The organism is Olivibacter sp. SA151 (genome assembly GCF_054130995.1).
In genome coordinates this window covers 2,133,842-2,249,184 of the sequence record NZ_CP096391.1, presented here as the reverse complement: position 1 = coordinate 2,249,184, position 115,343 = coordinate 2,133,842, and the positions used below count along the sequence as shown (strand labels likewise).

Below are 115,343 nucleotides of genomic sequence, written 5' to 3'. Positions count from 1 at the left end.
TGGAACCATCTGATAAAATCCACCTGATCAAACACTTGATTGCCATCCCGTTTCTTTTTTGCTTGTATTTTACAATACAACTAGTTGATGGATCGAATCGATATTCTGATCATGATGTTCTCAATAAACTCTACGATAAACTGACCGGTTATTATCAATATGTAGACGCTAAACATGTACTTATCCATATCATGAACCGAGATGGCAAATTAACCTTGGAACAATTGTGGGACAACCGTACAATTTCCTTTGAACAGCAACGGGATCTTAATTTTTATAATGCCGGCGAACAGTTTCCTCTCAAGTTTATAGAATCGGCCGACGGCGAGGTTTCTAAGGTATTAGCTTTTGAAAAGGATATATGGAATAAGGTAGACGACTATAAATCCGTTGCCAAACAGGAGGTAACGCTTCCGCTGGAAAGCCTAAAACAATTAGAAGGATATTATCAATATCAAGGCGGAGATAGAAAGCTTAAAATCACGGTCGCTAAAAATGAGATTATACTGCATGAATTTTGGACGGGGAATGATATCACTTTATCTCCTGAATCGAGTACGCTTTTTTTCTCGAAACGTGGAAATTTTCCTTTAGAATTTATTCGCAATGAACAAGGAAGCGTAGTCAAAGCGATTGCATTTCATAAAGACATATGGCATAAAATTAAAAGCAAACCATAATAAAATGTACGGAAGGCAACCTATAGCGTTCTCAAAACCATCAACATGAAGAAATACTATTTAATAACTATTCTGAATTCCTTATTAATATTTATAGGAAGCAGAACCATGGGACAAGAACAAGCTACACAAATTGATGTTGCAAGGCTAATTGATTCGATAAGCTTAACCTTGAAAAATCATTATGTTTTTCCCGAAAAAGCGGCTATAATCGAACAGCATCTGAAGAAACAGTTTAGTGCCAAAGCTTATGAAGGAATTACGGATCCGAAGAAGCTGCTTACCATCCTGAATAATGATATACGTCTGGTGCATATCGACCTTCATATGGGAATGGATTATGATCCACAATTTGCAAATCTGACGCAGGGGGAGATGAAACCTAGCAAAGACGAAATAGCTCAGTATGAATTGTTTGAAAAAGATCTGAATTATCGGTTAAAAAAAGCGGAGATACTGACCGGCAATATTGGCTACCTGCTTTGCAATGGTTTTACGGGGGACGTCGAGAGGGCCAAGTCGATAGTTTCGTCTGCACTTCAATTTCTTGCCAATACCCGTGCAATTATTATCGATCTGCGGTGGAATGGCGGTGGTGATCCTAAAATGGTCAGTTACGTGGAGAGTTTTTTCTTTAATGAGAAAAAACTTATAAATACGATTATTGACCATTCCGGTAAGGACACCATCAATTATTATGCAGATCCTGCTAATGCAAATGGTTTAACTTTAACTATGCCCGTCTATATATTAACAAGCAAGCTTACTTTCTCTGGTGCGGAAGATTTCAGTTATGGTATGCAAAGTGTGAACCGAGCGATCGTCGTTGGGGAAACGACAGGTGGCGGTGCCCATCCGAGAAAATTATTTTTGATTGGGCAAGGTGTTCGCATGAGCATCCCCTTTGCCCGATCGTGGAACCCATATACCAAAACCAATTGGGAAGGAACCGGCGTAAAACCGGATATACCTGTCCCAGCCGACCAAGCGTTACTCACCGCTCGAAAGGCTATTTTAGAGCATTTGATAAAGGAAACAAACAGCGAAGAAGAAAAAAAACGCTTAAACTGGGCGTTGAACACGCTGATTGCAGAAGAGAAACCGCCTATACCGAACAGTTTGGACAAATTGTTCCCCAGCACCTATACGGGCGGGTTGCATTTTTATAAAGAAGCGGGTAAACTATGGTGTAAAAACGATGAACTGGGTGGTAACCTATTTCAATTGGCATTCATTAAAGATCATCTTTTTGTATTGGATGAAAATGCACAGGTTCGGTTCGATGTAGATGAAACTGGAAAACCATCTCGTATTTTTTTACTTTTTCAGAATGGCCGTATTGTTGAAAAACCATTAATCAACTAATAATGCAAGCTTAGATGAAAACACTGTATCTTTTTAGGGTTAGGTTAATATACGGTATCAGAAGCCTTTTTATTTACATCTTTTTAACATCGGCGCTTTTTTTTACAAATCTTGGTGCAAAAGGACAAAATAAATTTATTGATTCTCGAAGCAGCCAAGACACACTGACTATTTACGTAGGAGAATATGCCGTCTCACCTAATTTCATACTAACTTTCAAGGTTATCAACGGTGAACTAGCGGTTACTCCTCCCGGGCAAAAGCCAATCCCCATTGTCCCAATCAGTAACCACACTTTTGCGGATAAGAATGATAAAAATGTACAAATGATGTTTGTGCTAGACGGAAATGGATCAGTCGAGAAAGTAATTCTTAATCAACACGGAGAAAAATTAGAAGCGCGTCGGGTTCATACTAAAGACCTTTTTAATCCAGATAAATTGTACTCCGTAGAGCAGCTCAAGACGGATCTTAAGTTTATGAAGGATGCTTTAATCCAGAATCATCCGCGGCCTTTTGAGTTTGTATCGAAAGAAACTTTTGAAGACTGTTATGACAGCCTACTGGCCTCAATAAATCAGCCGATGAACGAAATAGCCTTTCGTTATCTGCTCCTGCCTTTGGTAGCGAAAATACATTGCGGGCATACGAAACTTGATCCCTCCATCCAATTTCAACAATCAAAGCCAAATAACTTCCCCCCTTTTGTTCTCTATTATGAAGGACATCGCGCCTTCATAAGATATAGTGCCAATAAAGATTTACCCGTTGGCGTTGAAGTAAAATCGATCAATGGGGTTCCCATATCTCAACGTATTCAAAACCTGTTGACCCGTGTCAGTGGCGACGGCATACACCTCAACGTTCAATATTATTTGATCAATCAGCCGATGAGCTGGTTTATTCGTGAAACGCCCTATTGGTACAATATCGAACGGTATGACCTTTCTTTACTGGATTCGACAGGCAAGCAACGCAACTTGAGCCTCACTGCAATAGATGAAGCGACGTTCAGAGAAAACATTCCTCCTCCTACGCCGAGGCGTCATCAACTTAATATCGTGGACGGTAAAGAAACAGCTATACTTAGCTATCCAACCTTGGATTTTCCGGACACAAGTATTAGGAACCGGTTTTTAGCGGAAACCTTCGAGAACCTTAAAACTAAAGGGATCAAACAATTAGTTATTGATTTGCGCGGCAATGGTGGAGGTAGCCCACACAATGCAGCTTTTTTCTTAAAATACTTAATTCCACATGAATTCAGCTACTCTGACATGGTCCCCTTACCTGAGTTAGATAGTCTTAAAACGCCGATTCGCCCAGCTAAAAACCATTTTGAAGGAAACATATATCTATTAATAGATGGCGGTTGCTATTCGTCCACAGGGCATCTTCTATCATTATTGCGATATCACAAGATTGGTATCTTCGTGGGAGAAACAACTTCTGCCTCCTACTCCTGCAACACAAACGGCATTTCTTACTTGCTCCCCAATACCAAGCTTGCTTTATTTTGCCCCAAATACATCTATGAAACAGCTGTCAATGGATTCGAAAGAGCTGACGGTATTTCTCCGGATTATGAGATAAAACAAAGTTTTAAGGATGTGCTTTCGGCGAACGATCAGATGATGGAATATGCAATATCTATTGTTGAGAACGACATTCAATAGTTGCATTGTTTGAGTATAAAATGCTGTTGGGCACCTAATCTATTCATTTCCTATTTGATCGTAAAAGGGTTAAAACATAAAAATGAGCCGGATGGTTTGGAACCTGCGGAAACGATCAATCGTTAACCTGCAATTCGTTTCCAACAAGCGCTAATGCAATACGAAATGCATTAATTCTACGCATCATTAAGGTATGTTGAGCCGAATTTTCTCTTAATTTGAGTATGGCTTTTTCGCATTTGCCAAGTGTTGAATTTAAAGCCTCTAGCGCCTCTTCTAGTTAGCCTTTGGAATATTTTGTCATATGAACAAAGTTACCATTAACTTATAAACTCCTATAATCTGAATATATAAAAAAATTCAACCGCTCCTGACATACAGTTGTCATAAGGCTAACTTATTTTTGAAATGTACAATTAAAGAAGACAGCATGAATCTAGTATCAATCCGAATTATAACGGCCAATATAAATGGCTTAATCGCATTTTATGAACAAGTGACCCAAAGTTCCGTTGTGCATTACACGCCTGATTTTGTGGAGTTGAAAACAAAAACGGTAACCTTAGCGATAGGAAGTACTCGAACACTGCAATTTTTCGGTGGCGATTCTGTTGCCCACGCCGCCACAAACCGTAGTGTGATCATAGAATTTAGGGTTGAAGATGTAGATCGTGATTATGAAAGATTGGCGGATCTTTTACAGCCCTATCTTGTTCAAAAACCTACGCTAATGCCTTGGGGAAATAAATCATTATTATTCCGTGACCCTGACGGTAATTTGGTCAATTTGTTTACACCGGTAAAGAAATAAGGAGTCAATTACCAAAATTATTCTGCCCTCAACGACTTTGTGGGATTCATCCAGGCCGCTTTCAATGACTGAAAAGCCACCGTTAGCAAAGCGATCATAAGGGCAAATATACCTGCTAAGGCAAATATCCACCAATCCAGGTCAACCCGATATGCAAAATTCTCTAGCCAGCGATTCATAAAATACCAGGCCAAGGGTACGGCGATAATAAAACCGACAAGTACGAGTTTAATGTAATCTTTGCTCAACAGCCTTACGATACCTGGAATACTCGCACCCAGCACTTTCCTTATTCCGATCTCCTTCATGCGTTGTTGTGTAGAATAGGCTGCCAATCCGAATAGTCCCAAAGAGGCGATCAAAACGGCAAGTAGGGTAAATGAGGTGAATAGTTCCCCAAGTCTGATGTCATTCTTATATAATTTATTAAAATTATCATCGATAAACTGATAATCAAACGGATATGGGGTAACATTCTTAATCACCCGCTCAAACTTCGCAATAGTCTCCTGCAAATTCTCCGATCGGATCTTAGCAGAAATATATCCTGAAGGTCCTTGATCTAGTGTCAGTACAAGTAGTCCGAGTGGTTGGTGTATGGAATTGAAATGAAAATCTTTCACCACCCCCACAATTCGCCTTTGACCACGCCCATCGGAGTAATTAAACTCCTTACCAATAGCTTCTTTTGGTGTCCAACCCAAGGCCTTAGCAACAGATTCATTTATAAGTGCAATGGGAGCACCAAGTGTGTCTGTCCCGAATTGACGCGAAAACCCTCGTCCAGCAACAAGTGGTATCCCATAAACATCGAGAAAATCATAATCTATACCAGTGGTTTGGGTTGGCAATAGTTTGTCATCACTACCTTCCCAACCAGACATGCTTTGACTGGTAATCACATCCGTGGGTAAGTATAACGAATAGCTCATTGCAACCACATGAGGATCGTGCAACAACGTTTCACGAATAGTGGAGTAGCGTTGACTCAAGTTAGCATCACTGACTTTTATGGTAAGGATATGCTCCCGATCGTATCCAAGCTCTTTATGCTGGACAAATTGCATCTGTCTATATATAATGAAACTCCCTGCCAGCAAAGCGATAGAAACAGCATATTGTCCGACAGTTAATACGCGTTGTAATGTAAAACGACTAGCGGGCACTGTATTCTTGCCCTTGAGTATAGTAACGGGTTTAAGCCTGCTCATCAGCAAGGCCGGATAGCTACCTGAAATCAGGCTTACTAGCACAACAAGCGTTAATAGCGCTGGCAACAGCATGGGATTACTTAAATAATCTATATGAATGGGGCGCTCCATTAACCGGCTAAATGAAGGCAACAGTAGGTGTACCATCGCTAATGCCAGCAGAAGTGCTAGCAAAGTCATGATTACAGATTCACCCAAAAATTGTCGGATAAGTTGCCATCGCCGCGCCCCCGCTACTTTTCGTACACCAACTTCCTGAGCACGTTGGATAGACCGAGCTACCGCTATGTTGGTATAATTGGCACAAGCGAGTAGTAGCACAATGAAACCGATTGCTAAAAAAAGGTATACGTATCTTTGACTTCCCCCCTTCTCAAAGGGAAATGTTTTCAGATGTTGCGATTTGAGATGAATGTCTCGCAGGGGTTGGAATAAAAAAGCCATACGATCTTCCGGTCTCCAATCAGCCAAGTTTCTGTCAATGTAAGCACGCATTTTTTCCTCTACCCTATGGGTATCCACTCCTGATGCTAAAACCACATAGGTATACAAACCGTTATTGTACCAAGGTTCTCTGGCGATACAATCTCGATAGTACTGATCAGATAATGCAGGGAGAATATAGCTGAAGGCTAGATGCGAGGTTTCAGGTACATCAGCCATAATACCCGTAACAATATGCGGTTGTTGGTTTTGGTATGTCAACGTTTGACCAATAGGGTTTTGCTCACCAAATATTTTTCGAGCAAAAGAGGCGGTAAGCACAATGCTATTGGGACTTTCAAGAGCTGTTGCCGCATCGCCCTGTAGAAACGGAAAGGTAAATATTTTTAGGAAATTAGTATCAGCAAGAATTCCTTCCTCCGTAAAGCGTTTGTCACCTAAACTGATCAGTGGATTAAAGGTTGGAAACACCGAAGTCGCGCTCGTAACTTCCGAAAGTTCTTTCTTGAGGGTAGAAGCTAATGCGGGTGATGTAGCAGCCCAATGATCCGCTCCTTTAGAATCTGGACGCCGCTGTATAACGCGATATAGCTGATCACTATTTTTATGAAATCGATCATACGATAATTCATGTTGCACAAAAATCAATATGAGGATAAAACAGGCTAGTCCTGAAGCGAGGCCAAATATATTGATAAACGAATAAACCGGATTCTTGCGGAGGTTTCGCAGTGCAATCTTAATATAATTTCTTATCATAAGACAGAAGCTTTATCCTGAGAAAACAAGAACACTGCCATATGCATTAAATCTCTTCTAAGTCGTGCCATCCGCACTTTGGCTGGCATCTACTGTTCGTTTATGGACGGCTAGTGTTCGAAACCGCACAGTAGATTTACAACGGCGCGAGATAAGCTGCACTAAATACGCTCAGAAATATTCCTGATTTAGGTAAATCAAATGGCTGCCCTGAATTGCATCGGCGAAAGTTTCGTTTTCATTTTAAATAGCCTACTGAATGACTGCGGATGCTCGAAACCTAACTCATAGGCTACTTCGCTGATTGTTAAGGTGGTGGTTGCGAGTAGTTCTTTGGCTTTCTCAATGAGCTTTTCATGTATATGCTGCTGGGCATTCAGACCGGTGAGCGAACGCAGCATATCGCTTAGATAATTGGCGGTGTAATGTAAATGTTCGGCCAAGTATTGTACGGTTGGCATACCGTGCTTTACCGCCTCGCCTTTCTCAAAGTAGGTATTCAGTAGTTCTTCCAATTGTTGAAGTAAGTCGCTGCTAGCCGGCTGGCGGGTCAAGAACTGACGCTTGTAGAAGCGCTTGGCATAACTCAGCAGCAACTCGATCTGTGCAATAATTACTTCGCGGCTGAAATCGTCTATCCGGCTATTGAGTTCGTCGCGAATGATGGTAAAGATGGACGATACCGTTGTCCGCTCTTTCTCGGACAGGTGCAGCGCCTCGTTTGAGGCGTAGGAAAAGAAACCGTATTGTTTAATTTTCGCAGCTAGCGGATATCCTTGAAAAAAATCCTGATGAATAATCAACGAATAACCTTCATTCCCTTGGTAATTTGAGGTATTACCAACAAGCTGGTTAGGTGCTGTAAACAGAAGACTTCCCTCGTCAAAATCATAATAGCCTTGGCCGTATCTAAACTTGCCACCTAACTTTGTTATAAAGGAGATTTTGTAAAGACTGGTTACGTAACTTAATGGTAATCGACTTAGGTTGATCCGCCCTTCTGTGGTATCCAGTAAACTGATCAGCGGATGACCAGGGCCCGGAAGACCGAGTATACGGTGTATCTCGGTTATGGATTCGAGTTTGACGACTTTTGGCGTTTGCGGTTTCATGCTGTAAGATAATGATTATGACCGTTTCTTATTTCAAGCAACGGTCATAAAGTAAGCAACCTTAATACTATCTTCGTACTTGATGACGGTCTACCAAGGTAGCGGGCCATCCGGACCGGTAAAACGACCGGTGGGGCCGTCTGTCTCCAGCGCTACGCGAACCGGTTCACGGGACCCTACTTCCAGACTGTCCGTGCCCTGAAAGTTATTCAGCGCAGTGGCTGTAAAACCCGGGCTCGTAGCGTTAACCTTGATGTTTTCTTTTTCCAGTTCTAGGGCAAAGGAAAGGGTAACGGCATTAAGGGCTGTTTTTGATGCGGCATATACTACACCAAAGTGCTCTCTTGCCCAACAAGCCGGGTCGGATACCCAAGTGAGCGATCCCAGTCCGCTCGATACATTGACGATGCGGGCCGCATCAGACTTACGCAGTAAGGGTAGCGCTGCCTGTGTTACGGCAATGACGCCGAATACGTTGGTTTCCCAAACTGCCCGAACTTCGTCAAGCGATGCGGTGGTAGCACGGCCTTCTGCCAAAACCTCTTCCATTGGTCGACCGGGTTTTCCGGCATGGGATATACCCGCGTTGTTGACCAGCAAATCCAGGCGGCCATATTCTTGCTCGATACGCGCTACTGCGGCGTTAATGGTTTGTTGTTGGGTAACATCCAGCTGGATAGCCGTGGCATTCTCACCGATTTCAGCGGCTGCTTTTTCGCCATTGCTTAAGTTACGTGAACCTACATATACTTGATAGCCATTTGCTGCTAACGCTTTGGCGATTTCATTACCTACCCCTTGGTTGGCACCAGTTACCAATGCAACCGGCTGTTTATTGTTCTTTGACGCTGCTTGATTTTCCATAAGTATTACAATTAACAATTACTGATACAAAAATCTGCATTCGGCTCCGCACCCTTGTAACTAAATCAAGGAGTCTTGTAACTGAAATGCCTGATCTTGAGACGACCTACACTTACATCTTTTCATAAGACCGTTAAGGTTCCGACTGTCAATTGAAAAAAAATGTATAATCTTGTATTACTATGACGACTTACCAATACTTTATCTACTTCTTACTTCTCTTTGTCAATGCCTATCCCCTTAGGGGTCAAGTGGCTCAATTGCCTACTCCGTGGACCGAAACGGCAAGCCGGGCGGAAGTCCCTTTAGCGGAATACCCTCGACCGCAATTGCAGCGAGCGGAATGGTTATGTCTTAATGGCAAGTGGGATTATCTCGGGGGAAAGGATGCTCCGGACGCTTTTCAGCCACAAAAACCAGCCGTTTTTGATAACGTAGTGGAGAAAATTCTTGTTCCTTACGGCCCGGAATCGTTTTTGTCGGGCATACAACGGAAACAGGAAATAAACATGTGGTATAGGCGGACTTTTGAAGTACCTGCTGCCTGGAAAAACAAACAGATCATTCTTCATTTTGGTGCGGTGGATCATGATGCAACCATCTTTGTAAATGGAGAGCAAGCCGGCAGCCATGCAGGAGGTTATGATGCGTTCTCTATAAACATTACTCCTTTCCTAAAAAACGGCAAAAACACCCTCATTGTAGCAGCTAAGGATTTAAATGATGGTAAAACACCATCAGGCAAAAACGGTCCGCGGGGCGATTATACCTTCACCTCCGGTATCTGGCAGACAGTATGGCTCGAACCGGTAAATAAACACTTTATACAGGGTATTCGTTTACTTTCGGAGCTTGACCATGGACGACTAAAAATATTTGTAGAAAGTGATGGAGCCAAAAAGATATCCGCGGCTGCTTATGATGGTAAACAACTGATTACCAAGAGTGATGGAGTGAGCGGTTCGTATTTTTACCTGCCCATAAAAAATCCGAAGCTCTGGTCGCCGGACAGCCCTTTTCTCTATGACCTAAAGTTGAGTCTTTATGGTAAAGATGGTGGTATCTCAGACGAAGTAACGAGCTATTTTGCCATGCGGGATATTAAACTGGGCAAAATAAATGGTGTGGTAAGACCGCTTCTGAATGGAAAGTTTGTGATGCAACTGGGGTTGTTGGATCAGGGTTATTGGCCGGATGGGATATTAACGGCGCCGACTGAGGAAGCCTTAAAATCGGACATCGAGTATACGAAAAAGGCAGGATACAACCTGATTAGAAAGCATATGAAAACGGAACCGCAGCGTTTTTACTATTGGACAGATAAATTGGGATTGCTGGTTTGGCAAGATATGCCTGCCATTTGGTATCCTAACGAAGATACGACGATATACCGGGAAATGTTCCGAAAGGAACTGAAGGCAATAATTGATGATCACTATAATTCGCCATCTATCATCGCCTGGGTTCCCTTTAATGAAAACTGGGGAGCCTTTGACGTAAAAAACATCACGGATTGGGTGAAACAATACGATCCGTCGCGACTGGTTAATGGGAACTCCGGCTTTAATAATAATCCCAGCTATCAGAAGGCTTACGGCGACCCGGGCAATGGGGACTTTGTGGATACACATATTTATGTGGGACCTTATGGGGCTTCGGTACCCGACAGTACGCGGGCAGCTTCTTTAGGCGAATTTGGTGGTGTTGGCTTATATACCCGGGGCCATATGTGGCCTGTAGAAAATAATGCCTATGCTTATGAGCCTACGCAGACAGCGCTCACGGACCGTTATATACTGCTTTTAGATCAGGTAAATCAGCTCATGAAGTATAAGGGGCTCAGTGTGGCCATATATACGCAAACAACGGATGTGGAACATGAAGTGAACGGTGTATTGACTTACGATAGAAAGGTTGAAAAAATGCAATTAGAGCGCATTAAGGAAATTAACGAAGCTGTTATTAAGGATAGTTATGAATTGAATAAGAGTATCGGACAAAATAGACAAGACTGATTACACCCAATATTTTATTGAAAGATTTTGGAAGTCGACCGAGTATGAATATCTTTATCTTATGCATTAGCATTTATACATTAAACCCGAATTAACAGTTATGGAACGCAGGAAATTCCTCCAATCTTCGCTTGTGGCTGCTGCAAGTGCATCAGTAAGTATCAACCCAACAATGGCAAATGATAAAGCGCCGACGCAAAAAGAAGTATACGAATGGCGCGAATATGAAGCGCGATTTGGTTCTGATATAGGTCAGCTGGAAAATTATTTCAAAACAGCCCTTATTCCTGCATTGAATAAATATGGAGTAAAAAAAGTTGGTGTCTTTAAGGAATGGAGACCATCGGATCCCGCCAAAATTTATTTATTGATGCCTTATTCTTCGCTTGATAATTATCAATCCGTTAATGCAAAAGTAAAAGCGGACGCCGATTATATTAAAAATAGCGCCGCATATAACATTATACCTGCTGATAAACCTGTCTACAATCGCTTTACGTCGTCTTTAATGATTGCCTTCGATGGATTTCCTACAATGGTTGTCCCTTCAGGTGAGTCACGGATATTTGAATTAAGAACATATGAAGGTTATAGTGAAGACGCCGTAAGAAGAAAGATTAAGATGTTCCATGATGGAGAATTTCCTATTTTTAAACGCGCAAAATTGATGCCTGTATTCTTTGGTGAAGTGATTGCCGGTGACAGGCTACCCCGTATCACTTATATGCTCACGTGCAACAGCATGGAAGAACGCGATAAGGGGTGGTCTGCTTTTGGGGCAGACCCTGAATGGAAAAAATTACTAGCAGATCCGCAGTATGCGAATACCATTTCTAAAATTAGCAATAGCTTTTTGATTCCAACTCCTTATTCACAGGTATAGTGTCAACCGAGAACCAATTATTGTTAGATGGCAATTGAATTAATCATTACGGCCATCTAACAATTGGCTGCATCTCTACTGCACGATACGGAATAGGCCCTTTGTCAGTTTTTTTTATGTCGTGATCTTTAAAGACTGAATGTGTCCATCTGCGATTTCAAGATGATAGTTTAAAACGACAGGGCTACCGGGAAAGATTCCTGATACTTCTGCTTTTAAAATACTTGTTGTCTCTTTTTCTTCAAAGTGAAGAGGCTGCATTACGGCTTTGTAATTTTCATTAGCATTGGCAATCCATTGTTCGATGTCTGTTTTTCCTTTATACGTTTTCCCTTCATCAAAGACAGTAGCAGTTTCAGAAAAACAGTTAGCATAAGCAACACTGTCGGCTTGATTTTGTGCTTCAACTAATTTGGTTATAACCTTAGGTAGCTTCATATTCGTATCATTTATGGTTAACTAATTTTTTGTATTTTCTTTTAGATGCAATTTCATGCTGCAATTATATGGTTGGAATAGTGCCCCCATCTATGACGTATTCTGTACCCGTTAAATAGCCGGCTCTTGGAGAAACAAGAAAACCAACCAATTCTGCAATCTCTTCCGGTTGAGCTGGTCTTCCATAAGGAATACCACCTAACGCATCCATTACACTTTGTGTAGCTGCTTCGATGGAAATATCTGAGCTTTCAGCAATACGTTCCATCATTCGCTCTGACGATTCTGTCATTATCCAACCCGGGGAAACGGTTAACACACGTACACCTTTAGCGGATACTTCTTTTGACAGCCCCTTGCTGTAATTAATTAGGCCTGCTTTTGCGGCGGCATACGGAAGCGTGGAATCATAGAGCGGCAACCTGCCTTGAATAGATGCGATGTGAATAATTACACCGCTTTTGTTGTTAAGCATCTGCGGTAGAAACGCTTTATCTAAGCGAACCGGAGCGAGTAAATTGGTTTGTATCGTCTCTTCCCAATCCCTGTCAGTTAATGCGACAAAGCCCCCTCCCGGGGTTTCGGAACCTCCAAGATTGTTTACGAGGATATCGAGTTTCCCGAATTTTTCAAACACTTCAGCCGCAACTTTAGCAGCGCCCTCCGGTTTACTTAAATCTACCGAAATAAAATACTGCTCTTTATTGAGTGATTCGGGTCTGTTTCTAGCCGTGATGATTACTTTTGCACCCGCTTGGTTTAAACGTTCAGCAATGGCTTTGCCTGCTCCTTTTGTTCCACCGGTTACCAACGCAATCTTGCCTGATAGTTCGTTTTGATAATCTAAATTTTCCATGTTCAATAACTTTCAATGCAAAGTTGAGAAGTATGATACGTCCCTACAAGTACGGCATTACGATTCATATAGGGATAAATTATTCCCCTATTGTACGCCGAGGAACATAGGCTTATTTTTGTGTCATGTACGAAAGAAAAATAATACCTAACTTAAATTGCGGACTTGACCTGGTTGGTGAAGTATTATACGGCAAGTGGAAGATACGCTTGCTTTGGTTTATCAATGAAGGTCATATACGACCAAGCGAATTACAACGCAAAATACCGGATGCTTCGCGCAGGGTGTTGAACATTCAATTGAAAGAATTGGAAGAGCATGAACTTATAAGCAAGAAAATCTACCCGGTAGTTCCGCCAAAAGTTGAATATAGCCTTACTGAATTCGGAAAGAGCTTGATCCCGGTAATTGATACCTTAGGACGATGGGGAGACGAAAATGGAGAGCAGTTAAGAACCGTTATAGCAAAAAGATTTACCCCGTAAACTCGATTGAGAGTGAAAAAAAAAGTATTAACCAGATTCGTATCGCAGAGGTTAACATAATTTTTACGATAGATTTACGTTGATATCATTAACTTTACGGATATACGGAGTGGTTTAGCTATAGACAATAGTGACCACTTTCATGTTTAACTTCATTAATAAACCAATTGTGCCTGTAATTGAATTAACCACTAATATTCGAGCGGAAATTGATATCTGCTTTGATCTATCGAGAAGTATTGATTTACACTGTATTTCCACCGTAGGAACTGATGAAAAGGCCATAGCCGGTACTACTTGTGGATTGATTGGCTTTAATGAAACCGTCACCTGGCAAGCCAAGCATTTTGGAATACGCCAGCAACTGACCTCAAAGATAACAGCATATGAACGTCCATTCCATTTCAGAGATGAGCAATTAAAAGGGCCGTTTTCTTACATCAAACATGATCATTTTTTTAGAACAGTTGGCAATTTCACTACGGTTATTGATCATTTTGATTATGGTATTCCTTATGGTGTTTTTGGCAAGTCTTTCGACCGGTTAATTCTCAACAACTATCTTCGCAGGTTCTTAGAGGAACGAAATCGTATTATAAAGGATTATGCGGAATGCGGAAGATTTATGGACCTATTAAAAACAGGTTCATAAACGTATCGTCTTCAGTAGGATACTCTTTGTATGAAGACCGATTGGTCAATTTATCGCTGTCATGCTAAGGTAGAAGCAGGAACCTAACAGTATTAACGATTGAGCTGCAAGCTCTTGTTTATCATATTTGACATGAAGACCTTACACTCACGATTAAAGTTAACAATAAAACAAAGGTTAAAACGAAAACCTGTATTTCGGAAATCACCATGCACAGGATGATCAAAAAAAGTAACATGACAGCGTTTGTTACCACACTCATCAGCCTTGCAAAACGGTTTTTTTCCACCAAGTGAATCAGATTGATACAGCCATTGAAAAACATGGCCAAGCCGCCTGAAAGAAACCACATCACACTTGCGGCTGAGCTTAACCCGGTGCGATCAAAAAGTGGATATAGCAGATGCGCTATTGCAAAAGTAAAAATCAATCCTACCAAGATTTTGTACGAACGAACCATTTCCTTTCTTCTTTTTTACAAAATTGATTATCAACTAACTTTTTTCGTATATCGCTTCTGTTAATGCCGCTCCCAAATAGGCCGTTTGTGGTTCTAATACAATGTTCTGCTGACTTATTGCAAATCGATCACCCATATTCACAACAATGTCGACACAGGTATCAGGATAAAAAACTTCATAAGCTCGGTTCGTACCTTTGAGTGTCCAGTCAGAGTGAATATAGGGTTTCAGCTCTTCACAAGGTTTGAAATATTCGAATGGCATACTAAAGATTGCTTATCCTGCCAAAAGGGCTTCTTCCAAAGTTACATTTTTTAATAACTAAATTTAGTGATGGGCTTACCCCAATTAAAAAACGATCAAAATTAAACGTGCGTAACGACGAGCTTACTTTTGTTATTACGGAAACGTCTTCTCATATACTAAGGCTGGCTTAAAACGCTTCGCCAAGGTGCCGGTAGCTTTACTTAGGTCAATATCGACTATCAGCACACCGCTTTCTCCATAGTTCTGCCTAGCTAAGCAAGAACCGTCGGGCGCTATGACAGCACTGGCCGCTTCTTGGTACTTAGCGGCATAATTGACGCTGGCAAAGTAAATTGTGTTTTCCAAGGCGCGCATCATCATTGCCTTTTCGTAATAGGGATTTTCTTTAGCGCCGAACTCGGTGAGAAGCATTCCTTTTTCATTACTGCCGACAAAATGCGGATGAAAAACGATCTGTGCACCTCGTTGAGCAGCCCACCGTACCGACTCAGGATATCGAAAACCTTCATGACATATGGTGATTCCAAACTTGACCTTGTTCAGCTCAAAAATTTGCCGCCGCTCGCCTGCCGTCCATAAATTATCTTCTGTAGGATCTAACTGATTTTTTGTTTGATAACCTAACAATTCTCCTTTATTTGATATAACATGAGCAAGATTAAACACTTGTGATCCAATACACCAATCCATGGGAAGAATAATAGCGATATGATTTCTTTTAGCTATATCACAAGCCTCTGCCAACGCCCACTTTAATGCGTCAGCTGTACGATCTTCTTTTGAATAACCCATTCCGGGATAACCAGGGATGAAAGATTCAGGGAAACAGACCACTTCTGCTTGTTGCAGTCCGGCATATTCAGCTAAAACACGTAACGAAGCAAGTCCCTCGCGAAGAGATTTAGGAAAAAATGGCGAAGCCAGCGCTATTTTCATGAGTTGAATGGAATAATACGCTAAATATAACAAAGTTTTATCATACCTCTTCTATCATAACAAGTGTTCATTCCATCGTTCATTTATTTTTAGAGTAAATAGGAACACCTTCCAATAAACTTATAAAATACCGGCTTTACCACTTCCAAATCGATAACTTAAACCGACCTCGTGAGTGGCATTATCGATTCTTCGTTTAAGTGGATTATCATTGGAGTTAAATTGATAACTATACCCCAGCTTCAATGGCCCTACCATGATTTCAAGCAAGGCAGATAAATCACTATTAGTGCGTGCATTTAAACCCAAACCAGCCTTCTTCTGCACGTATATCATTGCAGAAAAATCGGCTTGTAAGGGCACTCCCGGAATATAACTTGCCAGGAATGCGGGTTTTATGTCAAAACTCTGATCAAGCCGAAGCACAGCACCGCCCATGAGGTGATATTGATTGCTGAAATTATATTGTCGATTTATATCGCCTCCAGATCCTAAATCTGACAGGGCAAGTCTTGGCATGGAAAGACCGACATAATAACCTTCGGGCCGATAAAGCAACACACCGAAACCCATCAAAGCGGTACTTTCGCGAATATCAGAACGAAACGCAGGGTCATTTGGATCTACTTGACTAAAACTTCCGTTATAAAAGCTGACCCCTAAGCTCATGGACATTGCCAAGTACTCGTTCTCCGAAAGCCGAACTGACTTCGCCAGAAAGGCACTTAATTCCGTTGCGTTTTCAATGGCCAGACTTTCATGGCGCACATTTAATCCTATCGCCGCATTAAATTTGTGCCAAGGTGCATGCGCAGTCATCCAATAGGAAGTTGGCGCACCTTCTAGGTTAACCCATTGCTTGCGGCCCAACAAAGCAACCTCGCCATCTGGCCGTAACAAACTTGCAGTAGGATTCAAGGCGGTTGGCTGATTAGCGTATTGATTATACGTGGGAGCCTGTTGAGCTTTTGCGAATGTAAGGTGCAGCAATAGGACCGCAATAACTGATATGAATTTTATACTGTTCATGTTAGCTTATATTTTCGCTGCCTTCATTCTTAAAAAGAAGGCGTCTATCTTTGATGACCACTTAATATCGGACTACGAAATAACCTTTTTCATGCTTCCAAGTTCCGTCCACTTTTACTTCCAGGAGATAATAATAGGTTCCTGGAGGAATCTGGTTATTACCAGGACCAAGCCCTCGGAACACTTTGTCTTCATTATTGTAACCGCTCATCTCTATGATTTGCATACCGTTCCGGTCTACAATGATAAGTTTGTTATCAGGATAGTCTTTAACTCCTTCGATCATCAGAAAATCATTGATACCGTCTCCATTTGGTGAAAGCGCTTTGTGTACTTTTATGGGTAACGCAGCTTCCTTATCTATTACTTGCACCTGGATGCTTACAGGATCCGCGGCTTCATAGTTGGCGTCTCCTTCCTGGAAGGCCGTTATCATTACGGTACCTAACCGAAGGACATTAAGGGTTGTGCCGGAAACAGTTGCTACCTGTGGATCGCTTACTTCTAGCCGAATCGGCAGGGAGCTGCTTGCACTTACCGTTAGCGGGAGACTGCCTACGTTACGGGCTACTTCTCCTAGTTCCGTGAAACTAATTTCTTGCGAAGCTTTTTTAACGATTAGTTTCCTACTTACCGTTGGCTTGTTGTTATAATTAGCGTTATCCGGAACGGTGGCCGTAATAATAGTTTCACCAGCGCCAACAATATGGATACGCCCGTCGACACTGATTGTCGCTACGTTGGTATTACTGCTAATGTAACTAACCGCCTCCCCACTATTAGCCGTAGCCTGTAGATTAAAATCGTTATCGCCGTAGGTTTTTTCCGGTAATTCCTCGAAATCGATACTACGCTCAACAGTCCTTATTTGTAAGGTTGCTTTTAGCGTGAGTGGGATATAATTGCTACCGCTTACCTTAGCGGTTACTTCCTGCATTCCAACATCGGTGCGATTGTTATTCTCATAACTGACACTTGTGCCCACTGGCAAAGTCCCCGAGATGGCCAGTGATTTTGCGGTGCCGTCATACACAAAAGCCCCGTCATCCAACGTTACGCCCGTAATGTTGGCCTTGGTAATTGTTAAGCGCGCTTTCAGTACCAGGGTTTCATAATTATCACCACTAATCGTAGCACTTACTTCCTGTGTACCTACATCCGTGCGATTGTTATTCTCATAGCTTACGCTGGTGCCCACTGGCAAAGTCCCCGAGATGACCAGCGATTTTGCTGTTCCGTCGTATACAAAAGATCCATCTTGGAAACTGGTGCCGGTGATAGCGGCCTTGGTAATCGTTAAGTTTGCTTTCAGTACCAGCGTTTCATAATTATCACCGCTGATCGTAGCACTTACCTCCTGCGTACCTACATCGGTGCGGTTGTTATTTTCATAGCTTACGCTGGTGCCCACCGGTAAGGTACCTGAGATGGCCAATGATTTTGCGGTGCTGTCGTATACAAAAGATCCATCTTGGAAACTGATGCCGGTGATAGCGGCTTTGGTGATTGTCAGATTGGCGGTCAACACTAGATCGGTATAATTCGCTCCGTTGATTGTTGCTATTACCTCTTGTGTACCTACATCTGTGCGACCATTGTTTCCATAGCTAACAGTAGTGCCTGCTGGTAAAGTACCTGCTATTGCTAATGACTTGGCCTTACCATCGTAGGCAAAACTTGCATCTTCCAATGTGATACCAGTAATGGTGGCCTTGCTGATTGTTAAGTTTGCTTTCAGTACCAGCGTTTCATAATTATCACCGCTGATCGTAGCACTTACTTCCTGTGTACCTACATCCGTGCGACTGTTATTTTCATAACTGACACTCGTGCCCGCTGGTAAGGTGCCAGCGATAGCCAGCGATTTTGCGGTACCGTCATAAACGAAAGATCCGTCATCCAACGTTACGCCCGTAATGTTGGCCTTGGTAATTGTTAAGCGCGCTTTCAGTACCAGGGTTTCATAATTATCACCGCTAATCGTAGCACTTACTTCCTGTGTACCTACATCCGTGCGACTGTTATTTTCATAACTGACACTCGTGCCCGCTGGTAAGGTGCCAGCGATAGCCAGCGATTTTGCGGTACCGTCATAAACGAAAGATCCGTCATCCAACGTTACGCCAGTAATGTTGGTCTTGGTAATTGTTAAGCGCGCTTTCAGTACCAGGGTTTCATAATTATCACCACTAATCGTAGCACTTACTTCCTGTGTACCTACATCCGTGCGACTGTTATTTTCATAACTGACAGTCGTGCCCATTGGTAAAGTGCCCGAAATGGCCAGTGATTTTGCGGTTCCGTCGTATACAAAAGATCCATCTTGGAAACTGATGCCTGTGATAGCGGCCTTGCTAATCGTTAAGTTTGCTTTCAGCACCAGGGTTTCGTAATTATCACCGTTAATGGTGGCCGTCACTTCCTGCGTACCTACATCCGTGCGACTGTTATTCTCATAGCTGACACTCGTGCCTACTGGCAAAGTACCTGAGATGGCCAGTGATTTTGCGGTGCCGTCATACACAAAAGCCCCGTCATCCAAGGTTATGCCCGTAATGGTGGCCTTACTGATCGCTAAGTTTGCTTTCAGCACCAGGGTTTCGTAGTTGTCACCGCTGATTGTGGCCGTTACTTCCTGCGTACCTACATCGGTGCGACTGTTATGCTCATAGCTGACACTCGTGCCTACTGGCAAAGTACCTGAGATGGCCAATGATTTTGCTGTTCCGTCGTATACAAAAGATCCATCTTGGAAACTGATGCCTGTGATAGCGGCTTTGGTAATCGTTAAGTTTGCTTTTAATATCAGTGTTTCATAATTATCACCGCTAATCGTGGCCGTTACTTCCTGCGTACCTACATCGGTGCGACTGTTATTTTCATAACTGACACTCGTGCCCGCTGGTAAGGTGCCGGCGATAGCCAGCGATTTTGCGGTGCCGTCATACACAAAAGACCCGTCATCCAAGGTTATGCCCGTAATAATCGTCGCATACTGAAGACTTAGTGTATTGGATGCTAGGTTACCATTGCTACCGACATTAACCGCCATATCAGCTGGTATGTAGATCTGCACAATTCCCCCCGCCGCGGGTGTCACTAAGAACGAATAAGAAATATTATCGTTTGTTTGTAAGTTACTAAGTGTTGCATTGCTTCTTATAATATCCTCAAGTGTAAATCCAGTAACGGCTTCACTGAACGTTGCAATTACGGTGAAAGGACTACTAACTGGAGAACTGGCCTCCGTAGAAAGCGTTACGCTTGGTTGTATGGTATTGACGAAAATTCCTGCTGTACTCGGTACATTATTCAACATAGCGGAAGCCTCATTGCCAGCAGCGTCCTGCATAACACTTGCATTGCCGATAATTCCGGCCAAGGTGATCCCATCTAAATCTAAGTCTCCGCTTTGCACGGCGTAGCTAAACGCAAGCGTGCTAGTTCCTGAACCTGCAACATAGGTCGCCTGAACAAGTGCTTCTCCAATAGTCAGGTTCAGGTAAGGGTTGCCACTAACGGTAACAGGCTCATTGAAATTCACCGTAAAGTTCAGTGAACTTCCCATTCTATAATATCCATTATTTGGTACAATAACCAAGGTTGAAACGGGAGTAACTCCATCAACGACAATATCATGTTGACCGGCAAGGGAGTTTGGACCACCGGTATTTGGCAATGTGAGATCCGCATCAACTAAAGCCCCGTTTCTTATCACCGCACCATTGAGTCTCAATGCGGTGGTTGATAGGTAATCCAGGTCATGACTGAGATCACCTGCTTGCACCGTGTAATTAAATGTTATGGCATCGGTACCCGATCCGGAAACATATTCGGCATCCCTGTTCACGACACCTGTATTTAATGTCAGCGTGGGGTTTCCCCCTGCCGCTTGAACGACGACAATTTGATTAAAAACAACTACGATACTTATCTCATCTCCTAATTTATACAAACCGTTTGAGGCAGTTGTATTTACCATATTTATTCGTGGGCTTCCAGCAGTTACTGCTATTCTAAGCGTTGCGGTGTCACAAAGTGAGGGCGTGCCATTATCACATACTTGATAGATTAAACTATCTTGACCGAAAAAGTCTGAATTTGGCGTGTAGGTAAAACTGCCGTCGGCATTCAGCACGACTGTACCATTCACAGGCGCCGTCACCAGTGAGGCAGTCAACGCATTCCCGTCGGGATCGTTATCGTTCGTCAAAACGTTACCCGTTGCAGGTTCATTTTCAGTTACAATAATTTCATCATCAACTGCAACCGGAGCGTCATTTGTTGAATTTACGGTGAACTTGACAGTCGCTGTATCGCATAAGGACGGGCTACCATTATCGCATACCTGATAGTTCAGGCTGTCTAAGCCGACAAAATTAGTGTTTGGTGTGTACGTGAAACTGCCGTTAGCATTTAATACCACCGTTCCATTAACCGGCGCCGTCACCAGTGAGACAGTCAGCACATTCCCTTCAGGGTCTGTATCATTCGTCAAAACATTCCCTATCGCTGCTACGTTTTTCGCTGTACTGACAGCATCGTCTACAGCCATCGGAGCATCGTTCACCGGCGTAATATCTATATTGATAGTACCAACGACTACATTATTTGCACCGCCTGAACCGGTGTTACCGTTATCATTGATGGAAACTTCTACCAGAGCCGCATTGTCGCCTGACAGGTTATGATCAGGCCGGAAATAAATATTACTAGGCACATTGATGTAATTATTAAGATCTATCAGATTTCCCGTTAATGTTAACTTTCCAGTCAAATGGCCCGTTATGGAGATTCCAGTTCCTGCTGCAATATCAAATATTCCGCCGGTGGCGTCCAACGTTAAGGAGACTTGTCCCACACCCGCATCAACATCCATTATTGTCGCCGACGAAATATCCAATGCATCTTCGGTAGCGTCTTCTCGCACGGTAATATCGGCAGGTAGTCCCACAATTACCGGTGCATCGTTTACCGCTTCAATTTGAAAGTGTGCCCATGCTGTATCACATCGAGAAGGTGTACCATTATCGCAAACCTGATATCGTAAACTATCTAAACCATTAAAATTAGCACTTGGTGTATAAGTAAAGCTACCATCCGCATTGAGTACGATCGTGCCATTTACGGGCGCCGTCACCAAAGAGGCGGTCAGGGCGTTCTCTTCCGGATCACTATCATTCGTCAAGACATTCCCAGTGCCGGGTGTATCTTCCCTTACCGATACGGCATCATCCATCGCGACAGGAGCCTGATTAGTCATTACTTCAATATCATCCAACATAACACCTATGTTGAAACCAACTATTTCAAGCTCATCCATATTCGCCAAGAATGGATAGTCGCTTGAACTTATGGCAATTTTATGGATGGGTATAGTGGGTTGATAGTAAGTGCGGATGGTATCAATAAGAACACCATCTCTTTTTACATAAATTTCAATCATCTGGGTTTCATTTTGGGTAGGCCAAATGTTAAATTGCCTTATACCAAAATTATCTCCAGAGGTACTTTTTAAAGTGGCAGAATGAAGCGTAGCGCCAGCCAACGCATCATAACGTAACACTTTTGTACTTAAACTAGTGCCAATTAACACCCTGATTTGACTACCATTGCCATTTCCCGTTACAATGGCTGAAAAGCCATTACCAACCTCCCAGGTGGCTGGTGCCGTATTTGTGCTAATGGCGTGAACCTCTCCTGCATTAAAGCCCTCCCAGTCATAAACACCGGAATTGAGTACTTGTGCATGTACAATAAGACCACTGAATAACAGTCCGCAAAGCGTTATTAGGTAGTTGAAAAATTTTGTAGGGTAAAAGTATTTCATATATACTTGTTAAAATATCGACTAGACGCATAAGTAAGGATTCTGCCACCCGGAACTATTTTGATAGGCCGCTTGCAGCATTTCAGGGTGCTCCCAACTGATACCTGGATCCTGGTCAATTACTTTATTTTCTACTAGGCCTGTTTTACGATTGATTTGTGAGAGCCGGACATATACCGGGTGACTGGACTGATAAGGCGTCGTTTTAAGGTTGATTTCCCCTCGTGGACCGAGGCAGGTGATCGCTGCCAGCACACTAGCCAATGAATCGCGTGTGATCTTCTTATCTTCATGTCCACGAATCGCTTTTGAAAGACATAAGCCTACTTCGTAACCAAGCATGCTATACACTATCGGTTTCTCGTCATAGTTACTCTCATAAGCCTGTATAAAATCCTGATTAGCGCCTGTTTCTAATGTGTAGGTCCAGGTTATAGCACTGGTTAGATTTGTCACGAATAGATCGCTTGTTTCCAAGCACTCATCCGTCATAAACGGAGCCACACTTAATGCGGTGCGAGAGGATATCTTACTTTCCTGATAATAGCAGAGAAACTGCTCTCCTTCTTTTCCCGATAACATGGCGTGGGTGTGGTTTGGCATCAACATTTGTAATTGATTGATGAGAAGCAGGGTGTTTGGCATGGAAGTCATTCCATTTATAAAATTAAGCTTGACGTGGCTAGCTCCAGCCGCATGTAAGCCATAACGATAACATTCGTGCATATTATATCCTGCCTCATAATACGATAGGCTTACACATGGATCTGCGCCGTATTCCCGTTGCGCCCATTTCCCCATCACCCACTCGCTTTTCCAAAGATCGAGACTCGTATAAAAGAGATAATCTGACCGGAATTGATACGTAGGAACAAAACCACCTAAATTGGCTATCGCGACGGGTATACGGTATTTATTGATGATTTCTAAGCAGTTTTGAGTAACCTTGGTACCTATCACACCAATGATCATATCGACTTGATCGAATAAAGCCAGCTTATTTAGTGCATTTTCGACAAAGGACTGACCGCCGGTTTGAATAAACTCCTCAATGATTTCGATACGGCAGTTTGGTGTCCTTTGCGCCAACGCAAGCATAACACCTTGCTTGAAATCATTGCGAAGATTTTTGAATACCCCTGAATAGGGTATTAAGAATCCTATTTTTAACTTTTGCATATCAAAGGTAGAAGGGGGGATTATTCTCTCGAAGGAAATACACCTTGCAGTGCAATTACAAAATGGAGTACTTGATAAGGCTGCATGATGCTGAATGGTATATTGCCACCTGCTTGACCTACTGCTACATTACCTCCACCAGTTGCTGATACTCCACTCAGATCTACTAAGGTACCTGCATTTGCCTGATCTATAAAGCCATTTAATGACGCGGCATTATTAGGGTCATAAGGTGCGGCCAATACGCTACCAGATGTGGCTACATGTGTTTGTGCTTGGTTCGTGGAAACACCAACGGAAACGCTCCCGGGAGTTGGCGTGAACGTTGCTTGATGTGTGTGCATTGGCATTTGCGCGTATGTTAAGGTAATGGTTTCTGTACCTGCCCTTTGTCCAAGTATATAGTTGGACCCACTTGGATTTTGGCCTTGGCCGATCACTACGCGCCCTTGCAAGTCCGGTAATGCAAAGGTAGTCGTACCGTTGCCTCCATAAATGGTTCCAAGCAGTGCAAACAGTGCGGAGTTTGAACTGATAGCCAAAAGCTGTCCTTGACAAAATGCCCAACCTTTAGGGGCAAAATCAGGTGCCCATATCATTATTTCACTTAAAAGAGGTTCTGCTGCCATAATTTTTGAGTTTAGTATGTGTTACGTATATTGACTGCTATTGTGGATATGAAGTATTTCACACAATTTCCACAACGACACAAAATGAACACAAATTTTGCTCACTTTGTATCCCTCCTTTGGGGGGTATCGCATGTGTGGAGATTAAGGGTTGTGCGCTGTGGCTAAGAGGAGGAGCTAGCGTAGCCTTGGATATACTTGTTATTTAGTATCGGAGCTGATACAAGGCATAGTTTATTAAACAAAGCTTCTTACACTTGAACTATTTAAATTTTCGGCTGATCAATGCATGTCTACTATTGACCTCTAGCTTTTGATAGATATTTTTAATATGATATTTAACGGTCTCTACAGCAATATCCAAACGCAGTGCGACTTCCTTATTAGTCAGTCCTTCCTCAATAGCACTTACGATTTGCTCTTCTCTCGGTGTAAGTTTTTCTTTTGGATCAGGCGTCACCCTGGGGTTGAAATACTCCACCACCAGTCGTGCAATACCTGGCGACATCGGTGCTCCCCCATCGCAAAGTGAAATAACAGACTCTTTGATTTTTTGTAAAGGCGTTTGCTTTAAGAGGTAACCGGAAGCGCCATTGCACAAGGCTTGAAAAACCCTTTTTGCGTCATCATAAACAGTCAGCATAATTACCTGACATTTTGGTGCTCTCTTTTTTATGCGGGAAATCCCTTTAATTCCGGATTCTCCAGGCAGCCCGATATCTGACAAAACCACATCGAGATAAGTATTGTCTGTCCACTGACTCATAAAGTCTTCTACCGAGCCCGCCGCTAAAAGACAAGAAAAACCTTGCTGTTCTTTGAAAAAATTTAACAGGGCTGTACGAATATGCTCGTCATCCTCAATTATCCCTAAACGTATCATGCGTTAAAACTATTTATTATTTTTGGTTCTACATCCCCCTCAATGGGGGTGCATGCATTAGTTTTGAACTACATAAGTATTATATGCACCTGAAAATATTGATTCTCTTCAACAATAGACAACTGTGCATTCATTTTAGCAGCGCGCTCCTTCATATTTTGGAGTCCGCGTCCACCTTGGTGATTTACAAATAATTCCTTAGGATTTGAACAGGTATTTTTAATCGACAAGTGTATAGTATTGTCGATAATCAGCTCGATGATTGCTTCTGAACCATCGCCATACTTGATCACGTTGGTCACAGCCTCTTTAAAAATAAGAAAAAGGTTCTGCCTTACAATTTGAGACAAGCCGTTTGAGGCGTAAGCTCCCCGAATCTCAAACTTATACTGAAAATCTACCTCCTCCTGAAGTTTATACAGGTAGTCTTTCATACGGATAACCAGGTCTTTTAGTGTATCAAAACGCGAATCGATCGACCAAACCATGTCGCTCATGGTAGATAAGGCTTGCCTACTAGTATCTGCGATTTGTTGCAATTGCTTATTTTCTCCACTCCACCCGTTTATTTTGCTGTTCAGCGAATCGGCTTGGTAATAAATGCGTGTTAAAGAACTTCCCACCTCATCATGAAGATCGCTGGCGATGCTAATTCGTAAACGACGTTCTTTGATTTGTATATATTCACGATATTTAAAGATTGCCCAAATAATGATCGCGAAAAGCAATACGAGCAGGCATTTAAACCAAATTGTTTGATAAAAGGTGGGATTCACTTGAAGTGGCACGATTAGGCTAGCGTTAGTCCACCGCCCATCCGGCAGACGAGAAGCAAGGTGCAGCTGATAACTGCCGGGCGGCGTTTCAACGAAGGTAATTTCCTGCCGACGCCCCAAAGGCAGCCAATCCAAGTGTCCATCCAATCGATAAAAAAACTGTAGCTCTTTGGCCAGCTCACTCACCCCGCCAAAGCCAATCGTAAAATAGCGCGTTCCAGCTTCTATTATAAGCCTTTTATTTTGTTTATACGGGAAGGTGTAATGCCGTTCCAATCCCTGGCCTGCTCGCTCGGTAGTAAAGCTGGTAATATTTAGGGGAGTGGTTTTCGTTAATCTTCTTACTTGCGGAACACGAGGCGCCTCCGCATTAAAATAAAGCAAACCATTGATGGTTCCCAAGTAAAAGGTATTGCCCTGCTGAAAAGCAGCCGCCTGATTAAATTCATTTGCTGGCAATCGATCCAGTCGAGAGTAATTAGCAATTTGCTTTGTCTGTTTGTCAATCATACTTAAACCATTATGGGTGGCTACCGCGACATGGTCTGCCTTGGTTAATATACTATACACAATATCATCAGCCAAGCCATCTTCATTGGTGATTTTCTGCCGTACCGCGCCATTCCCGTCTAATATCCAAACGCCTTCTCCGTGTGTTCCTATCCAAAACGTATCATCTACCGGCGTAATACAATACACTGCGTTTCCCAAGGCATTTGTTTGCAAGCTGTTAGTTTGGCAATCCCAGATAAATAGCCCTTCGGGCGTACCAATCCATAATTTTTTTCCAACGGGTGTTACATGTAATATCTTTAATCGTGCAAGTTTAGGGTGTTTCACTACCCGGTATGTTTTTGAATAAGGATTAACCATATATAAGCCTGCATAAGTGCCTACCCATACAGAATCATGCGAAACACGCGTCAACGTTGTCATGGCTTCAACTGGCAGTTTTTCGCTTTTTGCCGCCAAACTAAGCCTAATAGATGAAAGTCGTTTTTTTTTTCGATCGAACCAAAGCAAGCCACTTCCTTCTGTTCCTAATAATAAGGTGTCTTTACTCCATGGAAGTATCCGATAAACAAACTGCCCACCGAGTGTTTCCTTTTCTCCGGTCCGCTCGTTTATGGCAATAAATCGATCTTTGTACGATCCGACATAGAGCGTGCCGTCACTGTGCTTATAGATGCTTCGTATACTATTGATTGACGTACCATTGCTAAGGAGCGTATGAAATCGATGATTAGTGGGCAATAACTCTAAGACATGATTGTTAAGCGACATCAACAAGCTATTACCTAAATTTTTAAACCATACGATATGATCATCTTTTAGGTTGTCGGGGTAGGTCATTTCTTGCTTGCTTACATGGTTGGTCGGAAAGTTATATGTAAACAGCTGTTCTTTACCGATACTTGCTTTATTCGTGAATATCAAGATGTGATCATTATTGAAAGGTGCCATATATACGGTACCGTCCTTACCAACCTGATTCCTTTCCAATGCCGGAATTTGGTCAAAAGTTCCGTTTTGAGTATCAAAAAGATACAAACCACGATCTTTAATGTTTAACAAGCATTTTCCCGAGGGATGAAAGTGCACTTGTTCAATCTCTGTATTATTCAATTCAGGTAAGCCAAAGTATGTCGGAGGTGATAAATAACCCTCCCGGATTCGGAGACGGATCATTTTCCCTGCTTTCGTGGATACCCAAAGTTCTCCGGCATAAGGTTCTGAGATGGAAACGATAGAAGGCTTGTTGAAATGGTTTGGATAATCCCGATTGATATCAAGCAGAAGTTTCAGGCTATCACCGTTGACCTGATAGAGTCTACCATCAAACGACCCTGCATATATATTGCCGTTGCGCCCTTGCCCAATACACTCTATATCCGGTTTATGAACATATTGGTCTAATTCCGGGTTTTTTACAAAATTCATTTCCCAACTTCGCAAATCGAAGCGTACGAGGCCATTTTCAGTTCCGATCCAAAGGTTGTTTTGCCTGTCGGGAAAAAGGGTCTTAATTCTACTGTTCGGAATAGCGGGTTTACTTTTATTATTCAGGAAGATAGTTTCGTTTCCGTCGTATCGACATAATCCACCGCTAGTAGCCATCCACAGAAGCCCCGCACTGTCTCTTATAACATCCGTAATAACTTGGCTCTGCAAATTTTCGGGAAACTTGGCATCTCGAAAGATAAATCCCTCTTCTTGGGAGTACACGTACAACATAGGTGTAAGCAAAACAATAAGCAAGAAAGGTTTTCTAATATACATGAATAGGTAGAATGGAACACATCCATCTGATCTGGTGCGAAACTTTAATTATAAATTAAGCGAAATATTGTCCATCTTTTTTATTCATTCTGTTCATTTTTTTACATATAAAAATTGGGTAAAAAGTGTTCTCCAAAGTCTTTCTCCAAACGAATCGATAGAAGAACAGTTTTTTTATTTTCTTTTATACTTTCCTGCGTTTATATTTGTCGGCATCGAATGACCAACAATGAAACGAATTATAAGCATTTTCACTTTCTTTTCACTAACATTATCCTTTAATAACCAGCTGTTTGCTCAATCGCAAAACACCTATCAAAACCCGCTGCCGGTTGCATTTGGTGACCCTTACGTACTGCACGTATCGGGCGACAAATATTATATGTACGGCACGGGTGGAGTTGCAAAAAATGGATTTGCTGCTTATTCTTCGACCGACCTTGTGAATTGGAAAGATGAGGGCCAAGTATTTTATGCCGGTAACCCAAATGGTTGGAGCGATTCTACCGCGGCTTGGAACGGAGCCTATTGGGCACCGGAAGTATATGCGCATAACGGCAAGTTCTACCTATTTTACTCCGCTCAATGGAGCGATAACCCTGGCAAGGAGGTTGAAAATTTTCGCATTGGAGTAGCTGTGGCGGATAAGCCTACGGGGCCATTTGTTGACTTAACCGATAAACCAATTTTTGATCCTGGATACCCTATTATCGATGCGAATGTACTTTTTGATGACAGCGGTAAGATTTATCTTTATTATTCCCGCTGCTGTTATAAGCATCCCGTGGAAAGCGAAGTAGCTACCTGGGCTAAGAAAAAGGGATGGTTTGATACAATAGAGGAAAGTTGGGTGTATGGTGTTGAGTTGAAACCTGATTTCAGCGGCGTTATAGGCGAGCCCGTCTTATTATTAAGACCTCCTGTAGAAATGAGCGATAAACAAGCGGAGTGGGAAAGTCGTTCGGTTACGTCAAAGGAAGTTAATCGCCGGTGGACAGAGGGCTCCGCTATTTTTAAGAAGGGAGACACTTATTATATGATGTACTCGGCCAATTACTTTGGGGGTAAGAATTATGCCGTAGGATACGCGACTTCCAAAAGTCCGCTCGGCCCATTTACCAAAGCGGCTAATAACCCTGTATTGCAGAAGAACAGCGAACGTGGTGGTGTGGTAACAGGAACCGGTCATAATAGTGTGACCTACTCGCCAGACGGAAAGGAAATGTTCTGCGTGTATCACGCGCGGACCTTATCAACGGGTGAAGAACGTGTTGTTTTTATTGATAGAATGAAGATAACAGAAGACGGGAAATTGATAGTAGAGGGACCGACTACGACACCTCAACTAGTTCCAAGCAGATAAAAAAAGGAACCTCCTGCACAGTGGGTTCCCTTTACTTTCAATCAGGAAACGTTGGCTCAGTCTAACGTGCCGAGTTGTTTAAGATCGAAATCATCATTAATCACTTCGCCGTCGGGTTTTACCAAGACAAATCTGGGTAGCTCAGAAAGATATAGGGTATTGATTAAGTCCTGTTGTGCTTCGTTTCTCATTCTATAACTATATTTAAAATCCAGGCCTTCCGTATTCTCTTTCCACTTACTGAATTGGCTTTCCATTGAAATCGGCAATATATCAATTCCTCTTTTCTCCAAAACTGGCACTTCTTGTTCCAATTGCTTAACCGCCTTGGCGGACGCTTGATCTGCACTATTCCAAAATGACAGCAGCAAATATTTACGATCCTTAAAAGAATCCCATGGAATTTCTGAAAGCTGTGCATCGGTTGCGACTACCTGTTTTTGAAGATCTAACCGTTGTATTTTCGTTTGCACCTTTTCGAGTCGTTTGGCAAAGTCTAGGCCATACTTGCTCTGCTTTACCTCAATTGGCGCCTGTTCTAACAGATTCCCGTATGCTTTTGCGTATTGACGCTGTTTTCCCGCCCGTGATAACAAATAAAATGAGCTGATTAATGGCTGTTGTTTTTTGATGAAATCTTCAGTAATTGAAGCAGGACTTTTCGAAAGTTCTTTCTTACCCGAAACTTTGGTGACGCCTGCCCCGCCAAGGCTGTAACTTTCTGTCTGTCCTTCTTCTTCCGCTTCAAGTTCGGCAAGTACAGTATGCCATTTATTTAATAACTCTTGTTCTTTTCCACCACCTTGAATCGAAAAGGCAGTTTTGCTTATGGAGCCTGGGTGATTAAAGGGCCGTTGTACAAGCTTCAGATCTGTAGAAGCGGATGCTAAAACCGGGATGGAGGCTTCCCAAACTAACCCACTGGTACCGCGTTTTGTGGACTTTCCTTCTATTTTTATAAAGTAAATTTCGTTAAGATTAGCGGTATCCAGCTTGAGTTTGAATTTCCCGTTCTCAATAGGGACGGATATAACGGAGTCCTTCTCATTGTCCTTGAACAAAGAAACTTTTTTTATTTCGGAATTCGCTGTTTCGCTAATAATCGATAGCGCGCCTTTCTCGGGTGTATAAAGATATTTTTGCTTTTTAGTGTCCGTCTGTTTATTTTGTTCGCGATGTTGGCATGACGATATAGTCAGTAAAAAGCCAATCACAATAACGTAAGGGCTCGATCTAAAGAATTTCATATGCTAATATACCAACATGTAATCATATTGTTTGTGTACTTGCGAAAATTGTAAACATCCATTTAATATTTATATAAGTTTGCACGGGTATCTAATTACGATAACTAAGTTATGATTCAAAAAGAAGACACCGAAATATTTTATCCAATGGATTTGACAGCCTGGCGGGCATGGTTGGAGAAAAACCATCAATCAAAATCATCCGTCTGGCTCGTTCTTTATAATAAATCTTCAGGCAAACCTTCCATTTCCTGGAGTGAGGCGGTAGACGTTGCTTTGTGCTTTGGATGGATAGATAGTAAAAAGATAAAAATAGACCCTGAAAGATCCCATCAGTTTTTCAGCAAGCGAAAAGCTAAAAGCACATGGTCAAAAATCAACAAAGATAAAGTGGAGAGATTGATAGCAAGCGGCTTAATGACACAAGCTGGTTTGGAGTGTATTGAAAAGGCGAAACAGAATGGGTCCTGGACGATTTTAGATGAAGTGGAAGCACTTAAAATTCCGGCGGATTTAGAAGCTGCATTTATGATTCATACCGGGGCAAAATCATTTTTCGAAGGGCTGAGCAAGTCCGCAAGAAAGGCAATGTTACAGTGGTTGGTTCTAGCCAAGCGGCCTGAAACAAGACAGGAACGAGTACACCAGATTGCTGCACTCGCTTCAAAAGGAATGAAACCGAAACCGTTTTAACTTGTACTTACTCGGCATACCTATCAAAATCATTCCGAAATTAATTCCACATCCTTTTGCAAATAACGCACAAAACACTGATAAAAATTAGTGAAAAATAGAGACATATTGTGCAATTCGATTCCGCTTGTTTGTTTTTATTTGCCTACGGAGTGAGGGGTTTCTTGCAAGTTTATTAAAAACCAATTATGTCCTATAGAACCGGATTGGGGCCTCTTCTAAAATTACGGACAAACGAAGGTGTTCATGAACTGCACCGGTAGCGTATAAAGTACGATTATTTCACCATTATAATGTCCAAATTATGAAAAAGATTACGATCAATTTATGTTATCTATGTCTCTTGCTCTTGTACGCTTGTGAAAAAAACGTTAAGATGCAGCCAAACCCTGAAACAATGGATATGATGAGTTTTATTATAGATAGCACTTTTACTAATCCCATAATACCACGAGGCGCCGATCCATGGGTGACGCACAAACATGGCTTTTACTACTTTACATACACGCAGGGGGGCAAATTAGTCTTGTATAAAACAAAAAACATGTCTGAGTTGGCATTGGCGAGCGCCCACGATGCGTGGATACCCGAACAAGGTATGCCATATTCCAAAAATCTATGGGCGCCGGAATTACACTACCTTGATAATAAATGGTATATGTATTTTGCTGCAGACAATGGGCAGAATGCAAATCATCGAATGTATGTCGTAGAAAATGCGGCAGCAGATCCTACGACCGGAGAGTGGGTGCTCAAGGGAAAGGTGGCCGACCCTTCCAACGAGTGGGCCATTGATGGTACCGTACTTGAATATAAAGGGCAACGCTATATGTTATGGTCGGGTGGAAACGCCGGTGCTGCTCCGCAACGTATCTATATTGCAAAGATGAGCAATCCATGGACTATCAGTAGCGAAAAGGTGGCTATCTCTAGTCCGATACATCCTTGGGAAATGAATGGTAGTGCGATTAACGAAGGTCCCCAGGTATTAATAAGTCCGAGTGGTCGCGTACACGTGGTATATTCAGCAAGTGGTTATTGGGTTGACACCTATTGCTTAGGTTTACTAAGCCTGAACATAGATGGAGATCCAATGAATCCCGATGACTGGGTAAAAACACCGCAACCCGTTTTTTCTATGAATGCCGAAAGCGGCGCTTATGGCCCCGGCCACAATGGTTTTTTCAAATCGCCGGACGATAGCGAAGACTGGATTATTTATCATGCACGGAGCTTACCTGGAGGTGGAGATGGAAACGGTCGGAATGCCCGCATTCAGCAATTTACTTGGAATGCAGATGGAACCCCCAACTTCGGTATACCCGTTAAGATTGGTGTACCTATTGCAAAACCTTCTGGCGAACCCATTCGAAAAGTATATCGTACTGATAACTGGTCTATTGCAAGCTTTAGTTCTGAGGAGACTGTCAATAATCGTTTGGCTAGTAAATTGATTGATAATGACGTAAATTCGTACTGGATAACGCGATACTCATCCAATCCAACAAACTATCCCGATCATTGGATTACCGTTGATATGGGGGAATCCCTAACAGTGGATGGCTTTATGCTCGCGCAGAAAAGCGGTGATCGAAAAGTTAAAGAAATAGAAATTTTAATAAGCGACGACAACAGTTCGTGGGAAAGTCTGGGAACTTTTGAATTGGCTAATGTAAATTTGGTTAAACAATACTTAAATATAGATGTAAGGCGTACCTGTAGGTACTTTAAGTTAGTCCCGTTGGCTGGTTATGATAGTCAGCAGCAACCCGGACTTGCAGAAGCGGGTGCCTACATTAAAGGAGAGTAAAAATTTAAGTCACCTGAATTAATCGGGTTGAAAAAAAATGAAACTATATTGTAAGTTTATATGTCTTTTCTGTCTGCTATTATTGGCAGGCAATTTGGGTGGTCAAGAAAAACCTAATATCATTATTATTCTTACAGATGACATGGGATTCAGCGACATAGGCACTTTTGGAGGCCAGTTTGTTCCCACCCCCCATTTGGATCAACTGGCTAAAGAAGGCACTAAATATACGCAGTATTATAGCGCCGCTCCTATTTGCAGCCCTTCTCGTACCAGTATCCTGACGGGTATGTTCCCTGCTGAATGGAATTTCACGACCTTCCTGAATGATCGGCGAAGCAATGCGCGTGCAGAGCAAGCAAACTATTTGAATGTAAACGCCCCCTCATTGGCAAAAGTATTAAAAGCAGCGGGATACGCCACCGGGCATTTTGGAAAGTGGCATATGGGCGGTGGCCGCGATATTAAAAATGCACCGGGCTTTAAGAAATATGGTTTTGACGAGCACGCCAGCACGTACGAAAGTCCGGATCCTGACCCTGCCCTAACTGCAAGGGACTGGATCTGGTCTGATGAGGACAGCATCAAACGTTGGGACCGAACGGCTTACTTTGTAGATAAAACGCTTGATTTCCTCCGTCGGCATAAGGGTGTACCTTGTTTCGTGAACCTTTGGCCGGATGACATGCACACGCCATGGGTACCGGAAGAAAATCGTCGGCAATCGGGTAAATTCCCAATGAATCCGGACGAAGAGAAGGCTTTTAAACTGGTATTAGCTGAATTTGACAAACAAATGGGCAGGTTGTTTGACGGCTTAGAGAAACTGGGTTTAGCTGAAAATACGCTGATCATTTTCACCAGTGATAATGGTCCGCTACCGAGCTTTAAGGGCAGCAGGGCGGGCGGCTTGCGGGGCACGAAACTCTCACTCTACGAAGGTGGTATTCGTATGCCTTTTATCGTGCGATGGCCAGGCCATACACCTGCGGGTCAGACGGACAGTGTGTCGGTCTTGAATTCAAGCGACTTGTTTCCCACCTTGGCACATATTGCCGCTGCTCCACTACCACCTAATTACAAAGGAGATGGCGAGGATAGAATGAAGGTATTCTTAGGAAAGCCCTCCTCAAGAGAAAAAGATATGTATTGGGAATATGGGCGAAATGATTATGCTTTTAACTATCCCAAAGGAAGAGACCGGAGTCCGAACTTAGCGATCCGGTCGGGTAAGTGGAAACTGTTAGTTGACTACCAAGCTGATAATGTAGAATTATATAATATCGTGGATGATAAATATGAAACTAACAATGTTGCCGCATCGCATTCGGATATCGTAGCTGACTTAAAAACGAAGCTTATTACTTGGCGGGCTTATTTACCTGAATTAACGGCCGACCGCGCTAATCCTTAACATGAATACGGTTGCTCGATTTTGACGCAAGTCAATGTTTTTAAAAGTTATTTAATGCAACTTTGGCTTGTAATTCACGGTGATGTCTGACATGCTAAAGGACCTTATACAACGAAAAACACAACTTGAAGAAAAGCAGGTTCTCGAGATACTGAGGTATTTCAAGCCACTTGTCGCCAAAAAAAACGAATTATTACTTGCAGAGGGTGCTGTAGCAGATAAGCTGTTTTTTATTGAAAAGGGATGTCTGCGGCTCTATTACAATAATGATAACCACGGCGTATCGACAAGGTTTATGGCTTTTGAGCATACTTTTTTAACGTCAATTGTTAGTTTTATTTCAAGAACACCGGCACCTGAATATATACAGGCTGTAGAAACTTCGGAATTATTCGTGATCTCCTACCATGATTTTTTTCGATTGCGGACGACGATCCCGGCATGGGACAAAATGTACATTTATATCCTAGAATACGGCCTCACCGTTATTACGTCGAAGCTTAGCGGATTACTTACGCAGAGCGCAACAGAACGTTATCGCAACTTACTAAAAAATAACCCGGAACTTGTACAGCGGTTATCAAATGCAAACTTAGCGGCTTATTTGAATATATCACCCGAAACACTCAGTAGGTTAAAATCAAATTTATAACAGTAGAATCAAAGCGGCATACCCGTTTCAAAAACAAAATTGGTAAGTAAATAAGCAAATCAGTCATGAGAAGTGATGAAGTAAAAAAAGGATACCATAGAACGCCACACCGGTCTTTATTTAGAGCCACCGGATTAAAGGATGAAGATTTCGAGAAGCCCTTTATCGGTGTAGCCAACTCATTCATAGAGATTATTCCCGGACACTTTTTTTTGAACAAGGTGGCGAACATCATTAAGGAGGAGATTCGTGCAAACGGATGCATCCCTTTTGAATTCAACACCATTGGAATTGACGATGGCATTGCTATGGGACATGACGGTATGCTGTATTCGCTTCCGAGTAGAGAATTAATTGCCAGTTCAATAGAAAGTGTAATGAACGCACACAAATTGGACGCCATGATTGCTATACCAAATTGTGATAAGATAGTACCTGGTATGATCATGGGTGCACTACGTGTAAACGTACCTACCATTTTTGTGAGTGGAGGTCCCATGGCAAAAGGTTATAAAAAAGATGGTACTCCCATCGATCTCGCATCTGCATTTGAGGCAGTGGGCAAGCACGAGGCTGGGGTTATTAGCGAGGAACAACTTCGGGATATCGAATGTAATGCCTGTCCAAGTGCGGGCAGCTGCTCGGGTATGTTTACGGCTAATTCTATGAACACCTTGATGGAGGCAATGGGCATAGCCCTACCGGGTAACGGAACTATCCTTGCCCAAACAGTCGAACGGGAGACACTTTATAGAAAAGCGGCTCGACGCATCTGTGAGATTGCAAAAGAAGAGACAGCACGTAAAAAATTTACCCTGAAAAATATATTGAACGAAAACGCCGTTCGAAATGCCTTTGCTGTTGATATGGCAATGGGTGGTAGTTCCAATACTGTTTTACATATGCTTGCTATTGCAAATGAGGCAGGTTTAGATTTTCAACTGAAAGATATTAACGCAATTTCACGGAATGTTTCGCACATTGCTAAAATCTCGCCAAGCCTAACGAATGTTCATATGGAAGACATTAATCGGGCAGGTGGCGTTAGTGCTGTGATGAAAGAGATGACCAAAAGGAGTAATAATATTCTTATAGACAATTTAACAATCAGCGGCGAAAACCTTTTACAACTTATAGTAGGAGCCGAAATTAAGGACAAAAATATTATACGTACCATCGATAACCCATACAGTGAAGTGGGTGGCTTAGCAATTCTGTATGGAAATCTGGCCGAACAAGGTGCCGTTATCAAAACCGCAGGACTTACGGGTTCTAGGGTATTTACCGGCAAAGCCGTTTGTTTTAATGGTCAACAGGAAGCCGTCGATGGCATAATCGGCGGAAAAGTTAAAGAGGGTGATGTGGTAGTTATCCGTTACGAAGGTCCAAAAGGTGGTCCTGGAATGCAAGAAATGCTGACGCCCACAAGCTTGATTATGGGCATGGGTTTGGGAAGCTCTGTTGCACTAATAACAGATGGTAGATTTAGCGGAGCAACTAGAGGTGCCTCCATTGGACACGTATCTCCCGAAGCGGCTGAGGGTGGTATGATTGGTTTAATCGAAGACGGAGATGAAATTCATATCGATGTAGACAATTACATTTTATTGGTTAAGTTAAGTGATGAGGAAATTGGGAAGAGAAAAGCGAATTTTGTGCCCCTCAAAAAAAAGCTGCAATCGCGATGGCTTAGCCAATACAGGGCTTTAGTAACAAATGCCAGCAATGGGGCTGTCTTAAAGACGGATCTATAGTAGCGACTGCCGCCTTATTGCCTAGAAGTTTCTCAGGTTATCTTACTCTTCACATGCAACGGTAACAAAAATGCAATTCAGGCCTCTTTAAGAGAGGCCTTCACCCCCCTCTCCTCTTGTTGTTACAGCCTGCGTTTACGCACACGTGTGCGCAAACTACGCAATCGATTGATCTCGAAACCAATTTGTTTTTTTATATAGGCTTGAATATGTTTGCTCACGCAGTAACCAATTTGACCACAATAAACTAGGAAAAATCGTGAACTCGTCTTTACCGTAAGGACGAAGTATTCGACTGAATGATTGTGTGTATTACTAAATTATGAAGAACTATGAGAGAGCGTTAAACTTATTCTTGTAGGCGGACGTCACGCCAAACAAAGCAACAAAATTATTAACAAAAACCCTTAAACTATGCTATATGATTAGTACCGGATTCCTATTGCCTAAAAAAAGGCACATTTCAATCAATCTTTTATATGTTTTCCTTGTTTCATTTTGCACGGCAGGAAGCAGCATATCCATTCATGCACATGCAAGTAAGCGACTATCGACGTTTTTTCGTCAAACAAGTATATATGGCACAGTCACCGATGAACGTGGCGCCCCCATAGAGGGAGTAACAATTTCTGTAAAAGGAACAACAATAGCCGCTAAAACCAATAGTGAGGGAAGATACCAATTAAACGTGCCCCCTAAGGCTGTTTTGATTTTTAGCAATTTGGGCTTTGAGACACAAGAACTCAACTTCGCAGGAGAACGTGAACTTAATGTAGTATTAAAAGATATGATCAGCGATCTTGAAGAAGTTGTTATTGTTGGATATGGAACTCAGAAGAAAGTAAATCTTACGGGGGCGGTTAGTTCGGTTAACGCCAAGGAACTGACGAATATTGCACCGGCAAATCTGTCTAATACACTAGCCGGTCGCGCCCCAGGTGTAAACGTCACTAATACATCCGGGCTCTCAGGCGCTACTTCTCAAATTCGAATTAGGGGTAGTTTTGGCGAACCGCTTTATGTTATTGATGGTGTTGTGCGAGACAAAGCCGCTTTTGACGCATTGGAGGCATCTGAAGTAGACCAAATGAGCTTTTTGAAAGACGCTGCAACGGCCTCTATCTACGGATCGAGAGCTGGAAATGGAGTTGTGCTGGTAACAACCCGAAAAGGAATTGAGCAAAAACCTACCTTTAATTTTCAATCTAATTATACAACGTCCAGCCCAACCATGCCACTGCTATCTGACCTCACAACAGCAACGGATGAATTAATTTACCAAAATCGGGTGGCGGAATTTAACGGAACACCTCCACCTAACGGACAAGAAGAATTCGACTATTTTAAGGATAAAAGCTACAATGTACACGACATGATCTGGCGAAATCCAACGAGTCATCGCCAAGCGTTGAGCGTTAGCGGAGGATCCGAGAAGATAACCTACTATTCATTACTAAGCTATCGCGGCGAGAACGGATCGTATAAAACGGTAGATCATGGTAAATTTAATCTTCGCAGTAATGTCTCGGCTAAAATCAGTGAAAGTATCTCTGTTGATTTGAATCTCTCTGCGTACCAACAAAATCTAGATCGCTTTTATTGGCCTTTTACCGGCGATGATGACTTTGATGTGTCCGATTTATATCGGGTAACCTTCAACTGGCCAAAAACTTATCCTTTCTACGTCGAAGCAGATGGGACACCAGCCAATTATGTAACTCCCTATCCTATCCAAACGCCAATGGGGAGTTGGCAGGCTTGGAGCGTGATCGATCAGGTCGTAGGTGATCGCTATATCAAGACCCGACAACGTCAATTCAATCCGATACTAGCGGTTAACATTAAGCTGGATAAATTTATTCCGGGCCTCTCTACAAAAGTGGTAGGAAGCTATCTGGGTGAAGACTACATGCGAAAAAAATATTTAACGTTCCAAAAGAACTATGTCTTCAATCAAGCAGATCCGGATGGTAATCGCTTTTTGCCCGGGCCTCCTGACCCGAATAAGACAAACACTTTTACCTTCAGCCAAAATCAGCCCTTTATGAGCTATGAACTAACGAACGATTGGAGCTATCAGTTCAACTGGTTTGCAAATTATACGCGGACCTTCAATAAACACAGTGTAGATGCATTATTTGTTTTTGAGCAGGCTGAGAATGGCGGTTATGCATCCTATGCAAGAGCCGAAAATCCGCTAACTTCATTAGATCAGATGTTTGCTTATCCTACCGATAGGCAATTCCGCGAAGCGAACGGGTGGGAAGAAATAGGCGCCCGGCAATCATACATAGGAAGAGTAAACTATAATTTTGACAGTCGATATATCGCTGAGTTTTCTTTCCGTTACGACGGGAATACCTTATTCCCTGAAAATAAGCGTTGGGGCTTCTTCCCATCAGTCTCGGCCGCGTGGCGTCTGTCAGAAGAGGGCTTCTTCAAGAAGTTCACCAATGCTTTTAATGAACTGAAGATTAGAGGTTCTTACGGAACCACTGGGAACGACTTAGACGTTAATAATGAAAAGATAAATCCTTTTTCTTATGTAGCAAGGTACGTTAATTCCGGCGGGTATATGTTCGGCGATCGCTTTTACGGAGCCATCGCACCAGGGGCGACGCCTAATCCCAATCTAACCTGGGCGACCTCTACGAGTTATAATATCGGTTTGGATGCGGCAGGTTTTAATAATCGCTTAAGCGGAACGCTCGATCTATTTTTAAGGAAAGAAACGGACATTCTTGGCTCTCGTTTAGTGACTTTACCTGATAATTATGGGCAGGCGCTGGCACCGGAAAATTACGCAGCTAGATCCTGGAGAGGCGGTGAAATCACCTTACAATGGAACGATAATGCGGCCAATAATGAGGTGAACTATTCCATTATGGCAAATGCGGGTTATGCAAAAGACCGCTGGGATATTTTTGACGAAAGTGCGGCTTATGGACCTGGTGGCTATCGGCACTTTGAATCCCGCATTGGACAACCCGCCGAAAGGATTATCGGTCTAAAGGCACTGGGAATTATAAGAACCCAAGAACAACTGGATGAATTACTCGCACAAGGCTTTAAACAATTTGGACGTGATCCCTATTTAGGTGGTTTATACTTCGAGGATGTACGGGGCGATGGGTACGCTCCGGGACCTGACGGAAAAATAGACGGTAATGATAATCAGCTACTCTCAACAAATGCGGCTCCCAGGATTAACTATGGTTTTGGCTTCAACATCGCTTATAAGAACTTCTCTTTACAAGCGCATTTTCAGGGCGTGCTCAATTACGATCGAATTATCAGCAACCAAGAAGGAGCAGGTATGAGGCAGCACGGAGGTACTGTAAGACCTTATTATCCTGTATGGGCATCTGACAAGGTATGGACACCGGAAAATCCAGATGGTGAATATCCTCGCCCAATTGGGCAGAATTGGTATGAATCCGGAACAGGTGCGTCTTCTTTCTGGATCCGAAATGGGGGCTATCTCCGTTTGAGAACACTTAATGTGGGATATAACCTGCCGAAATCTTGGGTATCGGCACTAAAGCTGGAAAACGCGCAATTATACTTTAACGGAACCAACTTATTTGTGCTGTCAGATATGAAGGAGTTTCAAGATCCCGAGCAAAAAAATTACGACTCCTATCCTATTATGAAGACCTTCACTTTTGGTTTGGATGTCAGGTTTTAACGAGGCAAATAATACGGTAACAAATAGAAACAAGATGAAAAGGAATATATATATTATTTTATGCTTTATAGGTGTTTTTGCAAGCTCTTGCAAAAAGGTACTTGATATTGAAGATATCGACAATTACGACCCACAGCAGGTTTGGAATGACCCCAATTTGGCAAACGCTTATATGGCTAATATCTACCCCATGTTCGGCAACTGGAATCCAGGCGCCGATTCGGATAGCGAGCAGTTGATCGGCATTAATTTTTATCCCGATCGGGTGACGATTTCGAATGGCGAGTTTAAATCATGGAATTACAGTAATATACGTTTAATAAATCAAGCTATCAGGGATGTCAATGCCGGTGCTTTAGACCAAGCCACAAAAGACGGCATAACTGGTCAAGCTTTGTTTATGCGTGCTTATGCGTATTTTTGGATGGTAGTATATCATGGCGGTGTACCCTATATCACCGTACCGCAAGATCGCTATGAAGATGACCTTTATGTAGCGCGGAACTCTACAGCCGAGTGCTTCGATTTAATTATTCGTGATTTGGATGAAGCAATTGCTAAGCTCCCGGAGCGCATCGCTACCTCATCTACTGACTATGGAAAAATTGACGCTAGTTTTGCGCTCGCTTTTAAAGCAAAAGTACTTCTTTATAAGGCATCTCCTCAATTCAATCCTGCTAACCCTTGGAACAATTCATACTGGGAAGCCGCTTATCAGGAAAACAAAAAGGCCTTTAATGATTTGCAGGCAAGAGGTTATCGGTTGGCGGAGGACTATGCGAATATCGCTTTAGTGGAAAAAGGCCCCGAAGTAATCTTTGCCGTGGTAAATTCCTATCCCAATAAAGTCGCCTCATGGGATTATGGTGTCCGACCGGGATCCGAAAGCCGTGGCCCCGCCTATGCATGTCCAACTTGGGAGTTCATAAAAGAATTCCCGATGAAAGATGGCAAACTATATAACGACCCTACGAGCGCCTATCATAAAACGGAGGCTGCCTTTCTCCAACAATATTGGGAAGATAGAGACCCCCGTTTTGACAAGTCGATCGTTTGGAACGGAAAACCCTATGCTGTTTCCGGCAAAACGGGAAAACGGCAATATACATCACTAGGCATAGCACATGAATTGGATGATTTTGGTGTGAATCCAAAAGCTGGTGTGAATTCAACCAATCTCAATAGGTACAGTGGTTTTTTTATCGAAAAAAATAGTTTGCTGAAACTAACACAGGCGGAGGTGCAACAATATGATGTCGATTTTGTGCTAATGCGTTTTGCGGAAGTTATGCTGAATTATGCAGAAGCCGCTAATGAAACCGGGAGAATCGGTGAAGCGATGGATATTTTAAAGCAAATACGCCAACGGGCCGGTATTGAAGCCGGTGGAGACGGTAACTACGGAATCAAAGCAATAACGAGAGATCAAATGCGTGAGGCGATTCTGGCAGAACGTAATATAGAGTTCTGCTTCGAAGGACATCGCTTTTGGGATTTACGTCGGCTACGAATGTTAAATCGTTTAGACGGCACCACAAAACATGGTGTAGAAGCGATTGCGATTAATGATGATGGATCAGAAATGGCGATGGGACAGGCACGGGCACTTGCCGATAAATACGAACTGATGGAAAACAATTTTAAATACAGCATTTTACAAGTTCCCCTATCAGGCGTTAAAGTAAACTCGTTACCTGAAAGCTATTATTTCTTTCCGATTCAGGAAAGCGTAATCGATAAAAATCCTAAAATTGAACAGAACAATAACTGGGGTGGTACGTTTAATCCGACCTTAGAATAAATCAAATAATGATTTCAATCGGTAAAGTTTCTATATGCAAACTTTACTGATTGAAATCACCTAATTGAACTCTCTTTAGCGTTTCCTTTACTCAAAATTGATCAGTTTCAGAACCGCATTTCTCTTACGGATAATGGTACTATCGGCTTTTTTGGCTAAACGTTCTTTATCGGTAAAATAATACTTATATCGGGCTTTTGTCATGCTAATATTATAGTCAGGTATCTTACCCTTTACATCTACGCCCATTTTAAAAGGGACCGGAGATTTTAGTACCGAGATATGATAATCATAGGACAGATCAATATGTTGTATGCCTCCTACTGCTAGGCGATAACGGTCAATTTCGACCAAAGCGGGTAAAATCTCTAGCTGCCGATCTTTAATTAACATTTCTACGTTCAGTGAATCAATATAAGTGCTATCTCTCTCTTTAAACTTGAAGGTTTTGGCCAGCTCCCTAAACGCTTCATTGTCTTGCACGGCCAAGTGGGTAGCTCGCAACGCGGCTACACTTCTTACTGATCCGATATCGATCTCCATATCGTTATTCAGATTAGCAGAGCCTTTTATACTGAAATCTGCATTACCTTCCAGTGATTTTATAACAGGGAAAAGAGTGTCTAACGTGGGGGCAAAATCCTTCAATTGATTCATTTTCATGTTACGTACGTCAATCACGTATTGCATTCTAGCTTGACCATTCGCCAGTGGTTTATAACGCAGTTTGGTTTGCAGAGAAGCCTCACCGGATTTTAAACTGAAATCATGTAAATTCAACTGCCCGTTATCAACACGGGCTTGACCTTTAAGATTGTTCAGCATTAATGATCCCATTTTCAATTGCTCTATAAAGGAGTTAAAGGTAAAACGAATATTGGTAGGTAATGTAAAACGAGTAGAGTCTGCTATAGGTGTTACGGGTGGCGCGGCGGTCAACGCTGGCGCCGCCATACGCTCTATAACTCCTGCGTTAGCGCTTTCGGCTTTCAATACGCCCATTAACTCGTCAATATCCAAATAGCGGGCATGCAGATTTAAATCAGCATACAAAAGCGTATCCCGCTTGTCTGCCGGAAAGATGTTGCGTACCTCGCCGTCGAGCTTCATCTTGAAGTCGCCAAGCGCCACAAAAGCATTGTTTAGGTGAATATCATGTCCTTTTACAGTAATAAGGGAACGATTAACCGACAGCGGCATACCGACATTAGGAATGGCCGCCTTAAGCTTCGAAAAGCTAAAGGAGCCTATTGGCCACCATTGCTTCTGCTCATTTTTCTCGACATTGAATTGGTAAGACCCTTTATCAACGATCAGTGTCATTTGCCCATAGTGCAGGGCTAAATTCTGCGCGTCGAAGCTCGTAACAAAATGGGGAGCACGTGGCAGTTTACCTGGGCCAACCGCAGCAGCGATGGAAGCTTTCTCAATGCGTACATTCATACTGTCTGTAGATTGATAGTGAAGAGCCGCCAAATTGATCTTCGATTTCAGCGGTAAGCGTTTGTCGACTTTTTTAGATCCTGAAAGCTGCGCATGAAGTGCCTGCACCGTAAGCTTATGTTTTTTTCCGTATTGTAGATTAAGCCTATCTATATCCAATTGTCCGGACAATCCATTCTTTTCATCTCTTTTCAGGCTCAGTGCAGTATAAGGTGTATGAAAAAGAAGCTCCTCTTTAGCCATGTTTATTTGTAGATCCGCGAGCTTAGCATTACCTTGTAATGACAGATCGCGATAATCAAAGCCCGATTGAGCCGTATACGTAATTTTTCCCGCGAGATCTATGAACGCTCTTCCACCGAGCTGCAATCCCTCGACAATAGGAAATGTTGACCCAATTTTTGTAAGATCGATATTTGCTTCGACATCCGGTTCAATTTCCGGGTTATCCAACAGGTTTTGTGCTGATACGCTACCGCTAAGGTGTATGCCCGTTCCTCTTATTAGCATCTTATTGATACGTACTGCGGAACGTTGGCGCTCATTAAAGTCTAAAAGACTTTCTACATCTGCCTCTAGGGCGGTAATTTGGCCCGGAAACTTTTTATAACGCAGAGAACCGCCATGTATTTTAAGCTGTGCCCTTGATACAGGCAGCTTGCCTTCACCGTACACGCCATTTGTCCGCAACACTAAAAACACCCTCCCGCCAACATCAGCATCTGTTGTCTTAAGGTATCTTTTTGGCACCATTTTCCATAAATTTGCCAGCGATGGCACCTTCATTTTAGCTTGCAATGCTACATTTACAGCTTTTCTGCCATTGGGTCGTTCAAAGACGCCGTCAAGCAGAAAGTCTATATCGTTCAATTTTAGCGTTCCATTGGTAAAGCTGAGTTTTCGACTTTTCTTATCAAGCTTCATATCTGTATCCAAAAGGCTGTTCAATTGCCGGATAAAGACAAATCCACCCTTCGTGACCGTTAGCTGCTTACTATCTGAATGTAATTTTAACAGGAGGTGATCCTCGTCGTAAACAAACCCAATTTTAAGAGCCAAATGCGGGATTCGGCAATCAAGTCTTGATCCTTTGTCTTCATAGTGAAAACTGGCATCTTCGATGCGAAGCGATTTAATATGAATTTTTTTTATTGCCGATTGGACATCGCTTGTGTCAGTAGCTTCAGCCGTTTCCTTCTTCAGAATATCATAATTTGCGTTACCGTGCCGATCCACTGCCACATGAAGTCGCGGCCTGCGCAATGTAATTCGCTCAATATCTATTTCTTTTTTTAAAAGTAATTTAGTCATGTTGACAGCGCCCCGAAAGTCACTGAAAATAACTAGGGTATCTCTCCTGTCTCTCGAAAGAATATATCCGTCATGTAGACGAGCACCGAAGCGTGGAAAAGAAGAAAAAAAAGTTAATTCGACGCTTTTACAAAAAACCTGTCCATCCAATTGTTGATTAATCGCCTTAAGTGCTATGGGCGTTATCTTCTCAGGTTTAAAGAGAAAATTAGTAATGAAAGTTATGGCAAGCAGAATCAAAGTGCAGGCTAAGCCCAAGCCAATAAGAATTTTTTTTAGGATGTTCGACATATATTCTATTTCCTGTTCTGCCGCAGGGCATTTAACCGATTCAGCCTCGGAGAGCTGCAAACAGGCCTTGTATTTTGCGTCGCCAAATTTAATACTATTTTCAACATGCATTTCGGCCTATTCCATATTTCTAAATAAATTGCTTATTTTCAATATTTTATTAAAAATAAAAATAATCCTCGACGCTCACCTAAGGTCATAGCTTACCTTTGCAGCGGGTATCAATAAGAGAAGCCTTCGGTATGAGCTGTAGCCGGCTATTGCCTCTATGGTGAAAAAGAAGTTGTATGCTTACAATAATTGCCAACTTTCTGCCAATTTGTTGGTTGCCAATCTTCTAGGAGTTAATTGATCACGAAAAGTGTATAGATATCAAATTCAACTCGGCTTTAAATAATCGGAACGAACTTTGATTAATTATTTTTTACTTTGCCTAAGAGAAAAACTAAAATTTGCAATAGCTGTATTTAATATTGAAGGACGATCTCAAGGCATGAAAAAATATAGAATATTACTTTGGGGAGCGGGCACCGTTTTACTTTTTACTTTTTTTACTGCGTTTTCCTATCGTGGCGGTATGCCTTACACCGATGATACAACGATGGGATTTCCGCTTATATTCCTCCGAAAATCAGTTGGTCAAAACGTGGAGACAGGACTTTTTGCTGAAATAAAGGACTTTCACTTTGGGTATCTTTTTATCGACATCGTTTTTTCAGTACTACTTGTTCTCGGTTTATTTAAGCTGTTCCGATTTAAATATACCGTCCCGGATGAAGAGGATAACTGATATGACAGACACTTAATGAAACCCGATATGGAAGGATCAGCAAAATTGAATCGTATTGTAGAGGCGAGAATGAAATTAAAAGCACGTTTCGCAGCAAAAATGAAAGATACGCCCTCTATGGCGGACGACAAACCCATGGGGACGGGTAAAATAAATCGGCATGGGATGCCAACTATTCCTATAGGACAGGTTGTAACTACCAAATGGCCGGTTTTAGACCTCGGTTATCAGCCCGATATTTCGCTAGATCGTTGGCGTTTAAGGATAGACGGCAATGTAAAGCATCCGGTTATGTTAACTTGGGAAGATTTTATGGCACTACCACAGACCCATGACATATCCGACTTCCACTGCGTCACTACTTGGTCCAAACTGGATATGAGCTGGATTGGTGTCAGTATGTTGGATTTAGCTGCACTTGTGCAACCTCACGAAGACGCAACTCATATTCTTTGTCATGGCTATGATACTTATACTACTAACCTTTCATTAGAAGAGGCCTTGAAGCCAGACGTGCTTTTAGTGCATACCTTTGAGAACCAACCGCTGGCGAAGGAACACGGCGGGCCTTGTCGTATGATTACACCTCAACTTTATGCTTGGAAAGGCGCCAAATGGATAAAAAGAATTGAATTCCTGAACCAGGACCAACCAGGCTTTTGGGAGGAGCGTGGTTATTCGAATACCGCTTATCCTTGGCGTAATGATCGTTATGATTAACCAAAGAACGATTCTATTCATCAAATTTTGATAAAAAAGCCACCCAGATCCAAAAGGGTGGCCAAATCAAAAATGAAATCTATTCGTTTCCTATGCATGGAAACTTCTCAAAAATAACCTTGACCTATTGAATTGAAGTAAGAAAACAAAGAAACCGTTAATATTTTTAATTAACACAATATTAAACAAACTGATAATAAACAACATAAACAAATAAAACTAATATTATCATATATTTTGCACGGTATTTGTTATAACTTCATGTCGCGCAGTTCCTTTTGCCGTTAGAGGCTAAACAATATAAAGCTTTTTTTCACTTGTGTAATTTGTGCGAAGTTATGCTATACCGCTATGACTAAGAAAAAAACAATGTTATACGTTGAAGACGATTCAGAGATGCAAGGTCTGATTATGGATATTCTCGATTATGAAGGTATTGAAGTTATCATGGACACCGGGAAAAACTTGTATAGATTGCTGGATGAACATGAGGTAGGCATGATTTTAATGGATGAAAATCTGCGATGGTGTCAGGGAAGCGATCTTTGTAAGCAGCTTAAATCCTTAAGTAATTACCAGCATGTACCGGTAATTATGATATCCGGACTATGGGATATTCCATCAATTGCACTGGAATGCGGAGCAGATGGATATATACGTAAACCCTTTGATATGTATGATATTATGTCGACAATCAATCTACACTACGCGCATTCATAGTCTAAGCTGATTATTCATGACGGTCTATCGCCATTTTGATTTTCCACCGTTTCTGCAATACTTAGGTACTGACATTTATCAGAGCAGTAGCCGTATTATCATTATTCCGCCTATAAAATTGTACTGAATTAGTTAACAAATAAGTTAAAACAGTTACTTTTACGTCATGTCTGATAGAATAAAACCGTGGACTCTTTTAGAAGACGAGGATATTTCGCCAAGCGTCTGGTATCCTCTACATAAGCAAAAAGTAGAATTACCAAATGGTCTGATCGTAGATGATTACTTTTTATCTCCACTGGGCGATGTGGTGCAGGTTTTAGCTTTTACTTCTGACAATCAGGTGGTACTTACTCGTCAATATAAACATGGGCTTGGCGAAATTCTAATTGAAGTGCCCGGAGGAATGCAACAAAAGGATAAAACGCTAAAACAATCAGCCGTAGCCGAGCTTGAAGAAGAGTGTGGAATCAAAGCCGCTGAGGAAGATTTGAAATTTATCTGTCGTTTTGCTATTAATCCAACTAAACTCAAACAAATAACCTATGGCTATATCTTATTTAATGCTGAATTCAATGCTGTACAACGTCTGGACATCACTGAAAATATAGAAGTAATTACGTTACCGGCATCGGAAGCGCTTCGTATGGTTGAAAATGGTGAAATTTGGGTTACGGATTCAATGAATTTAATATTAATGGCAGCAAGAAAATATCCGGCTATTTTTAATGTCTAAGAATCCTTTGCTTACGACTAGGTCATTTGTTGATTAGCTATATCTCCATCTAAACCGTTAATAGCGGTTTTTATTAAATATATTAAAAACTGTCTCAAATTTATTTTGAACTCTTTCTGCAAACACATAACACCGAAACAAGAAGCATGTCCACCTATTCTGTATTGAAACGCCATATACGTAATACCACCTAAAATAATCGGGAATAGAAACTCGAGGAGAAACGGCTTTCCCGTTGAGTCAGTTAATTCGGATGTTTTCATCATCTTCAACATGCGTTGTTCACGAGCCGATACCATTTTCGCGATCGCAGCATCTGTTCCCATAAATTCGGCAACTGCGAATTCTCGGTATAGGGGATCTCTCATAAGTGCATCAAAATGTTGAACGATAAGGTGCGCTAAGAGTTCAAATCGCATGGCTTCCTCCTGTCTCGCCGCTAAAGCGACTATTTGGGGTAAGTTCGCAATAAGGTAGTCGTGTCGGCTGTACAGTTCTTTTTTTACACCATCTAAACTACCGAAATGATTATAGATCGTCCACCGGGTGAATTTGGATCTATCGGCGAGACGACTTATTTTTAGTGCTTGAAGACCTTTTTCTCGTATGATATTGGCAGCTGCCTCTAAAATAATAGCTCTTGTGCGCTGTGCGTTTTTTTTCTCTATCTCCATCGTAACCCTATCTATAGGTGTATACGAAATTGCATGGTTTGCCTTGCAATTAACAGTTAACTTTACGAACAGTGCTATAGCATCTATCAATTCGTTTTCTTGGTCTACTTTTCGCATGCTGAGCCATGCGAGCTTATACTTCGATTTAGTTAATTTGTCTTAGGTTTGGCCTCATATCACGTCGAATGGTATCCAGTCTACAGACTGACTTTCTCAAACGGCTACCAGACGTTGCTGATGTAATGTTGTTTCTCTTCGGAAAGTTTGCCGTATTCACTACGGGTAGACATAGTTTGAAGCGAGAGCATAACACTTTCTTAGCCAATTTTCAATAAACAGCATAGTACTGGAATACCTTCGATCATGTTCCAAATTGACAATAATATATTGTTCAATATGAAATATCCTTGAGCAAATGTAAGTATTATACTCACTCTGAACGAGCCTCCACCAGATGCAGATCACTTTCATTAAATTATTGCTACACTTTTCTGATTTTGTTGATAAAATCATTTATTACAACAGATAATCAATAACTTACAAAAAATACCTCGGTTATATCCTAAAAGAACGGGTGACAATTGCGCACATCAAGCACTAAAGAAGCCGAATTATCTATTCTACACTAAAATGAATTTGTGGTTGACTGATGATTTATTAAATACCTAATATAAGTCGTCACGAGCAACAGATTTCTTCATACCAACTTGGTAGCAAAAATTCTTGGCAAAACGATGTTGAGCGTATATGCAAGTTGGTATAAGAAGATAGGCGGTTGATTAAATAAACATGCCTATCAAATTCATTCCCCTCAAATTAGCCTAGGATAAATTATAAACAACATGGAAAAGTTTAACAAAAGTCTTTTAGAAAGTTATTTAAGAATCGAAGCAGAGTGTATCTGCACTATAGACGCACCGCGCGAAAGTAACCAGCATCTTCGAGATGGTGACGAAACAGTGAGCAGCATGACCTTTACCACATCGAATTTCATTTAATACTCGCCTTGCTAAAATAAAGGAATATGCGATGCTTGATATGCGCTATCGTGGAGGATGAGCCGCTCGCTGTACAAATGCTCAAGGGCTATATCAGTAAACGGTCCGATTTAACGTTGGTAGCTACGATTGATAATGTGTACGATTTTCATGTGATTATAAAAAGAATTACGCCGGATATCATCTTCCTTGATTTCAAAACACCTGGTTTTGATGGCGATGTTGACAAAATACTGGATCAAATCTCACCTAATTCAATTGTTATCAACACATCTGCTTCACCCCTATCCCACTTCAGAAATAAAGAAGAAATAGAAAACAATAATAAGGTTTATGAATTATTGAAGCCCTTTTCGCTTGAAAAATTCAATGAATGCATTGACTTTTTGTTAGGAATAGGACACTTCCAGTAGACTCTGCATGCGATGTTAAGTAATATTGAACATTTAGGTTTCTTTTTATTAAGATTGCCAAGTTTACCATTGCAGGAAATTCAAAGGATCAATGCCGATAATACGGCCAGCCTAGCCGAAAACCTACATGATTTGCTCAGTCGTAATCCGGAAGTATTGGAAGCTATTTCATTTGCCAGCAAAGATCTCTATCATACCTATCTTAGCTGGTTAGAGAATGGATATATGCCAGATCTAAAGCTACTGGTTACTCTGTATAAATATGTCTCTCGCATGGCTTCTCGCGCTACTCCCTTTGGTAGTTTTGCCGGTGTCTGCATGGGGCATATCAATGATAATACGAGTACATTAACGCTTACAGGGCACGCAACTATCTATGCTCGTGTGAGTCTAGATCACTTGATGCGTCAACTTCATCAGCTACAACAAAGTCAGGATTGGCTAAACGACATTGTATTCTACACGAATAATAGTATTTACGCAGTAGGCGGTTATTTCAGGTATATACGTTTTGAAACCGTAAAAGACAAAAGGACTTTTTTTCAGGTTAAACTTAAGATAAACCCTTTATTGAAATTGCTTTATGATTATGCCAGGGAAGGGAGAACTTTCAGTGAACTCATAACCTTTCTTATGGACTTTGATATTGAGAGAAACGAGATAACAGCCTATCTATCTAAGCTCTTAGATAATCAATTTCTAATATCGGAATTAGAGCCCACGATTTTGGAAGACCAAGATATTCACAAGCTTACTCATAAGTTAAAGGGAACGGATGCCGCAGTTGTAGAGATGCGAGACTTATTAACTTTGTCATCTTGCCCCGACCGAATAGCCTCCTTAGATGAATTCCCATTCAACGTTGTGCTACCACAGGTTGATAAAAAATTCATCGCAAAGGAGGTCAACCTGAAACAATCTGTAATACAGCTAATAGCTAGAGAATTGTGTGAGCTACATCCGTTGTTTACATCATCAATACCACAAGAACTGCAGGTTTTTATTCAAAAATTTAAAAGGCGATACGAGATGATGGAGGTACCACTGCTGGAAGTACTTGATGGGGATTTGGGTATCGGCTATGGAGACCTCGACAATCAATATAAAAGGGAACATCCTTTAATTAACAACCTGGATATAAGCGAGGGTAAGAAACAGCTCACATCTACGCTTGAAGAACAAGTGATGACTAATGCGTTGTTTTCCGGTTCACGGCATATAGATCTGGAAACAATTTATCCTCTTTTGGAAAAGAGACAAGAGAACAGTGCTGTTGCGCCGACCTGCTACGCCATTGGCAATCTTTTGACAAAAAAAGTAGAGGATTTGGATAACGGCAATTTTCAATTTCACCTAGCCGCATGTAGTGGATCGTCAGCAGTAAATTTGATGTCGCGCTTTGCTTATATGGACGAGGCGCTGAAGAATAACCTTCGAAGCTGCGCTATTTATGAAGAACAATGCTTTGATAATGTGATTCTGGCAGATATCAAACATATACCAGAGAATAAAGTAGGTAACATCTTGCGGCGGCCGAAGCTGTACAGTTATGAAATACCCGTATTGGGACTTACTTGTACAAAAAATGAAAAACAAATCCCTCTTTCGGACCTTACAGTAACTGTGAGAAACAACCAGGTTATTTTGTTCTCCAAAAAACTAGACAAAAGGGTTATTCCAAGGTTGAGTTGCGCTCACAATTTTAGACAAGGAATTTCCGTTTATCGATTTTTATGCGATTTGCAATATCAAGACACCCCTTTTTCCATCTATTGGAACTGGGACAAATATAAAAGGGCTCCGTTCTTACCTAGAATCAGCTATAAACATCTTATCTTATCTCGCGCGCGCTGGTATATAAAGCAAAGGCGCCAGTTCGATATAAATTGGTTTAGGCAGCTGCAAAAGGATCTACGATTACCGAACGAAATATTGATCGCTGAAGGCGACAATGAATTATACATTGACATCAGAACCAGTTGGGGAATGCAGTTATTGAAAGACAAACTGGCTTTGGGGGATGTAATATTATATGAGTCTTTAGTGCACCATAGCACTATTATTAAGGATACAAACGGTAATGCTTTTGTTAACGAAATTATCATTCCTTTCAAATCGATTGTAAAAAAGTGCGCGTTCATCGAAATGACCCCGTTGAAGAACAAGGAAGTGAAACGGAGTTTCTTGCCTGGAAGCGAATGGATTTATATAAAGCTTTATTGTCCACAGAAAACTGCGGATGAAATATTGGCTGAAGATATCATGAACTTAGTTAGACAGCTTAAAGAATGGCAACTCATCGATAAGTGTTTCTTTACGCGCTATCATGACCCCGAATTCCATATCCGTTTGCGCCTACACGCACCCAATAACAGTAAAAAGGCTTATAATAAACTACGAGAAATTTTACGCTTCACCATGGAACATTTGGCCTCTCAAAACAAAATTTGGACAGTTCAATACGATACATATGTGAGAGAACTTGAACGTTATGGCGTTGATAATATAGAGCATTGCGAATCGATATTCTCAATTGATTCAGCGGTTGTTTTGGATTTCTTGGCAACGCTGCCCAAGGACGACGTAAATGTGCGATGGCTTTTTGGATTAAAGGCCGTTGACCAACTATTTAACGCTTTCGGAATAAATCTATCAGAACGTTTCGAATTAACTGAAGAATGGAGTTTAGCGCTGGCCAGAGAATTTAAAATTGATAAGGTAAAGCAAAAAAAGATGAATCTCAATTACCGAAATCATGCCGCTTCCATTGATGCTCTGCTTTGGCATCAAGAGCCTTCCCGGATTTTCGCGAAAGATCTTCTTGAAAATCGATTCCAAGGTATTACCCATATATTACAAAAATGGAAGCCAAATAAGATTGAGGTAAATAAGCTAATTGGAAGCATCTGCCATATGTTTCTTAACCGACTTTTCTTTTCGGATCAGCGAGCCAACGAAATGGTCCTATATAGCTTTTTGGCTAAAAATTACCGATCAAGGATAGCTCGATCGAAGAATGAAAGCGCTACCACCTTTGCAATTACGACAGGAGAACTATGTCCAAGTTAGTGATTCACTAATTTTTTATAAACCTCATCCCGATAGGTAACACCTATTGGGATATCTTTTATACTCCCTCTCATAATGATCTTGTCCGGATCGACTGCTCGCACAAAGTTTTTATTGATAATATAGGACTTATGGGTCCTCAGAAACACATCCTGTGGTAGGTCGTTGGTGATTTTTTTTAATGAGTAAATGATCAGGAACTCCCGTTCAGTTGTGGATATTCTGATATATTCCCGGTCGCCCTCTACGTATTGTATTTCGTGATAGGGAACCAGATAGTTCCTATAATTGTCTTTAATAGCAAACGTACCAGTCTGCACTTTTTCTACTACATCATTTCGAGTAAGATGGCTCTGTGCTCGCGATAAGGCCTTGAATAACCTTTCAAATGAATAAGGCTTCAGTATATAATCGAATACTTCCAATTCAAAGCTTTCCAATGCATAGTCTGCTCGTCCTGTAATAAATATGAAAAGCGGTCTTTTAGATAGCGATTTCAGGAAATCAACCCCATTAATACCAGGCATATTAATGTCTGAAATGACCACATCGATGTTGTTTTTGCTTAAAAAAACGATTGCATCCATCGCCGTTTCGAAACTAGCTTCCAAACTTACAAAGGGGATCTGAGTGATATGTTCACTTATGCCTTTTCTCGCCAACGGTTCATCTTCAATTATTATACATCGTAGCATATTTCAATTAGATTTCAGATTAATTTTCAAATGTACTGAATATACGTTTTTTTGTACCCCATAGGACAAATAATACTTGTCCTTATAATGTAAGTCCAATCTTCGGAGAATATTGGACATACCCACCCCTCCTACGGATTGACTATCATTTGGTTTAGCGATGTGTTGGGTAGATTCTACTTCGTTCTCTACCTGCAAAAATATCCAATCGTCGTTTACGTCAATGTTAATGTAAACGAAATTATTGTTAGGGGTTTTATCCGGTCCGTGCTTGAAAGCATTTTCCACAAATGGTATAAGCATCAATGGACTGATTTTATAAGGCTCTTTTATATCCGTAATATACGCTTCGATCTGCACGCGTTCACCGTATCTAATATGCATAAGCGCTATAAAATCTTTAAGGAATTCGAGTTCCTTTCGTAAGGGAATAAAATGATTTTGGGATTCGTATAGCGTATAGCGCATTAACGTCGAAAGACGCAGAACCATATCTCGGCCTTTATCATAATCCGTATCGAGTAGTTGATAGATATTGTTTAGGGTATTAAATAAAAAGTGTGGGTTTACCTGCGACTTGAGAAAATTAAGCTCAAGCTCGAGGTTGTCGCGCTCTAGCCTTGTTTTAGTAAGTACTTGTTCTAACATGATTTTCACGAATTTCGGCCCAACGGGGAGTGAAATAAGAAAGATAAAATCAAGCACAAAAATGTAAACATTCTTCACTATACTTAAAGGTCCATCTGTCAGTACAAGCTCAAGATACTTACCGAATCTCGGTCCATAGTTTTTGAATGTAGCCTGAAAGATAAAACATGCAGCGTAAGTTGTTAAGGCCCAAATTACATACAAGACTGCTATCCATAACAGCACAAAAGGGATACCACGTGGATTGGAGAAAACAGACACAACTTTTCGAGAAGATAGTGAATAAAAAGCAATCATCACCACTAATAACTCTTTTATTACAAATATCCATACGTGCTCGGCGTTACCGATCAATCTATAGTAGTTAAAATAATAAACTACAGCGATTAATAGCCAAAAGAGACTATGATAAGCTAAACGTAAACCCAGCCGCGAAAATACTGAGTCACTTGACGTTGGAATACGTAGCTCACTAACATTCATCTTATTGACTGGTTAAGTGCCATAAAAATAGGCTTTATTTCCAAAATGCGTTATATCGGAATGCTTAAAAATAAAATAGTTTAGCAAATAGTTTCCCATTCTTGAACAACTATTTTTAGACCATTCTAATACGGTTTGGTTATTTTAGCGAAACTCTCGACAAGAGGGCATACTTTACAGCACAGTTTAATAAAGGCCGCTTGAGAAAGCGGCTTTTATTATGATGCAAAATCGCTCCCTTAACTTATCGTTCCATCTATCAGATCGATATAACGTACATGGAGGATGCTGTCCACCATAAGATAAGTATGATTATTAAATCGTTTAGACATTTTTTTTACGTAAAAACATCCAGAGTACGTATAGCAAAAAGCAGACGAGCCCTAACATCATATCAATAAACAGATTGGTAGGGATTAAACCTACAGATGTATCTGTACCATGAGAAGATACAAAACGCTGCACTTCGAGGTAAGAGAAGGGCTGTCCAAACTGCAAACCTCCATGCTGCAACCAAAGGGAAAAGTTAGGTCCCAACAGTAAAACAATGATTAGACAGATCAATATATAGGATATTCTATTTCTCATGTTTTGATTTAGAAAGCAGATGACATCTAACCATAAACTTTGTAATGCAGTTATGACGATCACTTTTTCAATCGGAGATGGCCTCTGTTGATGATACGACTTTGTTTCTGTTTTATTTATAGCAAAAATAAGGAACCACTAATTTCAGGGAAAGAAATTTACACATAAACAGCCCTACCTTACACGAAAATCTGTGTCAGCTACATAACAACCCCACATGGAAAGCGCCTCACTGAAAGCGAATAAAATGTCATTCGCCCTGACAGCTTGTCTGCTAAAGTCCTATATAATGTGTATTGAGCGTTCGGCATAAGATTTGATAGTAGAAGGACAGGTTTAGGTTGATTAGAAAAGTCCGGTGATCCCAAAAGCCGGGCTTTTCGCTTTTATTAAACTTAGTTTGTGTCAATTACTCCGAAGCATACGCCCATACCCAGGTTTATATAGCTGTAGCTTATCCATAAACCGTATTCCCTAAAATCTCAAGATCGGCTTTTCTCTTCCGCAACCTTTTTGCTTGGTCCGAAAAACCATGTATCGAAAAAAGAAAAGCCTTCAACCGGGGAGATTGAAGGCTTTTACTAACCAATTATAAACCTAAATTATGATGACACAAATATCGCATTAAAGAGACAATGTTGCAAAATGATTAACATATTTTAACAAAGCTGGCAGTAAACGCCCACTTCTGCAACATCAACTATCATACGCGCAAAAATTCGATTACTCTTTTACGGTTATAGCGGATCCGTTTAATAAACCACTGACAAACAGGTTGCTTGTAAACCATTCAAAAGAAAACCTTGCGGTCATCGCGACGGCAAGGCTGAGCATTGGTGTTTAATGCGATATAACTGTTGTCTATTAACCCTCAACGTTAGCTTTTGTTTTGAGGTATAGAAATTTTTCTTTCGTTTTATTAGGTATTCGGCCCATTGCAAGCTAGTTCATAAGATGATCGTTTATACCACCTGAATTTCGTAGGCTTGTAAGCCTTTAGGTCCCTTTCGGGTTCTGAAATTCACAATATCATCAACTTTGATAGACGCAGGTGCCTCTGCAATGAGGAAAAACACACGTTCTCCAAATTCGTTGTTAATAAAGCCCCAACCACGCTGTTCATTATAATACTTCACCTTTCCTTTATGCACATCGTCTTCCTCCACCATTTTGGGTGTGCTAATCTGGATCTCTTCGACGTTAATCTTTTGTTTTCTAAATTCTGCAGGTTTTTCAGTAGTCAAGTTTCCATTCTCATCCACATACGCCAACATATCTTCCAACGATTTTCCCTTGTCAGATTGACTACTCCTATTTTCCTTTCTTAGCTCTTTATCCTTTTTCTTTTGTTCGCGCTTTTTAATATTTTCTTTCTTCCTGAATGTTTCTTGACTTCTACCCATACGTTATTATTTATGAATTAATAAATGAAATTGACCGTGTTTACAATGAAAAAGGAGACCTGCGGAAAAAGGAGACCGGAAACAGAGTAAGTGAGGTTTTCGTCAAATATACGAAAATATTTGTACATCTCCTATGAAGGAGAGCGTATAAGCTAAAGATGTTGCAACAAATCGCGTCCCGAAGACGAATTTTTAATATGTAGAAGCGCCTTTGTTTTCAACTGCCGGATACGCTCCGGTGTAAGTTTTAACTGATAGGCGATTTCGTCCAGCGTTTGCGGCTCACTATTGCTTAATCCATAAAACATGGTAAGAATTTGCCGTTCACGTGATGAAAGTTTCTTCAGCACCAAATCAATCCGCAGAAAGAGCGAGTCTAAACGGAACAAAATGTTAAGTTATGTTAAGATTTGGGCTATGCGGAAAATCTACCGACTAAAAGACGTACCTTACACCAATTAAAAATATGATGTTATTAGATAAAGTGTTAGATCCGCCATCGTATGGATGGACGGATCGGGATGGGGCCTTCAGTAAACCTACAACCAAGCAATTACTCCGCGAGTTTTTAAAACGTATTAATATATTTCAATCCAAAAAAAATTGGTTACCTCTATTTAGCTGGGCTCGCGTACTTTTACTGATTCCGCTGCTATTTCTTTTTATATTCAACTATTTCAGCGTCGCATTATTAGTTGCCGCGTTTATTTACAGCATGATCATTATGGGAACGCACGGAACGATCTGGCACCATCGGTATTGCACGCACAAAGCCTACCGTTTTAAGAATCGATTTTGGCGGGTGCTAACACAAAACCTAACGATCAGCATGATTCCCGAAGAAATTTATGCCATCTCGCACCACGTGCATCACGCGAAATCAGACAAGCCGGGCGATCCTTATAATGCCAATGGCGGTTTCTTATATTGCTTTTTAGCAGATGTAAATCATCAACCTATTGCTAAAGACCTCAGTGCAGAGGAATATAAGCAAACTGTGCAACTAATGGCACACACCGGTGTAAAAGCTAATTGCTATAGAAAGTATCAGAAATGGGGATCAGTTGTACATCCAATGCGTGCTATCTCTGCTTGCTTAGTAAATTGGCTGGTATGGTACGGTATATTTTATTTAATTGGCGGTCATGCGCTGGCTTGCGCACTCTTTGGTGCCGCAGCTTTCTGGGCAATAGGCGTGCGAACGTTTAATTATGAAGGACATGGAAAAGGAAAAGATAAGCGTAAAAAAGGCTATGATTTAAACGAAAAAGATATGTCAATTAATCAATTATGGCCAGGTTTTGTTGCAGGGGAATGGCATAATAATCATCATTTATACCCGAGCAGTGCGCGTTCAGGCTTTTTAAAACATCAGGTAGACTTGGCTTGGTATTATATAAAGTTCTTGCACTTTATCGGTGGCGTAATCACTTACCATGATTCGAAAGCTTCTTTTATGAAGCGATATAACGGGGCATAAAATAACGACTACTCCTGTTGGAGAGGCAAAAAATAGCCAGCGATCTAGTTAAGAGGCTGGCTATCTTTATTTGTATAAAGCTACTTTGCGGGTGTAATAACAACCTTTCTGAATTCAATCGGACCATGGTCTCCTTGAAAATAGATCGGACCAGGCTCACCTTCATTACTGTCGAGCGCACCACCGGTAATACCTGGTATTTCTTGATTCGCAATAATCGTTTTACCATTGGCTACTATGGTAACCATCCGCCCCACCAGTGTAATATCGTAACTCTGCCATTCGCCCGGACCTTTTACCGCCATCTCACTTGGCACTAAAAAGCCGTAAACTCCACCGAACAAATGACTATTGGGATGATCTGTTTTTGGATTGTCAATGATTTGTACTTCGTATCGGCCTCTCAAATAAACACCACTATTGCTTCCCTCTTTATACCTAAATTCCACGTGTAGCTTAAAGTCGTTAAACTTTTTCTCCGACACCAGGTTTGCACCCGATTCCGGACTCGTCAGAATTCCATCTTTCACTACCCATTGATTTTTGTTCCCAAGTGCCGTCCACCCTGTTAAATCTTTTCCATTGAACAGCTCGATTGGTTTTCCCCAAACGGGTTCAGCTGTTCTTGTTAGATAGGGGGCTCTTACTCCAGTAAAAGACTGCTTTACACCGGCGCTTGTAGTGATTGTCCCCTGAATGCGATCGCCCGATACAGTTCCTTCTAAGACCAAGTCACGGTCTTCGCGCTCCCATTGTGGAGGAATAGCAAAACTGAATTTTCCATTCTCAAAATTAACTTTAGCAACAGGCCGTGCACTACCTCCTGTACTAACAAAACGTCCCACCAGTGTTTTAAAGCCCGACAACTCCACTTCCAACCAGGATGGTGCCGGTTTGCCATTCTCTTCGACGGTGATATCCCAACGACCGATGAGCTCCCCTCCTTGCACCGCATTGCTGTGGATAGGCGCTACCTGTGCCTGTGCGCAAAAAGGCTCGATTGCAGCAAACAATAAACCACATGCTAAGCCTAAAAATAGTTTCTTCTTCATAAATATGGTATTCAATAGTTATTATGGTCAATAAAGATATCGTTTTTTACCCATACACGAAATTTTTAGACTGAATAGACTTTTCTTAACCATAGCTTCCATTTTTCAAATGGGTGTTTTCGGTTTAGGAAAATGCTTAAGCTACATTTCCAGATATCCCTGAAATGTGGTAACGAACTTGCCAACATCAACCCCATCACACAGCGCATGATGTACATGTATAGACATGGGAAGCAAGATCTGATCATTTTGAAATAGGTATTTCCCAAAGGTGATTTTTGGTATGCCATTGTCTTGCCCCCCATATAAAGCATGTTCCATTTGTGTAAAGGAAATGTAGGGCAGCACCGAATAGTGTATAACATCCCGGCAATTTGCATTCGTTTGTAATCCACGCGACTGCTTTTCTAAATTAATTTGTTTTTTTAGTTCTACTTGAAAGCGCTCAAATTCATCGTAAAAATCAAAATAGGCAAAGCCGAAAGTTTCGTCAGGCCTGATGACGGTAATGGACCCGCCAATTTCGTGATACTCCAGGACGTTGTTGTCATGTATGCGATAACGAAAAGCCTGCACTTCGTTAGCCGCCCGCAGTGATAAGTATAAATAATAGCAAAAAAACGAGACATTATAAGTCTTACAATATGCAAAAGCTTTCGTACAATTTAACTGCGTGGTGACACCCCAGAACGGTTTTTCAAAGGATCTAAAAAAGTCGTAATGAGCTTGCCGTTTCCAGTTCAGCGTATTGACTTGGTTATAAGAAACTTCTTTTTTCATGCGACAAATATCTATTTTTGCTCGTGGAGCCTTGGTGCAAAAAAGGATTTTAAACAGCGCAAACGGATTTTTATGTATACCTTATATAGCCATGAATTCACCCAATTAGTGGACCGGCAATTTGCTGATTCGGAAAAAGGTCAGTATAAAGCGTTAAAGCATGTCGGTCAATTTAATGCTATAACGCGTACGTCCAACAACAGCCATTTTAACATACTTCAATTCGAGTCGTCCTTTCAGGAGGAAGTACGTGTCGTTAACTTTCGAGACTTCAATCATACCAGCTTCCACTTCCAACTTGAAGGGCATTCGAACGCGCGTATCTCTTGTTTCGGGGATGCGCTACCCATGAAGCAGGGTGAATTTAATGTAATGAATTGTATTGATCCTATCAGTAATTTCTCGTTTCCAAAACAGAAAGACTATAGTTATATATGCCTAGGGATTAATCAACAATACCTTACATCACTATTGGAACAGTGCGGAGCCGAATGGCAGAAAATAGCTAAAAAGCTAGCAAAAGACCAACCCTTTACTTTATTTGACAAACCAAAGCATTTTGGCTCCTTACTAAAACAAACCCTTTACGCAATCATTCATCCTCCGGTGGCCGATTCTTTAATTTCTACCTATGTCCCCCATAAAATTGAAGAATTGATATTACTTATCCTAAATGAATCATCGCTTAGTCAGAAAAGAAACACTTTTCCTTTCAGTCAACGCGACGTCGACTTACTTCACGATTTAAAAATATACTTAGACGATAATTTCCTGAAGCAGCATAACCTTTCCGGGCTGGCCAGACAGGCCGGTATCAATGAATTCAAACTAAAGAAAGGCTTCAAAATCTTATTTAACTATTCAGTGTTTGGCTACATCAACCATTTGCGTATGCAATATAGTTATAAACTCCTCCAAGCAAGAGTTCTTCCTTTGGGTGCAATTGCGGCCTTGGTTGGCTATCAATCTGATGCCTCCTTTATACGTGCCTTTAAAAACTATTATGGGTACGCGCCGAATAAAAGTAAGCCCCTTGGAAATGGTTGTTTTCAGGGATTATAGAAATGAGTTTCCTGTACTAATTTTGATGTAGAAATCATACATCAACAATGGCTACCTGGAGCTTTAGCTACACTTTTTTTATTTCAGTTGTTTTCTGTTGCTCCATGCACGCCTGTCAAAGCAAAACGAAGGTGATCGCAACCACTGTAGAAACCAATTCCCTTCAGCTATATCCTTATCTTGGCAGCAATGGACTTTATGGTTACTCTGACACGGCGATGCGCTTGGTGGTTTCCCCATGTTATATTACTGCGAATAAGTTTACTCATACCGGTTTTGCCGTTGTACAAGATACGACACTGCAATATGGTGTCATCAACACTCTTGGGAATATCGTTGTGCCTATAAAGTATAAACATATTTATCTTCAAGAACTGGACAACTACACGTTAATGTGGACGGAAGAGACTTATACTACGCGATGGCGTTTCTGGAATTGGCGCTTTCTTCCCGGTCTTTCGCTTATGGGATCTTCAAAAAATGATAACCGTTTATTTGACACCAAGGTTAACATGTCTAAACTAAAAATCACTATTATTGAAAACAAGCAAGTTATTTATGATAATGAAGTACAGACTTCTGAAAGCTATCGTTACCACATGGAGGTTAATAATTTGGGCGACGGATATTTTTTACACAAAAGAAAATTATATCAACTAAATGATGGCAAAGCAAAGGTCATAAGCAACCATATTGAAAATGTTATTGGATATGACCAATTGTTTCAAGTTAACGGTAACAACTATTATATCACCGATCGAAATAACCGAAAAACAGATGGACGGATATTTAGAAAAAAAGACAGTTTAATTTATACTGTTAAAGGCGAAAGCCATGCCATTAAACTGCATAAAGACGACTATCTTTACCAAAATATCGCGCAAGTGTTTGAAGATACAGAAGGCAAGCAGTACCTCTTCCCTGAAATGAAGATAGCATTTCCCCAATCTGTCGAAACTCTAATTGATGATCATATTTTAGCTGATTCGGTATTACAGCAAGCGATGTTATTAGCGCCCATTGCCGGAACAAATTGCTTCTTAGTACGCTCGTTCGACCAAATAACCGGCCAGATTAAACACAAAGTTCTTCAATCGGATGGAAGGTGGGTGTCCCAACCTTCCGGCGAACATAATTTTACATTACGTTATCCTACCGGCGATATCGTATGGCCCGAATTATCCACTGTAATCAATCCAAATGCTTTGAAAGATTTTCGTGCCATTGCTTACGAAGATGTATCCGAAAATATGCATTGGTTGATCATAACTCTTAAGCGAGGCGATCACCAGAGACAAGGCCTTTGGAATAAACAGGAAAATCGTTGGATTTGGAATCCCGATAATTATAGCATCCGCTGCTTGGATGCCGAAAAGGGGTTATGGTCTTTTAGGCCTGAACGTGAAAAGGCCTACGGTATTTATCGTCCAAAAACAGGTGAGGTTTTAATTACCCCGACCTATTTTGACATCAATAGCGATGGGATGGTTACCTTAAAGGAGAACGGACAATATATACGTTTCTACGTCGATTTTGAGAGCTTACAGGAATATCGGGATAAAATCAGGAAATAAATCAGTTATGCATTCTTAACAATTTTCACTAATCGCACAAGAACCGGTGATGTTAGTAAAAGAATAAGACCTATGGTGATATAGTTGAGATAGGGCTTCAACATTGGCACTTTGCCTATTAAATATCCTGTGAGTGAAAACCCAACTACATAAAAAAGGGAACCTACAGCTGCATACAGTAAAAACTTATTGAAATGGACCTTAGTAATACCGGCAACAATAGGCACAAAAGTACGAACCACAGGAAAAAATAAAGCAACAGCAATTGCTAAAGAGCCATGTTTTTGAAAGAACCGCTGTGCACTTATTAAGTAGGTTTGCTTAAAGAATCGGGAATCTTGTCGCGTATGCAGATATGGTGCTATTTTTTTACCGAATATATATCCCGTTATATTGCCGGCAATAGCAGCGATAGTTAGCAGCATACATAGTGTCGGCAGGTCATAATGATATCTACCGGCTGCAATTAGCACACCGGCGGTAAACATAAACCCACCACTCGGTAAGAAAAAGAGAAAAATCAACCCGATCTGTCCATAAACAGAAAAAATCAAAAACAACATGCCCCCCTGGTTTAGCAACGCTTCCATATCAAACATGACACAAACATACTAAATTCAGTATTTGCAAAAGAAGAATATGGTCTTACGCGCAGGAGGTAATTGTGTTGATACGCAAAAAACAAGCAAAGGAGCCTTTCATCCCAAAAAAAGCACTATTCATCCCAATTAATTGCGTCAGGACAGTTAATTATTGCAAAGGAAATATGAGGTTGGACCTTGACCCAACTCTTCTTCCTCAACTAATTATATCTGTATCAATAGGTTGATATCCAAGGCATCTACTTATACTTAGTATTTGTCCTTTATGATGAAACTCATGAGTAATAACATGGCTAAATAGGTGAAAAGGACTTAGTGTACATAGACGGCCATTTCGCATAAAAGTAACGCCCAATTTTTTCTGCCTGCTATTTTTTATGAAGGCATCAACATGAACATCTATGTCCAAATAGATAGGAATAACGTCTTTCATAGAGCTAACCACTTCCTCCTTCAAAAAATCCGTGTTTAATGCCATGCCACGACATACGATCCAAGCTTTGTAGGTATTAACTACATGGACTAGCAAGCTCCGCACACTACCTCCATTACCAAAAAAAGAAATTGGCTTTACAAAATCCTCGGTTACGAACGTGCTGCAATAGTCAAATAGTTTTTTCCGTGAATGCTTCACCCATTGATATTGGTGCTCCATATATTCATTTAATGATTCCATTGATTCCAATTATTGTTTGTATGTGAATCTTTCTCTCCATTACATAAGGTTCAAATGTCTGTTTTATAATTCAACGCAGTAGTTGTGCCAATTGTTACATCGATGGTGGTACCTGTAATACTTTTCGCCATATCTGACACTAAAAACGACGCTGTAGAAGCAATGTCATGCATAGACGGTAACTCTTTTAACATCGTATCAGATTTCATCTTTTTGATTACTTCTATGATTCGATCGCCACCAAAAGCTAAGGCCTCCTTAAAGGGGCGCGAATCTAAGGATCCTGCCGATCGTATGTTAACTACTCTTACCCCTAAAGGTCCTAATTCGGCTGCCAGATTTTTGGAAAAGGTTTCGACAGCCGAACATATGGGCCCGAAGCCTCCCACTTTGGGGTAACCTATTCCGCCGGGAGTTGCCGTTAAAGTTAATATCACCCCGTAACCTTGTTTAGCCATGATTCTCCCGGCAGCCGTAGCAGTTAGAAAATGAGTTTGCATCGCCGTCGTTATCGGACGAACAAAGTCGTCTAACGACATATCAATCAGATCAACATCCTGCAGCACTTCAAACCCCGCAAGATTAAAGGAAGCATCGATTCGCTTCGTTTTCTTTAGTGTCTTGATAAGGTGTTTTTCAATTGCCCCCTTGTCTAGGGCATCAACTTCGGCTGCTTCGGCAAAACCGCCTGCTTCATTTATTTCTCGTGCGACTTCTTCGGCCGGCGTCAAGTGGCGGTTGCTTAAGAACAGCTTTGCACCAGCTTGAGCCATTGTTTTGGCTACGGCACCGGCAAGCGACTGGCTGGCTCCGTAAATTACTATTACTTTGTCTTTTAACATAATTTGGCTTTTTAATATCAGCACAAATATACAAGTCGTAAATTAGCTGGCCCTACTATTACGCTTTTATGAAGTGTATTGTGAATTTTAAAAAAGTTTAGTTGCCTTTTCTAAATTTTTCGTAACTTGTAATCACGCTATAATAACATTTATTTAAAGATTTGCTAAAGTAGTTTTTGAATTTTTGCGAGCGGACAACTTACCCTATTCTTTGGATATAAAACAAAAGTACTGGCATGCAAACGACAACAAAAGACCTATCCGAACTATTGAAGGCCCGTGATCAAATGATGGCGGCAATAGCCTTTACCATTGCAAAGGATATTAAATCTGAGAAAGCAGTGGAAGTAACTCAGCAGAAAGAACAAGCAATTTCGCTTCATTTGTTAGATTTAATTAACATCGATGTAAGTGATGAATACCAACACCAGGCTCTCTGAGCTAATGTTTACTCACCACCCGCCCCAATGCCTGTCTTATTGGCCAATAGGCATATATAAACATGCTTCGTTCACGAATGTATTTTCTAAAAAGGCTATGAAAAGGCCTTTAACCTTGTCTCACGGATGATACAAATTGCGTCTTTATAGGACTGCATCAAAATCCACCATAGCATGAAGCATGTATCGTCAGTTGGCTAATTATGTAAATGTGTAATTAATTAGTTTATTATTTTAAAACAAAAAAGCTTTTTTTTGCATTTTATACTATACATTTATTAGAGGCAGCTAATGTCCTCAAGGATATTAACATTTATAAACCAAAACGATTATGATATCCCCAATTAATCTCTGTAAAAGAAAATTGATGGGCTGTGTGTTCATTGGGATGACAGTCCTGTTGACATCTTGTGAAACAAAGCCGATAGAGCCCGGTGAACTTCTTTCCCAAAAACAGACCTTTAGCTCACTTAAGCGAACTAGTTCACCGTTACCTTCGTTACATGTAGACGGCAATCAAATTAAAGATGCTTTCGGAAATCCTGTTACACTTAGGGGTTTTTCACTCCTTCCAAACGAAAGCAACGATGAATGTACCACCTGTAGCCCACGACCGATTAGTGAAATGTTAGCATTACAGGCTAATGCTGCCCAAGGATGGTTTTCGCGAGTTGTGCGCATCGGTGTTCATCAAAGTTACAGCGATCCTGCCAGTGCTTTTGCAAATCACATTGATCCTTTTGTGCAACAGGCCATTTCGTTAGGCTTATATGTTATTGTTGATCTTCATCTTGTCGCAAATTATGGTGATGGAGGGACGCCACAGTCAAAAGTGATCGACTTCTGGCGTTATGTAGCGCCACACTATGCCAATAATCCGGAAGTGATTTTCGAGGTGTACAATGAGCCAATTAGTCCCGATAATTGGACGACATGGAAAAATTTTATTCAACCTGTTGTCGATACTATCCGAGCAGTTGCACCTAATAATCTCATCCTCATGGGTAACCCACAATGGAGCACACGGGTCAACGAAGCCGTTTCTGACCCTTTTGATGATCCAAATATGGCTTATGTGTATCATATTTATCCTAATCAGCCGGCAACTACTAGCAGTTTGGATGCTCGATTTGGTAATGCTGCAAATAGCATTCCTATTGTTATAACTGAATTTGGATGGAATGCTGACCCAAATTATTCCGACAATGTCACTTATGGCACGTCCGGCGGTTGGGGCAAACAGTTCCGTACGTATATGGATGGCCACGCCCATATCGGTTGGCTTAACTACATTTTTGACAATTATTGGAAACCACAGATATTCGACTGGAACTGGAATTTAATGAGCGGCGAAAATCAAGGAAAGTTTATACGGGACTGGCTTTTCGAATTGCAAAATCACAATCAGGCGGGCGGTTTTACACCCGGACCACAAACGGCGTTTAAGGTGCATAACATTCCTGGCAGAATGGAAATTGAAGATTTCGATGAAGGCGGCCAAGATATCTCCTATCATGAAACGACCTTCGACAATCAGGGAGGAAATGTTTACCGTAACACACCGGTTGACCTAGGTACCACAAATGATGGCGGCGGTGGATATACGCTTGGTTATATAAATACGGGCGAGTGGCTTGCTTACACCTTATCAAATACAGCTGCCGGCACCTACGACATCAACCTGCGTGTAGCAAGTGGCGATGCAGCCGCCGGAAAAAAAATCACCGTAAAGCTTGATAACGTTCCACTCGGAACAGTCGATATTACAAGTACCGGTGGTTGGGAGACCTATCAGAACTTTACGTTAAGTGATGTGACGGTACCATCGGGCAGTAATAAAATTCTTCGACTGGAATTTGAAGGCATCGGCTACAATGTAAACTGGGTTGAATTTTTGTCGAATCCCTAATTTATTCTTCTTGTCTCTATCAATATCATCAAAGAAAAATAATTGTAATTGTAAGCTGTTTTTGTAAATTGCACGTAAAAGCAATCCGATTCCATCGCCACTTAGTACGGTGAATTGGATTGTTTTATGCTTAAACTTCAACAACTAATAAGCCGAGCGCAGCTAATGAAGGAACAGAAATTACGATTCACTGCCCTGGATGTATTTCGGGGAATGACAATATGTTTCATGATAATTGTAAACAGTCCAGGGTCAGGTGCAACACCGTATTGGCCTTTGAACCATGCAACATGGCATGGTTTTACTCCTACGGATCTTGTCTTTCCTTCATTCTTATTTGCCGTTGGGAACGCACTTTCATTTTCTGAAAGGAAATTTCAGTATCTCTCATCCAAACAGGTACTTTTGACCATTTTCAAAAGAGCGGCATTGATTTTTTTATTAGGCTTTTTAATGTATTGGTTCCCCTTTTTTAAAATAACGGAGCAACATGAAATCATATCTTTCCCTTTACATGAGACTCGTGTATTTGGCGTTTTACAGCGTATTGCCTTATGTTATCTTTTTACAGCCCTAGCGGTGTACTATGTTCGAAGGAAGTATCTTGTTTGGCTTGCGATTGCATTATTATTAATATATTGGGTCATCCTACTAATTTTTGGCACGGATGCGCCCTATTCATTAGAGGGAAATGCCATATTCAAACTCGACCTATGGCTTCTTGGCGAGTCTCATTTATATCATAGCCACGGAATTATTTTTGATCCGGAAGGTTTGTTGAGCACAATACCTGCTATTACCAATGCAATTGCAGGGTATTTGGTCGGTAAGTATTTACAAGAAAAGGGCGGAACGGTACAGAGCCTTGGTAAATTGTTGATTATTGGCGCTATCGGTGTATTGATAGCCTTGGTATGGAACCAGGTGTTTCCTATAAATAAAAAAATATGGTCCAGTTCATTTGCGCTATTAACGATTAGCTTAGACCTACTAATTCTTCCTTTGTTGGTTCCAATTTCAGAAAACGATAATGGCGTCCCAAGAAAATGGACTAATTTCTTTATTATCTTTGGAAAAAATCCGCTATTCGTATACCTATTATCCGAAATTGTTTTGATCAGCCTATTTTTAATACCTTTAGGTGGAACTTCGCTGTTTGATTACATCAATATACATTTGTTTCAGAAATTACTCCCCGGTCCGGCAGGATCGTTATTATTTGCATTATGCTATATGCTTTTCTGTTGGAGTGTTGGGTGGCTACTTGATCGCAAGAAGATTTATATAAAAGTCTAACGAGAATGGGCACATCACAAATATGATGCAATTACTCTGCTGAACGAAATCAAGTAAAGACTTGTTTTTACCCTTATTAAAGATTTGTACATTCGCATTAGCTTTAATTCTGCTAAGAAGCGTGGAGTGCATGCTCTGAAGTTGATCGCACTGAAATAGTGAAGAAAAGTAATAATACGTTAAATGCAAAAAGAGTATATATACCCTATTGCCATGACAATTGCCGGCTTTGACGGTAGTGGTGGCGCAGGAATTCAGGCAGACATCAAAACCTTCTCCGCATTGGGATGCTTTGCTACCTCGGTGTTAACAGCACTTCCCGTTCAAAACACACAAGGGGTTCAAGCGATTTATGCCATCCCGGATCGGGCCATACAGGAACAGATAAGGGTTCTATTGAGCGACATTTTTCCGAAAGCTATAAAAATTGGAATGGTGCACACAGCAACTTTAGTGGATGTCATCGTAGAAACCCTTTCAGAATATCCAAAAGTTCCGCTTATTTTCGATCCCGTGATGGTAGCAAGCAGCGGACATCGACTAGTACAAGACGCAACTGTGGCTACTATTGTGGAAAAGCTAATTCCGAAAACCGATCTTATTACCCCCAATATCGATGAGGCTGCTGTACTTGCCGAAATGAAAATCAGCTCCCTGGATGATATGTATATTGCCGGCGAACGGATTTTGAAACTGGGAGCTACGAATGTTTTATTGAAAGGAGGCCACTTGCAGTCGTCTACGCTTACGTCCTTATATTTCGACAATCAAGGTAAAGTCCATTCCTATGAGTCAGCTAAACTGGAAACGAATAATCTACATGGAACAGGCTGCACGCTATCATCTGCTATTACAAGCTTCTTAGCCCGGGATTTCCCTATGGAAAGCGCAATAGTTGCGGGACAGTGCTATACGTACAAAGCTATCAAAAACGGAATGGATGTCTTAACGGGTAAAGGGCGCGGCCCTTTAAATCATTTTTTCGATCCTGAAAAATTAATAAAAAACGCTTTTCTTTCGGAGAGCGAGCAAGATCAAAAAAACAGGTAAAGCCCGTGTGAATCCTATTAATTATTAACGCCTGAGCAACCGATATGTTAGACTTTCACACGAGGCCGTCTAGGCAAGGCTACTACTGCAATTTAGGATCGAAATCAAATATCAGTTTCCCTTCAATGGCGTTAAAGCCCACTCTATTCAGTTGTCCTTGAGGCCCGTGATCCACGGCTCGGTCAAATTTGGTACCGATGGCATTAATCGCGTGCAAAAATGAAATGTCACCATCAGGAAAATCGGGAGAATTGTTTTCATTCCTTGCGCCTTTTGGTTTTTCCGGTGTGTACAACCGCAAAAACAGTTTATCACTTCCGTTATATACAATAAAATCCTTTGCTTTATTTTTTATTACAACCCAGTTGAAATCGCGATAATAGCCCTTAAACTCCGGATAATCCCATGATTCGCCCGTGACCGTATTATTGTACTTTTTGTTCCAAACACCGAAGGTATTTCCCTTCATCCGATTTTTCCATACCCTATAGGGGCCTCGTCCCATATACCGAACACCGGTAATTAAATTTTCAGGAAAATTAAAGTTAATTCCTAAAAAGGGATACTCGTTATGCGGATTGGAATTATAAACATTGTATGCATATTCCAATGTTAATAAGCCGTTCGGAGCCAATATATAACGAACCTTCTTCCAAGCACCGGTATACTGAACATCCACATAAAGGCTGTCTCCTTTTTTGTAATGTTTCATACCTACATAAGATGCCTTTCCTACCGCCAATTGCGGGCCGTTAGTCAAAGGAATTACCGTGCCGTTACTAATCACACTTTGCAGTAAGCCACTTTTTGTATCAAAGGCAATGGTAGTTTTATTCGATTGTAAACGTAAAGTATTATTAGCTTCGTCAACGGAAATAGGCCAGCTTATTTTTGTGCTGAGCCATCTTTCATTCATTTCAGTTGGTGATTTTAGTGACCAAGTCCAAGTGAAAATCTCCCGGCCATAAGGATCTTTAGCGGTAAGTGCTAAAACATCGGTCTTCGCTAAATCATGCTGAAAGGGTAAGCGTAAATAGCCGTTTTGCTGAGGCTCTACATTGGGTCCTTGTAAATCACCTTTCTCAAGAATTTTCACGGTGGTATCTGATTCATATGGTGCCGGTAATTGCCGACATTCATAGCTAAACCTAATCTGATTGAGATTGGTATAAAGGTAATCATTGCTGAGCGGAAGTAAGCCATCAAAGTTTTGGGGAAGCTTATCAAGAGCTATCTTTATAGGTGACCAAATCTCTTTAATAGTATAAAAACTCCCTTCTTTTTCACGATAAGGTCCAAGTATTCCATCGGGTGCCAAGTTACCTTTTATATCCATGCGTCCTTCCTGATCCAAACGCACAACCCCTTCGTCTGCAAAGGACCATAAAAAGCCTCCGGCAGATAATGGTTTACTTCTCATCAGGTTCCAGTGATCTTCCAGCCCGGCACCGTGCCCTCCGTCATAGAGTCCGTGTAAGAATTCAGTAGGAAAAAATACTTCTTTTCCATTATACAACGATCCGACACAGCAATCATAAGCTCTGTAATGCTGTGTGTCGGTACCTTCAAAATTATTCCAAGGGTGTATAACGGTGCGCTTTTGTGGGTCATATTTTGCGTAATCGGCAACGAGCTCGTGATTATTCCCCCCTTCGTTTCCGTTAGCCCAGATAACGATAGAAGGATGATTTACGTCCTTCATAACCATTTCTTTAAGTAATTTACGTCCGACGCTGGTATCGTATTTTTTTTGCCAGCCTGTCAATTCATCAATCACAAACAGTCCGAGCGAGTCGCAAACATCTAAAAAATGAGCGTCCGGAGAATAATGAGACATACGAACCGCATTCATATTCATGTCTTTTATAAGATTGACATCTAACTCACTGATTTCCTTGCTCATTGTTCTGCCAGAGGTAGGCCATGCGCTATGTCTGTTAACGCCTTTAAAACGCACTTTCACGCCATTCACGAAAAAGCCTTCTCCACGTCTCAACTCAGCGGTTCGAAAGCCAAACTTTTCGACCTTGCTGTGAATGATTTTGCCTTTATCGTCTCTTAATCTAACAACTACCTGATAACGGTTGGGAAATTCAGGCGACCATAATGCAGGTTTAGTTACTTTATTATTCAGTGTTACTTTCCCTGATTTGTGATCGAGTTTCGCTTGAAATGCTTCGCCAACAAGCTTTCCGTCTAAATCGCTTATCTGCGCTTCCACATATCCATGTGCTAACTTTCCTTCTGTGTGTACGTCCATCACGAAATTGCCATCTGCTCTAGCATCAATAGCCGTCCATTCTATATGTGTCTGCGGCGTAATTTCTAAATATACGGGACGAAAAATACCGCCGAACACCCAGAAATCTGACATCCGTTCGGCACGATTGACCGAAGTATCGGCCGATATTTTGCTGACTTTAACTTCCAAAAGGTTATCTCCCGTTTTCTTCAGTAATTTAGTGATATCATATTTAAATCGATAAAAAGAACCTTGATGAATAGCTCCCGCGATTTTACCATTAATCTTCACTTCTGTATCGGTCATTGAACCTTCAAAGACTATTTTCACGGTTTTATTTTTCCACGTCGGGTTGCTGGGAAATCGATACTTATAATAACCGATTTCGTTTTTACTGAAATCTTCTTCCCAACCATAGTGGTAGGTTCCAAAACCCTGCGTTTCCCAATTCGAGGGCACTCCAATCGTCGTCCACTGCCCACTTTTTGCACCGGAAGAAACCATAAAATCCCAATTTTTAGTATGATCTTTGTCAGTTCCTGAAAGATATTTGACCACTGTTTCCTGACTAAATACCGTTGATCCCGACAGAAAGCACAAAAGGAAGAAGCTTATAAGACCTATTTGTGGCCTACTACAAAAAGCGATTACGGAAATTCTATATTGCTGAAGCATAATTATTGGCTCGATAATGATAAGTGTTAGTTTTACAATTTTCAGCATTTTTGTGCATTAAACAAAATATTGTTTAGATTATCCGCCAAGCGCGACTAAGACCCAAATGTATAGCGTTGTTGCAGACCTTATTGAGTCAGGAAAAATGAGGAGATTTAGTTCATATGCAAAACAAAACAGTTCATTTATCCTTTATAAAAGGAATGTCTTAAATACACCCTAAAAATGGCATAAAGAGCCTCTTCTATTCTCATAAATAGGTAATACCTTTGTTATACGATAATAAGACAAAAAAAAGCTAACAAAAAATAAAACACTGAATTATGAAAAACAATGTTATATGCTGGTTTGAAATATATGTCCGGGACCTAGAAAGGGCAAAGACGTTTTACCGGACAGTTTTAAATAGAACGTTCTTTGATGCTGAATGCGCACCAGGCGAAGCGCCTCAAGAAATGAAGATGACTTTCTTTTCTTCGCCTGATGAGGAGACCGATAAGGTAAGCGGCGCACTGATAGAAATGCCCGGCACAAAAGAAGGCGACGGTGCTTGCGTCAATACCATCGTTTATTTTCCCTGCCAAGATTGCAGTATAGAAGAGAGCCGTGTAGAAGCGGCCGGAGGAAAAGTTCATAAATCGAAATTTTCTATTGGCGAATACGGCTATTGTTCTCTGTGCATGGATACAGAGGGCAACCTCTTTGGCTTGTATTCAATGGAGTAATGAAAGAGAATTTAACCCTTTAGTAATGTGTAACACATAAAACATTAATAGTTTTATAGCTAACAGCTAATAACCTCTAATTAAAATAAATAATATGAAACTCAATCCTTATTTGAACTTCGATGGCCAGGCAGAAGAAGCATTCAAGTTCTATCAATCAGTTTTTGGCGGTGAATTATTTATCCAAAAAATGAGTGCGGCTCCAGGAGGTGAAAATCTTCCTGACCATGAAAAAAACTATGCGATGCATGTCTCTATTCCCATTGGTGAGGGACAATTTTTAATGGCTTCCGATTGTCTAAAATCAGCAGGTCATCAATTAAACGTAGGAAACAACAACTATATCTGTATCACACCTGATAGTCGCGAAGAGGCGGATAGATTATTTAACGGATTGTCGGCTGGAGGAAAAGTCGAAATGCCTATGGCAGACATGTTTTGGGGCGATTACTTTGGTTCATTTGAAGACAGGTACGGTGTTCGTTGGATGATCAATTATAACGAAAAGGCGAAATAACAAATCTTAAGTATTGAAGGAGTGGGAGACGAATCATCTGCCCACTTCCTAACGATTATTCGCCGCTTCCTGAAAAACTCGCGAACCTTCAAATGCCAGAATTGTTATGGTAAAAACAAAGATATTTTACCATGGCTAAAAAATGGTTCCTTGCTGCCAACAAAAAGCAAACGGACGGCAATAGAATGGAAGCACCGCAAAGGATCAATGCGAGTGACGGAATCAACACCTCAGCTTCCCTCGAGACACTCCCTCACGTTTTATTCGCAGATGATGATGCCAATATGCGGGAATATGTTAGTTGTTTACTTAAGACACAATATCGAGTAACCGTAGTTCAGAATGGCATTATGGCTCTTGAGCTAGCAAAAACAACACGACCCGACCTAATATTAAGCGATATTATAATGCCTGGGATGGACGGAATACAGCTATTGCAGGCGTTACGTCAAGATCCGAGAACACATGATATCCCACTCATTCTACTTTCCATAAGAGCGAGCGAAGCGTCAAAAATTGATAGTTTCGACGCCGGTGCTGACGATTATTTAGTAAAACCTTTCACTCCGCCCGAATTATTGGCACGAATTAAAGCGCATATCACGCTTAAGAGAACGAGAAACCAAGCCTATCAGGCTATTAAGAGCAGTGAAGAGCTTCTACAGTCTGTTTTTAACGGCGTGCCAAGCTCGATTGCTGTATATAAAACATGCTATGCTGCAGATAATTCCATCGATGATTTTGAAATGTTCTTATTGAACGATTTAATGTGCCAATCACTTAATCGACCAAAGCACGATATTATTGGAAAACGTTATCGCGAATTATTTCCTACTGCTTCGAAGCTCGATGTATTGGACCTGTTTAAAGAAGTTGTTTATACGGGGCAATCAACTAGTTTTGAACGATGGTACGAAACAAATGGAAAAAATCGCTGCTTGCGATTTAAAGCGAATAAGCTTCATGATTTGTTGATCGTAATAGCGGACGATATGACAGCAGAAAAGCAGTTACAGATAAAGAATGAGCAAATGAAGGCAAAACAGTTAGAGATGGAAGCGCGACAACAAAGAGAAATTTTTCGCGTAACACTTCGGACCCAAGAAGAAGAAAGAAGGCGGATTTCGGAGAATCTACATAATGGACTCGGACAGATGCTATTTAGCATTAAGCTGAATTTAGATACGATTGATTTAAGCGATTCCCTTTTTTCGACTGAGGAGAACCGAAAAAAATTAAAAAATGCGGAATTACTTCTTGCCAATTGTATTCGAGAAAGCCGACGAATTTCTCATGAGCTTATGCCCAGCATTTTAGAAGATTTCGGATTGGAGGCTGCTATTGAAAATATCTGTAGTCAACTTACCGGCCCCTGCAATTTCGTTGCAGAAATCGAACCCATAGTCCCACCGGCTGACCAAGAGATTCAGCTAGCCGTTTATCGTATTGTTCAAGAACTCGCCTTGAACATCGTTAAGCATTCGCAAGCTACCGAAGCCTCTATTAAAATCTATGATTCAAATGAAGGTTTTATCAATGCAACTGTTTCGGACAATGGTATCGGTTTTGATATTCAAAAAGAAGACAACAATGCTACCGGCTTACTCACCATAAAGCACAGAGTAAAAATGTTAAGGGGAAATATACATTGCAGTTCCCAAATTGGTATAGGTACTGCAATAAAAATTTCGCTTCCGAAAACTATCGATACGTATTAGCAAATACAAAGCTTCCCTCATTATTTAGTTTCAACTCTTATTTCACCCCCCTTAAGAAACAAATCGTGCGATACAAAATAACCTTTATTTGGTTTATCATTGACTATAATGTTTTTCAGCGCCCTTCCTTCTCCAGCTTTTATTATAGTAAGTTCTTTACCACCCATTCGATGCCATTTCACTTTATCGAAAAGTGGCACGGTCACAAGGTAAGTCGGATCCGTTGCAGAATATGTGTATAGACCCAATGCACTCAGTACATACCATGAGGACATTTCACCTGCATCATCCATTCCACAAAGGGCTAGCCCCTCATCACCAATACCATAGAGATTATTTAAGATATAATCGATAATGCGTTGCGATTTTTCGGGCTTCTCTATAAAATAATAAGCGAAAGGTGCTTCATGGTCAGGCTGGTTTCCATGGCAATACTGTCCGATCATTGTTTCAACGTTTCTTGCTATATAAGTTGGATTCCATGGGATGGTAAATAACGAATCTAGTTTTGACTCGAACGCTTTCTTTCCACCGTATAATTCAATCAGTCCTTCCATATCATGCGGTGCAAAAAAAGACACTTGCCAAGCATTGGCTTCTCTATACATGTATTCATAATAAGGGTATTGCGGATTGAAAGGGGTTATCCAGTCTCCATTGTCTAATCTGCCCCGCATAAGCTTTGTCGTTGGATCAAATACGTTTCTGTAGTTCTTTGAACGGGCTATCAAACGCTTATAATTGACTTCATCGCCCAGTTTTTTTGCCATTTGCGCAAGCGAATAATCATCATAAGCGTACTCGAGTGTTTTTGAAACACCCGCTTTCCCTTTTGTTTCAACATGCGGGTTTGCGATGTCAGGATCCGATATATAACCTTTCTGTATATACTCATCTACATAAGGGCGGGCACCATTTGACGCATTTGCATTCCGTAATAATAGTTTGTAAGTTCCTTGAACATCAAAATCATTGATGCCACGTAAATAAGCGCCAACTATAGAAGAAGCTCCATGATCACCATGAAAGAAAGTTGGAATAAACCCTGTTTTATCTCCCACGTCTTTCATTGATTTAATGACATCCAATGCGACCTGCGGAGCAAGTAACCCGAGGAGTACGTCCTTATTCCGGTAAGTGTCCCAAAGGGAAGGTTCAGTATAATAGTTGAAATCTGCTTTATCCACGTTTCCTTTTGCGTCGGTAAATTCTCCATTCACGTCGCTACGTAAAGCAGGCCATAACAAAGACCGGTATAGGGATGAGTAAAACATTTCTTTTTGTTTTTTTGTTCCCCCTGTTACTTCTATAGAAGATAATATTTCGTTCCATTGACGGCTAGCCTCCTCTTGAATTTCAACAAAGCTTTTATTACCTATTTCCTGTAAAAGGTTTTGTTTAGCGTTTTCCATGCTAACAAATGACAAACCTATTTTAAGTTCAACAGGTGCTTTACTTTCATTTGTTAAATGAACAAGAGCAAAGCCCTTTGACTTTTCTGTTTGATTCTTCTGGAGCTTTTTTATATCCGTATTCAAAACGGCATAAAAATATATGCGCTCACCTGTTTGTTGATATCCTTGTAGCGTTCTACTATCTATTTGATCAATTTGCCACGCCGACACTCGGTTATTTGCCTTGGCAAGATCGAAGAGTATCTGTCGGTTCATGGTATTTTTATAATCATATGAATGGTACCCACAGCGAAGCGTTGTGGTCAATTTAACATCAACCTGATAATCATCTAAAAATACTTGATAAAATCCAGGTGCGGCTTGCTCGCGTTTATGTGTGAACTTCGAACCGAAAGAATCATCGGGATTAGATATGGGAAGTATGGGAATATTACAAAGATTCCAATGCCCTTTATTTGTATGAGTAAAACCATAAATTACTGTATCTTCATATTCGTAGCCGGCGCCTGAACCATATTCCGTAATCGGACTCAATTGAACCATAGCATTAGGCAAAGAAGCTCCCGGAAATGTAAGACCTGCCCATGACCTCCAACCTGTAGGAAGCTCATAACCAAGAATTTTTGAATCCGTAAGTGGCGCAGTACCGATGAAAGGATTTACATACTGTATATAATTCTGTTTGGTTTGCCCCCTACCGAAAAGAGCGATAAACGATAGAATCATTGTAAAGATTAAGGTTTTTTTTGCTTGGCTATTCATCTTATATTTATGCTTGGCTTTTCAAATATATACATTCAGGTTCTTATACTTACAATGCACCAGAAATGTTACAAAATCGATTTAGCAAACTCAGGAGATTACATTTGAAAAGGACGTTTATGAAGACTTGTCAAAAGAAAAGCCTTCAACCGGGGAGATTGAAGGCTTTATTAACCAATTATAAACCTAAATTATGATATCACAAAACTACGCCATCGTTGGCTTTTTTGCAAAACCTTAACAATCTTTAACATTTCAAGATCATGTTCTCCGATTAATCCAGCTCGTAGGTTCAAATTAGCAGTAGCAACCTATGATCATGCGTAAAATGCCGCGAGGAGGCACAGTTATTTCATATATTATGGTAATATGTGGTAAAAAAACAGGAAATACCCCGTTTATTTCTCTCCTTTTTCCTCTAGTTTTTACACTTTTTTACCCGGTTCTTTGTGTTAACAAAATTATCAACCAAATGAGAAATAATATTGACAAACACTATGGCGAGATCATCGAACGCACTATCAGACGTAATGGTTACAGCATTAGCGAACTGTCGCGATTGATGAAAGTAAATAGACGATCTATTTACAATTGGTTTAATCAAGCTAAGTTTAAATCTGAAATTATTTTTAAGATCGGTTGTGCTTTGAAACACGATTTTTCGAACGAATTTCCCGAGTTATTCTCACCTGCGGATTTCCAGCAGGCATTTAGCAAAAGCAGATCTTTCAGTGACGATTTTTTAGCGAGTGAATTGGAAAAAATAAATTATTGGAAGGATAAATATATATCCTTGTTAGAGGAATATAACGAAATTTTGGCTATAAAAGGCAAGGATGCGCCTACAAGTGCCTACATGAGTCTAAAGCAACTGTAAGGAACAAACCAAGATTCTCACCCTTTATCATTCATGTGCACATCATAATACAGAAAAGGCTATTGCAAAATTACAGTGGCCTTTTATCAATATGTTAAATCTCCGGTATAAGCCTGTTGATCATCAGGGACAGGAACTTGATTGATTCTCTCAACCGGCGCTTTTAAGGCCTGATATTTTTTGATTCTTGCAAAAGCTATAAGCGCCACCAATCCTAATGATATCCAAAGTAGATCAATTAGCAGAATATCCGTTGCATGTCGAGCCCAGGTATTCCATAGCCAATTACCGGAAAAAACGCCGTTAACAACAGGAACCAGCAAAGCTAATATACCGCCTAAAAGTAAAGTCTCTGCATTAGTACGCCTGAGATTTCTTCTAAGAATATAATATAGGCTAATTACCAGCCAACTGCAAAAGTAAATTTGGTAGATTAAGGTTTGATTTACGTTACCAATGAACTTGATTAGGACAAATGAAAAAGCGGTTACAGGGAACATCGTTAGACAGATGGCTAAAAAAACGTTAGACAACCAAAAATTAAATTTTCTCTTATAAGAAGCGACACTGCTTTTGTCGCGCGCAACCAGCCAGATCAAGATACCGGATATAATAACCACACAACCCGCTATTCCCAAAATAAAATTAACAAGTTTTACAAAATACCCCCCATAGTCACCAAAGTGCAATCGATATATAAAGCTTTTAACCGATGCAATGTAGGTTGGCGTATCGTAGGGTGAACGATGGGTCAAGACCTTCCCCGTCTTCAATTCATAAGTAATTTGTCCGGTTCCTGCAAAGCTTTGTTTACGATCTGCCTCTGACTCGATCGACAGTAACATACTTTCATCGCCATAGTTCTTAATAGCTACACGATTGAAGAAAGCACCTGGCCATCTTTTCTGTGTTTGATCCATATATTCTTGAATATTGGGCGTTGACGTTAACGGCTTGCCGATGAAAGTAGCTTCAGCAGCTGTCGCATATTCCAAATCTTGAAATACTTTTTCCATATCGCCTTTATAGAGTAGTTGGCTAAAGGGTGCCAAAAAAACGGTATTAATGATTAAGATAATACCGGTAAGGGCAAAAACGAATTGAAATGGAAAACCGATTACGCCCAAAACTGTGTGTAGATCTGTCCACAGGGTCTTCCATTTAGACCAGGGTCTGAATAGATAAAAATTGGAAACCAACTTGTCCCAGTGTAGCAATAAGCCCGTAATTAACGCAAACAGGAAGAGAAAGGCCACCAGACCTGCAATCAGATAGCCAATGGGGTATCCTATTCGTAGGGGGATCGCCTGATTGAGTTGGGCCAAAAAATGCAAACGATAGAGAAACTCGCCCATATCATACGATTCTTCATAACTTTTTTCCTTACGCTCAGCAAAATCATACCCTATATAAGCCCGCTCTTTTGCTTTAGGATTATGGAGCGTGTCCTTAGAAGGCGCTATATTTATATAGCAATGACTCGTGTTGGGGTAAAGGTAAAAGTTAACATCCCTACCTGCAAGATTGTATTTTGAATCAAGGGAATCCAAGAGTAGTTGATAGGGTAATCCGTGAGATAGTTTTTCATTTACTGATTTGCCGCTTTGCCAAGCGCTGATCTCGTCTTTAAAAAAAGAAAATGAACCGGCGAAAAAAATAACATATAATAGCGATGCTATGATAATGCCGCTTATCGTGTGGGTATGGAAATAAATATTGTAGTTTCGGTTATTCATAACGTGCTATTTTAGTAGGTAGGGTAATAAAAAGACGATGGTTAACGCTAAATAGATGATCCACGGCTTCCACCACGACCTCGAGAGGAAAGCGAAAAGCAATAGTAAGGCCCAAAGCACATAGCCTACTACGGCGCCAGTTACAATAACATTCTTTTTTTCGAGAAAACAAGCGAGCATTAAGAAGAACGAGATCATAACACCGTATCCACCGAAAAAACCCGCACTGATTTTCATCCATCTTTGCCACGGTGAAGAAGTTAAATATTTTTTATTAGCTGGCATGACTAAAAGATAAAGGTTTCAAGAACAATGGAAAAAAAATAAATGGCAAGTAAATGGTGCCATCGAATATAACGTAACGGTGACAACACCACAACAAAACTGGCGCACACCATCAATAGCAGCATTGCACAGAAAATACCAGCCCCTATTCCTAATCGGTTAATCAACAAAACCGATGTCACCAGGATCAAAATTAAGCTAAGCATTCGTGTTAAAATAATTCGTTCTCTGAAGTATATTGCCCGGGCCGGTTTATTCTTACTCGGAACCCGTTGAGAAAGATTATATAAAAGGTAGAAGGCAATAAGAAGTAAAATAAAAACTGTACTGTACATAATCGCCTGATTTTTTACTATTATTAATTAGATTGATTACAAACAATACAAAGGTAAACAAAAAAGTGTCTTTAGCAAGCTTTAAATAAGTATTTTCCTTCCAAGCAAAAAAAGCAACCTGTAACTTGACTAACAGATTGCTTCATATTACTTTAGGGCAACTTTCTTTGCCAACATTATTCAACGACTCCTCCGACAGGGAAATTACTTGTCAGCCGCTATACTTATTTTGTAGGGATTTTGCTGAAGATAGGCTATACGTTGAATTGATTGCGAAAAGTAGCGATCCAACTCTTGTAATTTTGATAACGCTTCTTGATTCGCTATGTCGGCATTCTTCTTCCGCAGCCTCGCTACTTTTCTTTGTTCCAATGTGAGCGCTTCCTTTAATGAACGTTGCATGCGAGCGATCTCTTTTGCTTCATAAGCTTCTCGTTTAGCAAGTTCCTTTTGAAATTTTTTTTCAATTTCTTCAATCGCCTTTTTACTTTCTTCTACTGCGATTCCCTTTCCGATATTTTGCTCATGCACATTGATAAAATAGGCTTTATCACTTTGGAGTTCCATTCGGTTTCCTTTACTGCCTTGAATACGGGCAACCATGAGGTCGTACTGGTTCCAAAGAATATCAATGTTTCGCTGATGAAATTCAATTTGACTTTTCAGATCGTCTATCATTTTGGCTGGTATCACTAATTCCGGCCCACTTCTGAAATTCTCGTGAGCGCCACTTGTCGTTTGATTAGCAAGTGCGTTACCAGCGCTTGCAATTGCTATTAGACTACTTAATACTAACGTTTTCATACTTTCTTTATTTATTGTTAATCTTATTTTCCACATTGGAACGATCGAGATCATCAACCATGTTTTAGCCCCAATGACCATTTATGCCAATAATTCACATTATCGTTCCAAAACAATAAACAACTGATTATCAATTAAATAAATTATAAAATATTAGGTTACACTGTTCGAAAATGAACGATGGATTGTTCGCTATTGAACAATTTGATTGACAAACAGAAAGATTGCTACTTAGTGAGAGGGTCCACTTTGTGTAACAACTGCTCAATATATTTTTTGAGAATGCTTTGGTCAGCATCTGATTGCGTGTAGACTAACGCGGTTCGATAATAAGCTACTGCTTTTTGATTATCCAATCCCGTATACAGATTTCCCAGTAATGAATAGTAAAAAGGATTATCTGCAAGGTTTAATTTTTCTGCCTCCTTAATAGCTTCTTCCTTTCCATTACTTTTAGCCAACGCATAGGTTCGGTTTAAGGCTGCTATGGGTGAATATTCCAAAATGAGTAAATGATTATATAACTGTAAAATATTCTCCCATTTTTCTTTTGTATCTTCTTTATGCGTGTGCCAATAGGCAATACCTGCTTCTAAGTGATATTTGGTTAGTTGACTACCTTGGGAGGCTCGGTTCAGATAATAAATCCCCTTTTCGATCAGCTCTTTGTTCCAGAGTTGCTCATCTTGATCGTCATACAAAATCATCATTCCGTTTTGACGAATACGAGCGTCAAATCTCGATGAGTGGAAACACATAAGTGATAACAAAGCACTTACTGCGGGTTTATCTGTATGATGGTTCTCCATCAACAAATAGGTTAAACGCATAGCCTCAGCACAGAGATCCCGACGCAATACGGTGTGATGAGAGATAGAATAATAACCCTCTGAAAACAACAGGTATAATGCCGTTAAAACGGTATCCAATCGAGCATTAATTTCAGTTATTTTAGGTTGCTCAATCTTAATATTTTCATCTTTTAACTTTTCTTTGGCTCGCTGAATTCTTTTATAGATTACCTCTTTGTTTGTTAAAAAAGCGTTTGCAATTTCTTGTGCACTAAAGCCACATAACAGATTGAGGGCTAAAGAAATTTGCGCCTCGCTTGAAATACAAGGATTGCAGACCGCAAAGATCATTGCCAGCTGGCTATCACTAATGTTTTTTTCTGATAAATCAATTTCCAGTTCTTCAACTTTATCGGTAATGTGCTTTAAATCAGGTGATAATTTCTGCTCAAATAAGTTACTCCGTTTTAGGTGATTTTTTGTTTTATTTTTAGCAACCGTGTATAGCCATGCGGTGGGATTATCAGGAATTCCTTTTATACTCCATGATTCACTGGCAGAAAGAAATGTATCGCTTACGATATCTTCCGCTATTTCTATATGTTCTATACCAAACAGATAACAGAGTACCGAAACCAGCTTACGGTACTCTGTACGAAATAAATGTGGCAAAAGCTCGCTGTTGTGCATTGTCCGGTCAAGCAGCTTTATTCATGATAATCGGCCGGCACAGCTAGCCTTATTTCTACATTTCCCCCCATCTGTAAGATGGGGCAATCTTTTGCGATCTCAGTAGCTTCGTCATAATCATACGCTTTTATAATGATTAAGCCACCAATGGATTCCTTGATTTCGGCATAAGGTCCGTTAATCACGGTTTTGCTACTCGTAACCACCTTTCCTTTGGCATCCCAACGTTGCAATGGTCTAGCGAGTTTATTTTGTGCGGCGATATTCCCCAGCCAATCCTGCCAAGGTTTTATACTAGCCTGCAATTGTTCGGGCGATGGTGCCTCTTCGCCAATAAAGGATCTACGGAATATTAATAAAAACTCATTCATTACTTTCGTTTTTTGATTTACAATAAAAAATTCTTTTTCGACTTCATCGGTTCAAAGATAAAGTTTACGTAACTACTGTTGAAATGGACATCAAAGGAGCTAAGCCATGTCTTCATTATTTCTATTTATCTGCTTTAACGAGAAGACATTTGAACTTTAAAAATTGGACAACAGACGAAGTTTTTTATATTCTCTATATACAGCCGGCTAATTTAGAAAAGATTATTTATTGTTGCATTCATCAATAAACAAGGAGTTCAGCGGTTATCGGGTCGGATAACCGTGTGTTTTTTGAAATGATGGCATGGGTCGTAAAAGTGCCGAAAAATAGACCCATGGGATAAAAAAAATTGTAGGAAAAAAAATGAACCAAGGTTAAGAAGCTGCTGTTAAGCATATCTGAAAGAAAAGGCCCAACGTTTGGAATTTGCCAGGCACTTTATACTAAGTGTACAAATATCGCATAACCCGGCTTTATACGATAGCTAAGATTTGATAACACCTCTTATTGAATGTAAGGCACTCCCCAACACGCTTTCCTAACATCGTCTGTCCAAAAGGAGATACAGGAGAGATAACAAAAAAGCTATAGGGCGAAAGTTCAACTGTCCCAAGGGCAATTGCCAAAAAAAATAAGCCATCATTGGTTTGCACCAAACTTCCCAATTGAACAATATCACTCGCTAACGCAACAGAAACACCATCAAGTTGATATTTTAACCGGTTTGCTTCTGCCAATTGACGTTCATTTCTATTGATTTCTTGTTGCATCATTTCGCGCGTAGTTTCGTATTTATCTCCCGCGCTACTTTTTGTATCATCCGTTGCTGCATCTTTTGCATAGCAAATCCCTTGCTGTGCATGATCAATACGCTCGTTCACGATCTCATGGCAACGTTTATACAGCTTAGTTTTTAATTCATTCAATTCTTTATTCATAGGAAGCTAATTTCGAAAAAATAATTGCTTCCTGATCCTTCTCTATTACATAATTGTAAATCGGTAGGCTATCCATATCGGCCGTGTTATAGAGAACCATCATACCGTTTTAATAATTTCTAAAGTCAATCTTCCAGCTGAACGCATTGGAATTCCATTAATAAAACACCTATAACCGTACAGGTCATCCCAACAAAACATTAGTTCCGAACTTTGGAAGCACCTACGTTTTCGGATCAACTGATAAAAACCGCTGCTATAATGCGGAAATCGAGATCGTCCTCGTCTGGATATTGTTTGCCGCAAGAATATGGTTATATTCTTCCAATAAACTGATGTACTTGTCCTTCCAATAGTTTATCTTTTCACGCTCCTCATCTAAAAATCGCATATGGAACATCTTGCTATCATTAAAAACTTTCTGAAACTCCTCAGCAGAAAAAAGCTCAGGAAACTCATTCGAAAAATCATGTTTTAAAGCGCAGCCTATTTTGAAAATGATTTCAGGCTTAAATTTAGGCTGATTAAACCAATTGTAAATAGATCTTCTATTTACTTTCATCAATCTCGACAATTCGCTGATACTATAGCCATTGCGACGGATGGTTCTTTCAATAATTTCACCGTAATGCTTTTCCATATTTTTAATTTTAAGCGGTAAAAACAATTTCTATACAAAGAAAGGCGACAAATCCGTGATTAACTAGAGGAAAACCCTTCAAAAAACACGGGAAATACCCTGTATTTTAGAATAAATCATAAAATAAAGGCAACAAACAAACAGAAAAGATAAAAATATATTAACAATAACTTAATTTCGATAAACAAAACGCAATACTGATAAACCCAAAAGACCTTACTGTAGAAAAGCAATGGCAAACCGGCTGGGTAGCAAAAAAAATAAAGCCGGTTATTCTTCAAAACTGCTTTCTAAACTCCTCAGGCGTTAATCCGACATATTTTTTAAAGAACTTGGTGAAATAGGAAGGATCGTTGAAATTTAATTCGTACGCAATAGCGGAAATCGGGAGTTCCAAATTAACAAGTAAACGTTTTGCTTCCAACACAATACGATTTCTAATTAATTCACCCGCTGATATACCCAACATATCTGAACAAAGTGCATTTAGGTAATTGGGCGTTACATATAAAAGTGCCGCATATTCTTTCGGCAATCGCAAAGTTTGAAAGTTCTGATCTATTAACCGCTGAAAATTCCGAATGACTGTTTGATTAACCAAAGAACTACCATGGCTTTTCCCTATATGAGAGGCACCAATACATAGAAATAGTTCTAATGCTTTCACGCGTAAAGCATCTAGATTCATTGGATTAATAGTTTCCCGAAGACTAATCATTTCTTCAAAAATCTTTTCAATCTTTCCTTGAAGCGATAAGGGAATATCCAAGACCGAATCCTTAGCTATTCCATTAAAAAAAGTAAAATCGTTAAGGTAATCCGACCGCATTAAAAACGACTGGAAAAAGGAGGTGGAAAAATTCAGTACATATCCTTCTATCTCGCCTTCAAAATTCCAGTGATGCACTTGACCCGGCACCATAAAATAAATCTGAAAAGGCTTTACCTGAAACTGTTCAAAATCGATTGTATGAATACCTTGTCCTTGTCTAAAATAACCTACATGAAAGAAAGCGTGTCGATGGGGAACCAACAACTTCTGATGTTCCAGGATGTAGGGAGCAAACGGCTTAACTAAAACATCATTCTGCGTAACCCCCAAACCAATAATATCATAAACAGGGAAAGCCTTCATATGCCTCACAAAGGTATCGCTTATTCGTCAGTCATAATGCATAAATAATACTTCCACAAATTATTTCTTCTGCTGTTGAACAAAATCGGGTATATAACGTAGTCCCGGGGTTAACCAGAACAGCAAGATGACACGCGAATATCGATAATTTAATGGCGAAAGCAAAAGCGCTGCTGCAAGTGCTGCACCTAAATACAGCCAGGGTGACTCCAAATTACCGGTTAGTAAATAGGTGCCTACACAGGCGGCGATTAACTCGGCCACGTTCATGGCATAGCTCACAAACATAGCAACATAAAAATAACCAGGCTCGCGCTCAAACTTCAAACCGCAATGTGGACAGTTTTCATTCATTTTTTGAATTTTAAGCCCGTAAGCTTTCCCGGTAAACATGGCGCCTGTACGACAACGTGGACATTTCGCTTCTAGCGCAGCGCTCCACTCACTGATTTCTTTCGAATTTTCCATATTTCTTTTTACAACCTGAGGGACATCTTTATCCTTCATTTGCCAAAACTAAACAACGCACTTTATAACCGGTGGTGTGATTTACGGAGCTAATGGTATAATTTACCGATTCGATGGCATGATTTCTTGAAACCATAGGTGTTACGGCTCAAAATGAGGCAGACCAGAGCATACCAAATAAATAGAAATAAAAAATATACCATTAGTTATCAAATAAATAATATGATCTATATAAACTTTTTATACATAATACTAGCAAAGATTAGTTGACATTAATAAAATAATACATAAAGCTAGAAACTGCATAATCACCTATTTAGGGAACACATGGCTTAGCGCGCATTAGGGAATCTCCTCTTCCCGGCATTTTTTTGTAAAGACTAGAATATAACCTATATTAAAAGTTTATAAAACAACACAAAATATCTGATTTCAAACAATTTATAATGTTTTGTAACAAAGAAAAAGCTTTTATTATACCGACTGTCTTTTTATTAAACTGGCCGGATTGAACCTCCATTCGAACGACGTCTTCTAATTGGTCTCCATTTTATCGTATTTCATTTGGATAAATTTTACCTTTATGAATAAAATCAAAAACTATGGCATGGAATCCGGCTCTCTATAACAGATTTAAAAAGGAAAGGTATGCACCTTTTTATGATCTTTTAGCACTCATTAATTCAAAGCAGGGAATGACCGTTCTTGATTTAGGATGCGGCACCGGTGAATTAACCAAAATGCTTTCTGAAGAACTCCAAAACGCTGAAAGCGTATTAGGAATAGATTCATCGTCAGAAATGCTGGAAGAATCTAAACACTACCAAAACGAACGTGTTTCTTTTGAGCGAAAGACAATCGAAGAACAACTAAACGAACCAAGTCAATGGGACCTAGTGTTTTCCAACGCGGCAATCCAATGGATTGACGATCACGCCCGTTTAATACCGAAAATGATTTCTATTCTGAAATCCGATGGACAGCTGGCTATTCAAATGCCTTCTCAAAAGGAGAATGTGCTGAATCAAATGTTATTGGATATGGTTCAGGAAGAGCCGTTTTCAAGCGCATTAAAGGGATGGAAAAAGATCTCTCCTATATTGAGTATAGATGAATATGCCCAAATCTTATTCGAAAATGGTTGTAAAGAAATGAATATTATTCAGAAAGTTTATCCTTTAATAGTCCACAACAGCAATGAGCTCCTCGAATTCATCTCAGGATCTGCATTAATACCTTATTTCGAACGTTTTACTGACGATATCAAAACCTTATTTATCCAAGAGTATCAAAGACGTGTACAGCAGAGATTTTCCGCCTCCCCTATCTTATATGCATTTAAAAGAATACTGATTAAAGGTGATTTTTGAGTCATTTAGTGAGTTTTCATTAGTTGGCCTACTTAGCTTTTTTATTCTAATTCTTTTCTTAACTATTAATGTAACTCTCCAAGTGGCTGATAGTTTGCTTCTGATCTTCAATAATATATTTAACAAGATCGCCTATTGATATAATCCCTATCAAGTTACCGTTTTCTACTATCGGCAGGTGCCTGAAGTGCCGATCAGTCATAAGCTGCATGCAATGATCAATGGAATGATTCGGTCCAACGGTATGTGGATTTGATGTCATTACCTCATGAATGGCAGTATTTGCGGAGGCCCTGCCTTTGAGAATAATTTTTCGGGCGTAATCCCTTTCCGTAAAGATACCGAGTAACACACCTTGATCAACGACCAACAATGCGCTAATGTTTTTTTCCATCATAATTCGTAAAGCCCCCAAAACGGAATCATTGGGAGATACCGACACGATGGATTTAGCCTTATTTTCAAGAATATACTTAACTGTTTTCATAACGTAACTTAGTTTTGTAATTGGCAAACAAAAAGTATGGGGCTTGATAAGCAAAGGATCGGCTAAGACAATATAGCAACATGCATAATTACCCTAAAATTAATACTTTTAATGAAAAAAGTCAACTAATTCTACAGCTCCTGTGTCGGCGATTCGTAGCGATTTCCATATTTGCTTACGGTAGATCACGCAATTCTATCCAAACCGGGGCATGATCGCTTGTTTTTTCCCACCCACGCACATAACGATCCACTCCGGCTGCAACCAGTTTTTCAACCAGTTGTGGGCTGAGCAAAAAGTGATCAATACGTAAGCCGGCGTCGCGGCCATATGCATTACGGAAATAATCCCAAAAAGTGTAAATCCGCTCGTTGGGATATAATTGTCGAATTGCATCCGTCCATCCTTGCGTCATTAAATCGGAGAAAGCCATACGCACCTCCGGCCGAAATAATGCATCGTCTACCCAACGTTCCGGTTTGTATACATCGAGTTCGGTGGGGATCACATTATAGTCGCCCGTTAATATCACAGGAATATTCTTATTCAATAACTCCTGTGCGTGATTGGCTAAACGCTGAAGCCACTTGAGCTTATAGTCAAACTTAGGTCCGGGAACCGGATTACCGTTTGGCAAATAGAGACATCCTATATGAATGTTATTGATACTTGCTTCGATATATCGGCTATGTGTATCCTCCGGATCTCCCGGAAGTACACGTCCAAACTCTATTATATCTAGATGTCGAGCGAGGATGGCCACGCCATTCCAGCTTTTCTGGCCATGCCATATAACATTATAACCAGCTTCTCGGATTGCCTGTTCGGGAAATTTTTCCTGAGGGGCTTTTAACTCCTGCAAGCAAACGACATCGGGCTTCGCCTCTTCCAACCAACGAAGCAATACGGGCAATCGGCCATTAACACCATTTACATTGTATGTAGCTATTTTCATCTTTGTATTTTTAAGCCTCTTTTATTTTTAACGTAATAAGCCGGTTAACAAGTAACCGGCTTTCACTTTAAATTCACTTTTATTGGACCCAGTAAATCCTATGTTATTGGATAACTTTCAAAGCGGCCTGATAATTTGGTTCTTGAGCAATTTCGGGCACCTGTTCTTCATAAATGATTTTGCCCTGAGGATCAATTACTACTACGGCGCGACTTAGTAAACCTCTCATTTGGCTGTCTGCAATTTCAACACCGTACTCCTCACCGAAATTTGAACGGAAATCGGACAACATAACAACATTTTTTATCCCCTCGGCCCCGCAAAACTGTGCTTGAGCAAAAGGTAAATCTTTAGATATACATAACACGGTCGTGTTGGGTAGATTAGCTGCGTCTTCGTTAAATTTACGTACAGACGCTGCACAAACACCGGTATTAACGCTGGGAAAAATATTGAGGATTACGTATTTTCCTTTGAAGTCGTCCAGCGTCTTTTCAGATAAGTCAATAGCGGTCAGCCTGAAGTTTTTTGCTTCGCTCCCAACGGAAGGTAATGTACCAACCGTATGTACGGCATTGCCCTTTAATGTAATAGATGTCATTTTTGTTATTTTATTTAATTGTTGATTTATAGTCGATGGTGACTGAGCATAGCTCTCCCCATATAAAGTAAAAATAAAACAAAAGAGCATTAAATATTTCATCATACTATTATTAAATACAAGCAAGTTAGCGGATTTGTTCGAATTCCTCATCGCTTTATTATTAACATGGCTATTATTTTACAAAAGAATGTACGATGAGTCATTCGTACGAAGTGAAATAAATCGATATACTATTGGTTTGAAGGCAATTGCGCTGAATCAAAAATCTTGCTCACAAACACCAATAGCATTCACCCCGGCAGGAAGATGATGATGACAATTGTTATGGGAGACCTTTTTTAAACTTCTTTATGCATTCTATGGCACAATGATTATTTTGCCGGTTGCAAATAAAAAAGCTATGTATGACACCTTAAGAATATTTTTTCATAAACTAATACCTAAATTAGATGATGAAACCTGGAATAGTTTTGTTAGCCTTCAACAAGTCAAACACTACAAGAAGGGCGACATAATCAGTGAAGAAGGAAAAACAAACAACATTGTATCTTTTATTCAAAAAGGAGCAGTAATGGTTTATAACCATCTGGATAATAAAAAATGTGTTTATAATTTCTTCTTCGAAAATGAGTACACAGGCGACTATGAAAGTTTTCTGACACGTAAACCCGCTCTATATGGTATCGAGGCAATTGAAGACTGTATTTTGTTTCAATTACACTACAACGGTTTACAGTTAATGTATGAGAAGCATCCGGTGTTTGAACGAGCGGGTCGACTAATTGCCGAAGCTCAATTTTTGAGACTGACAACAAGAAACGCGTCTTTATTAGCTGAAAAGCCTGAAGAACGTTATCTAAACCTTATTAAAGCGAAGCCGCAGGTTATACAACGCATACCTCAATACCACATTGCATCTTACCTAGGCATTACACCGGAAGCCCTGAGTAGGATTCGGAAGCGGATAATGTGAAAACTACGCACTATAAGCAATCGTTTATTGACTTCGATCAACAAAAAGATCCGAAAATGCCATTTTTTTTGTAAAAAAAGGCATATATGAAAATCGTTTTTTTCCTATTCATCACATTTTACCTTGTACAGACCAAGGCTCAACAAGTAACTCAAATTGTTAAAGGCAATGTTAGCGACGAGGCTTCTAAGCAATCATTGCAAGGTGTTACGATTCGACTTGCTTCTAACCTTTCCAAAACCACCCTAAGTGATTCCTCTGGTAATTTCAAATTAACGGACATTCCGCTTGGCAGACAGCGATTCATTATAACCGCTGTTGGCTATGAACCTCTTTCATTAAATAACATTATTGTAACAGCAGGCAAGGAAGTGGACTTAACAATCAGTTTGCGTGAAAGTTTAATGAATTTGGACGTCGTCGAGATCACAGTTAATGAAAATAGCGGGGGACGTAAGGTTAACAACGATATGTTAAGTGTGAGCGCCAGAACTTTTAATATGGATGAGACGAAACGTTACGCAGGTTCATTAGGCGATCCCGCGCGAATGGCTACTAATTTTGCAGGTGTTGTTTCTACCAATGATACTCGAAATGACATCATCATCCGAGGAAACTCTCCAAATGCTATGCTATGGCAATTGGAGGGGCTTAATATACCAAATCCAAATCATTTTGGTTCTCTTAATAGCATGGGAGGCTCCGTTAGTATGCTGAACAGCAATTTGATTGATCAATCTGATTTTATGACAGGGGCTTTTCCTGCCCAATATGGCAACGCATTATCCGGTGTGTTTGATCTAAAACTTCGCAACGGAAATAGTGAGAAACACGAGTTTGTAACGCAGATGGGGTTCAATGGCTTCGAAGGTGGAGCAGAAGGCCCTATAGGCAACAGTAAGGGGGCGAGCTATTTGATAAATGCCCGCTATTCCACCTTATCGCTTTTTCAGAATTTAGGTATTGAGTTTGGCACCGGCGGAGCCACTCCTGAATATATGGATTTAAACTATAAAATTAACAGTCGTATCGGGAAGCATGGTAATCTTTCCTTATTTGGCATTTGGGGAAGAAGCAGCATGGATATTTTGGCAAGCGAATATGATCCCGAAGGTCAATCCTATGGCAACGAATATAGTAACCGTTATCCCCGTTATCAGACCAGCATAAGCGGATTAAGTTATAAATACCAACTGAACAAAAAAACCGCTATCAACTTTATTCTGGGTTATAGCCGTACGAACGAGCAATTTGATCGAGATTCGGTTAATCAAGAAAACATCAACCAAACGATACCTGACTGGCATTGGCGTTTTAAAATAAACAAATTCTCCGGCGTTCTTCACCTCCATCATAAATTCAATGCAAAGCATAGCTTGGTAGCGGGTATCACAGAGGATTTCACCAATTACACTCTTTTTAACAGGAGGATGCGACATGGAATAAGTGAAATGATACTGAACAATCGGAATGGTGACTTTGGCTTAATGCAAGCCTTTACTCAGTGGAAATTCAGAATGACAGATCATTTTAGTATGGTCTCCGGTTTGCATTATCAGTACTTAAGCCTTTCACAAACGAATAGTTTAGAACCTAGAATCGGCGTTAAATACGAGGGCTTAGGATCCCATGTTTTTGGCTTTGCATACGGCCTACACAGTCAAATGGACAATATTCTCACCTATGCTACAGTTACGACAACGGCGGCAGGCAATCGATATACTAATGAATCGTTGGGGTTTATACGCAGTCACCAATTTATTTTATCACATAATTGGAACATACGTTCCAATACCCATCTTAAAACAGAACTGTATTTTCAGCGGCTATTTGATGTTCCGGTCACGAAAGCTCCGAGCTCTTTTTCAACATTAAATCTTGGCGCCGAAACCATTCCTGTTTTGCGCGATAACCTGATAAATGAAGGAATTGGAAGAAATTATGGCTTAGACATCACCCTGGAACGTCTTTTCAATAAAGGCTTTTATTACTTGCTAACCGGATCCTTTTTCAGTTCTAGGTATCAGGGAAGTGATGGCATATGGCGCAACACTGCCTTTAACATGAAAAATGTTTTTAACTTATTGGGGGGTAAGGAATGGAAAGTAGGAAAACAGGAAAACATATTCGGTTTAAGCGTAAAGGTTTCTCGGGTGGGTGGACGTTATTTATCGCCGGTAGACATCGCTTCTTCTGTTATCGACGGCGAAATTCAGTACGAGGAAACAAGGGCATATTCTTTACAGCAGCCTGCTTATTTCCGGGCAGATGTAAAAGTCTCCTATCGCAAAGAATTCACGCGGGCAACTATGGAACTCGCTCTCGACCTGCAAAATGTAACCGATAATAAGAATATTTTTCGCCAGGAGTGGAATGCTCAACAGCTTAATGTTATCAACGTCTACCAGCAAGGTTTTTTTCCCGTTCCTTTTGTGCGATTCACATTTTGATAATGTTATCGGATGCTTTACATACTGAGATAAGCATTGATACTTATCTCAGTATGCTCCTTATTCAAACATCAGCCCATGCGTTTATTCTTCATTCGTACTTCACGGCGATTGATAAATAATTTGGGCAAGCCTCAGACAATATTTATATTTAGCTTTTATTTGTCGGTGTGAAAAAACACGAAAGGCTTTCTACATACTATCCATTGACCCATAAAAGCCAAATCAGATGGCTTAGAATCCTCATAATCAGCATACTGTTTGGCTGTAGTGGAAAAGAGATGCCTGAAATATATGTTGATCAGCAGACAGAAGTGTATCTTCGAGATACCAACATCATAAAAAAAAGCTACTTGCAGGCCTTAAGTCTTGCCAAATCTACCGGATTAGCTGTAACAGCGCTCACCGACGAAGAATTTAAAAAGATTGGGGTTCGCCGTAACCAACTACTCATAACAGCCGACACGATAGGCGCCCGTGAAGAATCTTGGGGCTTTAGTTTTCAAGGCCCGGCAAGCAATCCAGGACAATGTATTTTTTCACTTACTTATACGGGCACTTTAAGTATACAAACACCAAATCGTTCGGTTAAATACAATCTGGAAAACCAGAAAATGATTGATCAGGAAGCGGGAATTCCGGAAGCTTTTTTGTTACACTTCAAAGCGCTCCCAATAAAACCTTCAACCGAGGAAGAGGAGAACATACCGACAGACGTACAGCTGACAGGACGGGGTGTACTGCTTAAACAACCTTATGTCGAATGGACTTATCCCGACTCCAGTATGGAAAGAATATGGTCTAACGGGAGGGAATGGGGATTTAGCGAGCTGCCTTCGAGGAAAAATCATGCTGCCCCAGGGGCACTGGTCCTTGCTTTTGAAAAACCCACCGGTTCTCAACGCTTGGTCATGACAACGAAGGAACTGCAGATCGACAAAAAAGTTGACCGAACGCCGTTTCAATTCGATCAACACCGGTAATCCAAAAACATCTTTGCTTCAAAACCCCCGGAAACGGGGATTGACAGCCTTTGAATCTTACGTATCTTTGATCATGCAACGCATTTCCCGCACGATTACCATCTCAAACCGTATCCTTTATCGAATACCTGGTAAGCTATTATTTATCAGCATCAACACAGGCTTACATTTATTTCAACATGTGCGGTTCACCTTTACTTTATGTTTATTGCTTTCAATAGCATTCAATACTTCTTATGCCCATTTATCGGAAGACTCTTTGCGATTGGTTTTAGACCGAAAAGAGCTATCTAGCCAAGATCGATTAGAAACAATGGCTCGGTTAGCTGAATTTTTATATTATAGAAGAGATCCCAGGTTAGCCTTCGAGTTACTAGATAAAGCACTAAAATTATCAAAACGGCTTGATAATATTGATCAAACCACGAGCTTATACGCGCTTCTTGCCATGCAGCATAGCAACGATGGAAATATACAGCTCGCCTTGTCAAGTTTAGATAGCGCCCAATTTTATGCAAAAAGATCAGCGAACAAACGGAGCAAAGCCTTAGTCCAGCTCTCCAAAGGGACAATTCAGCTTGCGCAAAATGAGCCGCATGAAGCCATTGCCAGTTTATTGCTTGCTGCCAAAGACTTCGACGGGGATCATGATTATTCCTATGAAAGCAACCTTTATACAACAATTTCCACCATTTATGGCCAATGGTCTGATCTTCCCAATCAAGACAAATACGCGCGAATAGCGCGTTATAGCGCTGAAAGGAGTAAAGATCTCGATAAGTTAATTGCTGCGTATCGATGTACAGCCAATAACTTTATGGCGCACTATGAAGCCAACACGATCCGAAAACAATTGTTGGACTCTGCGCTTGTACGAAATAAAGCGGCTTTCTCTTTGGCAAAAAGGAACAAAGATCGTATTATTCATGTTACTGAAATTGCCGCATTAGCCAAAAATATTGCCGCTATTTACGAGCAATATTTTCCGGAAAGTTCACACGATTCTGCTCGTTATTACCTGGAAATCGCTATTGAAGAAGCTCAATTCAGCAAAGAAAACACAGTGCTTGCAGACAGCTACGTCATGTTAGCGAAACAACAAATTGAAAAAGGCAATTTGACTGAGGCCGAGATGCTGATGGGAAACGCAATAATGGCACTTCATCGAGACCCTACTGTTAATAATGAAATTGAAGCAAAAATTTTCTACCGCCTTGCCGTCATGAAGGAAAAGCAAGGAGATTTAAATGGCGCTCTTCGCAATTACAAACTTTATGTGGATGCCTACACTACATTATTCAATACGGAAAAAATGAGCTTGGGTAAACGTTTAGACGCTCAATATGAGGCAGGAAAAAAAGAAAAGGCACTCCTGGTATTACAGCAGCAAGTTCAATTTAACCAGAAGCTGAATCGCATTTACATCGCATTCAGTCTGACAAGCTTTTTAACGCTCCTCTTTCTTTTTTATGCCTATAAGCAGCGGGTGAAGGCCATGAAGCAACAGGATAAATTGCACCAAATGGAAGTAAATAAAATCAGGCAGGAACATCGCATTTCCCTTTTATCCGCCATGCTCGATGGCCAGGAGCAAGAACGGAGCAGGTTAGCACGTGATTTACATGATGGTTTAGGCGGATTATTATCAGGAGTAAAAATAGAATTGGCAGGTTTCATGCAACTTTTAAAAAACGATAGTCAACAACAGCTAATGAATAGAACTTTACAGCATTTGGACGGAGCGATTGGAGAGCTCAGACGAATTGCTCACAGTATGATGCCTGAGATACTCATGCGTTACGGACTGGGAGAAGCCATACGTGAATATTGCCAAAAATTGAAATCTTCCGGTATTAACATCCAGTGTCAAATCTATCACTACACCAATAAAATGGAAGCCTCCAGGCAATTGGTACTGTACAGAATCATGCAAGAACTGGTAAATAACGCAGTAAAGCATGCACATTCATCTCTTATCCTGGTTCAACTACAGCAGATCGAGCAGTCTGTAACACTTATTGTGGAAGATGATGGAAACGGCTTCGATGTGAAAGCTTTATTAGCAGCCGGTAAGGGAGCGGGTTTAACAAATATAGAATCCAGGGTTGAATTTCTGAATGGAACGATGGATTTCCATTCAGAAATAGGAGCTGGTACAACGGTTACCATTGAATGTAACGAAGTATAAGGACATTAAACAATTTAGTCGTTACCGGTAAAACCATATTGCCGCCATACATCTTCCGGGACTCCATCCCACGGCCCGGGGCGGTTACCGACATAACCAATATCCTTCACCCCAATTTCACTGGTAAAAAAACCGGAAGCGGTGAGATTTCGCATTAAACTAAAAAAAGCCACCCCCTGCTGCATTTCGGGTCTTGCCTTCAGCGGATAGGCTATTTCATCTATCAGCGTTAGCTGATCCCTTTCACTGCATTCAACGAAAGGCTTATTAAAACGCTTTAAACACTGCACGTCCAGCCATTTTAAACCTCCCCGCATGGGTAATTTGTAGTCAGGAATGTCTTTTACCATGAACTCGATAAAAGCCGGTACGCCGGCCTTTGAAGCACTTTCAGAAAAATCGTCTTTAGGGATAATAATATCTGCAAGCACCGTAATAGTGGCCATTTCGTGTTCCGAAAAAAAACGCTCCTTACTTAGTTCCGTGTTACGGGCATGTTCGAATTCCTGCACACCAGGTAATTTACCTGAATTTTGTACAGACTCTTCCACCGTTTTGTTAGCATCTCCTTGTCTACATGATTCTAACAAAAGGCCTGTACCCACCGTAGTAAGCCCTATCGCTTTAATCGACTCTCTCCTGTTCATTGTCGTTAAATATTAAGTTTACTTCTTTGTTCTAAAATATGTTCTGCCGTTCGCATAGACAGTGCCAAAATCGTCCAGGTAAGATTTTTATCTCCCTGTTGTACAAAAGGTGCGGCATCTACTACAAATAAATTTTTGCAATCATGTGATTGGCACCATTTATTTAACACCGATTTCTTTGGATCGTCACCCATACGAACCGTACCTCCTTCATGAATGATTTTTCCCGGCGCTTCTAAACCATAAGATGTATCTGCGCCATAGGTAGGAGATGTTATGATCGCACCCATTTCGTGCATAATAGATTGGAAAGTTTCCTGCATGTGCTTGGCCTGAGCCACTTCTTCCCTACCCCATTTATAATGGAACCTTAATACCGGAATGCCGAACTTATCCACTTTATTCGGATCGATTTCGCAGTAATTATCTTTATGTGCTAAGGCAGTACCTCGTCCTGCCATTCCTACATTTGCACCATAAAAGCGCCTATAATCATTCTTTAATGAAACACCATAACCACCTTGTTCCTTCGTTTTACCATGTTTATCAGGTACCTTTCCATTCACCGACGGAACCCAATCCAGAAAACCATAAGAAGGCATGTGTAAGCCGCCGCCATACTCTATGTGATACCCACGCGGAAAGTCCAATTTTTTGTTATCGAGCCACCATGGTGAATAAATATGTACACTGCCTGTTCCGTCTTCATTATAGCGCTTTCTCTCCATTAATTCCGGAATAAAGCCCGACATGCTTGAACCTGTCGAATCATGTAAATACCTTCCTACTAATCCGCTGCTATTACCCAGTCCGCCGGGATGAGCCTTCGATTTTGAATTCAGTAAAAGCCGGGCAGACTCACAAGCACTGGCGCCTAATATCACCAATTTACCCCGTACGCTATATTCTTTCAAATCTACCGTATTCACATAAGAGACACCGGTAGCCAAACCCTCGTCATTGGTGAGTACTTCACGTACCATCGCGTTATCGATCACCTTCAAATTATTGGTTTTCATTGCCGGAATTACCAAACAGGAAGACGAAGAGAAATCGCCATAAACTTTACAGCTACGCCCACATTGTCCGCAATAAAAACATGTTCCACGCCCCTTCATCCCAGGAAGCGCCTCCGTCAATACGGAGCCTCTGCCTGGAATAACAGTGACACCGGCTTTTTTTGCGCCTCGTTTAATAAACAACTCATTTAAACGGGGTTTTGGTGGTTTCAGAAAAATACCATCGGGTTCATTTGGTAGCCCTTCAACTGTACCATAAATACCAATCAGTCGATCCACTTTATCATAAAACGGCTTTACCTCCTCGTAAGTAATGGGCCATTCGTCAGTCACACCGTCGGTAGGCTTGAAATCAGCTGGTCCCATTCGAAGAGAGATACGTCCCCAATGGTTTGTTCTTCCACCAAGCATACGCGCCCTAAACCATTGGAAATCAGTTCCGTCAACCGTAAAGTACGGTTCACCTTCCAGCTGCCATCCTCCGTAAGCGGCGTCAAAGTCGCCAAAGGGCCTTACCGTGGATGCGCCGCGTCTAGGTGATTCCCACGGCCATCTAAGTTGCAAAGCATCTTTAGCTGGGTCAAAAAAGGGACCCGCCTCCAACATTAAAACTTTAAGTCCCGCATTCGCTAGAACGTATCCCGCCATGCCACCGCCGGCGCCGGAGCCAACTACAATTGCATCATACACTTGGTCCTGCTCCTGAATTTCAAAATGTTTCATTAAACGTAGTTTAGTTTATCGTTAATGCCTTCAACGAAACGCACACAAAAGTTTTATTCCGATTTATATATATTCCGTATTAGACATGTTGGTTGTTAGCCCCTAAAGATAGATGATTATTTTGGAAATTCTATAAACATGCAATAAAAAAAATGCATTTTTAGCCATGCTAATATGTTTTAGGTGATCATGATTAGCAAGCGTTTTGTCACAAACGTCACAACGCGTCTATTGGAAAGCTTGTATCTACAAGCTTTTTTAGCTAGCTTTGTGTTGGGTTTAGTTACAAAAGAGATTGGTGCAACGCCAAATTGATAGCCAACTCTTTAAATCCTAAGGGAATGGTTTCCGTTCCCTTTTTTGTTAGCTTATAAAACCTTTTACATAATCTTTAGTCAATGCTTCTTTTGGGTTCAACAGCACTTCTTCCGTTGGCCCGAATTCGATAATTTCCCCCATATATACGAAGACAATAAAGTCGGACACCCTTCTGGCCTGACGTAAAATATGAGTAACAAGTACGATGGTATAGTTTTCTTTCAGCTTGATGAGTAAATCCTCGATTGTCTTCGTAGAAATTGGATCGAGTGCAGAGGTTGATTCATCCCCCAAAATAATCTCCGGTTCAACAGCAAGTCCCCTAGCGAGGCATAATCGTTGTTGTTGCCCAATAGACAGGGCACTGGCAGACGTATGGAGACGATGCTTCACTTCTTCCCAAAGCCCAACTGCTTGTAGGTAATGTTCCACTAAGACATTCAACTCTTTCTTATTTTTTAAACCATGTATACGTGGGCCATAGGCGATATTATCATAAATTGACATCGGTAATGGAAATGGCCTTTGCGCGAGTAGTCCCATTTTTTTTCGTATGTGGGTAACTTCCGTTTTTGGTCCGTAAATATCTTCTCCGTCCACTAACACACTTCCGCTTATATTTACTTCCGGGATATCGTCCAGCAACCGATTAAGGCTTTTCAATAAGGTTGTTTTACCGCAACCTGAAGGGCCTATGATAGAGGTGACGCTTTTATCAGGAATATTTATGTTGATGTTTTTTAACAAGTGATTACCACTGATGTGTACATTTAAATCTTTTACACTGATATGAGGGGTTTGCGTCATGACTTTTTGCGTCTTTTATTAGTAAGCAACGTGCTTAAAACCACAATAATTAAAATGAAAATGGATAAAATGAATGCAGAAGCGTAGGCCCTGCCTTGTACTTCCGGAATCGGGCTACCCAATTGAAAAAATATGGCCAAAGGTAAGGTTGCCGCCGGCTCGTTCAGTGAAGTGGGAATGTTATCGCTGAAACCTGCAGTAAACATAACAGCGGCGACATCTCCTACGCCTCTTCCGAAAGCCAATAAAACAGCTGTTAAGATACCGGCTTTAATTTGTCGAAAATAAATTTTTGCCATCTCCCAACGCGTTGCTCCTAAAGACAGCACAGCCTCTTTTAATTCCTTAGGCACATGAATAATCACTTCGTCCAAGGTTCTTACCATTATAGGAATAACCAATAAAGCCACTGCAATGACGCCGCCCAATAAGGAGGCCCTAACTCCTAGATAAACCATCAAACTGAAAGCAAAGGCACCATAAACAATGGATGGGATCCCGAACAAGACATCAAAGGAAAGTTTGGCAAAACGTGCAAAACGATTTTCTTTTTTTAGATAGATATTTAAGTAAATTGCCACAGGTAAGCTGATGAGCATACCTAGCAATGTTGCGCCACCGGCGACGTATATCGAGCCGATTATTGCGTTCAGGACGCCGCCCGATCGTCCAAAATAATAGCCACCATTCGGGGTTTTTGTTAACATATCTAAACTTAAAAAAGGCAAGCCTTTTATAATAACCGTGCCAATGATTAAAAAGAGCGATAGCCCTACCAAAATAGTCGAGCCTATCATGAGACCCTTAAAGATAAGTTCTTCTATTTTTCTTCTACGCATTTCGAACGCTTATTTTTTGGAGGATTAACCTGGAAATTATATTAAAGATCAAAATAATGACGAATAGAGCCAAGGCTGAAAACATAAGCGCAGCATCGTACAAAGGAACCGACATCATTTCGCCAAAGTTATTAGCTAATAAGGCCGGCAAAGGATAAGCCGGGTCAAAGATCGACTGCGGCGCAATGGGTACATTGCCGCAAACCATCAAAACGGCTATTGTTTCGCCAAATGCCCTGGATACAGCCAGCACGATGGCGGCTATGATTCCCGGCATCGCCTTCCTTAAAACTACCTTTTTGATGGTCTCCCACTTCGTAGCACCCAATGAAAGCGATGCCTCCCGCAGTTCCTTCGGAATGGTTTGCAAAACCTCAACTATAATACTTACAATTAGCGGAAATATCATAACAGCCAATACGATCCCGCCGGCTAAAACCGTAAAACCGGTTGAGAAATCAACAAAAAAAGGGGCAACATACTTTTGGACTAAAGGCACAACAAATAGCACTCCCCATACACCGTATATAACCGGTGGAATACCAGCCAACATGTTGATCATAGGTAAAAAGAAATTCTTAAACCGATTGGGCGCATATTCAGAGACATAGATCGCAGTAAGCAAACATAATGGAATAGCAATCGCTATAGACATGCCCGTCACCCACAATGTCCCCATAATGAAAGGGTAAAACCCGAAGGATCCTTTTAGGGGACGCCATACATTCGAACTTATTAACTCCCAGATGGAATAGTCTTGTAAAATAGGCAAAGAGCGCCAATAAAGTCCAACACCTATCAACAAAACCATTGATACGGATAAAATGGAGAAAACGAGCATCGCTCCACTAATTACTTTATCCTTGAACAAACGTATTTTCATTTTATTTTTGCTAATTCCTGAGCCGTTAATTCTTTATTCAAACTCACGTAGCCATTCTCAGGTAAGCGAGCCTGCCCCTTTGCTGAAAGAATATATTCTAAGAAGGATATGAGTATTTTGTTTTTTGGTTTGCCATGGAATAAGAGGCCAAGTGTTCTTGCTGGCGGGGAAGGGTAACGACCGTCACCGATTGCTTGATTTAAACTATCAAGATTTTGATAATAATACTCATAAGGGTCAATTTGTCCATTTTTGTTCCAATCAATAGGAATGATTTGCACATTCTGCTGCGGCTTTCGATCTTTTAAACTATAAACGTAATTCAAGTTACTGAAACCAATCGATAATGGATCTCGCATAATCGCTTGAGCCTGGCCCGGATCACCAAACACACCTATTCCCAACAGATCCTCTTGGGAAGCGTCAAGAAATTTCGCCCATGTTTCCGCAGCACCGGCTGCATCAGATCGAACATACACGTGCATGTCGTAGTCATTGTCAATACCTGCTAACTGATTCCAACGGGTGATTTTTGCTTTCAAAAAAACATCAATAAATTCCTCTTTTGTTAATCCACGCTTTACAATCTGTTCTGCCGCAGGGTTGTTGGCATTACAAGTTGCCACGACGGCATCATTTGCTACGTTGACTAGAAAAGCGCCCTTCTCGAACTCCTCCGGATGAATATCACGCGACACCATACCGATATCTACCATATCGGATAATACGTCGGCGATTCCTTTACCGGCACCTCCCGCTGAAATATTGAAACGTACGTTTGGATGATTTTCTTTAAAATCTTCACTCCACTGTATGAGCATCGGATAAAGCGCAAAAGCACCCGATATAGATATGGTCTCCTGATTTTCCTGTCGTTCTTTTTCTGTGTAGGTACACCCGATTATTCCAAGCAAAACGCCACCTATCAATCCGAAAGATAAGTATTTTATCATTTGTTAAGTTGATTCAATTTTCTTGCTCGGAAACATCTACCCCAATTACTTATTTCTTCAATCACGCCCTTTAGCTCATACGCGATGGCCGTTAGCTGATACTCCGTATATATTGGCCGTTCCCTACAGGCACCTTTTGTTATCAACCCGTTTCGTTCCAGCACTTTTAGTTCTTTTGATAAAGCCCTAGGTGAAATATTTCCGATATATTCTTTTATTTCGTTAAAGCGCTTATGTCCTTTGGCTAAAGCAACAATCAATTTTAAACTCCATTTACCACCTATAGCATTTTGTGCCTCATGGATAGAAGATAGGTCAATAGCAAAGTCAGGCAAAATCGAATCAAGCGGGTATTCTTTAGTTGTTTCCATTTTCTATCACTTACTGCTAAATAAGATAAGGGGTAAAGTTAATAGAAAAAATCAAAAATCTACAAAAACCATAGACATTATATTTATAAACAGGAAGGTTGTCTACGATCGTTATTAGCATTTGTTATGATGTAATAAAAAAATAAATAAAGTCTATTGATTTAGTAGACTTTCTTGTTTACTTTTGTTGACGACAGTATAGTTACAAAGAAGGATGGCGGACACGATTATCTAGACAAAAAGATTCAAGGATGACAAATGCGGAATTACTTTATCAAATAAAAAGTCATAGAAAAGCCAAAGGCTTGTCGCAAGGCGATATGGCGAATAAGTTGAACATTGTTCTTAAGACGTACCAGAACATAGAAAGCGGCATCACTCGCTTGGATATTGAGCGATTGAAACAAATCGCAAGTCTAATTGACTTAAATTTAAGCACTGTATTTAATCAATCACCGGAGACAATGGCGGGCAAAAATATAGAGAAGGAACTATACCATAAATTGCTTATGGAAAAAGAAACGTACATCACAAAGCTAGAAAATGATATCAAGTTCTACCAAGAAATCTTACGTGAAAACAAGCATTTTTTATAAGAAGTAGAAGTGAATGTAACGCCCCCCATCAGCGGAAATTCCTTTGAAGTCGCGGGTAGATTCGAACTACCGTAAAAGGTCATGCAGACCTCCACCTAACCGCTCGGTCACGCGACATTTTTTAAAGATCTTGACTACCCTCCCCATTGTTTAAGGATTTAACTTCATTTTTCTTTTGGCGTTTTTTTTCTCTTATCGACGTATTTTCATCGCTTTCTATTTCCAGGCAACGCAAGCAATAGTCATATTGAACATCTATGTATACTTGCTCTTCGTCGGATTCAATTCCCCCTCTTTTCATGATTTAATATTTTAAATAATAATCCCTCATAGGTGGCAAACAGCGCTTACTATTCAGTCCTTAAGTAGTATCTAAAGCACCACCTACCAAAAACACGAAATGATTTTTCAAACAAAGATAAAGAATTTTTAATAAAGAATATTAAGTCTATAAAATTAGTATACTATATTTTACTGCTTATTAAAGTGACTAGGAGATCGTTTACACACGCACGTATTTTGCAGACGCGCAAACGTTCGTTCGGACCATAAACTCCTCAATCACTTACCAACCCTTGATAGCGCCTCCTTTAAATACTTTTTCTGCGACAGCCTCCACTTCGGGGGATTGGTAGGCTTCAACAAATTTTTTCACCTTTTCTTCATGCTGATTGTCAGTACGAGATACGATTATGTTTACATAAGGCGATTTTTCATCTTCCACAAAAATCCCATCCTTTTTCGCAACCAGTCCAATAGAAGCGGCAAAGGTATTGTTTATGATCGCTACCGTAACCTGGGCATCATCTAAAGATCTCGGCAACTGAGGCGCTTCCAATTCGAGAATTCGCAAACTTTTCGGATTCTCAACAATATCATTGACTGTGGGTAATAGACCGACACCGTCTTTTAATTTGATCAAGCCGACTTTCTCCATTAGCAACAAAGCACGCCCGCCATTAGTAGGATCATTAGGAATAATAATGGTATTACCCACTTGCAATTGATCGATATTTTTTATTTTCTTCGAATAACCAGCCAATGGAAAAACGAATGTGTTACCTAAAATAGCGAAATCATAACCTCGTTGCTTTGCCTGCACATCCAAATAGGGCTTGTTTTGAAAAACATTCACATCAATATCATTTTGCCGAAGCGCCTCATTCGGCATCACATAGTCGTTAAACTGCACAAGCTCGACTTCCAGTCCGTATTTTTCTTTTGCCACTCGTTGGGCCGCTTCAGCGAGGCTATACTCCGGACCGGCTTCCACACCTACTTTGATGTGATTGGGATTATTTTTAGATGCATTTCCACAAGATGCAAACACAATTAAAAGGATTATCCCTAACAAGCTAAAATTCTTCATAAATTCTTCAATTATTTTCTATGATCTACCTTCTTTGAAATAAAATCGCCTAGAAACTGAATAAGGAATACCAGCGCAACGAGCAATAGAAGCACAACATTCATTACTACGGCATCGTAGCCTACATAGCCATATTGGTAACCGATATGCCCCAATCCCCCAGCCCCCACAGCCCCACCCATAGCTGAATAACCAACTAAGGTAATAAGCGTTATGCTTGCACTGTTTATAATGGCGGGAAGGGCTTCGGGTAATAATACTTTACGAACAACCTGAATAGGCTTAGCTCCCATGGCTCTTGCTGCTTCAACCAGTCCGTGCGGCACTTCCAACAAGCAGTTCTCAATCATTCTGGCAATAAAGGGCGCAGCACCGATACTTAAGGGCACTAGGGCGGCCCCAACTCCGATGGATGTACCTACTACCAAACGGGTGAAAGGAATCATCCAAACGATAAGAATAATAAAAGGAATCGAACGAAAGACGTTTACAATTACCGCGATAACTCTATTTAACTTTCTGTTAGCCAACATCTGTTCTTCGCGTGTCATAAACAATAAAACACCTGTCGGCAAACCCAAACAGAAACCAAAAAAACCCGATACAAAGGTCATAACGATTGTTTCCCAGGTTCCTTTTAATAGCATCAGCAGCATTGCGTCAGACATAACCTATGACCTCCACCTCTAATTTTTTGTCTTTAAAATAATTAATCACATTTGTTATCGCATCGATACTACCACTGATTTTCAATAACATAACACCGACTTGCATATCTCCTAGCGTATCCATTTTCGCATTCAATACTTCATAATCAATGCCAAATAACTTGACAATGGAAGAAAGCAAAGGCTGATCAGTGCTAGCTCCATTAAAACGCACTTTTAACAATAAATCCTTGCCGTTATCTTCAGAAACCTGTACTAAACGATTCAGATACTCGTGTGCGATATCTACGTGAAGGGAAGAATTTATAAATTGCTGCGTTAAATCAGTCTTTGCATTTGAAAATATTTCCCGTACACTGCCCCGCTCTATTACTCTCCCTTCCGATAAAACAGCAACATCATCACAAATTGCCTTCACTACATCCATTTCATGGGTGATTAGGACAATCGTTATATTTAATCGTTTATTGATATCTTTTAACAAGTTTAAAATGGATCGAGTTGTCGCCGGATCGAGCGCACTGGTTGCTTCATCGCAAAGCAAAACAGCAGGATCGCTCGCTAATGCTCTGGCTATGGCTACACGCTGTTTTTGCCCACCCGATAAGCTAGCGGGATAATCGTCACTTTTACTCTCCAAACCAACTAAATCCAACAGTTCTTTAACTTTTAATTGAATATGTTCTTTTGATGTGTCAATTAATTCAAGGGGAAAAGCGATATTTTCGAAAACTGTTCGCGAGGACAATAAATTAAAATGCTGAAATATCATACCGATCTTTCTTCTGACATCGATGAGTTTACCTGGTGACAATGTCATAAGATCCACATCATTAATCAGCACTTGACCTTGGGTAGGTCTTTCAAGTAAATTAATACATCTTATGAGCGTGCTTTTCCCAGCACCCGATGAACCAATAATTCCATATATACGACCTCCCGGAATTTTCAAGTTGACCTCGGTAAGCGCCTTAATATCGATGTTTTTCTTCCGAAAAACTTTGCTTATATCCTTTAGTTCAATCATATATTTACCGTCCGTAAAGCCGACGATGTCCTGATGTATTATTGATATATCAAAACCAAATTACAGCCTCAACAAGAATAGAGAGGCAAAGGTAGAATAAAAGTTAAAAATCTACAACTCTAATAGACTATTAAGGTTTATTCGGTTGTATCCTTATTACATACATAATGATAAAAAACACCTGATATCTCAGCCAGGTATTGTTGCGCCAACTTTTCATCGACTCCCATAGAAAGTAATATGAGTACATATTTCCTTCCGTCCGGTAAAAAAACGATACCTGAATCATGGCACACCTTGTTGATTGAGCCGGTTTTATTAGCCACTTTGACGTCCGCTGGCAACTCTGCAGGGATTATGCCTCGAAAATGCTGCTTCATCAGTATATCGAGCATTTGTTCGCTCGATCTGCTGTTAATCATTTCGCCTCTTGCCAGTTGTACGAACAAGAGTGATAGATCATAGGCGCTTACCATATTGTTCATTCCATGTGCAAAGGCTTTACTATCTTCCACACCTCGAAGAATTTTCATTTCCTTCGCTCCTAAACGTTCCATTGTCTTCATCACATTCTTTGCCCCCACTAGATCTATTACAATGTTAGTCGCAAGGTTACTACTCTGTGTTATCATTCGCAAAAGCAAATCGGCAAGCGTCGCCTTCTTTCCTATTAATGAATAAAGTCCTTGTTCACTGTCGTCCCGTGCGTCAATTGCATAACTACTACCATCATAAATGCTTTTGAATTCGTTATAAACTTCAACAGAGTCCGACAGCACTAACTTACCGCGTTCTATTTGCCTAAATGTCTCCGCCAATACAGGTGTCTTCATTGTACTGGCAGCATGAAACAATTGGTGTTCATTATAGAAAAAGGTATCGTTATCCGATAAATCTTTAAATGCTATCGCGAAAGTTCCGGGATTTCCTTTTTGAAGAACTTTCTCTATTTTTCTCTTTAACATTAAGGTATCATTTATGGCGTTTTTATCAGGTTTGAGAATTACCGACTCCCAGTCGTTATCTGCATCAGTAAAGGTCGATATGAAGTTCGCCTCACGGATTGATTTGTCGGGATTCAAAGAAAAGGATAACATGGGCGCTGAACTTCGATCCCGGTTGTCAAAAGCTAGATTAAAGATATCTCCATGAAAGTGCCGTAACGATGCATTTAATTGCGGTGAATTTAAGAATTGTATTTTTAACGAATCATGTTCGGCTTTAATACGAACCTTTCCCAATAACTTATTGGTATATACACCGGTATAGGCTTCTAAAGGTAAACTTAACTTTAACGTGGAGTCGGGACGCAGCTGTTTCTCTATAGAATCTTGTTTAATGCTCGCGTTATCTGCTTCTTTTTTATAGCCGGCGATCCAATCAAAGGACTGTGTTTGTAAATAATAATCTAGCAAGTGATTAATGATGGACCAATAGGCTCCCGACGATAATTGATTAGTCAATACAACAATGCCCAAACGTTTCTGTGGTACCATTGCGATTTGTGAAACAAAACCCGTCAAAAGTCCACCATGCCCGATTACCTCATACCCTCTATAGTCGTATTTTCTGAAACCTAAAGCGTATCCATAGAAATTTTTCTGTGCAGGCTGAAGCCAAGCAGGCTCCTTCGATATCGGCATAGGTCTTACGATCTTCCAAAGCTCCTGCGTCGCGTTCGATGCAAACAAGCGTCCTCCGTTTAATGTTAATCCCGAGTCCAATTGCGCGGCTACCCATTTCGTCATATCAACGGCACAGGATGCTATCCCTCCCGCCGGGTTTCCTGCATCGCCAATATTCTGATCAAAAAAACTGGCAACTACCTTCAATTGGCCTTTTCGTTTCACATGTGCATAAGCAACGTTTTTTTGCTGTTTAAGCATGGAAAACCGGCTTATGCTGTGTTGCATACCTACAACATCGAAAATTCTCTTTTTAATAAAATCTTCCCAAGTTATACCCGACACCTTTTCAATCACTTCACCAGCTGCTATATAGAGAATATTATCATAGGCATATACAGACCGAAAGTCATGTTGAAGGGGTACGTCCGCCAACTTCCGTAATAATTCTTGTCGACTAAAGGTAGAGGGTGGAAACAACAACAAATCATTGGCATATGCGGGTAATCCGCTGTGGTGCACCAATAGATCACGTATCGTTAAATGACTTGTAACATAAGCATCATTCAGTTGAAACCAGGGCAAGTACTTGATTAATCGATCTTCCCATTTTAACTTTCCCTCCTCTACCAATAAGGCTAGAGCCGTTGCCGTAAAGGCTTTACTATTGGAAGCAATACTAAAAAGTGTTTCTTCTGTCACAGGTGCGGCTTCGCCTAACCTCCTCACACCGTAGCCTTTAGTCAGTATGATTTTTCCATCTTTTACAATACCGACGCTTAGCCCCGGTACATCAAAAGTCTTCAGCACCTGATGCACATAGTTGTCAAAGCCTTGGGGTAGAGATAAATCCTGCGCAAGTACCAAGCTGGCCGGAAGCAAGAAACAAAGGAAACTATAAATGAATACCTGTAATCTCAGATACTGAATCTTAAAAATAAAAATTTTCACTTCTCTGTTTTTATTAACGTTTTTTCAAAAAAATCAGCGACTGCGCGGTCAACTTTTAATTGGTTATGATAGCGCATCCAATGATGTGTCTCGTCAGGAATCATAATCGTTTCCAAGTGAATCGATTTCCTCTTTAAACGCTCAATTAAATCAATACTTTGGTGAAAGTCGACATTGCCATCGTCATCACCGTGTATAATTAATGTAGGCGATTTCCAATGATCAACCCACGAAACGGGTGATGACTCCTTAGTTAACTGCATAGCTAGATCCAAGTCAGGCGCCGGTTCAGTCGCACGGAGGTTAATCCGTTCCATGTAATTATGTACACCATGAATATCGACACCTGCCGCAAAAAGGTCTGCATTTTTGCCGAGGGCCAAGGCAGTAAGGTATCCACCATAAGAACCTCCATAGACGCCTATGCGTTGTGCATCTACATCTTTGCGCTTTGCAAGCCATTCACCGGCCGATTGGATGTCTTGATATTCCGATGCGCCAAATCGTCCTGCATTAGCCGGTTTGTGAAACTCGAAACCATAACCGATACCCAGACGGTAATTAACTGCCAATACAACGAAACCCTTGCTCACCAAGTATTGATTCAAGGCATAAGTGTTGGCATAATAATCACCATAGTGCCATCCTGCTAGCATTTGTCGTTGCGGACCGCCGTGAATGAACAGGATGGCCGGATGCCGTTTAACTTTATTCTTAGGCTCAAACAGTTGCCCGTATACGGTTTTTCCATCTATCGATTTCCAACTTACCGACTTTGGCTTTATTAAGGAAGCATCACGAAGTGATTGGGGGATTAACTTTTCTCCAATGAGCTTTACGGAGGCATTGACTTGAAATGGCATCACTGCCGGTATTGGAGCTAGTTGTTCGGTTGATTTAACAAATACTACGTGCCCGCCATCTCCCGTAAGCTGTGGAAAAGCCTCAATCCCTGTTCCTTTTGTTAACGCTTCCATTTGACTGTGACTAACGGACACTCGATACAGGTGACGTCGGTCGATATCATCGTTATTTTCACCTGTATTAGCACTGAATAGCAGCCACTTTCTATCAGCACTTAAATGTACGTGCTCCACCATAAAGTTCCCTGGTGTAAGCAATGAGGCTTCGCCACCTGCTGATGAAATGCTATATAAATGTGGCCAGCCGTCATGATAAGATAAAAACACAATACGTTCTTTATCCGCCCAATGCAAATTAAAACCTCCATCTGTAGTTGGAACTGAACCACTTAGGCTATGGGGAGAAGACCATATTTTCGTACTGCGACCATCATCCAAATCGCAGCGCCAAATCGTCCAAGGCCTCGCTTTTTGTACCGTTAACGAGTCTGAGGCACCACCAATGGCTGCTGTCCTTACGAAAACAACCGCAGTGCCATCAGGCGCCCATCGAGGGGATAAATCCCGACTAAAATCCGGTGCTAACCATTGAATGGGTGTTTTTATATCATGAAATACGCCAATGAGTGAATGATCATCCCGATCGGAGACAAAAACAACTTTAGAACCATCCGGCGAAAATTGGGCCCCGCCATTTTTACCACGAGCAAAGAATAAAGGCTTCGCTTCTTGCCCACCATTAATGGGAACCGTCCAAAGCTGTCCATCTTGCTCAAATAAAACCTCCTTGCTATCCGGTGCAATGACGGGATAATCTCCTTCTCCTAAACATATTGCATTTCCGCCTTCAAAGGGTATGCTCCAAACTTCTACTTTTGGCTTAATAGGGAGAGATGAAGGATTTCTTGGCTCGCTCTCGTCAAAGGCACCATGATCACCGCCTTTTACATAAACTACCCATCTCCCATCGTTCGAAATTTTAAGACCACTCAGTTCTTGCCCATCGTCTGCTAAGAAGTTGGTTAACCGACGCAATTCAAAAGTTGGTCCTTCGGCAACCCATATGTTTCGCTTCCCTTGCTCATTGATTGCCAACCCTATTTTACTTCCCGTACCACCCGTTACTAAGGAAGAAGGAAAGGGATAGGATGTAAGTGTTTCTAAACTCAATTCCTGCGACTTACAAAAGAAGCAACCAATAACAAAAAGACAACCAAGAATATTCTTTTTAAGGTGCATATTTTATTGTTCTAAAACTAAGCGATAGCTATTAAGGTTGATCCCACCAAAGTGGGGTATCTAAGGGCTCATCTGCCGGCACATTACTACTATTTCGGCCACGTTCATCAGCGGGATAAGCAACTCGTCTAATAAAATTATTTAGATAAGCGTTCAATGGCAACCTAAAATCTTTATATTGATAGTCATTTCTTCGCATATCATTCCAAGCTTCGGGATTCAAATAGGTAACAACGTATTTTTCTTTGAAGATCAGTTCCAAACTTAGGTTAGCTGCTCCAACTGCTACCGTTCTATTTTGCAGGTACGCATCCCTATCAGAAACAGCCACGCCCAGTTTGTCCATATGGGCTTGGATGCCTGCTAAATAAGCCTCGTAAGCACGATTATTGTTTCCAACACGTAATGCAGCCTCTGCTTCAACAAATTTAAGTTCTGCGTAAGTCATAATAACCAACGGAGCTGCTTCTGCGGTAAGAGGTGAATTGGTACTGATATAACATTCATCGTGGACTGTATTCGGACCTCCAACATTGCCCTGACCATTGCGAGTTCCAACGTAGTTGCCATTAATAGTCTTATCAGTAATTTTAGCGATGCGCGGATCTTCGAAACCATAGGTAGCCCCATTCAGATGATTAACAAAATTATCTGATAACCAACCACCTAATAGATTATTAGCATTATTTCTAGCAATCTGCGCCCATGGATTTATACCTAGAAAAGTATTCATGCTAGACTCGTCATCCGTTGATTGATAAGAGCTATCCAATGCGGCGAGAACAGCCGTTGGATCATAGCTCGACTTTTTGGACAGCTTATTCAGCAAGCGTGCTCTCAACCCGTAGGCAGTTTTAATCCATGCGCTTACATCTCCGTGGTGCATTAAATCCGAGGTTTCATCCAATTCGCTTGTAACGCCGGTTTTTCGTAGGTCTGCTATTCCTCGGTCAATCAGTTGAAGGGACTCGCTGTACAGTGCATCCTCACTGTCATAAGCCGGCGTTAATATATCATTAGCATAAAAGGCTTGTGAGAAGGGAGCTCTTCCCCAAACATCGGCTACCAAACCTAGCTGATAAGCCATCAATATTCTACCTGCTCCTGCATGGTGAAACGCATCTGTTGAATCGGCCTTTTGGATCATATCATATAGATCGGCCATTGCGTAATAAACGTCATTCCATTCTTCTGAATCATCCGTTACTTGATAGGTGTCAGCTGCCCCACTAGCTGAGGGATTTGCCAGATATTGCGTATAATAGCTTGTAATCAGACCAAACTGTTGCATATTCAACGCTGCTTTTTGCGTCGCTGTTGTCAACATGGCATTGATTGGTGGATCTTGCACCAAATTGGGATTTTCGTTCAGATCAAAATAATCCTTGCAACTTGAACATAAAATAATTCCCAGTAGCGCTATATATATAAATTTTGCCTTCATAATCGTATGTTTAAAAACCAACATTTAAAGTAAACAAAAAGCTTCTAACGGATGGATAAGTCATTCCCGCAAAAGCATCCACATTAGAACCGCTATTTGTTGTTGTACTCTCCGGATCGAAACCCGAGTAATCTGTCCATAAAGCCAAGTTGTTTCCGGTGACCGACAACTGAACGCTTTTTACAAAACTATTTTGCAACCACTTTTGTGGAAATCGATATCCTAACGAAACCGAACGAAGGCGTACCCATGAAGCGTCTTCTACAAAGTTCTCGGATACACCGCGGTGGATGATTCTATAATAGCCATCGCCATAATTAAGTCCCGTGGCAGGGTCAACACCCTGACCGAGCCATACCTCCTTTGTATTTGGTGTGCCGTCTGCCAATACACCCTCAAAAACCATATGGTCATTTCTATTTTCCGTGTACTTGGCCATGCCAAAGGCTGAGTAAAAATTCGCTAATTGATTATATCGCTCCTGACCCACTCGGGCGTCAATAAGAAAGGATAAAGACAGATCTTTATAATTAAAGGTATTGCTCCATCCTCCTAACCAATCCGGCTGCACATTTCCTAACTTCTTCTTATTAGCAACCGCATCCAGTATTGGAAAACCGTTATCCCCTATTAAAAGTGGTCTGTTCGGATCAATTTCATCCGATTGATCCAAACCTTGCGCTATTTCGTCCGGTGTATAATAACGTCTTAATACCCGACCATATAAGTCGCCATAGGCTTCTCCGGGGATCAGCCACATGTATACGTTGGAACTCAAATAACCAAATTCATTTCCCGCCTCTATTTGCGTTAAATCTTCCCGAAGCGATAAAACTTTATTTCTGTTCATTGAAAAATTCAAGCGCGTATCCCAACTGAAATCATCGAACTGAACAGGTCTTGCATTAACAGAGAGCTCTATCCCCTGATTGCGCATACTGCCCGCATTAACCGCGGCGTTCACATAACCGATACTTGAAGATACCGGAATCTTAATAATTTGATCTTTGCTTACAGAATGATAATAATTAAAATCGAAACTTAATCTGTTTTGTAAGAAAGCCATGCTTAAACCGGTTTCCCAGGTGTCTGTAAATTCCGGCTTCAACAGTGGGTCACCTAATAAGTTTGGTCGCGTAAACCCACTATACCCTGTGGGGAGACCGCGGTAGATTGCT

At 40.8% G+C, this 115,343-nt stretch carries 95 protein-coding genes (2 of these 95 running past the window's edge); 40 read left to right on the top strand and 55 right to left on the bottom strand.

The features are described from left to right. The 4 genes from M1D52_RS09160 to M1D52_RS09145 form a co-directional block, all read left to right on the top strand. Positions 1–680: the end of a M56 family metallopeptidase gene (locus tag M1D52_RS09160; RefSeq protein ID WP_437392289.1), read on the top strand. It extends 823 nt beyond the left edge of the window; 680 of the gene's 1,503 nt are visible here — the last part of the coding sequence; the start codon falls outside the window, past its left edge; it ends in the stop codon at positions 678–680. Between the two features lie 45 nt (positions 681–725). After that, positions 726–2,045 (top strand): S41 family peptidase, encoded by a 1,320-nt coding sequence (locus tag M1D52_RS09155; RefSeq protein ID WP_437392288.1) that lies wholly within the window; start codon positions 726–728, stop codon positions 2,043–2,045. A gap of 14 nt (positions 2,046–2,059) precedes the next feature. Beyond that, positions 2,060–3,721 (top strand): S41 family peptidase, encoded by a 1,662-nt coding sequence (locus M1D52_RS09150; RefSeq protein WP_437392287.1) that lies wholly within the window; start codon positions 2,060–2,062, stop codon positions 3,719–3,721. Positions 3,722–4,151: 430 nt separating this feature from the next. Further along, entirely contained in the window at positions 4,152–4,532 is a 381-nt protein-coding gene (locus M1D52_RS09145) for a VOC family protein (RefSeq protein WP_437392286.1), read from the top strand. Positions 4,533–4,549: 17 nt separating this feature from the next. On the opposite strand, the gene M1D52_RS09140 is transcribed toward M1D52_RS09145, so the two are convergent. The 3 genes from M1D52_RS09140 to M1D52_RS09130 all read right to left on the bottom strand — a co-directional run bounded on the left by M1D52_RS09140 (position 4,550) and on the right by M1D52_RS09130 (position 8,922). Next, complete coding sequence (locus M1D52_RS09140) at positions 4,550–6,946, bottom strand: ABC transporter permease (protein ID WP_437392285.1); 2,397 nt, start codon at positions 6,944–6,946, stop codon at positions 4,550–4,552. A gap of 197 nt (positions 6,947–7,143) precedes the next feature. After that, a complete protein-coding gene (locus M1D52_RS09135; protein ID WP_437392284.1) occupies positions 7,144–8,058 on the bottom strand; it encodes a helix-turn-helix domain-containing protein in 915 nt (304 codons plus the stop codon). Between the two features lie 90 nt (positions 8,059–8,148). After that, a complete protein-coding gene (locus tag M1D52_RS09130; RefSeq protein ID WP_437392282.1) occupies positions 8,149–8,922 on the bottom strand; it encodes an SDR family NAD(P)-dependent oxidoreductase in 774 nt (257 codons plus the stop codon). A 182-nt stretch (positions 8,923–9,104) separates the two neighbouring features. On the opposite strand from M1D52_RS09130, the gene M1D52_RS09125 reads away from it, so the two are divergent. Together M1D52_RS09125 and M1D52_RS09120 are read left to right on the top strand one after the other, a co-directional pair. Continuing rightward, complete coding sequence (locus M1D52_RS09125; RefSeq protein ID WP_437392280.1) at positions 9,105–10,937, top strand: glycoside hydrolase family 2 protein; 1,833 nt, start codon at positions 9,105–9,107, stop codon at positions 10,935–10,937. Between the two features lie 100 nt (positions 10,938–11,037). Further along, positions 11,038–11,820: an NIPSNAP family protein gene (locus M1D52_RS09120; RefSeq protein WP_437392279.1), complete on the top strand. Its 783-nt coding sequence runs from the start codon at positions 11,038–11,040 to the stop codon at positions 11,818–11,820. Positions 11,821–11,934: 114 nt separating this feature from the next. Here the strand turns inward: M1D52_RS09120 and M1D52_RS09115 are convergent, their stop codons facing one another. After that, positions 11,935–12,258: a nuclear transport factor 2 family protein gene (locus M1D52_RS09115; RefSeq protein WP_437392278.1), complete on the bottom strand. Its 324-nt coding sequence runs from the start codon at positions 12,256–12,258 to the stop codon at positions 11,935–11,937. 64 nt (positions 12,259–12,322) lie between these two features. Next, positions 12,323–13,114: an SDR family oxidoreductase gene (locus M1D52_RS09110; protein ID WP_013667681.1), complete on the bottom strand. Its 792-nt coding sequence runs from the start codon at positions 13,112–13,114 to the stop codon at positions 12,323–12,325. A 125-nt stretch (positions 13,115–13,239) separates the two neighbouring features. Here M1D52_RS09110 and M1D52_RS09105 point away from each other — a divergent pair, with 125 nt between their 5' ends. Continuing rightward, positions 13,240–13,599 (top strand): winged helix-turn-helix transcriptional regulator, encoded by a 360-nt coding sequence (locus M1D52_RS09105; protein WP_013667682.1) that lies wholly within the window; start codon positions 13,240–13,242, stop codon positions 13,597–13,599. A 142-nt stretch (positions 13,600–13,741) separates the two neighbouring features. After that, a complete protein-coding gene (locus M1D52_RS09100; RefSeq protein WP_013667683.1) occupies positions 13,742–14,251 on the top strand; it encodes an SRPBCC family protein in 510 nt (169 codons plus the stop codon). Positions 14,252–14,745: 494 nt separating this feature from the next. Here the strand turns inward: M1D52_RS09100 and M1D52_RS09095 are convergent, their stop codons facing one another. The 8 genes from M1D52_RS09095 to M1D52_RS09060 all read right to left on the bottom strand — a co-directional run bounded on the left by M1D52_RS09095 (position 14,746) and on the right by M1D52_RS09060 (position 28,521). After that, positions 14,746–14,976, bottom strand: coding sequence for a DUF6597 domain-containing transcriptional factor (locus M1D52_RS09095; RefSeq protein ID WP_130858373.1), 231 nt, complete (start codon positions 14,974–14,976; stop codon positions 14,746–14,748). A 135-nt stretch (positions 14,977–15,111) separates the two neighbouring features. After that, the gene (locus M1D52_RS09090; protein ID WP_013667686.1) at positions 15,112–15,915 is read right to left on the bottom strand and encodes a carbon-nitrogen hydrolase family protein; all 804 of its coding nucleotides are present in this window, start codon (positions 15,913–15,915) and stop codon (positions 15,112–15,114) included. Between the two features lie 120 nt (positions 15,916–16,035). Further along, positions 16,036–16,944 carry a PorP/SprF family type IX secretion system membrane protein gene (locus tag M1D52_RS09085; RefSeq protein WP_149105946.1) on the bottom strand — a complete coding sequence of 303 codons (909 nt, stop codon included), beginning with the start codon at positions 16,942–16,944 and terminating at the stop codon, positions 16,036–16,038. Positions 16,945–17,005: 61 nt separating this feature from the next. Next, the gene (locus M1D52_RS09080) at positions 17,006–22,774 is read right to left on the bottom strand and encodes an Ig-like domain-containing protein (protein ID WP_457941735.1); all 5,769 of its coding nucleotides are present in this window, start codon (positions 22,772–22,774) and stop codon (positions 17,006–17,008) included. A 21-nt stretch (positions 22,775–22,795) separates the two neighbouring features. After that, the gene (locus tag M1D52_RS09075) at positions 22,796–23,953 is read right to left on the bottom strand and encodes an ABC transporter substrate-binding protein (RefSeq protein ID WP_437392274.1); all 1,158 of its coding nucleotides are present in this window, start codon (positions 23,951–23,953) and stop codon (positions 22,796–22,798) included. 20 nt (positions 23,954–23,973) lie between these two features. Next, positions 23,974–24,582 (bottom strand): phage tail protein, encoded by a 609-nt coding sequence (locus M1D52_RS09070; RefSeq protein ID WP_437392272.1) that lies wholly within the window; start codon positions 24,580–24,582, stop codon positions 23,974–23,976. 262 nt (positions 24,583–24,844) lie between these two features. Further along, positions 24,845–25,465 (bottom strand): response regulator transcription factor, encoded by a 621-nt coding sequence (locus tag M1D52_RS09065; RefSeq protein WP_130858378.1) that lies wholly within the window; start codon positions 25,463–25,465, stop codon positions 24,845–24,847. Between the two features lie 68 nt (positions 25,466–25,533). Then, a complete protein-coding gene (locus tag M1D52_RS09060; protein ID WP_437392270.1) occupies positions 25,534–28,521 on the bottom strand; it encodes a ligand-binding sensor domain-containing protein in 2,988 nt (995 codons plus the stop codon). A 229-nt stretch (positions 28,522–28,750) separates the two neighbouring features. Between M1D52_RS09060 and M1D52_RS09055 the strand changes: the two genes are divergently transcribed. Continuing rightward, the gene (locus tag M1D52_RS09055) at positions 28,751–29,884 is read left to right on the top strand and encodes a glycoside hydrolase family 43 protein (protein WP_130858380.1); all 1,134 of its coding nucleotides are present in this window, start codon (positions 28,751–28,753) and stop codon (positions 29,882–29,884) included. Between the two features lie 56 nt (positions 29,885–29,940). On the opposite strand, the gene M1D52_RS09050 is transcribed toward M1D52_RS09055, so the two are convergent. Next, positions 29,941–31,131, bottom strand: a complete 1,191-nt coding sequence (locus M1D52_RS09050) for a thioredoxin family protein (protein WP_437392268.1) — start codon at positions 31,129–31,131, stop codon at positions 29,941–29,943. 111 nt (positions 31,132–31,242) lie between these two features. Between M1D52_RS09050 and M1D52_RS09045 the strand changes: the two genes are divergently transcribed. The 7 genes from M1D52_RS09045 to M1D52_RS09015 all read left to right on the top strand — a co-directional run bounded on the left by M1D52_RS09045 (position 31,243) and on the right by M1D52_RS09015 (position 42,943). Beyond that, entirely contained in the window at positions 31,243–31,824 is a 582-nt protein-coding gene (locus M1D52_RS09045) for a YdeI/OmpD-associated family protein (RefSeq protein WP_130858382.1), read from the top strand. Between the two features lie 304 nt (positions 31,825–32,128). Next, a complete protein-coding gene (locus tag M1D52_RS09040) occupies positions 32,129–33,634 on the top strand; it encodes a family 43 glycosylhydrolase (protein WP_437392267.1) in 1,506 nt (501 codons plus the stop codon). Positions 33,635–33,671: 37 nt separating this feature from the next. After that, on the top strand, positions 33,672–35,048 hold the full coding sequence (locus tag M1D52_RS09035) for a sulfatase-like hydrolase/transferase (protein ID WP_437392265.1): 1,377 nt from the start codon (positions 33,672–33,674) through the stop codon (positions 35,046–35,048). 82 nt (positions 35,049–35,130) lie between these two features. Beyond that, on the top strand, positions 35,131–35,700 hold the full coding sequence (locus M1D52_RS09030; protein WP_377610819.1) for a Crp/Fnr family transcriptional regulator: 570 nt from the start codon (positions 35,131–35,133) through the stop codon (positions 35,698–35,700). 65 nt (positions 35,701–35,765) lie between these two features. Beyond that, complete coding sequence (gene ilvD / locus M1D52_RS09025; RefSeq protein ID WP_437392263.1) at positions 35,766–37,454, top strand: dihydroxy-acid dehydratase; 1,689 nt, start codon at positions 35,766–35,768, stop codon at positions 37,452–37,454. Between the two features lie 421 nt (positions 37,455–37,875). Further along, a complete protein-coding gene (locus tag M1D52_RS09020) occupies positions 37,876–41,142 on the top strand; it encodes a SusC/RagA family TonB-linked outer membrane protein (RefSeq protein WP_437392262.1) in 3,267 nt (1,088 codons plus the stop codon). A 34-nt stretch (positions 41,143–41,176) separates the two neighbouring features. Then, positions 41,177–42,943 carry a RagB/SusD family nutrient uptake outer membrane protein gene (locus M1D52_RS09015; RefSeq protein WP_437392261.1) on the top strand — a complete coding sequence of 589 codons (1,767 nt, stop codon included), beginning with the start codon at positions 41,177–41,179 and terminating at the stop codon, positions 42,941–42,943. 87 nt (positions 42,944–43,030) lie between these two features. On the opposite strand, the gene M1D52_RS09010 is transcribed toward M1D52_RS09015, so the two are convergent. After that, positions 43,031–46,099, bottom strand: coding sequence for an AsmA family protein (locus M1D52_RS09010; protein ID WP_437392260.1), 3,069 nt, complete (start codon positions 46,097–46,099; stop codon positions 43,031–43,033). 382 nt (positions 46,100–46,481) lie between these two features. Between M1D52_RS09010 and M1D52_RS09005 the strand changes: the two genes are divergently transcribed. From M1D52_RS09005 to M1D52_RS08990, 4 genes are all read left to right on the top strand, one after another. Beyond that, positions 46,482–46,778: a hypothetical protein gene (locus tag M1D52_RS09005; RefSeq protein ID WP_149105961.1), complete on the top strand. Its 297-nt coding sequence runs from the start codon at positions 46,482–46,484 to the stop codon at positions 46,776–46,778. A 27-nt stretch (positions 46,779–46,805) separates the two neighbouring features. After that, the gene (locus M1D52_RS09000; RefSeq protein WP_013667697.1) at positions 46,806–47,498 is read left to right on the top strand and encodes a sulfite oxidase-like oxidoreductase; all 693 of its coding nucleotides are present in this window, start codon (positions 46,806–46,808) and stop codon (positions 47,496–47,498) included. A gap of 369 nt (positions 47,499–47,867) precedes the next feature. Further along, positions 47,868–48,218 (top strand): response regulator, encoded by a 351-nt coding sequence (locus tag M1D52_RS08995; RefSeq protein WP_157622287.1) that lies wholly within the window; start codon positions 47,868–47,870, stop codon positions 48,216–48,218. A gap of 166 nt (positions 48,219–48,384) precedes the next feature. Continuing rightward, a complete protein-coding gene (locus M1D52_RS08990) occupies positions 48,385–48,954 on the top strand; it encodes an NUDIX hydrolase (protein ID WP_437392259.1) in 570 nt (189 codons plus the stop codon). Positions 48,955–48,971: 17 nt separating this feature from the next. On the opposite strand, the gene M1D52_RS08985 is transcribed toward M1D52_RS08990, so the two are convergent. After that, entirely contained in the window at positions 48,972–49,745 is a 774-nt protein-coding gene (locus M1D52_RS08985) for a TetR/AcrR family transcriptional regulator (protein WP_457941734.1), read from the bottom strand. 725 nt (positions 49,746–50,470) lie between these two features. On the opposite strand from M1D52_RS08985, the gene M1D52_RS08980 reads away from it, so the two are divergent. Genes M1D52_RS08980 through M1D52_RS08970 form a run of 3 tightly spaced genes read left to right on the top strand, consistent with a single transcriptional unit; the run spans position 50,471 to position 54,108 of the window. Next, positions 50,471–50,626 carry a hypothetical protein gene (locus M1D52_RS08980; RefSeq protein WP_013667701.1) on the top strand — a complete coding sequence of 52 codons (156 nt, stop codon included), beginning with the start codon at positions 50,471–50,473 and terminating at the stop codon, positions 50,624–50,626. 26 nt (positions 50,627–50,652) lie between these two features. Beyond that, a complete protein-coding gene (locus M1D52_RS08975) occupies positions 50,653–51,039 on the top strand; it encodes a LytR/AlgR family response regulator transcription factor (protein ID WP_130858404.1) in 387 nt (128 codons plus the stop codon). 12 nt (positions 51,040–51,051) lie between these two features. Beyond that, the gene (locus M1D52_RS08970; RefSeq protein WP_437392257.1) at positions 51,052–54,108 is read left to right on the top strand and encodes a lantibiotic dehydratase; all 3,057 of its coding nucleotides are present in this window, start codon (positions 51,052–51,054) and stop codon (positions 54,106–54,108) included. On the opposite strand, the gene M1D52_RS08965 is transcribed toward M1D52_RS08970, so the two are convergent. From M1D52_RS08965 to M1D52_RS08945, 5 genes are all read right to left on the bottom strand, one after another. Next, positions 54,105–54,803 carry a LytR/AlgR family response regulator transcription factor gene (locus M1D52_RS08965; RefSeq protein WP_013667704.1) on the bottom strand — a complete coding sequence of 233 codons (699 nt, stop codon included), beginning with the start codon at positions 54,801–54,803 and terminating at the stop codon, positions 54,105–54,107. The genes M1D52_RS08970 and M1D52_RS08965 overlap by 4 nt on opposite strands. A gap of 3 nt (positions 54,804–54,806) precedes the next feature. Then, the gene (locus M1D52_RS08960) at positions 54,807–55,934 is read right to left on the bottom strand and encodes a sensor histidine kinase (RefSeq protein WP_437392255.1); all 1,128 of its coding nucleotides are present in this window, start codon (positions 55,932–55,934) and stop codon (positions 54,807–54,809) included. 324 nt (positions 55,935–56,258) lie between these two features. Further along, on the bottom strand, positions 56,259–56,522 hold the full coding sequence (locus M1D52_RS08955) for a hypothetical protein (RefSeq protein WP_013667706.1): 264 nt from the start codon (positions 56,520–56,522) through the stop codon (positions 56,259–56,261). A 962-nt stretch (positions 56,523–57,484) separates the two neighbouring features. Then, the gene (locus tag M1D52_RS08950; RefSeq protein ID WP_437392254.1) at positions 57,485–57,925 is read right to left on the bottom strand and encodes a cold-shock protein; all 441 of its coding nucleotides are present in this window, start codon (positions 57,923–57,925) and stop codon (positions 57,485–57,487) included. Between the two features lie 152 nt (positions 57,926–58,077). Next, the gene (locus tag M1D52_RS08945; protein ID WP_437392253.1) at positions 58,078–58,314 is read right to left on the bottom strand and encodes a sigma factor-like helix-turn-helix DNA-binding protein; all 237 of its coding nucleotides are present in this window, start codon (positions 58,312–58,314) and stop codon (positions 58,078–58,080) included. A gap of 77 nt (positions 58,315–58,391) precedes the next feature. On the opposite strand from M1D52_RS08945, the gene M1D52_RS08940 reads away from it, so the two are divergent. Further along, positions 58,392–59,405 carry a fatty acid desaturase gene (locus tag M1D52_RS08940; RefSeq protein ID WP_165447086.1) on the top strand — a complete coding sequence of 338 codons (1,014 nt, stop codon included), beginning with the start codon at positions 58,392–58,394 and terminating at the stop codon, positions 59,403–59,405. An 80-nt stretch (positions 59,406–59,485) separates the two neighbouring features. Here M1D52_RS08940 and M1D52_RS08935 read toward each other — a convergent pair whose 3' ends face one another. Further along, positions 59,486–60,457 carry a 3-keto-disaccharide hydrolase gene (locus M1D52_RS08935; protein ID WP_013667714.1) on the bottom strand — a complete coding sequence of 324 codons (972 nt, stop codon included), beginning with the start codon at positions 60,455–60,457 and terminating at the stop codon, positions 59,486–59,488. A 141-nt stretch (positions 60,458–60,598) separates the two neighbouring features. Next, on the bottom strand, positions 60,599–61,237 hold the full coding sequence (locus tag M1D52_RS08930) for a CatA-like O-acetyltransferase (RefSeq protein WP_437392252.1): 639 nt from the start codon (positions 61,235–61,237) through the stop codon (positions 60,599–60,601). A gap of 72 nt (positions 61,238–61,309) precedes the next feature. Between M1D52_RS08930 and M1D52_RS08925 the strand changes: the two genes are divergently transcribed. Continuing rightward, on the top strand, positions 61,310–62,299 hold the full coding sequence (locus M1D52_RS08925; RefSeq protein WP_437392250.1) for a helix-turn-helix transcriptional regulator: 990 nt from the start codon (positions 61,310–61,312) through the stop codon (positions 62,297–62,299). Positions 62,300–62,430: 131 nt separating this feature from the next. Continuing rightward, entirely contained in the window at positions 62,431–63,873 is a 1,443-nt protein-coding gene (locus M1D52_RS08920) for a WG repeat-containing protein (protein ID WP_457941733.1), read from the top strand. 5 nt (positions 63,874–63,878) lie between these two features. Here M1D52_RS08920 and M1D52_RS08915 read toward each other — a convergent pair whose 3' ends face one another. From M1D52_RS08915 to M1D52_RS08905, 3 genes are all read right to left on the bottom strand, one after another. After that, positions 63,879–64,436 carry a DedA family protein gene (locus tag M1D52_RS08915; protein ID WP_165447088.1) on the bottom strand — a complete coding sequence of 186 codons (558 nt, stop codon included), beginning with the start codon at positions 64,434–64,436 and terminating at the stop codon, positions 63,879–63,881. Between the two features lie 235 nt (positions 64,437–64,671). After that, positions 64,672–65,151, bottom strand: a complete 480-nt coding sequence (locus tag M1D52_RS08910; RefSeq protein WP_377610855.1) for a DinB family protein — start codon at positions 65,149–65,151, stop codon at positions 64,672–64,674. A 50-nt stretch (positions 65,152–65,201) separates the two neighbouring features. Continuing rightward, positions 65,202–65,993, bottom strand: a complete 792-nt coding sequence (locus M1D52_RS08905) for an SDR family NAD(P)-dependent oxidoreductase (RefSeq protein WP_437392246.1) — start codon at positions 65,991–65,993, stop codon at positions 65,202–65,204. Positions 65,994–66,229: 236 nt separating this feature from the next. Between M1D52_RS08905 and M1D52_RS08900 the strand changes: the two genes are divergently transcribed. The 4 genes from M1D52_RS08900 to thiD all read left to right on the top strand — a co-directional run bounded on the left by M1D52_RS08900 (position 66,230) and on the right by thiD (position 70,688). Further along, complete coding sequence (locus tag M1D52_RS08900) at positions 66,230–66,433, top strand: hypothetical protein (protein ID WP_437392245.1); 204 nt, start codon at positions 66,230–66,232, stop codon at positions 66,431–66,433. Positions 66,434–66,764: 331 nt separating this feature from the next. After that, positions 66,765–68,342 carry a cellulase family glycosylhydrolase gene (locus M1D52_RS08895; RefSeq protein WP_437392243.1) on the top strand — a complete coding sequence of 526 codons (1,578 nt, stop codon included), beginning with the start codon at positions 66,765–66,767 and terminating at the stop codon, positions 68,340–68,342. Between the two features lie 165 nt (positions 68,343–68,507). Further along, positions 68,508–69,638 (top strand): acyltransferase family protein, encoded by a 1,131-nt coding sequence (locus M1D52_RS08890; protein ID WP_457941732.1) that lies wholly within the window; start codon positions 68,508–68,510, stop codon positions 69,636–69,638. A gap of 183 nt (positions 69,639–69,821) precedes the next feature. After that, the gene (gene thiD, locus M1D52_RS08885) at positions 69,822–70,688 is read left to right on the top strand and encodes a bifunctional hydroxymethylpyrimidine kinase/phosphomethylpyrimidine kinase (protein ID WP_377610861.1); all 867 of its coding nucleotides are present in this window, start codon (positions 69,822–69,824) and stop codon (positions 70,686–70,688) included. A gap of 82 nt (positions 70,689–70,770) precedes the next feature. Here thiD and M1D52_RS08880 read toward each other — a convergent pair whose 3' ends face one another. Then, on the bottom strand, positions 70,771–73,653 hold the full coding sequence (locus tag M1D52_RS08880; RefSeq protein WP_437392241.1) for a glycoside hydrolase family 2 protein: 2,883 nt from the start codon (positions 73,651–73,653) through the stop codon (positions 70,771–70,773). Positions 73,654–73,928: 275 nt separating this feature from the next. On the opposite strand from M1D52_RS08880, the gene M1D52_RS08875 reads away from it, so the two are divergent. From M1D52_RS08875 to M1D52_RS08865, 3 genes are all read left to right on the top strand, one after another. Continuing rightward, positions 73,929–74,330, top strand: a complete 402-nt coding sequence (locus tag M1D52_RS08875) for a VOC family protein (protein WP_130858421.1) — start codon at positions 73,929–73,931, stop codon at positions 74,328–74,330. Between the two features lie 94 nt (positions 74,331–74,424). Next, positions 74,425–74,847: a VOC family protein gene (locus M1D52_RS08870; RefSeq protein WP_013667730.1), complete on the top strand. Its 423-nt coding sequence runs from the start codon at positions 74,425–74,427 to the stop codon at positions 74,845–74,847. A 131-nt stretch (positions 74,848–74,978) separates the two neighbouring features. Beyond that, positions 74,979–76,565 carry a response regulator gene (locus M1D52_RS08865; protein WP_130858422.1) on the top strand — a complete coding sequence of 529 codons (1,587 nt, stop codon included), beginning with the start codon at positions 74,979–74,981 and terminating at the stop codon, positions 76,563–76,565. A gap of 20 nt (positions 76,566–76,585) precedes the next feature. On the opposite strand, the gene M1D52_RS08860 is transcribed toward M1D52_RS08865, so the two are convergent. Further along, the gene (locus M1D52_RS08860; RefSeq protein ID WP_437392240.1) at positions 76,586–78,742 is read right to left on the bottom strand and encodes a GH92 family glycosyl hydrolase; all 2,157 of its coding nucleotides are present in this window, start codon (positions 78,740–78,742) and stop codon (positions 76,586–76,588) included. 472 nt (positions 78,743–79,214) lie between these two features. Here M1D52_RS08860 and M1D52_RS08855 point away from each other — a divergent pair, with 472 nt between their 5' ends. Further along, positions 79,215–79,619 (top strand): helix-turn-helix transcriptional regulator, encoded by a 405-nt coding sequence (locus M1D52_RS08855; protein ID WP_013667733.1) that lies wholly within the window; start codon positions 79,215–79,217, stop codon positions 79,617–79,619. Positions 79,620–79,705: 86 nt separating this feature from the next. Here M1D52_RS08855 and M1D52_RS08850 read toward each other — a convergent pair whose 3' ends face one another. From M1D52_RS08850 to M1D52_RS08810, 9 genes are all read right to left on the bottom strand, one after another. Then, positions 79,706–81,355 carry a PepSY-associated TM helix domain-containing protein gene (locus M1D52_RS08850; RefSeq protein ID WP_377610869.1) on the bottom strand — a complete coding sequence of 550 codons (1,650 nt, stop codon included), beginning with the start codon at positions 81,353–81,355 and terminating at the stop codon, positions 79,706–79,708. 6 nt (positions 81,356–81,361) lie between these two features. After that, positions 81,362–81,640: a hypothetical protein gene (locus M1D52_RS08845; protein ID WP_130858425.1), complete on the bottom strand. Its 279-nt coding sequence runs from the start codon at positions 81,638–81,640 to the stop codon at positions 81,362–81,364. 539 nt (positions 81,641–82,179) lie between these two features. Then, positions 82,180–82,779, bottom strand: coding sequence for a hypothetical protein (locus M1D52_RS08840; RefSeq protein ID WP_437392239.1), 600 nt, complete (start codon positions 82,777–82,779; stop codon positions 82,180–82,182). A gap of 227 nt (positions 82,780–83,006) precedes the next feature. Beyond that, the gene (locus tag M1D52_RS08835; RefSeq protein WP_289551984.1) at positions 83,007–84,242 is read right to left on the bottom strand and encodes an RNA polymerase sigma factor; all 1,236 of its coding nucleotides are present in this window, start codon (positions 84,240–84,242) and stop codon (positions 83,007–83,009) included. A 35-nt stretch (positions 84,243–84,277) separates the two neighbouring features. Next, positions 84,278–84,631 carry a YciI family protein gene (locus tag M1D52_RS08830; RefSeq protein WP_013667739.1) on the bottom strand — a complete coding sequence of 118 codons (354 nt, stop codon included), beginning with the start codon at positions 84,629–84,631 and terminating at the stop codon, positions 84,278–84,280. Between the two features lie 474 nt (positions 84,632–85,105). Further along, complete coding sequence (locus tag M1D52_RS08825) at positions 85,106–85,570, bottom strand: GreA/GreB family elongation factor (protein WP_437392238.1); 465 nt, start codon at positions 85,568–85,570, stop codon at positions 85,106–85,108. A gap of 256 nt (positions 85,571–85,826) precedes the next feature. Next, the gene (locus M1D52_RS08820) at positions 85,827–86,210 is read right to left on the bottom strand and encodes a helix-turn-helix transcriptional regulator (RefSeq protein ID WP_013667743.1); all 384 of its coding nucleotides are present in this window, start codon (positions 86,208–86,210) and stop codon (positions 85,827–85,829) included. Between the two features lie 277 nt (positions 86,211–86,487). After that, positions 86,488–87,345 carry a helix-turn-helix domain-containing protein gene (locus M1D52_RS08815; protein WP_013667744.1) on the bottom strand — a complete coding sequence of 286 codons (858 nt, stop codon included), beginning with the start codon at positions 87,343–87,345 and terminating at the stop codon, positions 86,488–86,490. Positions 87,346–87,405: 60 nt separating this feature from the next. Continuing rightward, positions 87,406–87,852: a DUF983 domain-containing protein gene (locus M1D52_RS08810; protein WP_437392237.1), complete on the bottom strand. Its 447-nt coding sequence runs from the start codon at positions 87,850–87,852 to the stop codon at positions 87,406–87,408. A gap of 563 nt (positions 87,853–88,415) precedes the next feature. Here M1D52_RS08810 and M1D52_RS08805 point away from each other — a divergent pair. Further along, on the top strand, positions 88,416–89,183 hold the full coding sequence (locus tag M1D52_RS08805) for a methyltransferase domain-containing protein (protein ID WP_130858427.1): 768 nt from the start codon (positions 88,416–88,418) through the stop codon (positions 89,181–89,183). Positions 89,184–89,241: 58 nt separating this feature from the next. Here M1D52_RS08805 and M1D52_RS08800 read toward each other — a convergent pair whose 3' ends face one another. The 3 genes from M1D52_RS08800 to tpx form a co-directional block, all read right to left on the bottom strand. Next, a complete protein-coding gene (locus tag M1D52_RS08800; RefSeq protein ID WP_013667747.1) occupies positions 89,242–89,670 on the bottom strand; it encodes a CBS domain-containing protein in 429 nt (142 codons plus the stop codon). A gap of 175 nt (positions 89,671–89,845) precedes the next feature. Then, complete coding sequence (gene xth / locus M1D52_RS08795; RefSeq protein WP_013667748.1) at positions 89,846–90,625, bottom strand: exodeoxyribonuclease III; 780 nt, start codon at positions 90,623–90,625, stop codon at positions 89,846–89,848. A gap of 103 nt (positions 90,626–90,728) precedes the next feature. Then, positions 90,729–91,331, bottom strand: coding sequence for a thiol peroxidase (gene tpx / locus M1D52_RS08790; protein ID WP_457941731.1), 603 nt, complete (start codon positions 91,329–91,331; stop codon positions 90,729–90,731). A gap of 298 nt (positions 91,332–91,629) precedes the next feature. On the opposite strand from tpx, the gene M1D52_RS08785 reads away from it, so the two are divergent. From M1D52_RS08785 to M1D52_RS08770, 4 genes are all read left to right on the top strand, one after another. Continuing rightward, entirely contained in the window at positions 91,630–92,202 is a 573-nt protein-coding gene (locus M1D52_RS08785; protein WP_377610880.1) for a Crp/Fnr family transcriptional regulator, read from the top strand. A gap of 86 nt (positions 92,203–92,288) precedes the next feature. Continuing rightward, the gene (locus tag M1D52_RS08780; RefSeq protein WP_437392234.1) at positions 92,289–94,652 is read left to right on the top strand and encodes a TonB-dependent receptor; all 2,364 of its coding nucleotides are present in this window, start codon (positions 92,289–92,291) and stop codon (positions 94,650–94,652) included. Between the two features lie 281 nt (positions 94,653–94,933). After that, complete coding sequence (locus tag M1D52_RS08775) at positions 94,934–95,635, top strand: hypothetical protein (protein ID WP_437392233.1); 702 nt, start codon at positions 94,934–94,936, stop codon at positions 95,633–95,635. Beyond that, positions 95,598–97,823, top strand: coding sequence for a sensor histidine kinase (locus M1D52_RS08770; RefSeq protein ID WP_437392231.1), 2,226 nt, complete (start codon positions 95,598–95,600; stop codon positions 97,821–97,823). Before M1D52_RS08775 ends, M1D52_RS08770 begins: the two co-directional genes overlap by 38 nt. Positions 97,824–97,837: 14 nt before the next feature. Here the strand turns inward: M1D52_RS08770 and M1D52_RS08765 are convergent, their stop codons facing one another. From M1D52_RS08765 to M1D52_RS08735, 7 genes are all read right to left on the bottom strand, one after another. Further along, entirely contained in the window at positions 97,838–98,470 is a 633-nt protein-coding gene (locus M1D52_RS08765; protein WP_437392230.1) for a gluconate 2-dehydrogenase subunit 3 family protein, read from the bottom strand. Positions 98,471–98,475: 5 nt separating this feature from the next. Further along, positions 98,476–100,212, bottom strand: coding sequence for a GMC family oxidoreductase (locus M1D52_RS08760; RefSeq protein ID WP_437392229.1), 1,737 nt, complete (start codon positions 100,210–100,212; stop codon positions 98,476–98,478). Between the two features lie 363 nt (positions 100,213–100,575). Continuing rightward, complete coding sequence (locus M1D52_RS08755; RefSeq protein WP_013667756.1) at positions 100,576–101,337, bottom strand: phosphate ABC transporter ATP-binding protein; 762 nt, start codon at positions 101,335–101,337, stop codon at positions 100,576–100,578. Further along, positions 101,334–102,176, bottom strand: coding sequence for a PstA family ABC transporter permease (locus tag M1D52_RS08750; RefSeq protein ID WP_013667757.1), 843 nt, complete (start codon positions 102,174–102,176; stop codon positions 101,334–101,336). The genes M1D52_RS08755 and M1D52_RS08750 overlap by 4 nt, the downstream gene beginning before the upstream one ends. After that, positions 102,169–103,059: a phosphate ABC transporter permease subunit PstC gene (gene pstC / locus M1D52_RS08745; protein ID WP_013667758.1), complete on the bottom strand. Its 891-nt coding sequence runs from the start codon at positions 103,057–103,059 to the stop codon at positions 102,169–102,171. Before pstC ends, M1D52_RS08750 begins: the two co-directional genes overlap by 8 nt. Then, the gene (locus M1D52_RS08740; RefSeq protein ID WP_013667759.1) at positions 103,056–104,012 is read right to left on the bottom strand and encodes a PstS family phosphate ABC transporter substrate-binding protein; all 957 of its coding nucleotides are present in this window, start codon (positions 104,010–104,012) and stop codon (positions 103,056–103,058) included. Before M1D52_RS08740 ends, pstC begins: the two co-directional genes overlap by 4 nt. Beyond that, positions 104,009–104,383 carry a winged helix-turn-helix transcriptional regulator gene (locus tag M1D52_RS08735; protein ID WP_013667760.1) on the bottom strand — a complete coding sequence of 125 codons (375 nt, stop codon included), beginning with the start codon at positions 104,381–104,383 and terminating at the stop codon, positions 104,009–104,011. The genes M1D52_RS08740 and M1D52_RS08735 overlap by 4 nt, the downstream gene beginning before the upstream one ends. Positions 104,384–104,634: 251 nt before the next feature. On the opposite strand from M1D52_RS08735, the gene M1D52_RS08730 reads away from it, so the two are divergent. Next, a complete protein-coding gene (locus M1D52_RS08730; protein WP_130858436.1) occupies positions 104,635–104,979 on the top strand; it encodes a helix-turn-helix domain-containing protein in 345 nt (114 codons plus the stop codon). Between the two features lie 121 nt (positions 104,980–105,100). Here the strand turns inward: M1D52_RS08730 and M1D52_RS08725 are convergent, their stop codons facing one another. From M1D52_RS08725 to M1D52_RS08690, 8 genes are all read right to left on the bottom strand, one after another. After that, entirely contained in the window at positions 105,101–105,280 is a 180-nt protein-coding gene (locus M1D52_RS08725; protein WP_013667762.1) for a hypothetical protein, read from the bottom strand. 264 nt (positions 105,281–105,544) lie between these two features. Then, entirely contained in the window at positions 105,545–106,348 is an 804-nt protein-coding gene (metQ, locus tag M1D52_RS08720; protein WP_013667764.1) for a methionine ABC transporter substrate-binding lipoprotein MetQ, read from the bottom strand. A gap of 11 nt (positions 106,349–106,359) precedes the next feature. Continuing rightward, positions 106,360–107,016, bottom strand: coding sequence for a methionine ABC transporter permease MetI (gene metI / locus M1D52_RS08715; protein WP_013667765.1), 657 nt, complete (start codon positions 107,014–107,016; stop codon positions 106,360–106,362). Further along, on the bottom strand, positions 107,009–108,043 hold the full coding sequence (locus tag M1D52_RS08710) for a methionine ABC transporter ATP-binding protein (protein ID WP_437392228.1): 1,035 nt from the start codon (positions 108,041–108,043) through the stop codon (positions 107,009–107,011). Before M1D52_RS08710 ends, metI begins: the two co-directional genes overlap by 8 nt. Before the next feature lie 137 nt (positions 108,044–108,180). After that, positions 108,181–110,619: a serine hydrolase gene (locus M1D52_RS08705; protein ID WP_437392227.1), complete on the bottom strand. Its 2,439-nt coding sequence runs from the start codon at positions 110,617–110,619 to the stop codon at positions 108,181–108,183. Continuing rightward, positions 110,616–112,721, bottom strand: coding sequence for a S9 family peptidase (locus M1D52_RS08700; RefSeq protein ID WP_437392226.1), 2,106 nt, complete (start codon positions 112,719–112,721; stop codon positions 110,616–110,618). The genes M1D52_RS08705 and M1D52_RS08700 overlap by 4 nt, the downstream gene beginning before the upstream one ends. A gap of 31 nt (positions 112,722–112,752) precedes the next feature. After that, the gene (locus M1D52_RS08695; RefSeq protein WP_130858445.1) at positions 112,753–114,165 is read right to left on the bottom strand and encodes a SusD/RagB family nutrient-binding outer membrane lipoprotein; all 1,413 of its coding nucleotides are present in this window, start codon (positions 114,163–114,165) and stop codon (positions 112,753–112,755) included. A 10-nt stretch (positions 114,166–114,175) separates the two neighbouring features. Then, positions 114,176–115,343, bottom strand: the 3' end of a protein-coding gene (locus M1D52_RS08690) for a SusC/RagA family TonB-linked outer membrane protein (RefSeq protein WP_437364013.1). The gene runs 1,985 nt beyond the window's last position; the window shows 1,168 of its 3,153 coding nt (coding positions 1,986–3,153); the start codon falls outside the window, past its right edge; the stop codon is at positions 114,176–114,178.

Coding starts and splice junctions, on each gene's coding strand:
- M1D52_RS09155 (WP_437392288.1), top strand. CDS start 726: ATGAAGAAATACTATTTAATAACTATTCTGAATTCCTTATTAATATTT.
- M1D52_RS09150 (WP_437392287.1), top strand. CDS start 2,060: ATGAAAACACTGTATCTTTTTAGGGTTAGGTTAATATACGGTATCAGA.
- M1D52_RS09145 (WP_437392286.1), top strand. CDS start 4,152: ATGAATCTAGTATCAATCCGAATTATAACGGCCAATATAAATGGCTTA.
- M1D52_RS09140 (WP_437392285.1), bottom strand. CDS start 6,946: ATGATAAGAAATTATATTAAGATTGCACTGCGAAACCTCCGCAAGAAT.
- M1D52_RS09135 (WP_437392284.1), bottom strand. CDS start 8,058: ATGAAACCGCAAACGCCAAAAGTCGTCAAACTCGAATCCATAACCGAG.
- M1D52_RS09130 (WP_437392282.1), bottom strand. CDS start 8,922: ATGGAAAATCAAGCAGCGTCAAAGAACAATAAACAGCCGGTTGCATTG.
- M1D52_RS09125 (WP_437392280.1), top strand. CDS start 9,105: ATGACGACTTACCAATACTTTATCTACTTCTTACTTCTCTTTGTCAAT.
- M1D52_RS09120 (WP_437392279.1), top strand. CDS start 11,038: ATGGAACGCAGGAAATTCCTCCAATCTTCGCTTGTGGCTGCTGCAAGT.
- M1D52_RS09115 (WP_437392278.1), bottom strand. CDS start 12,258: ATGAAGCTACCTAAGGTTATAACCAAATTAGTTGAAGCACAAAATCAA.
- M1D52_RS09110 (WP_013667681.1), bottom strand. CDS start 13,114: ATGGAAAATTTAGATTATCAAAACGAACTATCAGGCAAGATTGCGTTG.
- M1D52_RS09105 (WP_013667682.1), top strand. CDS start 13,240: ATGTACGAAAGAAAAATAATACCTAACTTAAATTGCGGACTTGACCTG.
- M1D52_RS09100 (WP_013667683.1), top strand. CDS start 13,742: ATGTTTAACTTCATTAATAAACCAATTGTGCCTGTAATTGAATTAACC.
- M1D52_RS09095 (WP_130858373.1), bottom strand. CDS start 14,976: ATGCCATTCGAATATTTCAAACCTTGTGAAGAGCTGAAACCCTATATT.
- M1D52_RS09090 (WP_013667686.1), bottom strand. CDS start 15,915: ATGAAAATAGCGCTGGCTTCGCCATTTTTTCCTAAATCTCTTCGCGAG.
- M1D52_RS09085 (WP_149105946.1), bottom strand. CDS start 16,944: ATGAACAGTATAAAATTCATATCAGTTATTGCGGTCCTATTGCTGCAC.
- M1D52_RS09080 (WP_457941735.1), bottom strand. CDS start 22,774: ATGAAATACTTTTACCCTACAAAATTTTTCAACTACCTAATAACGCTT.
- M1D52_RS09075 (WP_437392274.1), bottom strand. CDS start 23,953: ATGCAAAAGTTAAAAATAGGATTCTTAATACCCTATTCAGGGGTATTC.
- M1D52_RS09070 (WP_437392272.1), bottom strand. CDS start 24,582: ATGGCAGCAGAACCTCTTTTAAGTGAAATAATGATATGGGCACCTGAT.
- M1D52_RS09065 (WP_130858378.1), bottom strand. CDS start 25,465: ATGATACGTTTAGGGATAATTGAGGATGACGAGCATATTCGTACAGCC.
- M1D52_RS09060 (WP_437392270.1), bottom strand. CDS start 28,521: ATGTATATTAGAAAACCTTTCTTGCTTATTGTTTTGCTTACACCTATG.
- M1D52_RS09055 (WP_130858380.1), top strand. CDS start 28,751: ATGAAACGAATTATAAGCATTTTCACTTTCTTTTCACTAACATTATCC.
- M1D52_RS09050 (WP_437392268.1), bottom strand. CDS start 31,131: ATGAAATTCTTTAGATCGAGCCCTTACGTTATTGTGATTGGCTTTTTA.
- M1D52_RS09045 (WP_130858382.1), top strand. CDS start 31,243: ATGATTCAAAAAGAAGACACCGAAATATTTTATCCAATGGATTTGACA.
- M1D52_RS09040 (WP_437392267.1), top strand. CDS start 32,129: ATGAAAAAGATTACGATCAATTTATGTTATCTATGTCTCTTGCTCTTG.
- M1D52_RS09035 (WP_437392265.1), top strand. CDS start 33,672: ATGAAACTATATTGTAAGTTTATATGTCTTTTCTGTCTGCTATTATTG.
- M1D52_RS09030 (WP_377610819.1), top strand. CDS start 35,131: ATGTCTGACATGCTAAAGGACCTTATACAACGAAAAACACAACTTGAA.
- ilvD (WP_437392263.1), top strand. CDS start 35,766: ATGAGAAGTGATGAAGTAAAAAAAGGATACCATAGAACGCCACACCGG.
- M1D52_RS09020 (WP_437392262.1), top strand. CDS start 37,876: ATGATTAGTACCGGATTCCTATTGCCTAAAAAAAGGCACATTTCAATC.
- M1D52_RS09015 (WP_437392261.1), top strand. CDS start 41,177: ATGAAAAGGAATATATATATTATTTTATGCTTTATAGGTGTTTTTGCA.
- M1D52_RS09010 (WP_437392260.1), bottom strand. CDS start 46,099: ATGCATGTTGAAAATAGTATTAAATTTGGCGACGCAAAATACAAGGCC.
- M1D52_RS09005 (WP_149105961.1), top strand. CDS start 46,482: ATGAAAAAATATAGAATATTACTTTGGGGAGCGGGCACCGTTTTACTT.
- M1D52_RS09000 (WP_013667697.1), top strand. CDS start 46,806: ATGGAAGGATCAGCAAAATTGAATCGTATTGTAGAGGCGAGAATGAAA.
- M1D52_RS08995 (WP_157622287.1), top strand. CDS start 47,868: ATGTTATACGTTGAAGACGATTCAGAGATGCAAGGTCTGATTATGGAT.
- M1D52_RS08990 (WP_437392259.1), top strand. CDS start 48,385: ATGTCTGATAGAATAAAACCGTGGACTCTTTTAGAAGACGAGGATATT.
- M1D52_RS08985 (WP_457941734.1), bottom strand. CDS start 49,745: ATGCGAAAAGTAGACCAAGAAAACGAATTGATAGATGCTATAGCACTG.
- M1D52_RS08980 (WP_013667701.1), top strand. CDS start 50,471: ATGGAAAAGTTTAACAAAAGTCTTTTAGAAAGTTATTTAAGAATCGAA.
- M1D52_RS08975 (WP_130858404.1), top strand. CDS start 50,653: ATGCGATGCTTGATATGCGCTATCGTGGAGGATGAGCCGCTCGCTGTA.
- M1D52_RS08970 (WP_437392257.1), top strand. CDS start 51,052: ATGTTAAGTAATATTGAACATTTAGGTTTCTTTTTATTAAGATTGCCA.
- M1D52_RS08965 (WP_013667704.1), bottom strand. CDS start 54,803: ATGCTACGATGTATAATAATTGAAGATGAACCGTTGGCGAGAAAAGGC.
- M1D52_RS08960 (WP_437392255.1), bottom strand. CDS start 55,934: ATGAATGTTAGTGAGCTACGTATTCCAACGTCAAGTGACTCAGTATTT.
- M1D52_RS08955 (WP_013667706.1), bottom strand. CDS start 56,522: ATGAGAAATAGAATATCCTATATATTGATCTGTCTAATCATTGTTTTA.
- M1D52_RS08950 (WP_437392254.1), bottom strand. CDS start 57,925: ATGGGTAGAAGTCAAGAAACATTCAGGAAGAAAGAAAATATTAAAAAG.
- M1D52_RS08940 (WP_165447086.1), top strand. CDS start 58,392: ATGATGTTATTAGATAAAGTGTTAGATCCGCCATCGTATGGATGGACG.
- M1D52_RS08935 (WP_013667714.1), bottom strand. CDS start 60,457: ATGAAGAAGAAACTATTTTTAGGCTTAGCATGTGGTTTATTGTTTGCT.
- M1D52_RS08930 (WP_437392252.1), bottom strand. CDS start 61,237: ATGAAAAAAGAAGTTTCTTATAACCAAGTCAATACGCTGAACTGGAAA.
- M1D52_RS08925 (WP_437392250.1), top strand. CDS start 61,310: ATGTATACCTTATATAGCCATGAATTCACCCAATTAGTGGACCGGCAA.
- M1D52_RS08915 (WP_165447088.1), bottom strand. CDS start 64,436: ATGTTGTTTTTGATTTTTTCTGTTTATGGACAGATCGGGTTGATTTTT.
- M1D52_RS08910 (WP_377610855.1), bottom strand. CDS start 65,151: ATGGAATCATTAAATGAATATATGGAGCACCAATATCAATGGGTGAAG.
- M1D52_RS08905 (WP_437392246.1), bottom strand. CDS start 65,993: ATGTTAAAAGACAAAGTAATAGTAATTTACGGAGCCAGCCAGTCGCTT.
- M1D52_RS08900 (WP_437392245.1), top strand. CDS start 66,230: ATGCAAACGACAACAAAAGACCTATCCGAACTATTGAAGGCCCGTGAT.
- M1D52_RS08895 (WP_437392243.1), top strand. CDS start 66,765: ATGATATCCCCAATTAATCTCTGTAAAAGAAAATTGATGGGCTGTGTG.
- M1D52_RS08890 (WP_457941732.1), top strand. CDS start 68,508: ATGAAGGAACAGAAATTACGATTCACTGCCCTGGATGTATTTCGGGGA.
- thiD (WP_377610861.1), top strand. CDS start 69,822: ATGCAAAAAGAGTATATATACCCTATTGCCATGACAATTGCCGGCTTT.
- M1D52_RS08880 (WP_437392241.1), bottom strand. CDS start 73,653: ATGCTGAAAATTGTAAAACTAACACTTATCATTATCGAGCCAATAATT.
- M1D52_RS08875 (WP_130858421.1), top strand. CDS start 73,929: ATGAAAAACAATGTTATATGCTGGTTTGAAATATATGTCCGGGACCTA.
- M1D52_RS08870 (WP_013667730.1), top strand. CDS start 74,425: ATGAAACTCAATCCTTATTTGAACTTCGATGGCCAGGCAGAAGAAGCA.
- M1D52_RS08865 (WP_130858422.1), top strand. CDS start 74,979: ATGGCTAAAAAATGGTTCCTTGCTGCCAACAAAAAGCAAACGGACGGC.
- M1D52_RS08860 (WP_437392240.1), bottom strand. CDS start 78,742: ATGAATAGCCAAGCAAAAAAAACCTTAATCTTTACAATGATTCTATCG.
- M1D52_RS08855 (WP_013667733.1), top strand. CDS start 79,215: ATGAGAAATAATATTGACAAACACTATGGCGAGATCATCGAACGCACT.
- M1D52_RS08850 (WP_377610869.1), bottom strand. CDS start 81,355: ATGAATAACCGAAACTACAATATTTATTTCCATACCCACACGATAAGC.
- M1D52_RS08845 (WP_130858425.1), bottom strand. CDS start 81,640: ATGCCAGCTAATAAAAAATATTTAACTTCTTCACCGTGGCAAAGATGG.
- M1D52_RS08840 (WP_437392239.1), bottom strand. CDS start 82,779: ATGAAAACGTTAGTATTAAGTAGTCTAATAGCAATTGCAAGCGCTGGT.
- M1D52_RS08830 (WP_013667739.1), bottom strand. CDS start 84,631: ATGAATGAGTTTTTATTAATATTCCGTAGATCCTTTATTGGCGAAGAG.
- M1D52_RS08825 (WP_437392238.1), bottom strand. CDS start 85,570: ATGAATAAAGAATTGAATGAATTAAAAACTAAGCTGTATAAACGTTGC.
- M1D52_RS08820 (WP_013667743.1), bottom strand. CDS start 86,210: ATGGAAAAGCATTACGGTGAAATTATTGAAAGAACCATCCGTCGCAAT.
- M1D52_RS08815 (WP_013667744.1), bottom strand. CDS start 87,345: ATGAAGGCTTTCCCTGTTTATGATATTATTGGTTTGGGGGTTACGCAG.
- M1D52_RS08810 (WP_437392237.1), bottom strand. CDS start 87,852: ATGAAGGATAAAGATGTCCCTCAGGTTGTAAAAAGAAATATGGAAAAT.
- M1D52_RS08805 (WP_130858427.1), top strand. CDS start 88,416: ATGGCATGGAATCCGGCTCTCTATAACAGATTTAAAAAGGAAAGGTAT.
- M1D52_RS08800 (WP_013667747.1), bottom strand. CDS start 89,670: ATGAAAACAGTTAAGTATATTCTTGAAAATAAGGCTAAATCCATCGTG.
- xth (WP_013667748.1), bottom strand. CDS start 90,625: ATGAAAATAGCTACATACAATGTAAATGGTGTTAATGGCCGATTGCCC.
- tpx (WP_457941731.1), bottom strand. CDS start 91,331: ATGATGAAATATTTAATGCTCTTTTGTTTTATTTTTACTTTATATGGG.
- M1D52_RS08785 (WP_377610880.1), top strand. CDS start 91,630: ATGTATGACACCTTAAGAATATTTTTTCATAAACTAATACCTAAATTA.
- M1D52_RS08780 (WP_437392234.1), top strand. CDS start 92,289: ATGAAAATCGTTTTTTTCCTATTCATCACATTTTACCTTGTACAGACC.
- M1D52_RS08775 (WP_437392233.1), top strand. CDS start 94,934: ATGCCTGAAATATATGTTGATCAGCAGACAGAAGTGTATCTTCGAGAT.
- M1D52_RS08765 (WP_437392230.1), bottom strand. CDS start 98,470: ATGAACAGGAGAGAGTCGATTAAAGCGATAGGGCTTACTACGGTGGGT.
- M1D52_RS08760 (WP_437392229.1), bottom strand. CDS start 100,212: ATGAAACATTTTGAAATTCAGGAGCAGGACCAAGTGTATGATGCAATT.
- M1D52_RS08755 (WP_013667756.1), bottom strand. CDS start 101,337: ATGACGCAAACCCCTCATATCAGTGTAAAAGATTTAAATGTACACATC.
- M1D52_RS08750 (WP_013667757.1), bottom strand. CDS start 102,176: ATGCGTAGAAGAAAAATAGAAGAACTTATCTTTAAGGGTCTCATGATA.
- pstC (WP_013667758.1), bottom strand. CDS start 103,059: ATGAAAATACGTTTGTTCAAGGATAAAGTAATTAGTGGAGCGATGCTC.
- M1D52_RS08740 (WP_013667759.1), bottom strand. CDS start 104,012: ATGATAAAATACTTATCTTTCGGATTGATAGGTGGCGTTTTGCTTGGA.
- M1D52_RS08735 (WP_013667760.1), bottom strand. CDS start 104,383: ATGGAAACAACTAAAGAATACCCGCTTGATTCGATTTTGCCTGACTTT.
- M1D52_RS08730 (WP_130858436.1), top strand. CDS start 104,635: ATGACAAATGCGGAATTACTTTATCAAATAAAAAGTCATAGAAAAGCC.
- M1D52_RS08725 (WP_013667762.1), bottom strand. CDS start 105,280: ATGAAAAGAGGGGGAATTGAATCCGACGAAGAGCAAGTATACATAGAT.
- metQ (WP_013667764.1), bottom strand. CDS start 106,348: ATGAAGAATTTTAGCTTGTTAGGGATAATCCTTTTAATTGTGTTTGCA.
- metI (WP_013667765.1), bottom strand. CDS start 107,016: ATGTCTGACGCAATGCTGCTGATGCTATTAAAAGGAACCTGGGAAACA.
- M1D52_RS08710 (WP_437392228.1), bottom strand. CDS start 108,043: ATGATTGAACTAAAGGATATAAGCAAAGTTTTTCGGAAGAAAAACATC.
- M1D52_RS08700 (WP_437392226.1), bottom strand. CDS start 112,721: ATGCACCTTAAAAAGAATATTCTTGGTTGTCTTTTTGTTATTGGTTGC.
- M1D52_RS08695 (WP_130858445.1), bottom strand. CDS start 114,165: ATGAAGGCAAAATTTATATATATAGCGCTACTGGGAATTATTTTATGT.